This is a genomic window from Micromonospora sp. GCM10011542, assembly GCF_042650685.1.
GTDB lineage: Bacteria > Actinomycetota > Actinomycetes > Mycobacteriales > Micromonosporaceae > Micromonospora.
Window position 1 is genome coordinate 169,741 of record NZ_JBHSBO010000061.1, and the last position, 89,515, is coordinate 259,255.

Genomic DNA, 89,515 nt, shown 5'->3' on the forward strand with positions numbered 1-89,515 from the left:
GTAGCCCTCCTCGGTCTGCCGCTCGACGGTCAGCGTGGCGCCGTCGACGGTGAGCTTGCGGGCGCCGGTCAGCGCCGCGACACCCAGCCGCTCCGCGATCATGTGCGGCATGACCTGGACCCGGCCGTCGGTCGACTCGGCACCGCAGATCACCAGGTCGGCATTGAGCTGACTGAGCGCGGCGGCGAGCACCTTCGAGGTGGCCACGGCGCAGGAGCCGTGCAGCGCGTCGTCCACGACGTGCACGGCCTTGTCCGGGCCCATGGAGAGCGCCTTGCGGATCGACTCGGTCGCCCGGTCCGGACCCATGGTCAGGATGGTGACCTCGCCGCCGTGCGCCTCCTTGATCTTCAACGCCTCCTCGATGGCGTACTCGTCCATCTCGTTGATGACGTTGTTCGCCGAACCGCGGTCGACGGTGTTGTCGTCACTGCGCAGGTTGCGGTCCGCGCCCGAATCAGGCACCTGCTTGACGAGTACGACGATGTTCATCGCGCTTCGACGACCCTCCTGTGTGGTGTTGCGATTGGCTCGCCCGGTTTGGGCCGCAGCCTCGCGCGTCGGTCGACGCCCGGTCAACCGCAGCGTGCTGTGCGGTTGCCCACGGCGCAATGTTACCTGCCAGTAGCTTGCGGCTCCCGGGCACTCAGAGTGACACAGCTCACCGACGCGCGGCACGCTCCGCGGGTCGACCTCGTTCAGGCCGTACCGGCAAGCGCGCCCCGGATACGTTCGATGACCGCAGCCTCCTCCGGCACCACCCCGTCGTGCGCCCGGGCCACCCGGTCCGCCGCGGTCAACACCACCGCGCGGTACGCGTCGACGTCCGCCGGCGACTTCTCCCGCAGGATGCGCACCGCCCGGCACAGCGCCGGCAGCACCACCGACTCGATCTCCAGCTGGGAGTCCCGGGGCAGCCGGGGCAGCGGGCCGGTGGTCAGCGCGTCCTTGACCACCCCACTGGCGTCGGCCAACGCACCGGACGCGGCGACGCTCTCCCGGATCACCGCCAGCATGCCCGGATCGGCGTTGGACACCAGGAAGACGGCACCGAAGACGCCGGTCTTGAGGGTCAACCGCTCCTCGTCCGTCAACCGTTGCTCCATGATCACGGAGTGTAGACGTACGGCGTGGTCGTGGTGACCGCTACGAGGCCGAGCCGCTCGAGGATCGGACGGCTGTCCTCGGACGCGTCGACCTGCAACAGCGTCCGTCCCCGCTGTTCGGCCAGCCGGGCCCGGTAGGTGACCAGCGCGCGGTAGATGCCCTTGCGGCGCCACTGCGGCAGGGTCGAGCCGCCCCAGAGGGTGGCGAAGCCGGTGTTTCCCGGGAAGCGCACCCAGCCGGCGCTCACCATCGTCGGACCCGCCTCGGCCACCACCACCGTGACCGACTGCGGATCGGCCTCCATCTCCCGCTCCAGCCCCCAGACCAGGTGCGAACGGTCCTCCTGCCAGACCTCCTCCTCCATGGCGGCGATCCGCTCCAGGTCGACCCGGCTGGTCACCTCGCGCAGGCGTACCCCCTCGGGGACGACCGGCAGCGCGCCGGCCAGCGACGCGACCGGGCCGATCACCACGGTCTCCCGCTCCTCGGGCACGAAGCCCGCCGCGCGCAGCCGGTCCGCCAGGTCGGCCGGCTCGTCGTGCCCGACGAGTTTCCACTCCACCGACTGGCTGCGCTGCCGGAACAGCTCCACCTGCCGGGCGATCAGCTCGTCCAGCGCGTCGCCGGTCAGCCCGTCGAGGTCGCGGTAGGTGAGGAACCCGCCCGCGTCCAGGCCGGTGATCCGGAACAGCGGGCCGTCCCGCTCCACCGTCACCCCGGCGGGCACCGGGTCCGGGATGTCCGGGCGGAGCTGGTTGTCGTAGGCGCTGCGCAGGGTCATCGCGTCGAGATCAGTCACCGGCCCAGGCTAAGCCGGATGGGAAGCGGATAATCAGCCCCGTGTGGGGGGCGATCAGGCGGTGGTTCGACCCGCGGGAGCTGCGCTCGGTGGGCGAACGGCCGGACTACCGCTTCTCCCTGGCCAACGAGCGCACCTTCCTGGCCTGGCTGCGGACCGGGTTGGCGCTGGTCGGCGGTGGTCTGGCGGCCGCGCAGTTCCTGCCCCCGCTGCCGCTGACCCACCTGCGCGAGGTGATCGCGATCGCGCTGCTGCTGCTCGGCGGCACCGTCGCTGTCCGCGCGGTGGACCACTGGGCGCGCACCGAACGAGCCATCCGGCTCGGCGAGGAACTGCCCGCCTCCCGCTTCCCGGCCTTCCTCGCCCTCGCCGTGGGCGGTGGCGCGCTGCTGCTGGTGGTCGCGGTGCTGGCCCGGGTCGTGGGTGACCGGTGACCCCCACGCCCGACCGACCGCGCACCGGCGGCCCGGGAACCGCCGGATGAGCGGGACCGGGCGGGACGTGCGGGACGCGGGGCTGCAACCGGAGCGGACCCGGCTGGCCTGGCGGCGGACCGCGCTGGCACTGACCGTGGTCGCGGTGCTGACCGTGCGGCTGGCGCTGCCCGGTGACCCGGCCGGCGCGCTGATCGGCGCCGCCGCGGTGCTGCTCTGGGGCGCCGTGCTCGGGCTCTGCTGGCGGCGAGCCACCGGCACCGGTGTGGCGCGCAGCGGCGGCCCGGTGCTGCCCCTGGTCGCGCTGGGCGCCGCCGGGTTCGCGGTGCTCGGTGTGCTGCTCGTGCTGCGCGGGCTGTGGTGACGCGACCCGGTACGCCATGATGGGCACATGGCCCGGCTGTACGTCCTCCTCTTCCTGGCGCAGATCGTCCTCGCCGTCTGCGCGCTGATCAGCTGCCTCTCCGCCGAGGAGGGCCAGATCCGCGCCCTGCCCCGGGTCGCGTGGGTGCTGATCATCCTGTTCTTCCCGCTGGTCGGCTCGATCGCGTGGTTCGTCGCCGGGCGCGAGCCCGGCTCACGCCCCAGCCGGACGGCCTGGCCGGTCGGCAACGGCTTCGCCGAGCGGCCGCGCCGACCGCTCGCCCCGGACGACGACCCGGAGTTCCTCCGCTCGGTGCGGGACCAGTCCCGGCAGCAGGACGCGGAACTCTTCCGCCGCTGGGAGGAGGACCTGCGCCGCCGCGAGGACGACCTGCGCCGCAGCGAGGGTGAGCCGCCCCGCGAAGAGGACCGCCCGGAGGTCTGAGCGACCCGCACCGCTGCCGTCGGGTCACACCCGACGCTTGAGCCCCCGCATCGCCAGCGGCGCGAAGATCACAGCGATCCCGATGCCCCAGAGCAACGTCTGCAGCACCGGCCCGCCCACCGGGCCGCCGACCAGCAGGCCGCGCAGCGCGTCGGCCACCACGGTCACCGGGTTGACCTCCACCCAGTTCTGCAACCAGCCCGGCATCCGGTCGGTGGGCACGAAGATGTTGCTCGTGAAGGTCAGCGGAAAGATCACCATGAAGCCGAAGATCTGCACCTTCTCCGGCTCGTTCACCAGCACCCCGACCAGCACCGAGATCCAGGACGCGGCCAGCGTGAACGCCAGCAGGAGCGCGAACGCCCCCAGCACGCCGAGCGGCCCGTTGCCGACCCGGAACCCCAGGATCATCCCGACGCCGAGCAGCAGCGCGATCGACCAGGCCTGCTTGACGGTGTCGGCGAGGATCCGACCGGCCAGTGGCGCCAAGCGGGCGATGGGCAGGGCCCGGAGCCGGTCGAAGACCCCCTTGGTGAGGTCGTTGTTGAGCCCGAACCCGGTGGTCATGGTGGCGAAGAGCGCGTTCTGCACCATGATGCCGGGCAGCATGAAGGTCAGGTACTCGCCGGACGAACCGGCGATGGCGGTGCCGAAGACGTAGGTGAAGAGCAGCACGAACATCACCGGCTGGATGCTCAGGTCGAGCAGCTCCATCGGGTTGTGTTTGATCTGCACCAGGCTGCGCCAGGCCAGCGTGAAGGTGTGTCGCAGCCCGGCGGCGACACCGAGCCGGCGGGCCGGGGCCAGCGGGGCGGGCAGGGTGACGGCGGTCATGCCGAGGTCCTTTCCAGGTCGGAGTCGGTCGTGGCGTCCTCGGCACGGTGGCCGGTGAGGGAGAGGAAGACCTCGTCGAGACTGGCGCCGCGCAGCGCCAGCTCGGCGACCGTGATCTCGGCGGCGTCGAGGCGTCGCACCATGGCCGGCAGCACACCGGGGTCGTTCACCGCGACGGTGACGGTGGTCTGAGCCACCTCGGGGGTCGCGCCGGACACCTCACCGGCGATGCTGGCCACGGTGGCCAGGTCGGTCGGGTCGGTCGGCCGCACGGCAAGGGTCTGCCCGCCGGTCTTGGCCTTCAGCTCCTCCGGCGTGCCCTGGGCGATCACCCGGCCGTGGTCGACCACGGCGATCTCGCCGGCGAGCTGGTCGGCCTCCTCCAGATACTGGGTCGTGAGCAGCACGGTCACCCCGTCGGCGACCAGGGTGCGGACGATGTCCCACAGCTCGTTGCGGCTGCGCGGGTCCAGCCCGGTGGTGGGCTCGTCGAGGAAGAGCACCTGTGGCCGGCCGACCAGACTGGCGGCGAGGTCGAGGCGACGACGCATGCCACCGGAGTACGTCTTGGCGGCCCGGTCGCCGGCGTCGCTGAGCTGGAAGTCGGCGAGCAGCTCGCGGGCGCGCCGCTTGGCGTCCACCCGGCTCAGGCCGAGCAACCGGCCGATCAGCAGCAGGTTCTCCGCGCCGGTCAGGGTCTCGTCGACCGAGGCGTACTGGCCGGTCAGGCCGATCAGCTGGCGCACCTGGTGGGCGTCGCGTACGACGTCGTAGCCGCCCACGGTGGCGTGCCCCTCGTCGGCGCGCAGCAGGGTGGCGAGCACCCGCACCGCGGTGGTCTTGCCCGCGCCGTTGGGCCCGAGCAGCCCGAAGACGGTCCCGGTGGGGACCGCCAGGTCAACTCCGTCGAGCGCGGTGGTGGCGCCGAAGCGCCGCACCAGACCCTCGGCGCGGATCGCGTAGTCCATCGCAACTCCTGTCGTCTTCGCTGGTGGCACCACCATGGCCGACGGGGCTGACATTCCGTCGATCCGGCGCTGACGTTACGACGACAGGAGCTGAGATTCCGCTGATTTAGCTGCGGGAAGACGCCGCGCCGCCGCCCGGTGGACGGGCGACGGCGCGGCGGGAGCGAATCAGGCCAGGTTCGACGAGCGGGGGTACGCGTCGGTCGGGTCGGTGAGCACGTTGACCAGGTACGGCACCCCGGCGTCGAAGGCCCGCTGCAACGCCGGCTGAAGGTCGGTGGCCTTGGCGACCGTCTCGCCCGCGCCGCCCAGCGCGGTGACGACGGTGTCGTAGCGCAGCTCGGGCTGGAGGTCGGCGGCCACGTCGTAGCCGTACATGGCGCGCATCGGGTGCTTCTCCAGCCCCCAGATGCCGTTGTTGCCGACCACGATGACCACCGGCAGCTTCTGTCGGACCAGCGACTCGACGTCCATCAGCGAGAACCCGGCCGCGCCGTCGCCCATCAGTACGCAGATCTGCCGGTCCGGGTGGCTGACCCGGGCGCCCATCGCGTAGCCCATGCCGGTGCCCAGGCAGCCGTACGGGCCCGGGTCCAACCAGGTGCCGGGCTGGGCCGGCTCCAGGTAGCGCCCGGCGTACGAGACGAAGTCGCCACCGTCGCCGATGGTGATGGCGTCGCGGGCGAGCACCTTGCGCAGCTCGCCGTAGACGCGGGCGGGCCGGATCGGGTCGGTCTCGGCGGCCATCTCCGCCGCGTCGCGGGCCCTGGCCGCGTCCTCGGCGGTGCGCAGGTCGGCGATCCAGTCGGCGTGGTCGGCCCGGTCGCCGGAGTGGTCGGCCAGCGCGGAGAGGATGAGCCGCAGGTCACCGGCGGGTGCGGCGGCGGGCTGCACATGCGAGGCGCGCTGGCTGGGCGCGTCCACGATGTGCACGACCTTGGCGTCGCCGAAGTCGCCGAAGCTGAGCCGGAAGTCCAGCGGGGTGCCGACCACCACGACCACGTCGGCGCCGGAGAGGGCCGCCCGGCGGGCCTTGGCGAAGGCGAGCGGGTGCTCCGGCGGCAGCGACCCGCGACCCATGCCGTTGGTGAAGACGGGCACCTGCAACGCCTCGGCCGCCTCGCGCAGCGCGGCGACGGCGTCGCCGGCGTACACGTCGGAGCCGGCGATGAACACCGGTCGCTGCGCGGCGGCGATCAGCGACGCCGCCCTCGCCACCTCGTCCGGGTCCGGCTCGACCGGCGCGATGCCCGGGACGGCCGGCACCTCGGCGTCGGAGACCGAGAAGACCGTCTCCAGCGGGAAGTCCAGGAACGCCGGCCCGCGGTGCGGGGTGAGCGCGGCGGTCAGCGCGGCGGTCACCGCGCGCGGGATGTCGTCGGTGCTGAACACCGTCTCGGCGTGCTTGGTGACCGGGGAGACCAGCGGCAGGTGGTCCATCTCCTGGAGGCTGCCCGAGCCCCAGCGGAACGCCGGCGCCCGCCCGCCGAGCACCAGCACCGGGGAGGCGTTGAAGAAGGCGCTGGTCAGGCCGGAGATGCCGTTGGTGACGCCGGGGCCGGCGGTGAGCACGGCCAGCCCGGGGCGGCGCTGGAGCTTGGCCACCGCCTCGGCGGCGAAGACCGCCGACTGCTCGTGGCGCACGTCGTAGATGGGGAAGCCGGTCTGGTGCGCGGCGTCGTAGAGCGGGAAGACGTGGCCGCCGGAGAGGGTGAACATCTCGCGTACCCCGTGCGCCCGCAACGCCGCGAGCGCGAGCTCTCCGCCGTGACCTTCGACCCGCTCCGTCATCGCCACTCCCCTTCGTCGCTGTCGACCGGAGACCCACGCTACTGGCCGGTAGGCGGAATGTGAACCGTTCTCGACTCACCGGTGCGGGCCGGCGGCGCACACCGCCGGCCCGGCCCGGTCAGCGACCGGTGAAGCCCGGCTTGCGCTTCTCGACGAAGGCGGCCATGCCCTCGCGCCGGTCGTCGGTGGCGAACAACGCGGCGAAGAGCTGACTCTCCCAGGCCAGGCCCGAGTTCAGGTCCATGTCCAGGCCGCCGTCGACCGCAAGCTTCGCCGCGCGCAGGGCCTGCACCGGCCCGTTGAGGTACGGCTTGACCAGCGCGACCGCCGCGTCGTAGACCTCAGCGGCCGGAGCGACCCGGTCGGCCAGGCCGATCCGCAGCGCCTCCTGCGCGTCCACCATTCGACCGGACATGATCAGGTCCTTGGCCCGGGCGGGGCCGACCAGGCGGGCCAGTCGCTGGGTGCCGCCGGCACCCGGGATGATGCCCAGCTTGATCTCGGGCTGGCCGAGCTTGGCGTCCTCGGCAACCACCCGCCAGTCGCACGCCAGGGCCAGCTCGCAGCCGCCGCCCAGGGCGTAACCGGTGATCGCGGCGACCACCGGCTTCGGGATCCGGGCGATCGCGCCGAGCGCACTGGACAGGTCTGCCGCGCGCTGCGACATGTCCACGTAGGACATGTCGGCCATCTCCTTGATGTCGGCGCCGGCGGCGAAGACCTTCTCCCCGCCGTACACGATGACGGCCCGGACCTCAGGGTCGGCGGTGGCCGCCGTGGCGGCGGCGCGCAACTCCTCCTGCACCTGGGTGTTGAGCGCGTTCATCGGCGGCCGCTCCAACCGGATGGTGCCGATGCCGTCCTTGGTCTCCAGCCGAACGAACTCGCCCACGCTGCCCTCACTTCCTCGTCGAAGTAGCGTGCCAACCTTACGACCCGCCTCGTTGGGGTAAGTAGTGTGGTTGTCAGCCCCGTGGGCGGGAGTCCAGCGATGATCACGTATTACGACGACAGGTCGGTGCAGGTCACCTCCACCGCCTTCCGGGTGGACGGACGCACGTACCGATTCGCCGAGATCACCATGGTGTGGCATCGACGGGGCACCCGCTCCTGGCGGGTGCTGGTCGGCCGTGGCGCTATCGGAGCCGCGATGGCCGGCCCGCTGGTGGCGGCCGTCCTCGGCGTCGGGCTGGCGGTGTGGCTGCACCGCTCGCCGACCGTCACGATCGCCATCGTCGGCGCCTCCGTGCTGGTCGGGCTCGCCGTCGGGCCGGTAGCCGACTTCCTCTTCGAACACCTGGACCGCTCGTACGCCAAGGGCAGTCGGCAGTTGGAGATCTGGGCCCGCTGGCGGGGCCACCCGGTGCGGCTGCTGAGCACCGGCGACGCGCTGCGCTTCGGCCAGATCTACCGGGCGGTGCAACGCGCCGTCGAGCACACCCAGCCGACCCGCCCCGCCGCCCGCCGCTGACGTTCGTACCTGCCGCATTACCCGGCACGGGCGCTGCGCACACCGGACGCGCTACGGTTCGGGCAGATCTACTGGGCCGTGCAGCGCGCCGTCGAGCAGCAGGGGGACCATCGATGACCCGTCGCGGTGGCGAGGCCGTCGCCCTGGCCGGGGTGCTCGCCGTGGCCGGTGTCGCCCATTTTCTGCGCCCCGGCTTCTACGACCCGATCGTGCCCCGCGTGCTGCCCGGTCCGGCTCGATTCTGGACGTACGCCAGCGGGGCCGCCGAGCTGGCGGTCGCGGCGGCGGTGGCCCATCCGGCGACCCGGCGCACCGGCGGACGGGCGGCTGCCGCGCTCTTCGTCGCGGTGCTTCCGGCCAACGTGCAGATGGCGGTGGACTGGCGGCACCGGCGTCCGGCGAAACGGGCGGTCGCCTACGGCCGGCTGCCGTTGCAGGCGCCCCTGATCTGGTGGGCGCTGCGGGTGGCCCGCGCGCGGCGGTAGCCTTCCGGGCCAGTCAGGTCAGCGGCAGGGTGGTGGCGATCGGCCAGCCGACCAGCACCGCTCCCACCACGGCGGGCAGCCAGCGTGGGGCGGCGTGGCGGCGCAGCACCGCCGCCCAGACGGCCTGCCAGCCGAGCAGCAGCGCGAAGAGCGGCACCACCAGCAGCACGAACCCGGGCGCCAGGCCGACCAGCGCCGAGCTGGTCAACGCGAGCACCGCCACCGCCGCGACCAGCAGGTGCCGCCCGGCCCGACCGGCCGCGACCAGCTCCACGCCGAGCAGGAAGACCAGGCAGGCCGCCACCACCACGGGCAACAACCACCAGCGTGCGCCGACGGGCAGCGCCGAGGTCAGCCCGAGGTGGATCGGCAGCGCGACGGCGAGCACCGCGTACCCGCCAAGTAGCACGGCCGCGACCGCCGTCCGCCCGGAACCGGGGTCACGGCCCGGCACGGATTCCGTCGTACCGATCGAGTCGGCAACCACCGGGCTCGCCCCAACGGACGTCGAGCCTTCAACGGGCGCGGAAGCCGGCGCGGAAACGGGCGCGAGAGCCGGCGTGGGGACGGGCGTGGGAACCACCGTGTGTGCCGGCAGCCGCAGGGACGGCAGCCAGCGGGCGGCGGCGGCCAGCAACCCGCCGGTGACCAGCAGGAAGCCGCTGACGTACCCGCCCACCGCGAGCGGGAGCCGAGTGGTCGGCAGCACCGCCGCGCCGGCCGCGCCGACCCCGGCCGCCGCCAGCACCACCCCGAGCGACACCAACCCGGACGACGCCCGGCCGCCGGACGCGGGCCCGGAGGACGCGGACTGTGGGCGGCGGCCGGCGCCCCGGCGACGGGCAGGAGCAGCGCCGCGAGCGGGACCATGCCGAGACCGAAGGCGAGCAGCAGCAGGCCCGCGCCGCCGAGCCGGGCGGTCGGTCGCGGCCGGGCGGTCGCGTCCGCGCCGGGCAGCCAGGCGGTGACCTCCTCGTGGGTACGCGTCGCGAACAGCACCGAGATGTGCTCCGCCCCGGGCACCACCGCCGAACGCCGCTCGGTGCCCGTGCCGCGCCGCATGGCCTCGTCGACCGTGCGCCGGAAGTCCGGGAACTCCGCGCCGCCCACGATCAGCAGCAGCCCCGCGGGCCGACCCGGTGGCAGGTCGTCGGCGTCGGGCAGCGAGATCGCCACAGTTCGGGCGATCTCCGGGTGCGCCACGGCGTACCGGGTGACCACCCCGGCGCCCATCGAGTGGCCGATCAGGACGATCCGCCCGGGATCGACGTCCGGGAGGGTGCGTAGGTGGTCCACGGCCACGTCCAGATCCGCGGTGAGCGCGGTTCCGGGGTTGTACCGCCCGGCGCCGGGCAGCCGGGCGGAGTTGGCGCCGTGCCCGGCGAAGTCGAGCAGCAGTGCGATCCCACCCTGCCGGGCGACGGTGTCGGCGATCGGACGCATCAGGCGGGCCGAGCCGGCGAAGCCGTGGGCGACGACCACCCCGGGGCGCCGGACGCCGGGCGTCGGCGCGGCGGCCCGTACCTCGGTCATCGGTACGCCGGCGACGGTGACCCGCCGGGTGGTGAGCCCGGTGTCGGCCCTGGTCAGCACCACCGCGCCGAGTGTGGCGGCGACCACCGCGAGCACGGCGAGCAGGGCGGCGGCCCGGACGGATCGTGGGTGCGGCGAGGGAGCCGACATGCCGGCACCCTACCGCCGCACCGCCCGTCCAACGGTCCTCCGACCGGGCTCCGGTGCGCCCGCCCGGCAGTTGTCGCGCGGGCGTCGCACACTTGGTCACATGGCGATTCCCCTCCCTCGGCCGGCCGCGGTGGTCGGCCTGACCCGCTCCGCACTCGACCAGGCGTTCGGCTCGGCCGCCTCGTTCGCCGCCGTACCCGCCCGTGCGATGGCGGTGCTGGACGGGGTCGAGGCGCTGCTGACCCGCATCAACTCGGTGGTCGACCGGATCGAGACGACCCTGGACCGGACCGACCGGGTGCTCACCGACGCCGAGTCGGCGGTCCGCGAGGTGGCCGTGATCAGTGCCGCCGCGACCGCCGCCATCGACAACGCCACCGAGGTCGCGGCGGCGGCGGCCGTGGTGGTCGGCGAGGCGGAGCAGGTGTCGGCGGCGGCCGCCGTGGTGGTCCGGGAGGCGGACAAGGTCGCCCGCACCGCCGGCACCGTGGTGGCCGAGGCCGACGCGGTGGCCGGCCGGGCCGCCGGCACCGTGGGGACAGCGGCGGAGGCGGCGGCGACGGCGGCCGAGCTGCTGGCGGCGTACGAGCCGGCGCTGCGGCGGGCCGCCCCGATGGCCGGGCGGTTCGTCGAGCAGCTCAGCCACGAGGAGGTCACCGCGGCGATCCGCCTGGTGGACGAGTTGCCCAAGCTCAAGCAGCACCTGACCGCGGACATCCTGCCGATCCTGGCCACGCTGGACCGGGTCGGCCCCGACCTGCACGATCTGCTGGACGTCACCCGCGACCTCAAGCTGGCGGTAGCCGGCATCCCCGGGCTGGGCATGCTGCGCCGGCGCGGCGAGAAACTCACCGACGACGCCGACGTCTGAGCCCGTACCGGGCGGTCAGCAGTCGCAGGTGATCGTGGCGCGCGGCGCGGTCAGGTCGTCCACGGGCCGCCGGGTCAGCCCGGTTCCGGTGACCACCGGCAGGCCCTCGCGCACCCAGTACTCGAACCCGCCGAGCATCTCCTTGACCGGGTGACCGAGCCGGGCGAACTCCAGCGCGGCCCGGGTCGCGCCGTTGCAGCCCGGTCCCCAGCAGTAGGTGACCACGGCCGATCCGGCCGGGACCAGCCGGGCCGCCCGGGTGGCGATCTCCGCGGTGGGCAGGTGCACCGCTCCGGGCAGGTGGCCCTGCGCCCAGGCCGCTTCCCCGCGGGAGTCGACCACCACTAGCCCGGGGGTACGGGCGGACAGGTCGGCGTGCACGTCGCTGACGTCGGTCTCGAAGCTGAGTCGGGCGAGGAAGTGGGCGGCGGCGGTGGTCGGCTCGGCCGCCGGCACGGCGAAGGTGAAGGTCATGGCACCGATCCTGGTCGCACCTCCCGCTTGGCACGAGTGGCGGCAATGACGTCGTGCGCTAACATCCCGCCATGCCGACCCGTGCCGCGGCCACCTCCCCGCTACCACTCCCGGCAGCTCGACGACCGGCCGACGGCCATCGCGTCGCCGTGCTGGCGTACCCCGGGATGTCGGTGTTCGAGACCGGCATCGTCACCGAGGTGTTCGGGCTGCCCCGGCCCGAGTTCGACGTCGACTGGTACGACCTGGTGGTCTGCGCCGAGCGGCCCGGGCCGGTTCCGGTGGTCGGCGGGGCCAGCCTGCACACGCCGTACGGCCTGTCCGAGCTGGCGGCCGCGCGTACGGTGATCGTCCCCGGCGTACCGGACGTGACGGCCGACCCCTCGCCCGAGCTGGTGACCGCGCTGCGCCGGGCGCACCGGAGCGGCGCCCGGATCATGTCGATCTGCTCGGGCGCGTTCGCGCTGGCCGGTGCCGGGCTGCTGGACGGTCGACGGGCCACCACCCACTGGCGGTACGCCGAGCTGCTGGCGCACCGGTACCCGCGGGTCGACGTGGACCCGGACGTGCTCTACCTCGACGACGGCGACCTGCTCACCAGCGCCGGCAGCGCCGCCGGTCTGGACCTCTGCGTGCACGTCATCCGCCGCGACCACGGCGCGGCGATCGCCAACGCCGTCGCCCGTCGGCTGGTGATCCCGCCGCACCGTGACGGCGGGCAGGCCCAGTTCGTCGAGGCGCCGGTGACCGCCGACCCCGACGACGACCGGATCGCCGGCAGCATCGGGTGGGCGCTCGCGCACCTCGCCGATCCGCTGACCGTCGCGCGGCTGGCCGGGCAGGCGCACATGTCGCCCCGCACCTACCTGCGGCACTTCGCCCGGGCCACCGGCACCAGCCCGATCCGGTGGCTGATCGACCAGCGGGTGCGGGCCAGCCTCGCGCTGCTGGAGGAGACCGACGCTCCCGTGGAGCAGATCGCCGGGGCGGTGGGTTTCGACACCGCGGTCACCTACCGCCACCACTTCGCCCGGGTCATGTCGACGTCACCGTCGGCGTACCGGCGGGCCTTCCGCACGGGCGCGGCGAGCGGCCGGCCGGCGTAGCGAGGGGTCAGCCCGGGGCGTACAGCTCGTCGATCTCGGCGCGGCGGGGCAGGGCCACCGAGGCGCCGAGCCGGCGTACGCAGGCCGCGCCGGCCGCCGCCGCCCAGCGCACCGCGTCGACCACGTCGCGTCCCTCGCCCCAGCCGACGGCCAGGGCGGCGGTGAACGCGTCGCCGGCGGCGGTGGAGTCGACCACGTCCACCCGGACCGCGGGCACGTGCACGTCGGTGCCCTCCCGGTCGACGTACCGGGCCCCTTCGCCGCCGAGGGTGAGCACGGCGCGGGGAGCCAGGTCGAGCAGCGCCCGCGGTTCCTCCCGGCCCCGGCCGGTGAGCGCCTGCGCCTCGCCCTCGTTGACGACCAGCAGGTCCACCGCCGCGAGCAGTTCCGGCGGGACCGCCCGGGCCGGGGCGGCGTTCAGGATGACCCGGGTGCCGGCGGCCCGGGCGGCCACCGCCGCGGCGGCCACCGTCTCCACCGGGATCTCGAGCTGGGCGACCAGGACGTCCGCGCCACGGATCGTGGCCAGCTCCGCGTCGGTGAGGCCGGTGAACGAGCCGTTCGCGCCGGGGGTGACCAGGATGGCGTTCTCGCCCTCCTGGTTGACCATCACCAGCGCCACGCCGGAAGCGCCGTAGACCACCCGCAGGTGGTCGGTGTCCACACCGGCCGCCGTGATCCGGGCCCGCAGGGTGACGCCGAACGCGTCGGAGCCGATCGCGCCGAGGAAGGCACAGGACGCGCCGGCCCGGACCGCGGCGACGGCCTGGTTGGCGCCCTTGCCGCCGGGCACCATCACGAAGTCGGTGCCGAGCATGGTCTCGCCCGGCCGGGGCAGGGCGGGCGCCATGGCGACCAGGTCCATGTTGGCGCTGCCCACCACGACCACCCGGGTCTGCGACACGTCCGGTCCCTTCGGCGTCAGGCGGCGCGGGCGGTGTAGCGGTCGCCCGAGCGCTCGACCACCAGCGGCAGGCCGAAGGTCTTGGAGAGGTTGTCGCCGGTCAGCGTGTCGGCGAGCAGCCCCTGCGCGACCACGCCGCCCTCGCGCAGCAGCAGCGCGTGGGTGAACCCCGGCGGGATCTCCTCCACGTGGTGGGTGACCAGCACCAGGGCCGGGGCGTCCGGGTCGTACGCCAGCTCGGCGAGCCGGGCCACCAGGTCCTCCCGGCCGCCCAGGTCGAGCCCGGCGGCGGGCTCGTCGAGCAGCAGCAGCTCCGGGTCGGTCATCAGGGCGCGGGCGATCTGCACCCGCTTGCGCTCGCCCTCGGAGAGGGTGCCGTACCGGCGCTCGGCGAGATGGCCGATGCCGAGCTGACCCAGCAGGGCGCGGGCCCGCGCCTCGTCGCCCCGGTCGTAGCTCTCCCGCCAGCGGCCGACCACCGACCAGGCGGCGGTGACCACCACGTCGCTGACCCGCTCCTCGGGGGGCAGCCGCTCGGCCAGCGCGGCGGTGGAGAGCCCGATCCGGGTACGCAGCTCGTTGACGTCGGTGCGGCCGATCCGCTCGCCGAGCACGTGCGCGACACCGGTGGTGGGGTGCAGCCGGCCGGCGGCGAGGTTGAGCAGGGTGGTCTTGCCGGCGCCGTTCGGGCCGAGCACCACCCAGCGCTCGTCCAGCTCGACGCGCCAGGTGAGGTCGTGCAGCAGCGCGGTGTCGGAACGGCGTACCGCGACCCCGTCGAGGCTGACCACCAGATCCGGGTCCACGGGTGCGGCGTCGGGTGCGGCGCCGGCGGCGCCGGGGATCAGGTCACCAGTCACCCGACCATCCAACCACGCAGCACCGTGGTGCCCCCCATGGGCGGCGCCCCGCCCATAGGGTGAGGCGCCGTGTCGTTGGTCACCACAGCTGAAGGACGGTCCATGCCAGGACGAGGTACGGAGCCACGCGGATGAGCGCGGTCATCGAGATCGAGGGTCTGCGCAAGACCTTCGACAGCTTGCGGCACGGCCGGCGGGTGGCGGTGGACGGTTTCGACCTGCTGGTCGAGGCGGGCCAGATCCACGGTTTCCTGGGCCCGAACGGCTCCGGCAAGACCACCACCCTGCGCGCCCTGCTCGGGCTGGTCCGGGCCGACGCCGGGCGGATGACCGTGCTGGGTGAACCGTCGCCGCAGCTGCTGTCCAGGGTGGCCGGCCGGGTCGGGGCGATCGTGGAGAGCCCGCAGTTCTTCGGCAACTTCACCGCGCACCGCACGCTGCGCCTGTTGGCCCGGGCCGGCGGGGTGCCGATCTCCCGGGTGGACGACGTGCTGGACCAGGTGGGTCTGCGCGACCGGGGTCACGAGCGGGTGAAGGGCTACTCGCTGGGCATGAAGCAGCGCCTGGCGGTGGCGTCCGCCCTGTTGAAGGATCCGCGGCTGCTCATCCTGGACGAGCCGGCCAATGGTCTGGACCCGGCGGGCATCCGGGAGATGCGGGACCTGATGCGGTCGCTGGCCGCGGCCGGGGTGACGGTGCTGGTCTCCAGCCACATCCTGGGCGAGATCCAGCTGATCTGCGACCACGTCACGATCATCTCCGAGGGTCGCCGGGTGGCGGCCGGCCGGGTGGACGAGGTGCTGGCCGGCCACGACCGGCACGAGTTCCGCGTCCGGGTCGCCGAGCCGGAGCGCGCCGCGGAGCTGCTGCGCGCGGCCGAGCTGACGGCGGACGTCGACGGCGGGGCGCTGGTGGTCGGCGGCGCGACCGACCCGACCGTGATCAGCCGGGTGCTCGGTGAGCAGGGGTTGTGGGTGGGCGAGCTGAGCCCGCTGCGCCCGGATCTGGAGAGCGTCTTCCTGGAGCTGACCGGTGGCGGCGGGCACCCGTCGTTCCCGCGGCAGGTCGACGGCTCGGAGCTGGAGGCGTACGAGCCGCAGGACGGTGTGATCGATCTGGACGCCGGCACCGGCGCGAGCAGAGGGGTGGACGCGTGAACCTGGTCCGTGCCGAGTTGGAGCGGCTGACCGCGCGCCGCTTCGTGCAGCTCATGGTGGTGCTGCTGGTGCTGGCGTTCGGCGTCACCGCGGCGACCACCCTGGCCGGCTCGCACAAGCCGACCGCCGCCGAGCTGAGCGACGCCCGCGACCAGGCGGCCGACATGCGGCGGAACATGGAGTACACCTACCAGCAGTGCGTGGTGCAACGCAGCGGCGACGTGCCGTCGATCGTGGGCGGCGAGAACTTCCCCGCGGATTGTTCGGAGATCGACCCGGCCCGACAGGATCGGCTGCCGATCGCCGCCGACTTCCTTCCCGGGGTGTTCAACTTCGCCGAGCAGGCCGAGCCGCTGCTGTACTTCCTCATCGCGTTCCTGATGCTGTTCGGGTTCCTGGTGGGCGCCTCGTACATCGGCGCGGACCTCAACTCGGGCGGCGTGGTCAACCTGCTGCTCTGGCGACCGCGCCGGCTGACGGTGCTCGGCACCAAGCTCGGCACCCTGCTCGGCACCGTGCTGGTGCTGGCGCTGGCGGCCTCGGTGGTCTACCTGGCCACGTTCTGGACGATCGGGCAGACCGCGGGTATGCCCGGCCAGAAGTTGGGCGGCGACTTCTGGCGCCCGCTCGGGGACCTCTACGCCCGGGGCATGGTGCTGGTCCTGCTGGCCGCCGTGCTGGGCTTCGCCATCGCCACGCTGGGTCGGCACACCTCGGCGGCGCTCGGCGCGGTGGCCGCGTACGCGGTGCTCTGGGAACTGGGCGGCCGGCTGGTGCTGGAGATCGTCGACGCGCCGCGCCCGGATCGGCTGGTGCTGTCCACCCACATCGGGGTATGGCTCAACGGTGATGCCCAGTTCTGGGACAGCCAGCCCTGCGCCGGCGGCAACGGAGGCGGTCCCCTGTGCGAGGGGTACTACACGCTGACCTCGGGGTCGTCGCTGGTGGTGCTGCTGGTGCTGACCGGTGGGCTGACCGCGGCGGCGTTCGCCGCGTTCAATCGTCGCGACCTGATCTGAGCCGCAGTCCGGGCCGTCCGCCGTCGGGCGGGCGGCCCGGAGGCCGACACCGGGATGCGGCAAGAGCTTGCAGCCCGCCGGTCAGCAGTGAAATATTCCTTCACATGACCGATCGTGCCGCCTCCGGACCCGTCCGGGTCGGGTGGCGCGTGCGGGGCGGCCGGCCGGTCCGGGTCGGGGAAGGCGCTCCCCGGCCCACGCCGGCGGGATCAGCCGACGGTGGAGCCGAAGACCTCGTCCCGGACGGCGTCCAGCGCCGTCCGCAGCGCCCCGCGCAGGATCGGCTCCTCGGTCAGCCCGGTGGGCACCACCCGAGGGCGCACCAACGTGATCGCGGCGACCTCGTGCTGCACCCGGTCGGCCAGCGCGGCGCCGCCGGCCTGACCCACCTCACCGGCGAGCACCACCAGTGGCGGGTCGAGCACCACGCAGGTGCTCGCCACGCCGAGGGCGAGCCGGCGGGCCAGCTCGTCGAGCATCGGGCCACCGGCGGTGCCGTCGGCGACGGCAGCGCGTACCGCGTCGGCGGCGTCGGCGTCCGGGTAGCCGTGCTCGCGGGCCACCGCGCGCACCGAGTCCCCGCCGATCAGCTGCTGGAAGGCCGGCTTGGCCCGGCGGGAGACGTCGCGCGGGATGGGCGCGCCGGGCACCGGCAGGTAGCCGATCTCGCCGGCCGCGCCGCTGCTGCCGTGGTGCAACCGCCCACCCAGCATGATCGCCAGACCGACGCCGGCGCCCACCCAGACCAGCACGAAGTCGCTCAACCCCTGCGCGGCGCCGGACTGCGCCTCGGCCACCGCGGCGAGGTTGACGTCGTTCTCGAAGACCACCGGGGTGTGCAGGTCCTCGCGCAGCGCGGCGAGCAGGCCGCTGTGCCAGCGGGGCAGGTTGAAGGCGAAGGTGATGTCGCCGGTGCCGGGGTCGACCAGGCCGGGCGTGCCGAGCACGATCCGCCGTACGCTGCTCAGCTGCGCCTGGGCGCTGCTGGCGGCCTGGACCACGGCGTTGTGCACCACCCCGACCGGGTCGTCGGTGTCCCGGGTGGACTGTTCGACCCGGCCGATCACCGCGCCGGTGATGTCGGCGCACGCGGCCACCACCCGGTCCGGCCCGACGTCCACCCCGACGACGTGGGCGCTGCTCGGGCGTACCGCGTAGAGCTGGGCGTTGGGCCCGCGTCCGCCGGCCTGCTCGCCGACCCGGGTGACCAGCCCCCGCTCCTCCAGCCGCTCGACCAGCTGCGAGGCGGTCACCTTGGACAACCCGGTCAGCTCGCCGAGCCGGGCCCGGGTCAGCGGCCCCCGCTCCAGCAGCAGTTCCAGCGCCGCACGATCGTTGAGCGCCCGCAACAGACGGGGGGTGCCGGGCAGCCGGGTCGCACTCATGCCACGTCCTCTAGTTTTAGTAAACTTTGCTAACTGTAAACCGACCTGCGAACGGGTAGCCGTAGCGTATCGGCCACCCGCGCGTGCAGCGCTCGGCCAACCCGGCAGGGCGACGACCACCGCCGGTACGACGTCCGGCTCCGCCGGGCACGGAGAGGAGAAGATCACGTGGGGCTGGATCCAGGACTGCGCCGGCTCGCGCTGGGCACGCTGCTCGCCGCGTACGCCGGGCCGGTCCCGCCCGACTGGGCGGTCGACCTGGTGGCCGAGGGGCTGGCCGGGCACACCCTGTTCGGCACCAACGTGCACGACCCCGCCCAGCTGGCGGCGAGCACCGCAGCGCTGCGGGTCGGCCGGGCGGACGTGCTGATCGCCATCGACGAGGAGGGTGGCGACGTGACCCGGCTGGCACACGCCACCGGCAGCCCGTACCCCGGCAACGCCGCCCTCGGCGCGATCGGCGACGTGGCCCTCACCCGGCGGGTCTACCAGGCGATCGGCGCCGAGCTGGCGGCACTCGGCATCACCGTCAACCTGGCCCCGACGGTCGACGTCAACACCGCCGACGACAACCCCGTGATCGGCACCCGGTCCTTCGGCGCCGACCCGGTGCGGGTGGCCGCCCACTCGGCCGCCGCCGTCGCCGGGTTGCAGGCCGCCGGCGTCGCCGCCTGCGCCAAGCACTTCCCCGGCCACGGCGCGACGATCACCGACTCGCACCACGAACTGCCCACCGTGGACGTCCCGCTCGACCTGCTGCGGCGGCGGGACCTGCCGCCGTTCGCCGCCGTCATCGCGGCCGGGGCACGGGCGGTGATGACCGCGCACATCCGGGTTCCGGCGCTCACCGGCTCCGGTCCGGCCACCTTCAGCCGGGCTGTCCTGGTCGACCTGCTGCGCACCGAGTACGGCTTCACCGGCACGGTGATCACCGACGCGCTGGAGATGAAGGGCGCCGCGGTGGCCGCCGGCGGCGTCGGCCCCGCCGCGGTCCGGGCCCTGGCCGCCGGGGCCGACCTGCTCTGCATCGGCGCGCAGGTCGACGCCGAACTGGTCGAGCGGGTGGTCACGGAGATCGTCGACGCCCTCGCCGACGGCCGGCTGGACACCGCCCGGGTCGAGGAGGCGGCCGGCCGCACCGCCGCGCTCGCCGCCTGGACCCGGTCCGCCGGCGCCGCGCCGGCCGCCGGCGAGACCGACCTGGGGTACGCGGCGGCGCGCCGCGCGGTCCACGTGGACGGGGTGCTGACCGGCCTGGACCGGCCGCTGGTCGTGCAGTTGCACACCGAGTCGACAATGGCCGAGGGACGGGTGCCCTGGGGCCTCGGCCCACACCTGGTCGCGGCCGAGGAGATCCGCGTGATCGCCGCCGAGACGGATGCGGCGACCCTGCGCGGGCTCGCCGCCGGCCGGCCGATCGTCCTGGTCGGGCGGCACCTGCACCGGCTGCCCGGCGGCCCCGAGCTGGTGACCGCGCTGGCCGCCGAGCACCCGGTGACCGTCGTGGAAATGGGCTGGCCGGCGCAGTGGCGACCGGCCGGGGTACGCGCCTTCGTGACCACGTACGGCGCGAGCCACGCCAACGGCCGGGCGGCCGCCGAGGCGCTCGGGCTCGCCGGCTGACGCCGAGGCCGAACCGGCCCGGGCCGACGGGATCCACCTGACCCCACGCCTCTTGAACGTGTTCAAAAATTGCCCTACGCTGATGCCGGCCATAGTTGAACACGTTCAAAAGAGGCGTCGCATGGACACGAAGGTCTGGATGTACCTGATCTACCTCACGGTCAGCATCGGCCTGACCGTCTGGGTCGCCCGAGCGCTGGCCCGCAACGGGCAGGTCTTCCTGGAGGAGGTGTTCGCCGACGAACGACTGGCCAGGGCGGTGAACAGCCTGCTGGTGGTCGGCTTCTACCTGCTCAACCTGGGCTACGTGACGGTGGCCATGAAGCACCCCGGCGCGGTGGGTTCGACCAGTCAGGCGATGGAGGAGCTTTCCCTCAAGATCGGCCTGGTACTGCTGGTGCTCGGAGCGCTGCACTTCTTCAACGTCTTCGCACTCGGCCGTTACCGCCGCAACCGGCTCCGTCAGCTCGCCACCCACCCACCGATCGCGCCCATCGGCCGCCTGCCCATGCCGGCCGCGCCGGCCGCCGCACCCCCGCCCCGATGACCGTCCCACCGACCGCCGGCCCCGGCCAGCTCCCGGATCCCACCGCGTTCGGGGGCGGTGGGATCCGGGCCTTCACCGTTCTGTTCGACGCGCACTGCCCCCTGTGCCGGGCCGCCCGCCGCTGGCTGGCCTCGCGCGCTCAGCTCGTACCCCTGGAGTTCGTGCCGGCGGGCTCGGCCGAGGCCCGGCGGCGCTTCCCCGGCCTGGACCACGACGCGACGCTGCGCGACCTCACCGTCGTGGCCGACACCGGCGAGGTGTACGCGGGCGACGGCGCCTGGTTCGCCTGCCTCTGGGCGTTGGCCGATCACCGGTCGACAGCCGAGCGGCTGGCTCGGCCGCACCTGCTGCCCCTCGCCCGGCGGGTGGTGACCACCGCCTCGGCGCTGCGGGAACGGGTCCGCGATCACCGGGCCGAGCCGGCGGACGAGGAGGCGGGATACGGTGACCTCGATGACCGAGCAGACTGCGCCGACGACCGCTGCGGGTGAGTCGGCGCCCAGCCGGGGCGAGCAGACGCGGCAGCGGATCCTGGACACCGCGATGCGGCTGTTCCGCGAGCGCGGTTACGCCCAGACCACCATGCGGGCGATCGCCCAGGAGGCCGGGGTCGCGGTGGGCAACGCCTACTACTACTTCGGCTCAAAGGACCACCTGATCCAGGAGTTCTACGCCGACGCCCAGGTCGAGCACCGGGCCGCCGCCCGAGGAGTGCTCGACCGGGAGGAGGCCTTCGGCGCCCGGCTCGCCGGAGTCCTGCACGCCGGCATCGACGTGCTGGCCCCGTCGCACGAGTTCGCGGCCAGCTTCTTCAAGACGGCGGCGGAGCCCACCTCCCCCCTCAGCCCCTTCTCCGCGGAGTCCTCCGGCCCACGGCAGGCGGCGATCGACCTCTTCGCCGAGGTGTTGTCCGGCTCGACCGCCAAGGTCGACCCTGAACTGCGCCCACAGCTGCCCGAACTGCTCTGGCTGGCGTACATGGGCGTGGTCCTCTACTGGGTCCACGACCGGTCGCCCGAGCAGGTGAAGACGCGGCAGTTGATCGACGGCGTGGTGCCGCTGATCGACCAGTTGGTGGCGCTGTCCCGGCTGCGGTTGCTGCGCCCGGTGACCCGGCAGGTGCTCACCCTCATCCGCACGCTACGTCACTGACCCGTCTGCCACCTCGACCCGGCCCAGCCGCAGCTCAAGTCCACTATTCGACACTCCGAATGGACAGCTCGCACCTTGCCCCGAGCCTGATCGATACGTAGCGTGATCGTCAGCAGGCGGCCCGACGCAGCGCGGACCGATCGCCCGACACGGGACCTGGGGGAGGCTGCGGACCGTGGATCCAGCCCGGGATCCACGGTCCGCGCCCGCCATCGACCAGCCGTCGCGGGGCCGGTCAGCGCGGATATACCCCGTACGACCGCCAGCCCCGGTCCGGAAAACCGGCCGCCTCGGCGACCCGGGCCGAGACGACGTTGTCCCGCTCGTGCAGGTAGGTCGGCACCGCACCCTCGTCCAGCACCCGGCGGGCGGCCTGGGCCACCAGCCGTCGGGCCAGACCGCGACCACGGGCCGCCGGCACCGTGCCCACGGCCAACTCGTGCCCGTACGCGTCGTGCCGTTTGATGCCCGCCCCGGCCAGGTACTCGCCGTCGGCGCTCCAGACCACCAGCACCGGCCGGTCGAACAGCCGCAGCCAGGGCGGCAGACCGGGAACGGTCGACTCGGTCCACTCCCCCACGTCCGGCAGCGGCGCGGGGGCGAGGCTCCACCGGAACGGGCCGTCGTGCACGCACCATTCGGGCAGGCCGACGGCTGCGGGGAGCGCCGCGAGCAGCCGGTCGGGTGCCCGGCGGGCCAGGACGCGGACCTGCGCCACCCGCTCCGGCGGCACCGAGAGCACCGCGCTGCGCCCGGTGTCGACGGCCAGCGCGGGACGCAGCCGGCCGTCCCAGGCCGGTTTGACCCGTCGGTGCGAGCCGACCACGTGCAGCCCCGGCCCGGCCGGCCACTGGCCGAGCCAGGTGGCCAGGTGCAGCTGGAGCCGCCGGTCGAGCATGCGTACCTCCGGTCACCTGAGCCTCGTCGTGGATCACCGTACGCCGGGCCGACCGACCGGGCGGACGATCCCTCGGGCCGGGGGCGATCGGTCGCGCCGCCGGTGCCCGGGCGGACCGGATCGCGAGTTCGTCGATTGCGATCGGCGTCAGGCGGGTAGAGACCGGACGATCGTCAATTCGTCGCGCCACCCGGGAACCTCGGCGCATCGATCGACCGTCATATCTATTTCCATACATGGACACCTTTGTTTGGGACGGTAGGGTCATGCCGATTCAGCCGAACGACCGGTACCAGCAGGACCCCGAGCGACTCTGGCGGGTTGCGGAGACCGCCGGGCGCTTCCCGGCCCAGCCGCGCTACGCGGGCACCCGGACGGCGGGCGACACCGGTCTGCTGCCCTGGGCGGAGCTGAACGACCTGCCGGCCGGCAGGTCCAGCCGGAGCGGCTTGAACTCCCACTGACGCACCAATCCTCTAGCGCTCTTGGTGCGCCCACAGCCCGTAAACTGGTGTATCTTTCGGGTCATGACTCGCATCACCGTCGACGTGAACGACGACTGGCTGGACGCCGCACGCGAGGTGCTGGGCACCGACACCAAGGTCGCCACCATCAATGCCGCGCTGCACGCATTCGCGGTACGCCGGCAGGCCCGCGAGATCATCGCCGCATTCGACCAGGTGGAGATGGACTTCGCCGGGTCGGCTGACGCATGGCGCTACGGCGGCGGGCGCGACCTCGATACGCTCCCCGAGCAGGCGCACGATGCGGAGGCGGCCTGATGGCCGGCCACATTTACCTAGCGGATACGTCGGTCTATGTCCTGCAGGGCCGCCACGGGTCGGTCCGGCGACGATTCGAGACGCTGCTGGCCGAGGGGCGGCTGGCTGCCTGTCAGATGACCAGCCTGGAATACCTCAACAACGCACCCCACCCCAAGGGATACGAAATTCTCTGGCAGGCGCTGCGCGGGCATCGGTGGATGGACGTGACGACGGCGGTGATGGACCGCGCCCTGGTGGTCCACCGCATGCTGGCGGCCGACAGCCAGCACCGTAATTTCCGGCTGCCCGATCTGATCATCGCGGCGACCGCCGAGGAACACGGCGCGACCGTGCTGCACTACGACGCCGACTACGACCGGATCGCCGCCGTGACCGGCCAACCCACCGAGTGGGTGGCGCCGAAGGGCAGCCTCTGAGCTCACACCGGCAACGACACACCGGAGGAGGTCCAGCGGGGGCTTTCGCACACCTGTCGGGTAATTTCTTGTGTTCCGGTATCCCGGCCTACGACAGGAGAAGCTCCGCGCATGGGCAAGAAGACGATCCACGTCTCCGACTTCAGCGGCACGGTTCTGCAAAATGACGACGAGGTGGTCCGCATCGTCGTCCTGGAGCACCCTGACCTGGTCGCCGGGCCCGTGCAGTTGGACGCCACGCCGGTCGAGGTGGAGAGCATCGACGACGCCGCCCTGGACGTGGCGGTGGTCGAGATCCACGACCGGCACGGCCACGGCGAGCCGCGCCGGGTGGTGCTGACCGCCAGCGAGTTCGACGCGATGGCCACCGACGTGCCGATGGCGCAGTTGCTCCGGACCGCCGAGCGGGTCCGCCCGCCCAAGGCGCGCAAGAGCGCCGAGAAGATCGACTACGGCACGCTGGAGCACGCCGGCAAGCCGCACCGGGGGCGGGTCACCGAGGAGGAGGCCCGGCTGGTGCGCGAGCAGCTCGACGAGGTCAACAAGCGGCTCGCCGACGCGGGCGTACGCCAGATCGACCCGGCCGACCCGGAGCACGCCCTCCGGTACGGCTTCCCCACCGCCTGACCACACGACCGACACACCATCAGGGAGGCGGTGGCCTCGGGGTGACTCGAGGCCACCGCCTGCGCTGCCCGGCGCTACTTCTGCTCCGTGATCGCCGCGAGGACGGCGGTGAGGTCGCTCTCCAGGGCCGCCTTCTCCAGGCCGAGGTCGGTGAGCACGCCGCTGCCGTCCTCCAGCTCCAGCAGGGCGAGCAGGATGTGCTCGGTGCCGATGTAGTTGTGCCCGAGCCGCAGCGCCTCCCGGAACGTCAACTCCAGCGCCTTCTTGGCGCGCACGTCGAACGGGATGAGGTCCGGGACCTCGCCGGCCGACGGCGGAAGTGCGGTGAGGACCGCCTCGCGAAGCGCCTCCGGCGACACCCCCCGGCCGACGATCGCCTTGGCGGCGAGCCCCTCCGGCTCGGCCAGCAGGCCGAGCACCAGGTGCCCGGGGAGGATCTCGGTGTGCCCGCTGGCCCGGGCCTCGTTCTGCGAGGCCATCACCACGTTGCGGGCCCGAGGGGTGAACCGGCCGAAGCCGGCGTTCGGGTCCAGGGCCGCGGCATCGACTGACACCTTCGGCACGAAGCGCTTCTGGGCGGCCTGCTTGCTGACGCCCATGCTGCGGCCGATGTCGGTCCATGAGGCGCCCGAGCGCCGGGCCTGGTCGACGAAGTGTCCGATCAGGTGGTCGGCGACCTCGCCCAGGTGGTCGGCGGCGAGGACCGCGTCGGTGAGCTGATCGAGGGCGTCGGTGTGCACCTTCTTGATCGCCTGGATCAGGTCGTCGAGCTTGACTGCGTTGCTCATCTGGATGGGTTCCGTCATGTGTCAACCATAAGTTGACGCAGCCTCCCCGTCAACCCAAAGTTGACGCTGGCCGACTGCGAGCCGGGGCATCCGCTCGCCCGCGTCGCGCCCGCGGTCCCGGTCGACCGGCTGGCGGCCGAGCCGGTCGTGCACTACGACGCGTCGCACGGCCTCGCCGGGTGGCTGGACGAGACGATGGCCGCGCACGGGGTGGTGCTGTCCGTGGCGATGCGCAGCCGGCAGACCTCCGCGCCGGCCCTGCTCGCCGCCGCCGGGCTCGGCGTCGCGTTCGTTCCGGTGACTGCCGTGCCGGTGCCGTTCCCCGGCGCGCTGCGTCGACTCGACCCGCCGCTGCACCGGGAGATCGTCGTGCTGGTCGGTGCCGCGTCCGACCCGCTGACCCAGCGCTTCGCTGCCGATCTCAGCCGGCGCGGCGTACCCGTGCCGGCCGAGATCGACCGCAAGCTGGCCGCGACCTGACCGCCGGTCGCGCCGCCGTCAGCCCCAGTTCTGGGGGGCCGGCTGACGGGTGGTGGCGTTGATCCGGTTGAAGAAGTTCGTGGTGGCGATCCAGAGGACGATCGCCGCGAGCTCCTTCTCCCCGAAGTGTCGGGCCGCCTCGTCCCAGATCTCGTCGGGTACGGCGTCGGCCCGGTCGGCGAGGCGGGTGGCCGCCTCCGCGAGCGCCAGCGCCGCCCCGCTCGGCCTCGGTGAAGTACGGGGTCTCCCGCCAGGCGGCCACCGCGAAGAGCCGTTCCTCGGTCTCGCCGGCCTTTCGCGCGGCCCGGGCGCCCGAGTCGACGCAGGCGCTGCACCCGTTGATCTGGCTGGCCCGCAGGTGCACCAGCTCCAGGGTCGTGTTCGGCACTCCGGCCGAGTGGGCGGCCTTGTAGAGCAGGTTGACGGCCTGCACGGCGTCGGGCAGCAGGCCGGCGGGGTTCTGGATGCGCGGCTCGATGATCATTTCGTCCGTCCTGTCCTGTTAGGCTGGCCGGCGTGCGTCGCGGCGCAACGTTTCGGCCCTGTCACCGGTATGTCGGTGGCCCGCCGGACGGTGTGACAGATGTGGTGGCGGTCACATCGGATGCTGGTGGAGGGCCACGATCGAGGTAGACCTGCTGGCCCAGCGCTTCGAAGAGAACCGGTCGCGGCTGCGGGCGGTGGCCCAGCGGATGCTGGGCTCGACCGCCGAGGCCGAGGACGCCGTCCAGGACACCTGGCTGCGACTCAGCCGGGCCGACGTCGAGGGCATCGACAACCTGCCCGGTTGGCTGACGACCACGCTCGGCCGGGTCTGCCTGGACCGGTTGCGGACGCGTACCACCCGTCCCGAGCAGCCGTGGGACACCGCCGGCCCGGAGGCCGCCCCCGCGGACGTCGACCCGGTCGACCCGGAGCGGGAGGCCGTGCTGACCGAGTCGGTCGGCCGCGCGCTCCTGGTCGTCCTGGACACCCTCGCGCCGACCGAGCGCTTCGTGTTCGTCCTGCACGACATGTTCGCGGTCTCCTTCGAGGAGATCGCCGCGGTCGTCGAGCGCAGCCCCGCCGCCGTCCGCCAGATCGCCACCCGGGCCCGCCGCCGGGTGCAGCAGGGCGGCGACGTCCGGGAGACGGACCCGGCCCGTCAACGACGGGTGGTGGAGGCGTTCCTCGCCGCCTCCCGGGAGGGCCGCTTCGACGACCTGGTCAACCTGCTCGACCCGCACGTCGTCATGCGTGCCGACCCGGTGGCGGCCGGGCTGGGCTCGGTCGCCGAGACGCGCGGCTCGGCCGCCATCGCTGGCTTCTTCAACGGCCGGGCGCAGGGCGCGCTGCCGGCGTACGTCGACGGGATGCCGGGGGCGGTCGTGGAAGTCGGCGGGGGCAGGCGGCTCGCGCTCAGCTTCATCGTCACCGACCGGATCATCGGCATCGAGGTGGTGGCCGACCCGGCGCAGCTCGCGTCACTCGACCTCGCCATCGGGGCACCGGAGTCCCGGTAACGGGCCGATCTTCGCCAGTTCCGCCTGACGACCGACCTATGTAGAGTTACGAGTATGGGGATGAAGATCACGGTCCCGGTGGCCAAGGTGCTCGCCGCGCTCCTCACCGAGCCGGACGGTGAGCACTACGGGTTGCACCTGATGCACCAGACGGGCCTGGCCAGCGGCACGCTCTATCCGGTGCTGGCCAGGCTCGAACAGGCCGGCTGGCTGTCCCGCCGGTGGGAGGATCTGGATCCGGCCGCGGCCGGCCGACCGGCCCGGCGCTACTACCAACTCACCGCCGAGGGCGCCACTCAGGCTCACACCGTCCTCGCCGAGTTGCGTGCCAGCACCACCGTCCCGGCCACGAAGACGTCGGCCCAGGCGAGGCCGGCGTGGTGACGGCGGTCCGGGCCCTGGCGCACTGGCTGTTGCGGCAGGCGACACACCGTTGGCCCATCGACCAGCGCGACGACCTCATGCGGGAATGGTCCGCCGAGATCGACGCCATCGCCCAGGACGAAACCGCCCGGCCCGTCGCCCGCCGGTGGCGGATGCTCACCTTCAGCGGAAGTCTCGCCGTCACCCCGAGCGGCGGCAACCGGTACGGGTCGTTCGGAGTGAAGCGAATCATCAGCGTGGTGGCCGCGCTGTCGGTATACCTGCTGGGCCTCACCGTGCTCCAGCGCGCCTGGTACGGGCTCTATCAGATCCAAAAGGAGGGTGCGCGACCGATCATCGACGACTCCAGCCTTGGCGCCCGCCTGGTCGTCGGGGCGGTCGCCCTGAGCCCCGTCGTCGTGGCCGCGCTGCTTGGATGGCTGATAGGCCGCCAGTTGACCCAGAGGGTACGGCCGATGGCACTGGGCCTGTGTCTGATCGCGGTGGTTGCCGCATGGGTGGGCACCGGCTTCCTGGCCGACGCCGTGAACGGGAGCTATGCCGTTCCCACCATGGGGTACCAGTTCGGCAGTCAGCCCTACGGCATGGTCACGAGTTGGGTGGTGTGGCTGCTCTGCTTCGCAGCGGTGGCCGGGGCGTTGCAACGAGGAGGGCGCCACCGGTTGGTGCGCGGTCTCCTGGCGACCGTGCTGGTTGCCGCCGTAGCGGTCACCGCCGGCACGTTCGTGCAATTCGACTCGTCCGCGGCCCCGCGTGCGGAGGCGTGGACCTGGTTCGCCCAGTGGCTGGTGCCTGCCGACCCGTTCACGACCCCTTTCGACGCTGGTGCGGGCAGCTTCCAATCGGCCCGAGGGCTGGTGTTCTTGGTCAGTTCGTACCCGCACGTCCTCCTCGCGGTGGCCGCCTTCGGCGTGGCGTTCCTGCTGGCTCCGAGAGCGACCACCGACGCGGAGGCCGCCCTCGCCCGCTGACGTCGCGCTCGTATCGGCGAACCGTTTGCCGCGCGGGCTCGGGGGTAGCCGGCGAAGGACCGTTCTGACCGGGGGGTAGTGGTGGGTCACCTGTATGACAGCTACGCCGAACTGGCCGCCGCCGAGGAGGAGGGTGTCGCCTACACGCGGACCGCGATCCAACTGCCCACCACCTCGTGGGCGTCCATCGCGATCCACGGCGGCGGCATAGAGGCGGGCAGCGGAGAGCTGGCGCTGGCGGTCGGCGACGGGCTCATGAGCACCTATGTCTTCGCCGGCATCAAGGCCAGCCACAACTCCGACCTGCACATCACGTCCACCGCCTTCGACGAGCCGCAGTGCCGGGCGCTGGTAGGAGCGGCGGACCGGACCCTCTCCTTCCACGGCTACGCGGGTGTCGCCGGCGAGGAGGAGACCGCGCTCGGCGGGCTGGACAGCGAACTCGCCGGGAGCATCTCGGCCGCCCTGACCGGTCAGGGGTTCACCGTCATCTCAGCCTCGCATGAGGTGGCCGGCGCCAAGCCCGCCAACATCTGCAACCGAAACCGGCGGGGTGCCGGCCTGCAGTTGGAACTGTCCCACGCGCTGCGCACGTCGTTCTTTCCCAACGGCGAGGTATCTCAGGCGATGCGCGACTCGGGGCAACGGACGCAGCGCTTCTACGACTACGTCGAGGCCGTCAGATCGGTGGTCGCCATCCCGCAGCCGGTGTCCTGATCACCGCAGCGCATTCGTGAACCGTCGCTGGCCGCTCAGTTGTCCGTCGGGGGCGGCAGCAGTTCGGCGTGCCGCACGAGGTAGCCGCCGTCGGTGACCGGGGCGAAGGGCGCCGGCGCCATGCAGGTGCCGACCGTGCCCTCGCGCCACTGGCCGTCGGGCCCCTGGTCGGCGTTGACCACCGCCCAGGAGAAGCCGACCCGGTCGCCGCCCGGTCCGTCGTACACACTGAAGCCCAGCCGGCGACCCACCAGGTCGGCCGCCAACACGTCGGCCTCGGTGACCACGGCGGTGAGCGTCGCGGTCCGCGCGGCCGTGACCAGGCAGTCGACGCGGGCCGCGAAGCGGACGGTGACGCCGTCCGCCGCGATCCGGTGGGCGACGCGGACCGTGCCGGTCGCGTCGGTGGGCAGGCCGTGGGGCGCGCCGGGTATCGGCCGGCTGTACGGGATGGCGCGTGCCTCGAAGGTGAAGCTGCGCACGTCGCGGTCGGGCGCGAACGTCAACCGGACCTCGCCCGCACCGTCCACACTGGCCGCCCTCGGCGCCTGCCGCGTGGCGCCGGCGCTCGGCACGGCGACCAGCGCCACCCCGACCACGACCGCCGCCGCGCCCAGTCCTCGCAACGTGTTCCTCATCGGTCCTCCCTCGTGGCGACCGGTTGTCGCCGTCGGGTTCCAGGCTGCCGGCGCGCGGAAGCGGCCAACTCCCCCGGTGGCGCGAGCCAGCTCCGCCGCGCGGGGGAGCGCCGGCCGTTCCCCGGCGACGGCTGGACCGCCTTGGTGATCGTCGCGAGGGCGGCGGCGCGGGGAGCGGGTACGCAGGATGGCAGTGATCGACTCGACTTCCTGCGAACCGGGCCATCCGCGAGACCCGGACACCCCGACATCCAGGAAACCGAGTCGATCGAGGCCAGAGCGAGGCGATGCGTTGCGGCAAACCCACATCGAGCGGAACAGGGCCGTGGGCACGAACTCGCGGAGCGGCGGGATCTACAACCAGGGCGGCCCAGGTCACCCGGCGTTGACCAGAGCCGACCGCGATCGTGTGATCGCGAAAGCGCGCGGCGCCTATCATGGATGATCACTGATGGCCATCGACGGGCGGAGAAGGCGGCGGCATGCGGATACGGATCGGTGTGGACGACGCCGCGGCTTCGGGTGAGCTCTTCGACTGGCTACGCGCCGACGCCAGCCTGATCAGAGAAGCTGAGGTGCGGCCCGGTCCGGCAGAGCCGGGAAACCTCGGCGCACTGGAGATCATCGACGTGGTGCTCGGGCAGGCGACGGCAATCTCGAGTCTTGCGCTGGCCGTCGAGACCTGGCGCCGCTCCCGCCCACATCGCGAGAGCCTCACGATCACGCGCCCGGACGGCGCGACCCTGACCCTGCCGAGCGGCGACGCCGAAAACGCCGACGCGATCCGGCAATTTCTGGCTGAAGAGGACGGCGGATCGGATCAGGCCACGCAGTGACCAGGGCCGCCTACCTGCCCGATCCGGCGAGATCGCGGGCCGTGCTGATCGGTGTCTCGGCGTACACCCGGATGCCGGCCATCCCCGCCGCCGCGGCCAACGTAGCCGCCCTGTCCGCCGTGCTCACCGACGCCGACCGGTGGGGGTTGCCCGCGGAGAACTGCCGCCTGGTCGTGGACCCGGTCACCGCTCAGGACATCCTCGACCCGATCCACGAAGCGGCCGCGGCGGCCACCGATGCGCTGGTCGTGTACTTCGCGGGCCACGGGTTGCTCGACAACGGCGAGTTGGAGCTCGCGCTGGTCGGCGGTGCTGCGGACGCGCTGCATCATGCGGTGCACTTCGCCCAGGTACGTCGGGAGGTGGTCACGACCGCGCGGCGCTGCCGGGCAAAGGTGGTGATCATGGACTGCTGTTTCAGCGGACGGGCGATGTCGGGCTTCATGGCCGCGCCGGGGCCGCTGGCCGACCACGCCGTCATCGACGGCACGTACCTGATGACGGCCACCGCTGAGACGACACTGGCCCTGGCTCCACCGGGAGACAGGTACACCGCCTTCACCGCGGCGCTGCTGAGCGTCCTGGAGAACGGCGTACCCGGCGGCCCCGACCCGCTCGACATGGACACCCTGTTCCACCAGGTCGAATCCGAGCTGCGTAGCCGGGGTCAGCCCATTCCGCAGCGCCGCAGCCGCAACGACGGCAACCGGATCGCCCTGGTCCGCAACAGTGCCGCAGGCGCCCCGGGCGAGACCCCGACAAGGGCGTACGAGCAGCCTCGACGGCAGCGCCTTCTCCCGTGGTCGGTAGCCGCGGGCCTGGTGATCGCCGGCGCTGGGCTCGCGAGCACCCTCGCGCTCGACCTCGACCCGAGGACACCGCAGACGAGCGGCTCCACCCCGCCCGTCGTCTCAGGCGGCCCCACCCCGTCCGTCGTCTCGGGCGGCCCTTCCCCGAGCAGTCGCACCACCGAGGCGCCGACGATGACGAGCACCGCGCTTCCGAGTACACAGCGGGTAACCGCGAGCTGGCGCCGCGACGTCTCGACGTCCGACGGCTCCATCCAGATGAGACTGACCGGGGTCAACCAGGATGGCATCTTCTTCTACGTGGTGACCCCGGAGACCAGTTGCCGCGTCGAACGTTCTGAGATCGGCGAGTCGACCGTGATACCGCAACGCGACGGCGTCTGGGTCCGTCTCGTGCCGCTGCAGCAACTGTTCCCGAGCGCCGACGCCACCGACGACGACTTCGACACCCCGGTGGTGTTCGAGGTGCGGTGGGGCCGAGGCGACGCACCTCGCAGTAGCCGCCCCTGCCGGTAACACCAGCCACCCAGCCGTCGACACGAAAAAACTCTGGCCAGGTGGAGAACCACCAGGCCAGAGCCCCCTCATCACTGGCGCGCCGCCAGGTTCCTCGCTACGCCTTGGCGGCCTCGCGGATCATCTTGGCCACCTGCTGCGGATGGGAGATCATGACGACGTGCGACGCGCCGTCGACCGCGACGCTCTCCTTGGCGCCGGCGCGTTGTGCCATGAAGGCGTGGGTCTGGGCGGGAATGGTCTTGTCGAGGGTGCCGTAGATGAACCACGACGGCTTCGACTTCCATGCCGGCTCCGCCTGGAGCTTGTCCTTGAGCGCCGCCTCGGTGACCGGGCGCTGGGTCGCCGCCGAGACCTTGGCCTCTTCCTCGGGGAGGTCGGCGGCAAACTGCTTCCAGAACTTGTCCTGCTGGACGTAGAGGTCATTACCTCCGCCCGGCAGCGGCGCGGGTGGCGCCAGGGCATCCAGGAGGGTGCTGCCCGGGAACTTGGCTGACAGGGCCGCTGCGCTGTCGTCCTTCTCCGGCGCGAATCCGGCTACGTAGACCAGCGCTTTGACGTTCTGGTTGCCGGTGGCGGCAGCACTGATGACCATGCCGCCATAGGAGTGTCCGACCAGCACGATCGGACCCGGGATCGTCTTGAGCACGCTGGCGGTGTAGTCCGCGTCGCTCTTCAACCCCCGCAGGGGGTTCGCGACCGCGACGACCTGGTAGCCGTCATCCTTCAGTTGGCGGACGACTGGATTCCAGCTGGACGAGTCGGCGAAGGCCCCGTGCACCAGGACGACCGTGGGCTTGTCCTGCTGCCCTGCCGGCTGTACGGCGTTCGCCGACGCGGGCCCGATCCCCACCGTCGATGTCAGGGCCAGTACGGCCAGCGCCGCCCAGAGCAGCTGTCGAAAGGCGCGGCTCTGCTGCCTGCTTTACGCATGCGACCACTCCTGAATTTGGCACGACGGGCCGCCTCAGCCTTCCTGCTCCGCGTGCGGCTGTCGCTCGCACCGTGCTGTTGGCCCGGCGGGGCGACTGCCCCTGATTCACGTTACGCTCGCCAACCTCGCTACGGGCCGTGACGGCGCACCTCCCCGGCCGGCGCGGCACGGCGGCGCCGCGGGGTCGCCTGCGTCGACCTCCCGGAGCGCTCCCCGCTCCCGAGCCGAACAGCAGAAAGGCTCCGGCCAGGTGGAAAACCACCAGGCCGGAGCCTTCATCACTTGGTGCGCCGCCAGGGACTCGAACCCCGAACCCGCGGATTAAGAGTCCGCTGCTCTGCCAGTTGAGCTAGCGGCGCTCGCCGGCAACGGGGAGAAACGGTAACACGCCGTCGAGTGCACCCCTCCCCGGGCAGCCACCTCCCGCCCAGGACCCGGCCCTCACGGCGTGATCACCGCCCGGCGCCCGCGGAGTTCGCCCTTTTCGATCATGCGGTGCGCCTCGGCGACCGCCGACAGCGGCAACGCAACGATCCCCCGGGGAGCCAGCCGCCCGGCGGCGAGCAGGTGGTTCACCATGCTGGCGGCCTCGGCCAGCTCGCTCGTCGTGGCGTGGGAGATGACGAAACCGATGATGCTGCGGTCGGACGTGTAGAGCGGGCCGACGGGCAGCACGGGCCGGGTGTGCGCCCCGGCCAACAGCACGATCCGCCCGCGCAGCGCGAGCAGGTCGACGACCGGCTCAAGCTCGTTGCGCCCCGCCGTGTCGAGGTAGACGTCGACGCCGTCGGGGCATGCCGTCCTCAGTTGGCCGATCAGGTCGGGGTGCCGGTAGTCGAGCACCTCGGCGGCCCCGAGCGTCCGGCAGAATTCGGCGTCGGCGGTCGACGCGGTGGCCACCACGCGGGCGCCGGCCGCCGCGGCGAACGCCACGAGCGCCGCGCCGACGTTGCCGCCGCCGCCGGCCACCACCACGGTCTCCCCCATCCGCAGCCGACCGTGCGTGAAGAGGCCCAGGCAGGCCGTCGCGGCGGGGTGGACCACGGCCACCGCGGTCGCCGGTTCGACCCCGGCCGGCAACCGGTAGAGCCGGTCGGCCGGCACGACGGCCTGTTCGGCGGCGCTGCCCTGTCGGCCGTCGTGCCCGAGGCTGTTGCACCACACCAGGTCGCCGACGCCGAAGCCGGTGACGCCGGGACCGGCCTCGGCGACCCGGCCGACCAGGTCACGGCCGACCACGAAGGGCAGTGGCAGGGGTGTGGGGAACGCCCCGGAGCGGACGAACGTGTCGACGTGGTTGACCGTGGTGGCGACGACGTCGACGAGGACGTCGGTCGGACCCGGGCGGGGTGCCGGCAGCTCGCCGTACCGGATGTCGGCGGCGGGCCCCGGACGCTCGATGTATGCGGCGCGCATGGCCATATCCTGGCGGGCCGCGCGGAGATTCCGAGGGGAAACGAAAAGGCTCTGACCCGGTGCGGAACACCCGGTCAGAGCCTTGATCATTTGTGCGCCGCCAGGGACTCGAACCCCGAACCCGCGGATTAAGAGTCCGCTGCTCTGCCAGTTGAGCTAGCGGCGCTCGTTCGGCAACGGAGAGAACATTAGCACCCCGTCGAGCGGGGCTCCAATCCGGTACCCGGCTCACCCCTTCGGTCGAGCTTAACGGGCAAAGCACCCAAATCCACCAGCGCAAACCCGACGGGACCGTGCTCTGCACCCGTGATGCGGCACGATGTCCGCCAGGTACGCGAGAACAGAGGTGGGGATGGCTGGGTTCACGCGGTCCAGGGCGATGGTCGGCGCTCTGACCCTGGTGTTGTCGCTGGCACTCGCCGGGTGCGGCGACGATGGGAAGAAGCCACAGTTCGTCGGTGGGGCGGCGCCGAGTTCGAGCGTCGACGCCGACTCCGGCACGGCCGAGCCGTCGACACCGGCCACGCCGAGCGGGCCGCCACTCGTGCTGAGCCCGGCCGACGGTACGAAGAACAAGCCAGTCAGCACCGAGATCAGCGCGAAGCTGCCGGACGGCAGCAAGGTGTCGGCCGTCACGCTGACCGCCGCGAGCGGCGGCACGGTCGAGGGCAAGCTGCGCACCGACGGCTCCTCCTGGGTGCCGTCCACCCCGCTCAAGTACGGCACCCGCTACACCGCGACGGTCACGGCAACCGGCTCGGACGGCACGACGAGCCAGGGCACCAGCAGCTTCACCACGATGGCCAAGCCGAAGTCGACCATCGGCTCCGGCCTGTACCTCTTCGACGACAAGACCTACGGCGTGGCCATGCCGGTGGTCACCGAGTTCCACCCGGGCATCCCGAAGAAGGACCGGGCGGCGGTGCAGAAGCGGATGTTCGTCCGCACCGACCCGCCGCAGCCGGGTGCCTGGCACTGGGTCGACAACGGCACGCAGGCGTACTACCGGGCGCCGGAGTACTGGAAGCCGGGCACCACGATCACCGTGCGCATCGCGCTGGCCGGGGTGCCGCTGAGCAACGGGCGCTACGGCGACATCGACCGCAAGGCCACCGCGAAGATCGGCCGGTCCTTCGTGATGAAGGTCGACAACGCCACCAAAAAGATGACGGTGTACGAAGACGGCGCGCTGGTCCGCACCCTGCCGGTCAGCCTGGGCAAGAAGAGCACGCCGTCCTCCAGCGGCACGATGGTGGTGATGGAGAAGAAGGAGTCCACCGTCTTCGACACCAGCGACGACCCGAACCCGGCCAACCGCTACGTCACCGACATCGACTTCGCCCAGCGACTGACCTGGGGCGGCGAGTACATCCACGCGGCGCCCTGGTCGGAGCACGTGCAGGGCCGGCAGAACGTCTCGCACGGCTGCGTCAACGTGTCTATGGCGAACGCCCGGTGGCTGTTCGACAAGACGCGGATCGGCGACCCGATCACGATCAAGGGCACCGAGCGCAGGCTCGCCGCCGGCAACGGCTGGACGGCGTGGAGCCTGAGCTGGTCGGAGTTCGTCAAGGGCAGTGCGCTGCCGGTCCCCGAGGGCGGGGCCGGCCCGGCGCTCTGAGCGCCCCCGGCACCCACGCCGGCCCGTCCGAACGGGCGGGTCGGCGCGTACCCTGGCACTGCCCGCGACGCGGCGGTGCCGGCGGCGACCCCTCGGTCCCGTCAACAGACGAGTCAGGCTCACGAATCGCCGGATCCTAGCAAGGTTCCGGCATCATGGTCGGCGTGTTTCGGTTCACCCACAGCAACCGGGACCGGTCCTGGCGCGTCTTTAGGAACGATGGGTGGGACCACGACTGTGAGGAAATCATGCGAGCTAGCCAGGACCAGCTGATCCGGCCCCGCGGACGGCGCCGCGTGTTGGCGGCGGGCCTGCTCGCCGTCGCGCTGGCCTTGACGTCCGCCTGCACCGACGGTGACGGCGGGAAGCCGTCCTCGTGGCAGGGCGGCGGCGAGAGCCCGGCGCCGAAGGCGGCGGCGACCATCAGCGAACCCGCGGTCGACGCGAAGGACGTACCGGCCTCCACGGCCATCGCCTTCAGCACGAAGGACGCGGTGGAGACGGCCGTCGAGCTCAAGGACGCGGCCGGCAAGGCGGTCGAGGGCACCCTCGCCGCGGACGGCAAGAGCTGGCTGCCGGCCGGCGCCCTGGAGTACGGCACCACCTACACCGCCTCGGTGACCGCCACCGGCGACGACGGCCGCCCGGCCACCGCCACCAGCACCTTCACCACCATGGCGAAGCCCGGCAAGCAGGTACGGGTCAGCAGCTTCCTCGGCGACAACCAGGTGGTGGGCGTCGGGATGCCGCTGATCGTCAAGTTCAGCCGGGCGATCCCGGAGGACTACCGCGACGACGTGCAGCGCCGGATGACGGTGACCTCCACCCCGGTCCAGGAGGGCATCTGGCACTGGGTCAGCCCCACCGAGGTCCGTTACCGGCCGAAGGTGTTCTGGAAGGCCGACAGCAAGGTCTCCTACCGGGTCCAGGCCGGTGGCCTGCCGCTCGGCGACGGCTGGTACGGCCGTGCCGACCTCAGCGTGGACGTCAAGATCGGTCCTTCGCTGATCATGACGGTGGACAACAAGACCAAGCGGATGACGGTTACCCGTAACGGCACGGTGATCAAGACGATTCCGGTCAGCCTGGGCAAGAAGAGCACCCCCTCGTCCAGCGGCACCATGGTCGTGATCGAGAAGCTGCGCAAGACGGTCTTCGACACGATGGAGGAGCTCGGCCCCGAGGAGGGCTACCGCACCAAGATCGATTTCGCCCAGCGGCTCACCTGGGGCGGCGAGTTCATCCACGCCGCGCCCTGGTCCGAGGGGCAGCAGGGCAGCGTGAACGTCTCGCACGGCTGCGTGAACGTGTCGATGGCCAACGGTGACTGGTTGTTCCGCAACACCCAGATCGGCGATCCGATCACGGTCAAGGGCACCGAGCGCAAGCTGCAGAACGGCAACGGCTGGACGGACTGGAACATGAGCTGGGAGGAGTACGTCAAGGGCAGCGCCGTGCCCTACGAGCCGCCGGCCGACCCGGACGCCTCGGCCGCCCCGGACGCCACGGCCGGGGCGGACACCCCCTCCCCCACGCCGACCGCCTGAGGCCCCGCAACGACGAAAGCCCCCCTCCGCGAGGAGGGGGGCTTTCCGTTGGGGTGACTGATGGGAATTGAACCCACGACAACCGGGACCACAACCCGGTGCTCTGCCAACTGAGCTACAGCCACCATGCCGCCGTCGCCCGGTCGATCGCCCCGGGCGGGGTGCGGACCAATAATAGCCACACCTCCGCTCGCCGCGTCCACCGGGTTACCCGGCAAGCGAGCGCCAGGGTTAGGAAGGGCCCCCTCCTATACGGAAGGAGTTAAGAAGGTGCCCCTCCTTACCGGCGGGTCAGAGTTCGGCGGCGATCGCCTTGGCGGTCTCCACGTCCGGGCCGGGCAGCGGGACGAACACGGTCCGCCGGTAGTACTCCAGCTCGCGGATGCTCTCCCGGATGTCGGCCAGCGCCCGGTGGGCCAGGCCCTTCTGCGGCTGACCGAAGTACACGCGGGGGTACCAGCGCCGGCACAGCTCCTTGATCGACGAGACGTCGATCATCCGGTAGTGCAGGTGCGCGTCGAGGCGGGGCATGTCGCGGGTGATGAAGCCCCGGTCGGTGGCGATCGAGTTGCCGCACAACGGCGCCGTCCGCGGGTCCTTCACGAAGCTGGTGACGTATTCCAGCACCCGGTCCTCGGCCTCGGCCAGGGTGACCGCGGAGCGGCGCACCTCCTCGGTCAGGCCGGACTTGGCGTGCATGGTCCGGACGATCTCCGGCATCGCCTCCAGCGCGGCCTCGTCGGCGTGGATCACCACGTCGACGCCGTCACCCAGCACGTTGAGGTCGGGATCGGTGACCAGGGCGGCAACCTCGATCAGCTTGTCCCTGCCGAGGTCCAACCCGGTCATTTCACAGTCGATCCAGACGAGGAGATCAGCCACCGGCACAGCCTACGCGCAGCCCACGACCGGCGGCTGCGCGCTCTCACCGCAGCAGACCGCTAGGGTTTCGGGGTGCCAGCAGAACCCGTCGCACCGCCCGCCGTCACCGACGACGATCCCGGCGGCCGTACGGTGCGTCGGCTGGTCACGGTGGTGGCGCTGGCCGCCGTGCTGCCGGCGCTCTACCTGCCGGGCCTGGTGCACAACTTCTTCGACCTGAAGATCTACATGTCGGCGATGGACTGGTGGACGGCCGGCAACCCGCTCTACGACTACGTCCAGCCCGACCGGGTGCAGGGCGAGCTGTACTTCACCTACCCGCCGTTCAGCGCCCTGCTGCTCTGGCCGTTCGCCCTGATCAAGCTCGGTGCCACCGTGGCGATCTTCACCGTGCTCACCCTGCTGGCCGTGGTGGTGACCACCCGGTGGCTGCTGACGCCGGTGCTCGCCCGACACGACCTGCCCCGGGGGTTCACCCTCACCGTCGCCGTGCTGCTGGTGCTGGCGGTGGAGAGCACCCGCGAGACGATCACCTTCGGGCAGATCAACATGCTGCTGGTGGTGCTGATCCTCGCCGACCTGCTCTTCGCCGTACCGCGGGCGCGGCGCTGGGCCGGGGTCGGCATCGGCCTGGCCACCGCGCTGAAGCTCTTTCCCGGCATCTTCATCGTCTACCTGCTGGCCACCCGGCGCTGGCGGGCGGCGGCGATGGCCAGCGCGACGGCCGCGGCGGCCACCCTGCTCGCGGCGGCGGTCGCGCCGGGTGACTCGTGGCGCTTCTGGACGCGGGAGTTGTGGGACAACGATCGGGTGGGCCGCACCGACTACACCGGCAACCAGTCGCTGTTCGGGCTGCTCAGCCGGTTCACCGTTCCCGAGAAGCCGGACCGGCTGCTCTGGCTGCTGGTGGTCGCGGTGGTGGCCGGCTACGGGTTGTGGAGGGCGGTGCGGGCGGCCCGGGCCGGTGACGCGCTGACCGGCCTCACCCTGACCGGGTTGGTCGGCGGCCTGGTCAGCCCGATCACCTGGACCCACCACATCTACTGGTTCATCCCCGCGGTGGTGGTGCTGGCCGACGCGGCGCTGGGCGCCGGCCGACCGGAGCAGCGCCGCCGGCGGCGCTGGCTGGTCGGGCTCGCGGTGGTCACCGCAGCCGTGATCATCTACGGGGTGGTGACGTTCCAGGACTGGGGCGTGGCCCCGGTCCGCACCGACGACCCGCTGAACTTCCTGTGGCGCAACGAGTACGTGCTGCTCAGCCTGCTGCTCCTGGCGGCGCTGCCGATCCGCGGTCGCAGTAGCGGCGACAGCACCCGGGAGAAGTTGCACCAAATGGACACGGCTCCCCACTAGCCGCTATCGGCGCTAATCTGGTCCCATCTACCTCAAGCGTCTCTCGGGTAGCACCGATCCCCCGGTGAAGGTGGCCCTCCGCGTCGGCAGCGCGGAGGGCCACTCGCCATGTCGACCGGCACCGGAGCCGCCGTCCGCTCCGGAGTCGACGGCGGCCAGGCCAGGCTCAACGCCACCTCCGGCGGGCGGGGCGCGCCGGCCGGCGTCGACGCCTCCAGGTCGGCCAGGGTCTCCGGGCGGGCCGCGCCGGCCGGGGTCGGCGGGTCCAGGTCGGTCAGGGTGGATGGGCGGGCCGCCTGGGCGCCGATCGCCGGCCGCAGCCGCTCACCCGAGCCGACCGACACGAGCTGCCGCCCGGCGGGCAGCGACCGGGCCGGGCCGTCGGGCTGCTCGCCCAACCCGCTGAGTGAACTCACCCCGAGCCGACCGGCCAGCACGGGCACCTGGTCCGGCTCCACCACGAAGACCACCTCCCGAGGCCGCGGCGGACGCAGCAGGAGCAGCACCGCGCACGCCACCAGCAGCACGCCGGCCGCGAGCAGGCCCCAGGCGGTCGGGGCGGTCCAGCCGGCCCGCAGCTCGGCGCGCAGGTCCAGGGCGAGGTCACCACCGCCGTCCGGGCGCATCAGCACCAGACTCATCGGCTCACCGGCCAGGTCGCGCGCGCTCCACTCCAGCGAGCCGATGCCCTCGCGTACCCAGAAGGGCCGGCCCAACGGGGTGGGGGTTCCGGCGGTCGGTGCACCGGCGGCCGGGCCGGCCGGATCGACCCGGACCGGCAGCGGACCCCGGGCCAGCGCCACCCGGTGGACCGTGGCGTGTGGCACGGGCTCCAACCAGCGCCGCACCTCGACGGTGGGCGCCAACCCGAGGAAGGCCGGGCCGTCCGGCGTCCGCGCGTCCAGTCGCAGCCGGGTCTGCCCGGTCCGGACGAACGGCGCATCCTGCCGCAGCAGCCGGTCGAGGTCGGTGACCACGACCGCGTGCCCGGGCGTGCGGACCGTCTCGAACCGGGCGGCGAAGGTGCCGCCCGGGTCGGCGTGCCGGGACACCAGCCAGAGTGCCCCGCCGGCGAGAACCGTCGGAATCCCGATGACCAACAGCAGCACTCCGGCGATCGCCCGCACGAACCGCATCCGCTCCGTCTCCTTCCGTAGCCAGGTACCCGGCCGACCTTACCGACGGACACCGGCTGATCAGCGGATATCCACGGCACGGCCGACATTGGCCCCGGAAAGCACCTGGCCCGCCGGAAACGTCCGGCGGGCCAGTGGCGGTGGCGGGTCAGGCGCGCGCGGCGGGCTCCCGGCGGCTGCGGGCGTACGCCAGGCCGCCCAGCACCAGGCCGCCCACGCCTGCGACCAGACCGGCGACGCCGAGGCCGACGGCCAGGCCGTTCTCCGCGTCGTCGTCATCGTCGTCGCTCGCCGCCGCGACGGCCGCGACGGCGGGGGCGGAGGGTGCGGCCGACGGCGACGCGCCGGTCAGGGTGAGCACCGGCGCGGGCTTCTCCGGCTCCTCGCCGCCCGTGGTCGGCTCGTCGATCCAGCGCACCACGGTGCCGTCCGAGTAGGTCTGCAGGGTCTTGAAGACCATCGTGTCGACCGACGGCAGCGGCCCCATCGAGACCGGGAACTCCTGGAACTGGCCCGGCTTGATCGCGGCGTCGCCGGTGGCCGTCCAGGTCAGCTTGGACACCGCCTCGGTGAGCGGGCTGCCGTGCACCTCGATCGGCGGGTCGACCTTGCGCTTCTCCACCGCCACCGTCCAGCCCGGCACCGGCATGGTGGAGACCGAGCCCACCGGGGCGTTCTCCGGCAGTACCACCTCCAGCTTGGTGGTCGACGCGCTGTCGCTCTCGGTCGGCACCCGGAACGCGAACCGCCCGTAGCCGCCCTGGGTCGCCTCCTGCGGGTTCACCGAGACATGGGCGGACGCGGGCCCGGCGAAACCGAGCACGGCGGTGGTGACGGCGGTGAACGCCAGGGCGGCAGCGGCGGTGGCGGTACGCCGGAGACGGGTCATGGAGTCGGGAACCTCTCTAACGGATGGGCACGGTGGCGGTCACCGTGGCCTGGTCGATGTCGGTCGTACGGGCGGTGATCTTGACTTGCCAGTCGCCCGCGGCGGGCAGGTTGATCTCCCCGGTGGCGTGGTTGTCGGTCAACGGCAGCAGCGGGACCTCGATCGGCTCGATCCCGGCCGAGGGCAGGGCGGCGGTGGCCCGCCACTCCACCACCGGCTGCGGCCGGTTGTCCTTGGTGTACGCGTACAGGTGCACCGTGTTGTTGCCGTTCTGCGCCGGGTCGATCTCGACCTGCATGGAGTAGAGCGGGCTGGAGAGGGTGGTCGAGAAGAAGTTGACCTCGGCGCCGGCCGGCCCGGTGACGGCCGTCCGTGCCGGCGTGGTCTGCACCAGCGTGGCGGAGAGCCCCAGCACCACCGCGGTGACCGCCAGCTCGACCCAGACGGCGCGGCGCACCGGCACGGGCCGCGCGGCCGCGGTGCGCCGGCGCACCAACTGCCGGGAGTACGCGGCCACCGCGATCACCAGCACGAACAACCCCATCTTGGCCAGCAGCAGCCGCCCGTACGTGGTGTTGAACAGCGCGTCCGGGGTGGCGACCTCGATCAACGCCTGCACGGTGCCGGCCAGCAGCAGCGCCGAGACGGCGAGCGCGGCCCAGCGCGACCAGATCGGCAGGATCGCGCTCAGCTCCCGCTCGTCGGCCCGGCGCAGCAGGAAACCGGCGAGCATGAGCAGGCCACCCAGCCAGACCGCCATGCTGCCCAGGTGCACCGCGTCCACCAGCACGGAGACCGCGGGGGCCGGCGAGGCCGCCGGGTGCCCGGCCAGCGGCCAGGTGAGCAGGCCGGCCCCGCCCAGCACGGCTAGGATGATCGCGTCCGCGCGACCGGCGGGCCGGCTCAGCAGTGGCCGGAGCAGGAACGCCGCGGCGGCCAGCAGGCCCAGCCGGACCAGGTGCGCGGCGCCGAACGTGCTGCCCAGCACGCTGCTCAGCCCCTCGCCGGTGACGTCGAAGAGCCCGCCGCCGGCGGTGTAGGGCACCTGCAACCACAGGTCGGCGAGGGTGGCGAAGGCCACCAGGGCAACCCCGGCCCAGGCCAGCCGGGCCGGGCCGCGCCGGGACAACCGCCGCGGCCACAGCGCGGCGAGCACCAGCACCGGGCCGACCAGCAGCACCAGGCCGGCGTAGCCGAGGAACCGGGCCACCTTCACCCCGGCGCCCACGACCGGGTCGGCCCGACTGTCGGCACCGGAATCGACCGGCGGCGTCGAGGGGGCGCCGACCGAGTAGGTGAACGCACCGGAGACCGGGTGGCTGTCGGCGGAGATCACCCGGTAGCTGACCAGGTAGGTGCCGCGCGCGCCGGCCGGGTCGACCGGAACGGTCACCGCGCCGCCGTCGAAGCGCGGCTCACCCCGGTCGGCCCGGGAACCGTCCGGCGCGATCACCCGGATCTTGCCCGGAACCTGACGTACCGACTCGCTGAAGGTGAGCACCACCTCGGCCGGCCCGCTCGGCACCACCGCCGAGGCCGCGGGGCTGCTGCTCTCCAGCACCGCGTGGGCGCTGGCGGGCGATGCGGGTGCGATCAGCAGGGCGACGAGGGTGACCAGCAGGCCGGCGGTGGCAGCGAGCCGGGCGAGCCAGCGGCGGGGGGCGACAGTCATGCCGGCCATGCTCGCCGACCGGAGCGGATCTCGGCGACCCGAAAGACGTGTGAATTCACCCGCGCCCCGCCGCCAGCACCGGCGCGAGCGGCCGGTCGTCCCGGCTGACCCGCCCGAGCGCCCACAGCAGCCCCGCCTGCACCACGGCGGCCAGGTGGCCGACCTCGTGCACCAGCGCGGTGGTGGAGTTGGCGATGTCCACCGCGCTCGTGCCGGCCAGGCAGACCGCCAGCACCAGCGCCACCGGCAGGAACGCCCGTGCCCGCTCCGGGCGCCAGGCAGCCAGCGCGAACCCGACGGCCAGCGCCACGTCGAACGAGGCCATCTCCCGGCCGGTGTGCGGGTCCACCGAGACGCCCAACCCGGCGAGCAGGATCGGCAGCGCGATGGCGAGCTGGGCCACGGCGGCCACCGCCACCGCGATCCGCAGCACCTGCTGGCGGGCCCGCCGAAGCGTGGCGGGACTGCGCTGGGCCTCGTCGGCCGCCACCGCGGCGAGCACCGACGCGGTCAGGTCGGGCACCCGCACCGGCTGCACCCGGGCCAGCCGGGTCACCTGCTCGGCGCGGGCCAGCCAGGTGCGGCAGGCGGCACAGCCGGCGATGTGCGCGTCCAGGACCGCCGGCAACGCCTGCGGATCCTCCCCGTCCAGGCGTGCCGACAGCGCCGCGCGTACGTGGTCGCATGTCATGACCAGGTAGTCGGCGGGCAGCGCGGAAAAGTTCCCGACGTGGCCCAGGCCATGCGCGCGACGAAGGGCCCCGCCCGGCGTTCGCCCGACGCGTACTCTGGTCTGTCGTGATCCCCGCCCCGCGCGACACCGCTGCCGTCGGCCCGGCCGACGCGGCCGGTGGCGTGGCCCGGGATCCGGCGACCGAATGGGCGCTGACCGCCCGCGGTGGTGACCCGGCGGCGCAGGCGGCTCTCGTCCGGCTGACCCAGGTGGAGGTCTGGCGATTCACCGCCGCCCTGGTCGATCCGGAAAGCGCCGACGATCTCACGCAGGAGACGTACCTGCGGGCGTTCCGGGCGCTGCCGGGGTTCGAGGGGCGGTCCAGCGCCCGCACCTGGCTGCTCGGCATCGCCCGCCGGACCTGCGCCGACCACCTGCGCGCGGTGGTACGCCGCCGGCGGCTCGACGAGCGGCTCACCGCGAACGCGCACACCGACCGCCCGCACCCGGACCCGGCCGGGCAGCTCGGCGCCGCCGACCTGGTCCGTCGGCTCTCCCCCGAGCGGCGCGGCGCGTTCGTGCTCACCCAACTACTCGGCCTCTCCTACGCCGAGGCCGCCGCCGTGGAGGGGGTGCCGGTGGGCACCATCCGGTCCCGGGTGGCGCGGGCCCGCGACGACCTGGTCGAGGCGGTCGGCGACGCCCTGGCCGGCTGAGCGCGGAACTTCCGGCGCAGACGGGACGACCAATGACCGTGACCGCACCTCCCACCGGGGCCAGCCGCTGGCCCGCCGTCCGGCCCTGGATCGGCACCGCCGCCCGGCTCGGCCTGGCCGCCGTCTGGCTGGTCGCCGGCGCGTCCAAGGTCAGCGACCTGGCCGCGTCCGGCCGGGCCGTCAACGCCTACCAGGTCATGCCGTACGACGTGGCGACCGTCATCGGCGCCGCGCTGCCCTTCGTCGAGTTGGCCCTGGGGCTGCTGCTGCTCGGCCTGGCGACCCGGCTCGGGGCGGCGGTCTCCACGGCGCTGCTGCTGGTCTTCATCGTCGGGATAGCCTCCGCCTGGGGCCGCGGGCTGGCCATCGACTGCGGCTGCTTCGGCAGCGGCGGGCAGCTGGCCGCGGGGCAGGCACCCAGTTACCTCCCGGAGATCCTGCGCGACCTGGGATTCTTGATTATGGCCGGGTTTCTGCTGATCTGGCCCCGTACGCCCGTGTCGGTGGACGGGTGGCTGTCCGGTGAACCCGCCGTGGAGGACGAGGATGAGTAGTCGCAAGGGGCAGAAGGGCTCGGCCCGGGTGGTCCGCGAGCAGCTCGCCCGCGAACGGCGCCGCCGGCGCACCATCTGGGTCTCCGCCGCCGCCGTGGCCGTCCTGGTCATCGCCGGCCTGATCGGCTGGAGCGTCTGGTCGAGCCAGCGCGCCGACGACTTCACCACGCCGCCCGGAGCCAACGCGGCCGGCACCGGCATCGTCACCGGCGGCGGTCCGGTCACCGTCGACGTCTACGAGGACTTCCTCTGCCCGGCCTGCCGGCAGTTCGAGCAGACCACCGGGGCGACCCTGGAGCAGCTCGTGGCCGAGAACAAGGCGAAGGTGGTCTACCACCCGGTGGCGTACCTCAACCGCTTCTCCACCACCGAGTACTCCACCCGCTCCTCGGCCGCCTCCGGCTGCGCGGCGGCCGGCGGCAGGTTCCGCGAGTACGCCAAGGCGCTCTTCGAAAGGCAGCCGCCCGAGGGCAGCGCCGGGCTCACCGACGACCAGCTGATCGACATCGGGGCCGGCGTCGGGCTGGACCGGGGCTCGTTCGGCGACTGCGTCCGGGACGACACCTACCGGACGTGGACCGAGCACGTCACCGAGGAGGCCAGCCGGGCCGGGGTCACCGGCACCCCGACCATCCTGGTCAACGGTCAGCCGCTGGCCGACCGCAGCCCGCAGGGCCTCACCTCGGCCGTAGCGGCGGCCGGCAAGTGATCCGTACCGTGCTGGCCCGAGCCGGCCTGATCGCCACCGCCGCCTGCGCCGTCACCCTGCTGACGGCCGCGCCAGCCGCCGCGCACGGCGCGGACGCCCCGGACGGCACCGACTACCGCACCCGGGCCACCGGAGTCAGCCCCGCCCGTCCGGGCCTGGAGGTCCGGGTGATCGAGGCGGGCGCCCGGCTGGAGCTGACCAACCACACCGACCGCCCGGTCGAGGTGATCGGGTACTCCGGCGAGCCGTACCTGCGGATCGGCCCGGACGGCGTGTTCGAGAACACCCACTCCCCCGCCGCCTACCTCAACCGCACCATCGCGGGGGACACCACGCTGCCGGCCGAGGCCGACCCGGCGGCCGCACCGTCGTGGCGCCGCATCGACGACGGGCCGACGGCGCGCTGGCACGACCAGCGCGCGCTGTGGCGGGAAGCCACGCCGCCGGACGCGGTCCGCGCCGCACCGGACCGGGAGCACCGGGTACGGGACTGGGCGGTCCCGCTGCGCGACGGCACCGACCCCGTCGAGATCCGCGGCACGCTGGACTGGGTGCCGCCGCCGGACGCGTACACCTGGTGGGCGGTGACCATCGTGGGCGTGCTCGCGGTGGGCGCGCTCGGCCTGCTTACCGCCACCGCACCGGCCGGCGCCCGGGCACTCTCCGCGCTGGGGGCGCTGCTGATCGCCGGCGGCGCGGTCGCCATGGTGTACCCGGTGGGCCGCGAACTGGACGCCGGCGCCGACGGGGTGGGCGGGGTGCTGGTCGGGCTGCTGTCCGGGCAGATCTGGTCGCTGCTCACCGGGCTCGGCGCGATCGCGGCCGGGGGTTACGCGCTGGCCCGCCGGCCGGCCGCCGACTTCGCGCTGGCGCTCGCGGGCGCCTGCCTGGCGCTCTTCGCCGGGGTCGGCAATGCGGCGGTGTTCGCCCGGTCGGTCGCCCCGGTGCCGTGGTCGGCGCAGGCCGCCCGGGTCATGGTCGCGCTGGTGCTCGTCGCCGGCGCCGGCGCCACCGCCGCGGGCGTCCTGCGCCTGCACGCCGCCACCCGCACCCCCACGCCACGTCCCGACCCGGTCCCGGCGGGCCTGCGCCAGGACTGACGGCGGCGCGTCAGCGCGCCTGTCGAGCTGCCCCAGATATGGGGCGCACGTGATGCCAGCGGGATCGCGGTCGCCGACGACGATCCGCTGTAGCGTGCTGGAACCTCCCGCCAGGTGGTGCGGGGTCAGCGGGTGCGGTGCGGGGTGAATCCGTAGGGAAGCTCGAGGCGGTGACGGGCCAGCAGGGCCTCGTCGGCCAGCAGGTCGAGGGTGGGGGCGTCGGCGACGATCCGGCCGGCGTCGAGGATCACCGAGCGCTGGCACAGCTCCGCCGCGTACGGCAGGTCGTGGGTCACCATCAGCAGGGTCACCGGCAGGCCGCGCAGGATCTCGGCCAGCTCCCGTCGGGCCGCCGGATCCAGGTTCGACGAGGGCTCGTCCAGCACCAGGATCTCCGGGTGCATGGCCAGCACGGTGGCCACCGCCACGCGCCGGCGCTGCCCGAAGGAGAGGTGCTGCGGGGCCCGGTCGCGATGCTCGCTCATCCCCACCGCGGCGAGGGCCTCGTCCACCCGGGCGGTCAGCTCCGCCCCGCGCAGCCCCAGGTTGGCCGGCCCGAACGCGACGTCCTCCGCCACCGTCGGCAGGAAGAGCTGATCGTCCGGGTCCTGGAAGACGATGCCCACCCGGCGACGCACCTCGGCAAGGGTGGCCCGGTCCGGGGTGACCGCGAGCCCGCCTACGCTGACGCTGCCCTGCGTGGGGGTCAGGATGCCGTTGAGGTGCAGCACCAGGGTGGTCTTGCCGGCGCCGTTCGGGCCGAGCAGCGCCACCCGCTCGCCGCGCGGCACGGTCAGGTCCACCCCGTGCAGGGCGACGTGCCCGTCCGGGTACGCGTACCGGACGTCACGAACGTCCAGCGAGACAGCGGTCTGCACGACACCGATCATGTCAGCACGACGGCGGTGGCGGCGATGGTGGCCGCCAGCACCGGCACGACGGCCGCGACCGCCCACTGCCCCGCCGTCGCCGCCCCGGTGCCCTGCCACACCGCCGGCATCCGCCCCGAGTAGCCGCGGGACAGCATCGCCAGGTAGACCCGCTCACCACGCTCGAAGGCGCGCAGGAACAGCGCCCCGATGCCGGCGGCGAAGCCGCGCAGTTGCCAGAGGAAGCGGGGGTCGTCCCCCCGGGAGATCCGGGCCACCCGCATCCGCCGCGCCTCGCCGACCAGCACGTCCAGGTACCGCAGCATGAACGTGGCGATCTGGGTGAGCACCTGCGGGCAGTGCAACCGGTCCAGACCGACGATCAGGTCCCGGGTGCTGGTGGTCGCGGCCAGCAGCAGCGACGCCAGCACCCCCAGGGTGCCCTTGGCCAGGATGTTCCAGGCGCCGTGCAGCCCGTCCTCGGACAGCCGCAGGCCGAGCACGTCGACTCGTTCGCCGGCGCCGAGGAACGGCAGCGCCACCGCGAAGAGCACGAACGGCAGCTCGATCAGCGCCCGGGTGAGCAGCCAGCGCGGCCCCACCCGGGCCAGCGCCGCGACCGCCGCCACCAGCACGGCGTACCCGCCGAAGGCCCAGAACGCCGCCCGCGGGGTGGCCACCACGGCGATGGTGAAGACCACCATCGCCGCGATCTTGACCTCGGGTGGAAGCCGGTGCACCGGCGAGTCCGTGTCCCGGTACAACACGTGCGCGTGACCCGCGCCCATCCGCGTACCCCCTCAGCCCGCCGCGCCGGCGTGCCGCCGGTCGCCGGCGTCACCCGCGACGGGCGTGGCCTCGGCGTCGTCGGTCCCGCCGGTCGAGCCGCGGCGCCTCAGCAGCCAGAAGCCGCCCGCGCCGATCGCGAAGGTGAGCAGCACCCCCAGCACGCCGGACAGGCCGGTGGAGAGGAAACCGTTGTCCACGCCGCGCACCGCGTAGTCGGCGAGCGGACTGTCGGCCAGCTCGTGCTCGCGGGACCGCTGGGCGGGGCAGCTGCCGCCGACGATGTTGTCGTCGGCGTCGACGGTGCAGCCCTTGAGCAACGACGAGTCCAGCCCGTCCGGGTGCGACGAGGCGTAGTTGCTGACGACGCCGGCCAGCAGCAGCGCGACGAGCAGGCCACCCACCAGGAAACCCCAGGAGCGGTTCTTCACCGGACACCTCCGACGGCCGGGGCGGTGGACGCGGGCGCGGTGCGACGCAGGCCGCGCAGCGCGTAGACGAGGTCGGGACGTACCTTCGCGACCGTCACCACGGTGGTCGCGGTGATCAGGCCCTCGCCGATGCCGATCAGCAGGTGCACTCCCGCCATCGTGCCGGCCAGGCCGACCAGGTTGCCGCCGAGGTCGGTGGTGCCGCCCAGCCAGTACTGCAACACGAAGCCCTGGGACGCGACGACCACGCTGAGCAGCGCGGAGACGAACGCGGTCACGGCCAGGCCGGCCGGGGTGCGGGGCAGCACCCGCAGCAGCAGGGCGATCAGCAGGTACGCCGCAGCGGTGCCGAGCAGCGCCATGTTGGTGATGTTGAGACCGAGCATGGCCACGCCGCCGTCGCCGAAGACCAGCGCCTGCACGATGAGCACCACCGCCACACAGAGCGCGCCGACCCAGGGGCCGACCAGCATCGCGGCGAGCGCGCCACCGAGCAGGTGACCGCTGACCCCGGCCGTGAAGATCGGGAAGTTGAGCATCTGCACGGCGAAGATGAACGCCGCGACCAGGCCGGCCATCGGCGCGAGCCGGTCGTCCAGCTCCTGCCGGCCCCGAAGGACGCAGCCGGTCAGCGCGGCCAGGGCGAGCGCCGCGAAGACCGCCGCGACGGGACCGTTGATGATCCCGTTCGAGATGTGCATCGCCAGGGTCTCCACGCGACCTCCCCACGCGTCGGCGGGCTCGTCCGCGCCGGCGCTCATGAGCCTATTTCCCACGGCTCTTTGTTGCCAATGTCTGGCAACAACGCATGGTTTTGATCACCATCGGAGCCGGCCGGCACATCCCGGTCAGCGCGTCGGCGGCGGCAGCGACGACGGGCGCGACGGTAGGGTCGAGGCCATGACCGCGCCCGACCGCCTGTCCCCCGGTGACCCCGCGCCCGAGTGGACCCTGCCAACCGACACCGGCGACCAGCTCTCCCTGGCCGACCTGCGCGGCCGCAAGGTCGTCCTGTACGCCTACCCGGCGGCGATGACCCCCGGCTGCACCAAGCAGGCCTGCGACTTCCGCGACTCGCTCGCCTCGCTCCAGGCCGCCGGCTACGAGGTGGTGGGCCTCTCCCCGGACAAGCCGGAGAAGCTGGCCAAGTTCCGCGACCGGGACGCCATCACCTTCCCGCTGGTCTCGGACACCGACAAGGCGGTGCTGAGCGCGTACGGCGCCTACGGCGAGAAGCAGATGTACGGCAAGACGGTGACCGGCGTGATCCGTTCGACCTTCGTCATCGACGAGGACGGAAAGATCGAGCGGGCGCTCTACAACGTCAAGGCCACCGGCCACGTGGCGAAGCTCCGCCGCGACCTCGGCCTGGACTGAGTTCGTCGTACCGGGCCACTACGTTGCGTTGGTGGCCCGCTACAAGTACACGCCCGAGGCGCTCGCCGAGGCGGCCGCCGCCGCCCGCACCATCACCCCCACCGCAACTGGCGGCACGGTCGAAAATTCTTGAGCTGTTCCGTCTGATCGACGCGCAGCAGCTCACGGCGACGGAGGCGGCGCGACAGCTCGGCTACGACCGTGCCCACCTGCGCAAGGTCCGGCAACGACTGGAGCAGGAGGGCGTGCTGGCACCGCGTTCCGGTCGGCGTTGGCGTGCGGCGGCCCACCGGGACATCGTCGTCGAGCAGGCGTTGGCGCATCCGAGCCTCGGAGCGAAACGGCTCGCGGCTGTGCTCCGCGAGCTGCCGCAGGGCGGGTGCAAGGTGAGTCACGGCACGATCTCGATCATTCTGCGGGAGGCCGGCCTCAACACCGTCGCGTCCAGACGCTCTAGACTCTCCAGCGCTAGCGGGAGTGGCGGAACGGCAGACGCGGTAGGTTTAGGTCCTATTGTCCGAAAGGACGTGGGGGTTCGAATCCCCTCTCCCGCACCAGCAGCACCGGCGACGCAGGCCGCCACGTCGGAGTGTCGTCCGCGTCACGAGGACGCGCGGCGCGCACGGGTGACAGGTCAGGATGAGCGTCGTGAGCCTGCGCTTCGTCCTCGATCCTGAGCTGACCCCGCAGTTGCGGGCCCGGATCGTCGCCCTCTGGGTGGATGTCACCAACGCTGGCGGCGCGGTCGGCTTCGTCCCGCCGGTCACCGCCGCCGACGTCCGCACGATCGCCGACCCCACCTTCGCCGGGATCGCCGACGGGCCGGACCGGCTGCTGCTCGGGTACGCCGACGACCGGCTGGTCGCGGCGCTGATCTTCTGCGACAACCGGTTCGACCTCAAGGCGCACTGGTGCGTGCTGAAGCGGGTCATGGTGCACCCGGACACCCAGGGCACCGGGTACGGGTCGGCGCTGATGCGGGAGGCCGCGCGACTCGGCCGGGAGATGGGCCGCGAGGCGCTGCACGTGACCGTTCGCGACGGGCTGGGGCTGGACGCCTTCTACCGGCGCCTCGGCTACCGGGAGATCGGCCGGCTGCCGGCCGCGCTACGGGTGGCGCCCGGCGACGACCGGGACGAGATCCTGATGTGGCTCGACCTGCCACCGAACGCGGACTGACCCGCCGGGTACGGCTGAGCCACGCGATCGCGGCGACCATCCGGCCAGCGCAGCCCGACCGACCGGCGTACCGGACCGGTCAGCCCGCGCACCAGCGGGCCGCCGCTCCGGCCGGCCGACTGGCCGCCGCCTCGACCGGCGCGCCGGCCGGCGCCGCCTCCCGGGCGCGGCTGGGCGGGACCCTCGTGGGCGTACCGGCGGGACGGGCCGCGGGCGAGCGCGCCGGTGTGGACGGACGGGGGGCGGCCGTCGCCGTGGTGCGCTCGTACATGCGCACGACGCTGGTCTGCACCTGACCGGGGGCCATCCGTACGCCGCCCACGGTGACCCGGTGGCCGTACACGTCGCTGACCCGCACGCTGTACGGTCCGGGGCCGGCCCCGGAGGCGATCAGCCAGTAGTTGTAGTCCTGCCGAACCGCCGGTCGCCATCCGCCGGAGTCACGCTGCCGGACCTCGACGGCGCGCAGCGGGTTGCCGTGGTTGCCGACCCGCACGGCGAACCACCACTGGGATGCCCCCTCCTTGATCCGGAAGGTGAGCGGGCCGGGCAGCGGCGGGTTCACCACCGCGCGGTAGCGGACCGGAACGACGCCGCGGACGGGGTCGGCGATCCGGGCGAACGCCTCCCGGGACAGGTCGAGGTGGCCGGGGACGCACTCCGGGCACTGGTCCGTGATCAGTACGCGGACCGTGCCCTTCGGGCCGGTGACGTCGAGGAATCCGCCGCAGGCGGCGCCGGCGGCGTACTCGTCGGGGCCCAGCGCGACGTAGAGCCGGTTGGCGGGGGCGGCCGGGTTGGAGCAGTTTCCGCCGGCGCCGTTGGAGTCGTAGAAGGTGGCCTTGCCGTCGTGCGTGGCGGTGCCGGTGGGCGGCGCGGCCGCGAGCGGAAGGCCGGCGGCGCAGGCCGGGGTGGATCCGGAGCGCAGGGTGAGGGTCAGCCCGAGTACCGCCGCGAGGACGGTGACGCCGGTGGCGACCAGCCAGGGCGCCGGGCCGGTTCGGGGCGCGGGCGGCTCGTCGGGGGTCCGGTGCAGGTCGAGGTCGATGTCGATGCCGCCGGGAGCGCTTCCGTCCGTCACGCCGGTCGATGCTGCCGGACCCGTGCTCGGCCGGACAAGGCCACTAAGCCAAAGCTAAGACACCGTCCACGGACGGTGACCGGCGCGCTGCGGCACCAGCTCTCAGGACTCGACGACCAGTGGGGCACCCACGGCCAGCGGGCCGGTGTCGAGCGGAACGAGGTGTAGTCCGAAGAGGAGTTTCCGCGCCACGTTGCGGTGTCGGCCCAGGGTGCGCAGCGGCTCCTTCCCGCGTACCCCGGTCTCCTGGTCGATGGTGGTCACCACACAGCGGTCACACGGCCCGGCGGCGCGGAACCGCTGCTCGCCGAGGCGCAGTGTCCGGCCGGCCCAGTCGTCCTCGGCCCAGGCTGGCGCGCCGTCCACGACCAGGTTGGGCCGGAACCGGGTCATCGGGACCGGCTTCTCGTCGGCCTCGGCGAGCCAGTCGTTGACGGCGTCCAGCGAGGCGCTGTTGGCCAGCAGCAGCGGGTAGGCGTCGGCGAAGCTGACCTGGTCGCCGGTGTCGTAGGGTCGGTCGTCGGCGGCCAGGTGACGGGTGGGTCGGGCCAGCCAGACCAGCCGCACCGATCGGCCGAGCAGCGCGCCCAGCCACTCGTCGGCGGCCGGGCCGGCGGGCAGCGCCGGGACCGGCAGTTTGCGGTTGCCGAAGGTGCGGACGGGCACCGGGTCGGCACCCTCCGGCTCGGGGACGTGCAGGTCGGGGCGGCCGTCGGCGCGCAGCAGCAGGCCAGCGTCGCGGGTCACCGCGCGCACCCCGACGAGACCGGTCGCCTCCCGCTGGGTGACGCCGACACCGGCGTCGTCGACCACCATCCAGCGCCGGTCGCCGGCCAGGCCCCACGGCCGCACCAGCGTGGCGTCGTGGTCGACGCGGTGGCAGCCCTTCAGGGGGTACGTGTGGATCGAGGCAAGCCGCACCCGGTCACCATGCCACGCCGATGCCGTCCCCGGGGTACCAGTGGTTGGCGGGGCTCTCCCGGTACGCGAGGAACCGTCGGCCGGTGCGCTCGGCGTGCTCGGCCAGGACGTTGGTGGCCGTGACGTTGTCGGTGAGCAGGATCGCGCCCGGGGCGAGCTTGGCCTGCACCGCCTCGAACTCGCGCCGCTCGTGGGCGCGGCTGTGGTCGCTGTCGTGCAGGAAGAGGTCGACCGGTCGGTCCAGCGCCCCGATGGAGGCGATGGAGTCGCCGATCACCAGGTCGACCACCTCGGACCAGGGGGTGCTGCGGGCCAGGTAGCCGGCCTCCGGGTTGATGTCCAGCGAGGTGAGCCGGCCCGGGTGTCCCTCCTGCGCGTTGCGCAGCAGAGCGGCGGCCAGGACGCAGCTGCCGAGTCCCTTGTCGGCACCCGTTTCCACGACGTGGGCCGGCCGGGCGGCCCGGACGAAGGCGTACCAGCCGATGCGGCGGGCGTAGCGGACCTGCCGGTCGGCCAGCCCGCGCCGGGCGGAGCCCGCGGTGGCCTGCTCGATGTGCTGCCGCAGCGGCTGGTCGGACTCGATCTCGTCGAACCATGCGCGGACCTGGCTGACCGGGCGGTCGCAGACCACGCTCACGAACCAGGCCAGGTGGTGGCGGCTGAGCGTGGTCAGGTCGTAGGTGTAGTTGTGGTGTTCCCGCGAGGTGACCAGCCACCGGACCGAGGTCCGCAGCACCTTAGCGTCGTGGCGGGCGACCCGGGCCAGTCGTTTGGGAAAGGCAGCGACGGGTGCGAGTGGGGTGCGCGCGATGGCCCGTCGGAGCGTGACTCTATCCACGGATGACGTTGTACCAGGCGCGGGGTTCCCGTGGTGGAGACCTCATCGTTTCTCCTCCTTCGATCCGTCCGGCGGGGCCGGGCGTCGTGACGGTCAGCCCTCGGGGACCGTTCGGAGGAGGGTCCCCGCGCTGTGCGGGTGGTCAGTAGCATCCCGCCCATGGCAGGCGCGCAGCAGAACCTTGATCCGATGCCGGGCATGTTCGGTCCTGGGCACGACAGCGGGTCGCCGGCCGAGGGGCAACGACCGCCGCGGAAGCGCCGTTGGCGTCGAGTGGCGCTGATCAGTTTCCTGGTGGTGGCGCTGCTGGGCGGGGCCGGCCTGGTGGCTGGGGGCCTCTACGTCCGGTCGGTCGAGTCCGGAATCGAGCGGGTGGACGCGTTCGAGGACGTGCCGGCGGCCGAGCGCCCACAGGTGACCGAGAAGGCCAAGGGTGCGATGAACATCCTCATCCTCGGCAGCGACACTCGTGACCCGGAGAACACCGGCGGCTCCCGCACGGACACCATCATCCTGGCGCACCTGCCGAAGGACCGCTCCAGCGCGCAACTCATCTCCATTCCCCGAGACACCTGGGTGCCCGTGCCGCGGTCCAAGGACGGCACGCGGGGCGGGCGGGACGCGAAGATCAACGCCGCGTACGCCTGGGGTGGCGTTCCGCTGATGGTGCAGACGCTGGAGAAGTTCACCGGTGTGCGGATCGACCACGTGACGATGGTGGACTTTGCCGGCTTCAAGGAGATCGTGGACGCCCTCGGAGGCATCGACGTCACGGTCGAGAAGGGGTTCACCTCGACGCACTCGCTGAACCCGGACAGCCGACGGACCTTCCAGGCCGGCCGCCAGACCTTCGACGGGGCCACCGCGCTGGACTACGCCCGGGAGCGGTATGCCTTCGCCGACGGCGACTTCGCCCGGATCCGGCACCAGCAGCAGGTGATCAAGGCGATCCTGGACAAGGCCTCCTCCGGCGGGACCCTGGCCAACCCGGGCAAGCTCAACGCCTTCATCAAGGCCACCGCCGACTCGGTGTCGGTCGACCGGTCCCTGTCCATCCTCGACCTCGCCACGGAGCTGCGGCAATTGCGCAGCGGCAATCTCGGCTTCTACACCTGCCCGACGAAGGGCACGGGCCGCATCGGCACCGAGAGCGTGGTGCTCGCGGACACCGCGAAGGCACGTACACTCTTCGATGCGGTGCGGCGCGACTCGGTCGACGAGATCACCGCGTTCCAGCCCACCTCCTGATCCACAGGTTCACGTCGGAATCATCCTTACGGCCCTGGTGACCGGGTCGGCGCGGCCATATTCTGCGATCGCCCGGCAGGCATTCGTGCCACCGTGGCATCACGGGGAGGAACACCAATTGATGTCGAGCGATTCGACATCGACGAGAGTCGTCGCTGATGCGCCTGACGGCGCGTTCGCGCCGCGCCACGTCGATCAGCATCAGAACGCACCGATCGTCGACGACCACCAGAATCTGGGCACCACCACGGTCCTGCCGTACGCCAGTTCTCGCGCTTCCAAGCGGACCAACCCGCTGCGGGCCTGGATGCTCGCCGTGCCGGTGGACGTGGCCGCCCTCATGGTGCCGCTGCTGCTCACCGAGCGCTACTGGCGCGGCACCCTGGCCATGACCGGCCTGACCGTGGCGATCTTCGCCGTCGGCGGCCTCTACCGGCCGCGGCGGCACCTGAGCATCCTCGACGAGCTGCCCAGTCTGACCGGACGGCTGCTGGCCGCCGCCTCCATCGTCGCCATCATCGCGGCGACCCGGCACGACTCGGCCTCGTACCTGACCGACTTCATGCGCGGCGTACTCGTCTCCGCCGCGCTGGTCATCCTGGGCCGGGCACTGACCCGCACCCTCGTCATGACGGCCCGCCGGCGGCGGTGGGTGGAGCACAACGCGATCGTGATCGGGGGCGGCCCGATCGGGGTGGAGCTGGCGCGGCTGCTGCGCCGTTACCCGCAGTACGGGCTGCGCTTCGTCGGCTGTGTGGACACCGTGCCGCGGGGCGCGGGGCTCCAGTTGGCCGGCAGCCTGGACGACCTGGAGTACCTCGTCCGGCTGCAACGGTGCGACGTGCTGATCCTCGCCGATCCGGCCAGCTCCGAGTCGACCGTGATGGAGGTCCTCCGCCAGCCGCGCAGCGCGGCCTGCGACCTGTGGGCCGTTCCTCGGTTGTGGGGGTCCCGTTCGGCCGCCGGCAACCCGGACCACATCGGCGCCATCCCGGTCGTGAAGATCGGTGACACCACCCTGTCCGGGCCGCGTTGGGCGCTGAAGCGGGCGTTCGACGTGGCGTTCGCGACGGTGTCCCTGCTCCTGCTGAGTCCGGTGATGCTGCTGTGCGCCGTCGCGGTGCTGCTGGAGAGCGGCGGCCGTGGTGGCATCTTCTTCCACCAGGAGCGGATCGGCCGGGACGGCAAGCCCTTCCAGGTCATCAAGTTCCGGTCGATGCGCCCGGTGAACGAGCACGAGTCGCAGACGAACTGGTCCATCGCCCACGACAAGCGGGTCGGCCCGGTCGGCCGGCTGCTCCGACGTACCTCCCTGGATGAGCTCCCCCAGTTGTGGAACATCGTGCGCGGCGACATGAGCGTGGTGGGCCCCCGGCCCGAGCGTCCGTACTTCGTGGAGAAGTTCTCGGCAGAGTACCCGACGTACGCGATGCGGCACCGGGTACCGGTGGGCCTCACCGGGCTCGCCCAGGTCAGCGGCCTGCGCGGGGACACTCCGATCTCCGACCGCGCTCGGTTCGACAACTACTACATCGAGAACTGGTCACCCTGGTTGGACATCAAGGTGCTGCTCCGGACGGTCGCGGAGGTCTTCCGGGCCGGCGGTCGCTGACGGCGTACCCGTCCGACCGCGGCACCGGCTGTCCAGGCGGTGGCGCGGCGTGGGATCATCGTCCGTCCACCGTGTCACTGGGAGGGGACCCATGGCCCACGAGGGCAGCGCGGCACGACCGGACGGTCGGGTCGTCAGCCGCCGATCCGCGTTGTTCCGGGGTGGGGCGGTCGCGGCGGGTGTGGGAACCGCGGCGCTGGGCGGCGCCGCGGCGGCGAACGGTCTCTCGTCCCCGGGCGACGGCCGGGTCGTCAACGTCCGCGACCACGGGGCGACGGGCGACGGCGCGACCGACGACACCAAGGCCCTCCAGGCGGCGATGGACGCCGTACGCCCGACCGGCGGGATCGTCCACCTGCCGCCCGGCGTCTACCTGACCCGGCGCCTGACCCTGCGGTCCCGGGTGCACCTGCGTGGCTCCGGTGGGGACACGACGGTCCTGCGGCTCCGGGCCGGAGCGAATTCGGCGATCCTGGAGTCCGAGGGGTTCGGCGGTTTGACCGGCACCCGCTCCGAGGGCGGGATCACGCTGTTCAGCCTCCGCGACCTCACCCTCGACGGCAACAAGGAGCAGAACCCGGACGGCGGTTACGGGCTGCGGGTGTACGGGTACGGCTACGAGATCACCGAGGTGATCGTCTTCAACTGCCGCAACGACGGCGTCGTCAGCGAGTGGGGCCCGACGGCCGCCCTGGCCGCTCCCTCGCACCAGATGGAGGCCCGCCTCACCGCCCTGCGCTCCCACGACAACGACGGGCACGGCATCGCCTTCCAGGGCCCGCACGACTCGATGTTCCTCAACTGCGTGGCCTTCGAGAACGCGGGTGCGGGGTTCCGCGTCGCCGGAGACTCGACGGGTACGCAGATGGTCAACTGCCACGCGTGGGGCATCCGGCAGAACGTGGCGTTCGACCTGGCCGCGACCAGCGTCGGGTGCGTCAACTGTTACGCCGACCTCAACGGCGGGGTGGGCGTACGCATCTCGCGCAGCGACTGCCGCTGGATCGGCGGGTTCGTGCTGGGCTACAACGAGGCGCATCCGAACCCGGAGATCGGGGTGCAGTTCGCGCCGGGGACGCAGCCGGAGGAGCCGTCCGGCTGCGTCGTCGACAGCAGAATCGTCAACTGCGGGACCGCGGCTGTCGACTTCGGCGCCGACCGGGGCCTGTCGAATGTCCGGGTCAGCATGTTCCAGCCCGGCGCCCTCGCGGAGGGCGGCCGGCGCATCGCGGGTACGGGGCGCGGCTGGATCGGGCAGCCGGCGCCGTCGACCCAGGTGGAGATCGTCCAGGGGCTCGGCGACCCGGACCACAACCTCGTCGTACGCCCCGCCTTCGACCTGCGGTCGCAGCCGACTCCCGACCGGCCGTCGGGTGGGAGCGTCCGCGTCTTCGCCCGCGAGGTCGGTGGCCGGACCCAACTGTGCGCGCTCTTCCCGAGCGGCGCCGTCCAGGTGATGGCCACCGAACCCTGACGGTCTCGGCGGTGTGCCGGAGGCGGCCCGCCGGTGCGTGCCCCGGCGGGCCGCGCTGCCGCGACGGTCAGACGCGGGTCGCGGACGCCCCCGCCGCCCGGTGTACGCCGACGTGCCCGTCCGGCCGCGCCTCCAGGGGTGCCTGCTCAGTGGGCGTGCCCCGCATCCTCGCCAGGAACCACGCCGTTACCAGCACCTCGCAGAGCAGCAGTAGGAACACGAGGTCGGACACCCCGGCGGCCCAGCCGAGCGCCACCGCGACCCCACCGAACGCGATGAGTCGGGACCCGATGGCGGACACCAGGTATCGGCGCGGACGGGCCTGGATCATGTGGCGGACGGACAGCCAGGTGGAGAACGTGAGCAGCAGCTTGTAAGCGCAGTATCCGGCGACCACGGCGATGCCCACGGCGGCGAGGTCGGCGGCGAGCAGCCGGCGCAGCTGTTCGCTGGCGAGGACCACCCCCGACACGCCGAGCCACGCCACGAGCGTCAGCCCTCGGGTGAGGGTGCGCCAGCGAACGTCCCGGCCCGCCACGATGTCCTCCCGGGTGCTGGCGGAGAGCACCACGTGGAACGGACCGAAGACGAGGTCCAGGGCCCGCAGGACCACCACCGCGGTCTGCCCCGCCGCCGCGCCGGCCACCGACGGCAACGCGATCGTGTACGCGAGGTCGGCCAGCGCGGCCAGGCAGTACACCGAGCCGACCGACAGGCTTTCCCGGGCTTTCGGCCGGACCCGACCGGCGGAGGCCGCCCGGGGCCGCAGGGCCACCCAGGCCAGCACGGCGAGCTGCGCCGGCACGGCGGCGATGTCGACGCGGACGTCGGCGGCGAGGAGGACCACGCCGCTCACCAGGGTGCCGAGGGCGGTGAGCTGGGGGATGAGGTTGGCTCCACCCGGTGAGCGGGTTCGTGCGCAGGCCCAGAACATCGCCTCCACCGGCAGTTGGAGAAGAACCGGGGCGATCACGCACAACCGGTCGGTGAGACTGCTGTGCGGCAGCGCCACGGAGACCGACAGGAACGCCACGGCGGCGACCGGCAGCGCCACGAGCGCGGAGACCCGCCGCGCCCAGCTCTCCAGGTTCCAGTCTTCCGGGACGACTCCCGCCGACAGCGGCCGGCCGACCAGTGCCTCCATCAGCGTGTAGGGGATGGCAAGCAGAGTGCCCAGCAGCGCGACCAGAGCCAGTCGCTCGTGGTCCGCCCAGGAGGCGTAGAGGAACAGCGCCACGCTCGACAGCCGGGTGAGCGCCTGCACGGAGATCTGTGACCGTTGCAGCCGCAGCAGCGCGGTGGAGAGGACGGGCACGATCATCTCCCGTGGTGGTCGGAGGGCCGGCGGGTCGGCCGGACCGGCGGGATGAAGGCGGTGCTCTCGTCGTCTGCGGACCGGTGCCGCGAGTAGGGCGGCGGTGGCGGCGGCAGCGGCGGCGGCGGTGGTGGCGGTGGCGGTGGCGGTGGCGGCGTGCGCCGAGCCGGGGACGGCGTCCACGGGGGTTGCGGCGGTTGGGGAGGTGGAGGCGCCGGTGGTGTGTCGCGTCGCCGGGCCGGACGCTGCGGCGGGAGCATGACCGTGTCCGCGTCGACACGCCGCAGCACCACCGTCTCCGCATCGACCCGCGGGAGCACCACGGTGTCGGCGTCGACCGGCCGCCGCTGTGGTGGCCGTACCGGCGGGTGGACGACGGGCGGGACCGCGGGCGCCGGTCGCGCCGCCGCACCCGTGTCGATCTGCCGCAGTGGCAGCGGATCCAGGTGGACGGCGTACGCGACGAAGACCGCGAGGCACATCGTCGCGCCCGTGTACTCCCAGGCCTCGATCACCAGGAACGCACCGGCCAAGCCGGTCAGGACGGCGAGCTGCGGCACGGCGGAGGGACGCGTGGACGCGCGCTGCCAGAGCCGGAGCATCAGGTATCCGATCCCGCCGAGGAGTGCCACCATCATCGGCAGTCCGTACTGCAGGGCCACGCTGACGAAGTAGTTGTCGACGAAGATCTGTTCGCCCTGGGCGACCCGCGACACGGTCGCCGCTCCGGCGGCACCGATGCCCCGGCCCCAGAGCGGAAGGTCGCCGTCGAGCAGCACCGACCAGACCTCGAAGCGTTGGAAGAGGCTGCGCGCCCCGGTCGCACCGACGGCCACGAAGCCGGCCGCCACGCACACCACGACGCCGAGTCCGACCAGGCGGGCCCTGCGGCGGGCGGCCGCGCCACCGGACCGGTTGCCCACGGCGGCGGCGATCACCCCGCCGACCACGAGCAGGGCACCGGAACGGGAGGTACTGAGCGCGAGGCAGACGACGGCCGCGACCGCACCGACGTGCCACGACCAGCGCGTGGGCCGGCCGCCGGACGTCAGCCAGAGCGCCACGTACCCGAGCAGGTACGCGCCGGCGAGGATCCCCAGCTCGGCATTGAACTCGGTGAGGCCGGGCGCCCGGAAGGTGTCACCGATGTAGCGGACCGCTCGCCCCTCCTCGAACCCCCACTGCACCAGTTGGGCCGGCCCGATGATCAGCTCGGCGATGGTGGCCACGCCGTTGGCCATCAGCAGCCACGCCGCCACGGTGACGACCCGGGTCACCCCGGACCCGCGCAGACCCACGAGAGCGAGGAGGAGCAGGAGCGGCAGCAGGGTCAGCCGGAGCCCGGCCACGGTCTGCGCCGGCCCATGGTGAGCTACCCCGATCAGGCTCCACACGCCCAGCACGACCACTGCCGCCACACCACCGGCGACCTGTCTGCGGCTCCAGCCGCCGCGCAGCACGCAACGGAGGGCGTGCACGCCCGCCACCGCCGCTGCGGAGAGCCCGAGGGCGTACTCGCGCCCTCCGAAGGCATCCCCGACGACCCCCTCCACGCCGGCGTGACGCAACCCGAGCGGGGCGTTCAGCACGACGAACACGTAGGCGAGGCCCGGCACGGGAAACACGGCGAGCGCCACGAGCGCGACGACGAAGACCGGCAGGAGCGGCGGGAGACCGGCGAGCCCGCACACCACGGCGGCCACCGGCACGGCGGCGATGGCAACGAGCAGGAACTTCACGGTGCGCCACCGGATCGGGCCCGGCGACCGCGCCGCTCGCCGGCCGGCGGTCATCGTCGGGGTGCCGGGACGCGTCGGCGTCGCACCGCGTCCCCCGCGCGCAGCGCGGTGTAGGCGCCGACGACCGCGTCGACGTGCCGGTCCCAGTCCAGCTCGCGCCCGTCCCGGTCGGCGGCCGCCGCGATCGTCGCGTAGTCGGCGCGGGACGTGTTGGCGGCCCGCCGCAGCGTGTCGGTCAGCTCCGACCGGGTCCGGAAGATCAGCACAGACTCCTCCGACGCCATCGGTGGCCGGGCCACCTCGCTGGAGATGATCGGACGACCGGCCCGCAGCGCCTCGACACACGAGATCGGAAAGTTCTCGGCCCACTGGCTGGGAAAGACGAGCCACCCCGCCCGCGCCATCGCGGCCTCCTTGCCCTCGGCGTCGAGGAAGCCCAGGTATTCGAGGCCGGGCAACTCCCGCGCCGCTGCCTCGACGTCGGCCCGGCGCGGGCCGTCCCCGCCCACGAGCAGCGTCGCACCGTTCACCCCGGCCACGTCCCGCCACGCGTCGAGCAGCAGGCCGATGCCCTTGTGGTCGCTGAGCGCGCCGAGGAACAGGAACACCGCCGGGTCACCGGCCGGCCAGGACACCGGGGCGTCGGTGGCCGGCACGGCGAGCGGCACGACCGTCCCGCTCAGCGTGGACCCGGACGGGAGGTGACGCTGCGCGATGTCCCGGGTGCGCGCGGCCGGCCACAGCATCGACACCTCGCGCATCTGCCGAACCAGCCAGGCGGACCGCGCGCGCAAAAGGCGGTCGGTCAGGTCCGAACGGCCCTGGTTGGCGAGGCTGTTGTTCGGGTCGCAGACGGCGTAGTCGTGGACGGTGTGGCAGGTCGGCCAGGTTCGGGCCAACCGTGCCACGGGCAGGACACCGAGGCCCTGCCAGTTGTGCACGTGCACCACGTCGGGCGCGAAGTCGCGCAGGGCGCTGAGCCGGAGCCCGGTCGGGTCGGCCAGGTCGCCGAGGTGGGTGAGGACCTTGCCCAGCCGCGGGTCGACACCACCCAGGCGGGCCGAGACGCGGGTCTCGACCGGCGCGTCGGTGGGCAGGCTGTGCGGCGACGGGCGGCTGAAGACCCGCACCTCGTGGCCGCGCTCGGCGAGGGCCCCGGACAGGTCCCGCACGTACTGCTCGGCGCCGCCGCGGATCGCGAACGACGAGTGCACCATGGCGATCCGCACTGGTCAGGCCTGCTTTCCGGGCTGGGACGCCACGCGAGCGTCGGCATCGAGGTCGGTGGCGAGCAACTCGGCCAGGTGGGCAGTCGCTTCCCGCCAGGAGCGGCCGGCCGCACCCGCCGCCGGCCGGGTGCCGCCGATGGCCTCGCGTACCGCCCGGACCAAAGCGGACGCCGTCCACGTGGTCATCCGGACCGCTCGGCCATCGGTCGCCTCGAGCAGGGCGGGGTCGGGCGAGATGACGGTGGGGGTGCCCAGCCGCAGTGCCTCGGCGGCCGGCAGGCCGTACCCCTCGAAGTGGCTCGGCATCAGGAAGGCCGCGGCGCCGGCGACGGTGGCAGCGTAGTCGGCGTCGGAGAGCCGATCGAGCAGGAGCACCCGGTCGGCCGCCGGGGACGCCGCCACGGCGTCGGCGAACCGCGTGATCCGCTGGCCGCCGGTGAGCACCGCGAGCACGTGGTCGGGAAGGTCGGCCAGGGCCTCGACGGCGAGCTCGACGCCCTTGTGGGCCGCATGCCCGGCGACGAGCAGGTACGGGAGCACCCCGCCGGTGCGGGCCGAGAGCTCCGGCGGCAGCGCGCCGGGTGCGACGTGCACGTCGCTACCCGGGTACCAGACCGTGCTGCGCTCCTCGGGCACACCGTAGAGCCCGAGGAGGTCGTGACGGGTGCGGGCGCTGACGCAGAGCAGATGCCGGGACCGGTTGATCGCCGTCGCGTAGCTGGCCCGACGGTACTGCCGCACCGACGTCGACAGGTCGTGCGGCCAGAGCCGGAAGGCGAGATCGTGGACGACGGTGGTGACCGGCAGTTGGCTGCCGACCAGGGCCACCGACGGGCTCAGTGAGAGCACCTGGGCGCCGGCCGCCTCCTGCCGGGCCTCGCCGGTCACCCGCCGTAGCGCAGTGGTGGCGGACGCGACGGCACGAGCGCGATCCGGGGCCTGTCGGCTGACCACCGTCACCTCGGCACCGGACCCGGTCGGCGGCTCCCAGGACGGAGGCACGGCGACGAGGCGGAGCCGCTGCCCGGCCGGCCAGTGCCGCACGACCTCGCTGAGGACGCGGGTGATTCCGCCCGGGCCGACCCCGCTGCAGTCGACGATCGTGTCAGCGGGTCTCATCGGCGATCCACTCGCTCATCCGGGTGCGGAACCACTGCGGCGAGAACGCCGTCGCGTGCTCCCGGATGCGCGCCGGGTCCAGTTCGTCGACACGGCGGACGGCGGCGGCATGGTCACCGGGCCGCATCGAGCCGAGCAGGAAGCCCGTCTCGCCGTCGACCACCGTCTCCAGCAGGCCACCGCTGTTCAGGCCGATCACCGGGGTCCCGCAGGCCTGAGCCTCCACCGGGATGATGCCGAAGTCCTCGTGCGCCGGGAACAACAGCGCCCGGGCACCGGCGTAGAGCTCACGCAGGCGCTCCCGCGAGGGCCGTACCTCGAAGGTCACCGGCACCCGGACGGCGGCCGCGAGTCGACGCAGGCGGGCCTCCTCCGGCCCGGAACCGGCCACCACCAAGGGTAGCCCGGCCTCCGCGGCCACCTCGATCATCAGGTCGAAGTTCTTGTACGGGATCCAGCGCCCCACGCCCAGCAGGTAGTCGCGAGCCGCCTGGGGCGGTGCCGCGGCGAAGTACTCGACGTCGACGGGCGGGTGGATCACGACCGCGTCGCGCTTCCAGAACCGCCGGATCCGCTCCTGCACCTCGCGGGAGTTGGCGGCGTAGGCGTGCACGTGCCGGCTGAACCGGCGGTCCATCGACTGGAGCGCCCGGCGCGGGCCGCTGAGCAGCGCCCCGGAGCCCCGGCCGTCGAAGTTCGGGCTCCAGACGTAGCGCGCGGGCGAGTGCACGTAGCTCAGGTGCCGGGTCCGTTCCGGCGGACCGAGCCGGACGGTGTGGGCGAAGGCGTGGCTGGAGGAGATGACCACGTCGTACTGCTCCTCACCGACGGTCCGCCAGGCCAGGGGCATGACGGGGAGCGCGAGGGCCTTGCTGCGGCGCAGCGGTGTGCGGGCCAGCCAGGTCTCGTGCAGGCCGAGACGCTCGACCTCGACGTCCCGGTCCGCCCAGAGCACGATGCGCCGCGCGTGCGGGACGAGGTCCGCGATGGCGAGGAACACGTTCTCCGATCCGCCCGTGGCACCGAACCACTCGTGCACGACCGCGACGGAGCGGTCAGCGAGCAGCGGCGCTGATGCCGACGGCGGTACGGCCGGCCGGACATCGTCCAACGAAGTCAATGTTCCTCGCTCACGTCGACATTCGACGTCCCGGACGTACGGCCGTCCCAGGACATGGTCAGCTGTTGCGGCGCCACAGGTCCCGCATCGCGTCCCAGTTGCCCGCGATACCGGCCTCGCACAGGGTCTCCAGGTAGAAGGCGCCGTCGACGTCGTCGCGGTCCCACCACACGCCACAGACCGTCCGTTCGTCCCCGCCCTTGAAGGCGTACTCGACGTAGCTGCCGGGGGCGCCGGTCACTCCACCGACCGTCCGGGTCGCCTCGCGCAGGCCCGGCGCCAGCGCGCCGCCAGCGAGGTTGAGCTGCTGGCGGTAGGCGCGCGCCGCGTCCTTCTCCGCCTTGCCCTGGTAGAGCGCGAAGTGCAGGGAAGCGCCACCGTAGCGACAGAAGACGTGCCGCTTTTCGTCCGCCGGCAGCTTCGGCCCCCCGACCTCGGTGTCGACGGCGCAGCCTCCCGCCTCGGCCAGCCAGGGCTCCGCCAGCGCAGTGAGGCTGCCGTCGAACTTGGTCTTGTTGATGGAGAACTGCGTCGCCTCGTACGGCGAGAGGGAGGCGCTGGCCGAGGGCGAGGCCGAGGGCGCGTCGTCGCCGCCGGCGCTACCGATGAAGTACCCCGCGGTGCCGGCGACCAGGGCGAGCACCAGTGCGGCGACCGGCCAGACCCAGCCCGGCCGTTTCGGCTCGCGTTGCACCGGGGCGATCCGCCGGCCCGTGCCGCTCAGCGGATCGTACGCGGCCTGGGACGACGGCACCGGGGCGCTGGCGATCGCGGGCGGCTGGCCCTGCGCCGCCACGGGTGGGGTCGGCGCGGCGGAGACCGGCTGCGGTGAGGCGGACACCGGCTGCCCGGAGACCGGGTCGGTGTGCACCGCCCAGGGCAACTGTGGCATGTGGTTCACCAGCTCGGGCGCACCGGAGACCGATTTCGGCGGTCCGCTGACCTGCTGCGGGACGCCGGACACCGGCGGCGCCGACGAGGGAGGGGCCGACGAGGGAGGGGCAGACGAGGGCGGGGCCGAGACAGGCAGGTCGGGCACCGGCTGGTAGTCCAGGCCGAGGCTCTGGAAGAGCCGCTGCGGCGCGTTCCCCTGGTCTGCGCGGTAGGCCACCCAGGGGTGGGCGGCCGACAGGTCGACGGCCGCGTACTGGTGACCGCCGTTGGCCTGCGCCAGCGCGTGGGCCGCGTTACCGAAAGCCTCGCGCCAGCGCTGGTCGGAAGCGGCGACCCCGTCCAACACGGCCACGGTGGCGAAGTGCCCCTGCCCGTCCACTGCGGCCCAGGCCTTTCCCACCTGACACGCGCCCAACATGTGGGTGTACCTGTACGGGCTCTCCGGCTGCATGCCACTCCTCCGCTCAACCGCCGTGCGGATCCTACAGAGCCGGCGCTGTGTGGGCCGCCCGCCGGTCGGCCGACGACAGTTGGGCGGGACGGGTGCGTCGACGCGACCTATTGCCGACTGAAAGTTTTCATGCATAGAGTCACGGCGTGAATGAAGGAGCCAACGGGGCGTCGGTCGAACGGGTGCTGGACCTGTTCGACGGGGTCCGGCTCACTCCGACCCAACGCCGGATCGCGCACTGCCTCGTGCAGCACGCCCCGGCCGTCGCGTATCTCTCCGCGGCCGAGGTGGCCGAGTTGGCCGGCGTCAGCCAGCCGTCGGTCACCCGGTTCGCCGTCGCGCTCGGCCACGACGGCTACCCGGCGCTGCGCCGCCGGCTGCGCGACCTCACCACCGCCGTACCCGGCGGTCCGTCGGGCGCCGGCAACGAGCTCCAGCAGGCGGTACGCGGGGAGATGAGCAACCTGGACCGGCTCGCCGGTCAGCTCGCCGACCGGGACCGGATCGCCGAGACGGGTCGGCTGCTCGCCGCCAGCCGGCCGCTGCCGGTGCTCGGCCTGCGGGCCGCCGCGCCGTTGGCCGCGTACTTCGCCTACTTCGCCGCCAAGGTGCACCCGGACGTTCGGGTGCTCGACGACAGCGGCAGCCTGCTCACCGACCGCCTGGAGCAGGCCGCCGAGGCCGGCGCGTCCGCGGTGCTGGCCTTCGTGCTCCCCCGCTACCCCCGGGAGACGCTGGACGCGCTGCGCGAGGCACGCGCCGCCGGGCTGGCCGTGGTGGCGATCACCGACTCGCCGGTCAGCCCGGCCACCGAGCACGCCGACGTGGTGCTGCCCGCCGCGGTCGGCGCCCAGCTCGTCTTCGACCTGCACACCGCCCCGATGGCCCTGGCCATGGTGCTGTTGCAGGCCATCTGCGACGCCACGCCGGCCGACACCCAACGCCGACTGGAGGCCTTCGAAGCCTCCGCGGCCCGCCGACAGTTGTTCCTCAGTTGACCCGGAGGAGATCAGAGATGACCCAGCCCGTCCGTGCCGCACGGGGCAGCCAGCTCACCGCCCGCGGGTGGCAGCAGGAGGCCGCCCTGCGGATGCTGATGAACAACCTCGACCCGGAGGTCGCCGAGCGCCCCGAGGACCTGGTCGTCTACGGCGGCACCGGCAAGGCCGCGCGGGACTGGCCGTCGTACCACGCGCTGGTCCGGACGCTCACCGACCTGCGCGAGGACGAGACCATGCTGGTGCAGTCCGGCCGCCCGGTCGGGGTGCTGCGGACCCACGAGTGGGCGCCCCGCGTGCTGCTGGCCAACTCCAACCTGGTCGGTGACTGGGCCACCTGGCCGGAGTTCCGCCGGCTGGAGCAGCTCGGCCTGACCATGTACGGGCAGATGACCGCCGGGTCGTGGATCTACATCGGAACCCAGGGCATCCTCCAGGGCACCTACGAGACGTTCTCGGCGGTCGCCGCGAAGAGGTTCGGCGGCACCCTCGCGGGCACCCTCACGCTGACCGCCGGATGCGGCGGAATGGGCGGCGCGCAGCCGCTCGCGGTCACCATGAACGGCGGCGCCTGCCTGATCGTCGACGTTGACCGCAGCCGGCTGGAGCGCCGGGCCCGCGATCGCTACCTCGACGAGGTGGCCGACTCGCTGGACGACGCCGTCGAGCGGGTGCTCGCCGCCAAGCGGGACCGCCGGGCGCTGAGCGTCGGCGTGGTCGGAAACGCCGCGGTCGTCTTCCCCGAGCTGCTCGTGCGCGGCATCGAGATCGACATCGTCACCGACCAGACCAGCGCGCACGACCCGCTGTCGTACCTGCCGGTGGGGGTGGAGCTGGACGACGCGCGGGACTACGCGGCGGCGAAGCCGGCCGAGTTCACCGACCGGGCCCGCTCGTCGATGGCCCGGCACGTGGCCGCGATGGTCGGTTTCCAGGACGCGGGCGCGGAGGTCTTCGACTACGGCAACTCGATCCGGGGCGAGGCTCAGCTCGCCGGGTACGAGCGCGCGTTCGACTTCCCCGGCTTCGTGCCGGCGTACATCCGGCCGCTGTTCAGCGAGGGCAAGGGCCCGTTCCGCTGGGCGGCCCTCTCCGGCGACCCGAAGGACATCGCCGCCACCGACCGGGCCATCCTGGAGCTGTTCCCGGAGAACGAGTCCCTGGCCCGGTGGATGCGGATGGCCGGCGAGCGGGTCGCGTTCCAGGGCCTGCCGGCGCGGATCTGCTGGCTCGGCTACGGCGAGCGGGACAAGGCCGGTGTGCGGTTCAACGAGATGGTCGCCTCTGGTGAGCTGTCCGCGCCGCTGGTCATCGGCCGCGACCACCTGGACTGCGGCAGCGTGGCCAGCCCGTACCGGGAGACCGAGGCGATGGCCGACGGCTCCGACGCGATCGCCGACTGGCCGCTGCTCAACGCGCTGGTCAACACCGCCAGCGGCGCCTCCTGGGTGTCCATCCACCACGGCGGCGGGGTGGGCATCGGCCGGTCGATCCACGCCGGGCAGGTGTGCGTGGCCGACGGCACAGCCCTGGCCGGCCAGAAGATCGAGCGGGTGCTCACCAACGACCCGGCGATGGGCGTGATCCGACACGTGGACGCCGGCTACCAGGACGCCCGCGACGTCGCGGAGCGTACCGGCGTCCGCATCCCGATGGCAGAGTAAGGAAGGGCCCCTTGTTAACGCCTGATGTAGGGGAAGGGTCCCTTCCTAACAGGTTCCGGACGCTGTGGGACGAGATCTCGCCGGTCGGGCGGGACGCCGGCAGCGGCGGCTACCTGCGTTACGCGCTGACCGGACCCGAGCTGGAGCTGCGCGACTGGTTCCGGGCCCAGGCCGACCGGCGCGGCATGCCGGTCGTCGAGGACGGCAACGGCAACCTCTTCGCCGTCTGGGGCGACCCGGCGGCCGGCGACGCGGTGCTGACCGGGAGCCACTTCGACTCGGTGCCGCACGGCGGGGCGTACGACGGGCCGCTCGGCATCGTCAGCGCGTTCCTCGCCGTGGACGAGCTGCGCGCCGCGGGCGTCACGCCGACCCGGCCGGTGCTCGTCGCCGCGTTCGTCGAGGAGGAGGGGGCTCGTTTTGGCGTACCGTGCCTGGGGTCGCGGCTGCTCACCGGGGCGATCGCGCCGGAGCGCGCGGCCGAACTGCGCGACGCCGCGGGGGTGAGCTTCGCCGAGGCGTTGGGCGACCGGCCGGCGGGCGCCCGGCCGGACCTGCTGGGCCGCCTCGGCGCCTTCGTCGAGCTGCACGTCGAGCAGGGCCGGGCACTGGTCGACGTGGACGCGCCGGTCGCGGTGGCCAGCGCGATCTGGCCGCACGGCCGCTGGCGCTTCGACGTCACCGGCGAGGGCAACCACGCCGGTACCACCCGGATGGCCGACCGCCGCGATCCGATGCTGACCTACGCGTTCACGGTGCTCGCGGCGAACAAGGAGGCCCGGCTGCGCGGGGCGCACGCCACCGTCGGCCGGGTCGCCGTCGAACCGAACGCCACCAACGCGATCCCGTCGAGGGTGACCGGCTGGTTGGACGCCCGGGCGGCCGAGCCCGAGACGCTGACCGGGCTGGTCGACGCGGTGCACGCCAAGGTCGCCGAGCGGGCCCGCCGGGACGGGACCGAGGTGACACTGACCGAGGAGTCGGCCACCCCGCTGGTGGCCTTCGACGGTGGGCTGGCCCGACGGCTGGCCACGCTGCTCGACGCGCCGGTGCTGCCCACCGGCGCCGGGCACGACGCCGGCGTGCTCGCGGCGCACCTGCCCACCGCGATGCTCTTCGTTCGCAACCCGACCGGGGTGTCGCACTCGCCCGCCGAGACGGCCGCCGACGAGGACTGCGCCGCCGGGGTACGGGCGCTGGCCCGGGTGCTCACAGAGCTGGCCTGCCGATGACCACCGCCCGGTGGCTCGCCGAGTACGCCTGGCTGCCTGCGCACGCCGAGCCGACGCCCGACGTGCTGATCGAGGTCGAGGACGGGCGGATCAGCGTCGTCACGCCACTGGTGGGCGGCGGCAGCCCGACCGCCGGGGTCGAGGTGCTGCGCGACGCCACCCGGCTGCCGGGGCTGACCCTGCCCGGGCTCGCCAACGCGCATTCGCACGCCTTCCACCGGGCGCTGCGGGGACGCACCCACGACGGCCGGGGCGACTTCTGGAGCTGGCGGGACCGGATGTACGCGGTCGCGGCACGCCTCGACCCGGACGCCTACCTGGCGCTGGCCCGGGCGGTCTACGCCGAGATGGCGTTGGCCGGGATCACCTGCGTCGGCGAGTTCCACTATCTGCACCACCGGCCGGACGGCGGCCGCTACGACGATCCGAACGCGATGGGCGCGGCGCTGGTCGAGGCCGCCGCGCACGCCGGGATCCGGCTCACCCTGCTGGACACCTGCTACCTGACCGCGGGTGTGGACGGGCGCCCCCTGGCCGGGCCGCAGCGGCGCTTCGGCGACGGCGACGCCACCCGGTGGGCCGAGCGGGCGACCGCGTTCCGGCCGGAGGACGGGCACGTCCTTCTCGGCGCGGCGGTGCACTCGGTGCGCGCGGTGCCCGCCGGGCAGCTCGGCACGGTCGCCGACTGGGCCCGCGAGCGCGGTGCACCGCTGCACGTGCACCTCTCCGAGCAGCCGGCCGAGAACGACGAGTGCCGGGCGGTGCACGGGCGTACCCCCACCGCGCTGCTCGCCGAGCACGGCGTGCTCGGCCCGGCCACCACCGCGGTGCACGCGACCCACCCGACCAGCGGCGACCTGGCGCTGCTCGGGGAGAGCCGCAGCGGGGTGTGCCTCTGTCCCACCACGGAACGCGACCTCGCCGACGGGCTCGGCCCGGCCCGGCGGATGGCCGACGTGGGGATCCCGCTCAGCCTGGGCAGCGACAGCCACGCCGTGATCGACCTCTTCGAGGAGGCCCGCGCGGTGGAGCTGGACGAGCGGCTGCGCACCCGGCGGCGCGGCCACTTCACCCCCGACGAGCTGCTGGCCGCCGCCAGCGCCGCCGGGCACGCCGCGCTGGGCTGGCACGACGCCGGCCGGATCGCCGTCGGTGCCCGCGCCGACCTGGTCACGGTACGGCTGGACAGCGCCCGCACCGCCGGGGTGCCGCCGGTGGGCGCGATCTTCGCGGCCGGTGCGGCCGACGTCGACCAGGTGCTGGTGGACGGCCGGGTGGTGGTGGCCGACGGCCGGCACCTGACCGTGGACGTACCCGCCGAGCTGGCGGCCTCCATCGAGGCGGTGACATCCGCGTGAGCGCGAGGAGTGAGCCGGGTTTGCGAGCCCCGCAGTCGCGAACGAAAGAGAGCACCGCGTGAGCGCGAGCAGTCTGCTGGTCGACAACATCGGGGAGCTGGTCACCAACGGCCCCGGCGAGGGACCGCTGGGCATCCGCCGGGACGCCGCGGTGCTCGTCGAGGAGGGGCGGGTGGCGTGGGTGGGCCCGGCGGCGTACGCGCCGGCCGCCGACCGGCGGATCGACGCCGGAGGGGCCGCCGTACTGCCGGGCTTCGTGGACAGCCACGCCCACCTGGTCTTCGCAGGTGACCGGGCCGCCGAGTTCGCCGCCCGGATGGCCGGCGAGCCCTACACCGGCGGCGGCATCCGGACCACGGTCGGCGCCACCCGGGCCGCCTCCGACGACGAGCTGCGGGCCACCGTGCGCCGGCTGCGCGGCGAGGCGCTGCGCCAGGGCACCACCACCATGGAGATCAAGAGTGGGTACGGGCTGACTGTCGCCGACGAGGCCCGGTCGCTGCGGATCGCCGCCGAGACCAGCTCCGAGACCACCTTCCTCGGCGCGCACGTGGTGCCCGCCGAGTACGCCGATCGCCCGGACGACTACGTGGGGCTGGTCTGCGGTCCGATGCTGGCCGCCGCCGCGCCGTACGCCAGATGGGTCGACGTGTTCTGCGAACGGGGCGCCTTCGACGTCGACCACGCCCGGGCCATCCTGGCCTGCGGTCAGGCGGCGGGGCTGGGCGTGCGGGTGCACGCCAACCAGCTCGGCCCCGGCCCGGGTGTCCAGCTCGGGGTGGAGCTGGGCGCGGCCAGTGTCGACCACTGCACGCACCTGAGCGACGCCGACGTGGACGCCCTGGCCGGCACCGCGAGCACCGACGGCTCGGGTACGCACACCGTGGCCACTCTGCTGCCCGGTGCCGAGTTCTCCACCCGCTCGCCGTACCCGGACGCCCGCCGGCTGCTCGACGCCGGCGTCACCGTGGCGCTGGCGACCGACTGCAACCCGGGCTCGTCGTACACCTCGTCGATGCCGTTCTGCCTCGCCCTCGCCGTCCGTGAGATGCGGATGACCCCGGCGGAGGCGCTGTGGGCGGCGACCGCCGGCGGGGCGCGGGCGCTGCGCCGCGACGACATCGGCGTGCTCACCCCCGGCGCGCGGGCCGACCTGGTCGTCCTCGACGCGCCGTCGTACCTGCATCTGGCCTACCGGCCCGGTGTTCCACTGATCCGCCAGGTTCTGCACAACGGAGTTTCGCAATGACGATCGTGACCATCCAACCCACCGGAATCTCCGCCGCAGACGTGCTCGCCGTGGCCCGCGACAGCGCCACGGTCGCCCTCGACCCGGCCACCGTCGACGCGATGGCGACCAGCCGCGCGATCGTGGACGGCATCGAGGCGGCCGGCCGACCCGTGTACGGCGTGTCGACCGGGTTCGGGGCGCTGGCGAACACCTTCGTCGCGCCGGAGCGCCGGGCCGAGCTGCAGCACGCGCTGATCCGCTCGCACGCCGCCGGCGTGGGCGCCCCGATGCCGCGCGAGGTGGTCCGGGCGATGATGCTCCTGCGCGTACGCTCCCTCGCGCTCGGCCGCTCCGGGGTCCGCCCGCTGGTCGCCGAGGCGCTTGTCGACCTGCTCAACCACGACATCACGCCGTGGGTGCCGGAGCACGGTTCGCTGGGCGCCTCGGGTGACCTGGCGCCGCTGGCGCACTGCGCGCTGGTACTGCTGGGTGAGGGTTGGGTGCTCGGCCCGGCCGGCGAGCGGGTGGACGCGGCCGACGCGCTGCGCGCCGCCGGGCTCAAGCCGATCGAGCTGGCCGCCAAGGAGGGGCTGGCGCTGATCAACGGCACCGACGGCATGCTCGGCATGCTGCTGCTGGCCATCCACGACGCGGCGCACCTGTTCGCGATGGCCGACGTGACCGCCGCGCTCTCCATCGAGGCGATGCTCGGCTCGGAGCGGCCGTTCCTGCCGGAACTGCACGCGATCCGGCCGCACCCCGGTCAGTCGGCGTCGGCGGCGAACATCCACCGTCTGCTGCAGGACTCCCGGGTGATGGACTCGCACCGCGACGACCTGGCGCACGCGGTGCAGGACGCGTACTCGATGCGGTGCGCCCCGCAGGTTGCCGGCGCGGCCCGGGACACCCTGGACTTCGTCCGCACGGTCGCCGGCCGGGAGCTGGTGTCCGTGGTGGACAACCCGGTGGTGCTGCCCGACGGGCGGGTCGAGTCGACCGGCAACTTCCACGGCGCGCCGCTGGGCTTCGCCGCGGACTTCCTGGCCATCGCCGCCGCTGAGGTGGGCGCGATCGCCGAGCGCCGGGTGGACCGGCTGCTCGACGTGGCCCGCAACCGGGAGCTGCCGGCGTTCCTCTCCCCCGACGCCGGGGTGAACTCCGGGCTGATGATCGCCCAGTACACGGCGGCCGGCATCGTCGCGGAGAACCGCCGGCTGGCCGCGCCGGCGTCGGTGGACTCGCTGCCCACCAGCGGCATGCAGGAGGACCACGTCTCGATGGGCTGGGCGGCGGCCAAGAAGCTGCGGACCGTGCTGGACAACCTGACCAGCCTGCTCGCCGTGGAGCTGCTCGCCGGCGTACGTGGGTTGCAGCTGCGGGCCCCGCTGGAGCCCTCGCCGGCCGGCCGGGCCGCCGTGGCCGCGCTGGGCGGGTTCGCTGGCGAGCCGGGCCCGGACGTGTTCCTGGCCCCGGTGATGGAGGCGGCGCGCGCCGTCCTGGCCGGACCGGAGCTGCGCGCCGCCATCGAACGTGAGGTCGGCCCGCTGGGCTGACCTCCGCGGGGTAGCTGCCGTCCGCCGCGGGTCAGGCGGCGGGCGGCAGCACCTTCGTCGGCGCTGTCGGCGGGTGCTGCTAGCGTTCGCCGCCGTGGAACCCGAGGAGCAGGAGCTCGACGAGCAGATCCGGAACTTCGTCCGCCGCCAGGTGGCGCTGGCCGAGCTGCCGGCCGCCGCCATCGCCGGTGAGACGGTGGCGTACCTGAAGGACGAGGCGTCGCCGGCGGAGATTGAGGCCCGCGCCTGGCCGGTGGTGATCGAGGAGCTGACCCGGCACCTCGCGGAACAGGCGCACTGGCCGGAGGTGACCGACAGCGACCGGCTCACCGCGGCGTTCCGGGCGCTCACCGCCGCCGGTGTGGTCGCCCGGGAGGACTTCACCTGCTGCCAGAACTGCGGCGTGCACGAGATCGGCGCGGACGTGCCGCGCACGATCGAACCGCGCGGCTACGCCTTCTACCACCGGCAGGACGCCGAACGCGTGGCGGCCGGCTCGCCCGTCTTCGTCAACTACGGGGCGTTCGACGGCGCGACGGCAGCGGAGATCGGTGCGGAGGTGGCGAACGCGCTGCGCGCCGAGGGGCTGACCGTCCACTGGAACGGCGACACCGCCAGCCGGATCCAGGTCCCGATGGCGTGGCGCCGGCGCCGGGTGGGCCGGCTCGCCGCCGTGCCACCCACGCCGGACGACGACGTCGAGGTCGACGTGGAGCTGCTCGGCGGCTGGGCCGGGCCACACTCCCCGGGCGACGGGCCGGCATCCGCCGGCCGGCTCACCGCGCTGCACCTGCCCTGGTTGCCGGCCGCCGTCCGGGTGCGGCTGAGCTGGGCGGGCCGGTCGGTAGAGGTCCGACGCGAGGGCGACACGCTGGTGGGTACGTACGCCGAACCGGGTGGGCCCGAGCTGACCGTGGGCCGGTACGACGGCACGAACCTCGTCCGGCGGCTGCGCGGCCTGCCACCGGGCGCCGTGCCGGACCGCACCCCCGCGGGGTTCGTGGAGGTGAACGCCGACCACGTCGGGGGCGCCGACCGGGGCGTGCCGATGGACCTGGCGGAGGTGCTGGTCCTGCTGCGCGGGATGCGTCCGCTGAGCTACGACTTCCTCACCTGCGTCGGCCGGTCCGGCGGGTGCGTGCAGACCACCTGGGAGCCGAAGGGGCTGTGGGTGGAGGAGCTGGACACGACGGCGGTCGTCTCGGTGGGCCGATTCGCGACCCTGACCGAAGTCGAACAGGTGCTCACCACGCTGGCGATGGAGGACCGGGTGGCCGTCCGGGAACTCGGCGGCCACCTGACCACCTTGCACCTGGGTTGACCGGCGGGCCGGCCCGGCGGGGCAGGGACGGTCAGGCCGGCGGCAGCACCTTGGCCACCAGCTTGGCCAGCTCGCGCAGCGCCTTGCCGCGGTGGCTGATCGCGTCCTTCTCCGCCGGGGTCAGCTCGGCGTTGGTCCGGTCCTGCCCGTCGCCCAGGAAGATCGGGTCGTAGCCGAACCCGCCGTCGCCGCGCGGGGCACGCAGCAGCCGGCCGGACTGCCGGCCGTCGACGAGGTGCTCCTTGCCGCCCGGCAGCACCAGCGCCACCGTGCAGACGAAGGAGGCGGCCCGGTGCTCGTCGGACAGGTCGGCGATCTGGTCCAGCACCAGTTGGAAGTTGGCCTGGTCGTCGCCGTGCCGGCCCGCCCAGCGGGCGCTGAACACGCCTGGCATGCCGCTCAGCGCGTCCACGGCCAGCCCGGAGTCGTCGGCGATGGTGGGCAGGCCCGTCCGCCGGAAGCCCTCACGCGCCTTGATCAGGGCGTTCTCGCCGAAGGTCAGGCCGGTCTCCGGCAGCTCGGCGTACTCCTCGACGTCGTCCAGACCGAGCAGGGCGACCCGGTGCGCGCCGAGCGCGCCGTCCAGGATCCGCTGGAGCTCCACCAGCTTCTTACGGTTGCGGGTGGCGAGCAGGATCTTGTTCATGAGAGCGCCTTCCGCTGGGCTTCGGCCAACTCCGCGCAGCCGGCGACGGCCAGGTCGAGCAGGGCGTCGAGCTGGTCCCGGGCGAACACGCCCGCCTCACCGGTGCCCTGCACCTCGACGAAGTCCCCGGTGCCGGTGCAGACGACGTTCATGTCCACCTCGGCCGCCACGTCCTCGTCGTAGCAGAGGTCGAGGCGCGCCTCGCCGGCGATGACGCCGACGCTGACCGCGGCCACCGACCGGTGCATGACCTTCTCCGGCTTGCCCGCGAGGGCTTTGCGGGCGGCCAGCCAGCCGACCGCGTCGTGCAACGCCACGTACGCGCCGGTGATCGCGGCGGTCCGGGTGCCGCCGTCGGCCTGGAGCACGTCGCAGTCGAGCACGATCGAGTTCTCGCCGAGGGCCTTGAGGTCGATGCTGGCGCGCAGACTGCGACCGACCAGCCGGGAGATCTCGTGGGTCCGGCCGCCGACCCGGCCCTTGACGCTCTCCCGGTCGGAGCGGGTGTTGGTGGCCCGGGGCAGCATCGCGTACTCGGCGGTCACCCAGCCGAGCCCCGAACCCTTGCGCCAGCGGGGCACCCCCTCGGTGACGCTGGCCGTGCAGAGCACCCGGGTGCCGCCGAACTCGACGAGCACCGAGCCTTCCGGGTGGGTGCTCCATCCCCGGGTCAGTGTCACCGGTCGGAGTTGATCGGGCATTCGCCCGTCAGGTCGCGCCATGCCTGCACCCTATGCGGTGCCACGACCGGCCGGTTCCACCGGTGCCCCGACCGGCACGGCCGCAGCCCGGCGCAGGGCTGCTCCGCGCCCTGCCGTTGGGGCAAGGGCCAGCACGACTCCATCACGTGCCGCTGGCCGACCTGGCCACTCCCGCACCCAGGTCACACGTCGTAGCTGGCGCCGGCCCGGACCACCTCGACCGGCCCGCCGTACGCGGCGGCGGCGGCCTCCAGAGTGTCCGACTCGCTGCCCCAGGCCGCCACCAGGTGGGTCAGCAGCAGCCGGCCCACCGCGGCCTTGGTCGCCGCCTCACCGGCCTCGCGGCCGGTCAGGTGCAGGTCGGGTGGGTTGTCCACGCCGTCGAGGTAGCTGGCCTCGCAGAGGAACACGTCGGCGCTCTGGGCCAGCCGCAGCAGCGCGTCGCAGGGCGCGGTGTCCGACGAGTAGCAGAGCGACCGGCCGCCGTGCTCCAGCCGGACGCCGTACGTCTCGACCGGGTGGTTGACCCGGTCCACGGTGACCGTGAACGGGCCGATCGGGAAGGTGCCCGGCTGGAGGCCGTAGAACTGGTACACGTCCTCGACGGTGCCGTCGTCGCCGTACGCGGCGCTGAGCCGGTCCGGTGCGCCGGAGGGCGCGTACACCGGCAGCGCCGGGTAGGGGCCGTCCGGGGCGTACCGGCGGACCACCACGTACGACACGGCGTCGAGGATGTGGTCGCAGTGCAGGTGGGTCAGCAGGATCGCGTCCGGCGCGTGCAGGCCGGCGTAGCGCTGCAGGCTGGACAGCGAACCGGAGCCGAAGTCGACCAGGAGGCGGAAGCCCTCGGCCTCGACCAGGTAGGCCGAACACGGGGACTCGGGGCCGGGAAAACTGCCGGCGCAACCCAGAACGGTCAGTCGCATCGGGTCGTCTCGCCGTCACTGTCAGTAGCGCCTCGGTTGGCGAAGAATCGGCTCATGATCTCTACCGACGCGTACGCCACGCTGCGCAGCCTACGCTGGCGCACCCGGCGGCAAGAATCATCCGGTGGAAGTTGTCACCAACGTGACATCCACTCACACAGCCCCTGGCAGCACCCCGGGCCGCCGGCGCGCACGCCGACGGCCCGACGGGCCGAACCAGGCCGGTCAGGCCCAGAGCTGGCCCTCCAGAGCGTCCTCGGCATCGACCAGCGTGCCGCCGTACGCGCCCGTGGAGAGGTACTTCCAGCCGCCGTCGCAGACCACGAAGGCGACGTCCGCGCCGCGGCCGTCCCGGACCGCCTCGTGCGCCACCGCCAGCGCGGCGTGCAGGATGGCGCCGGTGGAGAAACCGGCGAAGATGCCCTCGACCTCGACGAGCTGCCGGGTACGCAGCACCGCGTCCCGTGTGCTGACGGAGAAGCGCCGGGAGAGCACCGAGGCGTCGTAGAGCTCCGGCACGTACCCCTCGTCGATGTTGCGCAGGCCGTAGACCACCTCGCCGTAACGCGGCTCGGCGGCGACGACCTGGATGCCCTCGACCTTCTCCCGCAGGTAGCGCCCGGTGCCCATCAGGGTGCCCGTGGTGCCCAGCCCGGCCACGAAGTGCGTGATGGTGGGCAGGTCGTGCAGCAGCTCCGGCCCGGTGGTCTCGTAGTGCGCCCGGGCGTTGGCCTCGTTGCCGTACTGGTAGAGCATCACCCAGTCCGGGTGCTCGGCCGAGATTTGCTTCGCGGTGGCGACGGCCTGGTTGGAACCACCGGCCGCCGGCGAAAAGATGATCTCCGCGCCGTACATCCGGAGCAGCTGGATCCGTTCGGTGGAGACGTTCTCCGGCATCACGCAGACCAGCCGGTAGCCGCGCAGCTTGGCGACCATGGCCAGCGAGATGCCGGTGTTGCCGCTGGTCGGCTCCAGGATGGTGTCCCCCGGCCGGAGCCGGCCGGACTCCTCCGCGGCGCGCACCATGAACAGCGCGGCCCGGTCCTTGATGCTGCCGGTGGGGTTGCGGTCCTCCAGCTTGGCCCAGAGCCGCACCGGCGGCGCCCCGGCGGGCACCGTCGGGGAGAGCCGGGGCAGACCCACGAGCGGGGTGCCGCCGCACGCGTCGAGCAGACTGTCGTACCGCGCCATGGCGACCGCCCTCAGCGACGGGCTACGGCGTGCGCGCTGATCGCCGCTGCCGCGGCGAAGCCGAACGCGCCACCGGCCACCGCGGGCAGGATGGTCACGCTGTCGCCGTCGGAGAGCTTCGCGTCCAGTGCGCCGAGAAAGCGGACGTCCTCGTCGTTGACGTAGACGTTGACGAAACGGTGCAGCGCGCCGGTCTCGGTGACCAGCCGGCCACGCAGGCCCGCGTGCCGCGAGTCCAAGTCGGCGAGCAGCTCACCCAGGGTGTCGCCGCTGCCGTCGACGACCTTCGCGCCGCCGGTGTAGCTGCGCAGGATGGTGGGGATGCGAACTTCGATGGCCATGATGCCGTACTCCTCGATCAGGTGTGCCTACGGGAACGGGACGGGAATGAACGGACGCTGACGGTTCAGCGGCCGGAACACTCGTAGTCGACCGTCGCCGGGCTCTGCCCGAACATGTACGACTGGACGGCGTGCGGGTCCACCACGGCGTCCACGACCCGGACCGGCTCCTCGGTCACCACGCCGTCGACGATCCGGAACGAACGGATCTCCTCCGTGTCCGACTCACGGGTGGAAACGAGCAGGTAGTGCGCGCCCGGCTCGCCGGCGAAGGAGATGTCCGTGCGGGACGGGTACGCCTCGGTCGCGGTGTGCGAGTGGTAGATGACCACGGGCTCCTCGTCCCGGTCGTCCATCTCCCGCCACACCCGCAACTGCTCCATCGAGTCGAACTCGTAGAACGTCATCGAACGCGCGGCGTTGTCCATCGGGATGTGCCGGGTCGGGGTGTCGCTGCCGACGGGACCGGCGACCACGCCGCACGCCTCGTCGGGGTGGTCCCGGCGCGCGTGGGCGACGATCGCGTCGATGATCGACCGGTCGATGCTCAGCACGTGCTCCAGCCTAACGCCTGCGCGGCGCGGGCTTGAAGTGGCGACGGTCACGACTAGTCGATCAAGGCGTTGAGCAGGGACTCCTGCAGATAGCCGAGATAGGCGTAGACCGACAGTTGGAACACCCGGCTGGAGCCCGGGTCCTCGGCGACCGCGTCGTCCAGTTCCTCGCCGAGGTCCGTGCCGTCCTTGATCTCCAACCGGACGCCCATCGCCAGCCGCGCGTCGTTGAGCGCGCGCAGCCACGCCTCCGCCGCCTCGGCGTCCAGCCGCACCTCGCCGCCGGCCTCCTCGGGCAGCGCCGCCAGGATGGCTCCGGCCTGGTCGATCTTCGCGGTCTTCAGGTCGCCCTCGGTGTAGCGGCGGAACTCGGCGGTGGTGGCCGCGTCGTCCGGGTAGACCGCCGGGAAGAGCCGGCCGACGACCGGGTCGGTGTGGTCGAAGCCGTCGGTGAGCAGGCCGACCACCTCGGAGGCCACCTTGCGCAGCACGCGGACCTCGTCCACGGCGAAGGTGGCGACGTACCGGCCGGCCTGACGATGGAACATGCTCACGACCTGTCCACCGTCGCCCAGAGCCCGTACGCGTGCAGCTGCGACGCGTCGTGTTCCATCCGCTCCCGGGCGCCGGTGGAGACCACGGCGCGGCCCTTGTGGTGCACGTCCAGCATGAGCTGCTCGGCCCTTTCCCGGCTGTAGCCGAACAACTTCTGGAAGACCCAGGTCACGTACGTCATCAGGTTGACCGGGTCGTCCCACACGATCGTCACCCACTGCCGGTCGGACGCCGGCACCTCGTCGGTGTCCGGCGTCTCGACCGGTGCAACCTGCGGAGCCGCCATGCCCCCCATCGTGCCACCGGTTTCCCGGAACCGAGGAACCGGAACGCCGGCCCGGCGCGGATCACCGGCACGGGCCGCCACCGACCGGCACCGGTCACCCCCGGCGAGGGCCCGGTGCGGCGCTGCCGGCCGGGCGCCGCCGACGCCGACGCCGACGCCGTCAGGCGAGCAGGATGCCGTGGTCGAGTGCATCGGAGAGCACCGCGTGCAGCGAGAGCCGGATCACCTCGAACCGCCGGGAGACCTCCCGGGACAGCTCCAGCTCGACCTCCCGCAGCGCCCGCTGGGCCCAGGCCCGGGCCGCGTTCGGATCGTCGTTGCCGGGGCTGCGCCATTGCTGCCAGCACCCACCGGAGAGCGCCACCGCGACCGGCGGGAGCACCTCGGCGCGGGCCGCCGCCGGATAGCCGGCCAGCGCGTCGATCGCCTCCGCGCGGGTCAGCCCGGCCACCCCGGCCGTACTGGTGATCAACAACACCCGGTCAAGGTCGCGCCCGGACCGGTGGTCGGTCAGCCCGTACTGCACCGCGTTGGCGATCCGACGCAGCACGCCCTCGGCCGGCGGCGCTCCCAGCACCCGCGCGGCGGCTTCCGACACGATGCCGCGTACCGCCTGGTCGCACTGGGCGGTGGCCAGCAGCGACAGCGCTGCCATCTCGCGGTCCAACAGCTCCGGCAGGCCGGCGCAGCCGACTCCGAAGACGATCTCCTGGACCACCCGCAGGTGGGTGTTCGCCAACTCCAGGGCGAGGTGCTGACGGATCCGCTGCGAGCAGGAGCGGGTCTGCCGGTCCAACCGCTCGGACCAGTCTCCCGGATCGGCGGCGACCGCCACCCGGTCGTGGTGGCCCGGCAGCACCGGCGGATCGGCGCTGGCCCGGTGCAGACCCTCACCGGCAGCCCAGCCCACCAGCGCCCGGCGCAGGTCGGCGGCGGAGCCGGCCTCGTCCATCGGGAACCAGCGGGCCACGGCGAGCGCCGGCACGGCGGCGAGCAGCGCGGCGCGGTGCGCCGCCACGGTCACCGCCACCGGGTCCACCGCGGGGCCTCCGACCGGCGGGACGGACGCCCCCGCGTCCTCGGTCGTCGCCGTGCCGTCGGTCCGCGGAGGCCAGCCGGCCGCGCCGGGGGTGACCGCGAAGACCACCTCGACCCGCGTGGCGGCGACCTCGGTGAGCAGATTGAGCTCCGCGGCGGTGAACGCCTGGTCGGCGGCGATCACGAAGAGCAGCGCGCCGGCCCGGCCGACCGCGTCGAGCACCACCCGACCGCCGGCCACGCCGAGCGCGCCGGTGTCGGGCGTGTCGATCAGGGTGAAGTGCCGCAGCAGTGGCTCGGGCACGCTCAGCTCGACCCGCCGGGGCGGACGGGCCAGCGCTGGACCGGCCGCGTCCCGGTCCGCGCCGTAGGAGTGCGGCTGGCGGTAGCCCGGCACGAACGCGGCCCGGGTCGGCACCTTGGCGTGCCGCACCACCAGCCAGCTGCCCGTCGGCACGGTGAGCATCACCGGGTCGAGCCCGAGCAGGGTGGCGAGCACCGCGCGCCGGTCGGCGCCGGCCGGCCCGACGGCGACCACGCCGAGCGGCTCGTCCGGCGCCGGGCGGGTCACCCCGACCCGGGTGGGCAACGGGCCGCAGTGCGGCAGGTCGGCTGGGCCGGCCATGTCGTCGGTGGCGTCGAACGAGGGGAGAGGACCCGGCTTCATCGCAGGCGGCCTCCCGTGGCAGGCGACCGGCGACGACCGGCCGCGTGGAATCATCCGGTGATGACACCCGGATGCCGGAAGAGTACGGGCGACCCGGGCCCCCGGCGGAACACTTCGGATACTCACCAGTAATGACGAGATTACTCAACTTCGCTGCGTAACGGTACACGCGCCGACAGGTTTCGATGGATATGCTGCCCGGATGAGTCGGTGGAAGTTCGTCGGCCGGTCGGACGAGCTCAACCGCCTGCTGTCGGCGGTGACCGGAGTGACCGGGCGGGGGCTCTTCTTCAGCGGCAGCGCGGGCATCGGCAAGAGCCGGCTGCTGCGCGAGGGCGTCGCCGCGCTGCCCACCGACCGGTACGCGATCTGGTCCATCGCGGCCAGCGCCACCACCGCGGCGCTGCCGTTCGGCGGCCTGGTGCAGGTCCTCCCCGCCGAACAGCCGCAGGGCCTCTCCCCCGCCGGCATCCTGCGCTGGGCTCTGGACGTGCTGCAACAGCAGGCGGCCGGCCGCCGGATCGTGCTCGCCATCGACGACGCCCACCTGCTCGACCCGCCCTCGGCGGCGCTGGTGCACCTCGTCGCCCGGGCGGAGAACGCCATCGTGGTCGGCACGCTGCGCGACGGTGAGCAGATCCCGCTGCCGATCCGCGCCCTGTGGACCGACGACCTGGTCGACCAGACGGAGCTGACCCCGATGCCGCCGGCGGAGACCGCCGGCCTGCTCGCCGCGATCCTGGACGGTCCCGTCGACGCCGGCAGCGCCGACCGGCTCGGCCAACTCTCGGCCGGCAACCCACTGCTGCTGCGCGAGCTGGTGCACGCCGCCAACGGCAGCGCCGAGCTGAAACGCACGTACGGGATCTGGAAGTGGACCGGGCGGTTGGAGCTGGCGCCCAACCTGACCGACCTGATCGACACCCGGGTCGGGCAGCTCACCGACGGTGTCCGGGCCGTCCTGGAGCTGGTCGCCTTCGGCGAGCCGCTCGGCCTGCACCTGCTCAACCAGGCCGCCGACCCGGTGGACGTGGAGACCGCCGAGGAACGCGGGCTGATCACCGTGGTGCCGCACGACCGCCGGACCAACGTCCGGCTCGCGCACCCGCTCTACGGCGAGGTGATGCGCCGCCGCTGCCCGGTCAGCCGTACCCGCCGGCTCCAGGCCCGCCTCGCCGAACTGATCGAGCAGGTTGGCAAGCGCCGCCGCGACGACCTGCTGCGGGTGGCGGTGTGGCGGCTCGACTCGGGCACCGCACAGGACCCGGCGCTGCTGCTCGACGCGGCGGTGCAGGCGTTCACCCGCTACGACGTGCCGTTGGCTACCCGGCTGGCCCGCGCCGCGCTGGACGCCGACGGTGGCTCCGACGCCGCGGAACTGCTGGCCACCATCCTGATGTTCGCCGACCGGCCGGAGGAGGCGCTCGACGTGCTCGACGCGGCCGCCCCCGACGCGGGCGACGAGCGGCGGCTGTGCCGGTGGCTGACCGTACGGGGCATGGTCAGCTACTGGGGGCTGAGCCGCGAGTCCACCGTGGAGGAGATCGCCGCCCGGGCCGAGCAGCTCAACGACTCCGCCGACCGGGCCCGGGTGCACGCCTTCGAGGCGATCATGCGGCTGCACCGGCTCGACACGTCCACCGCCCTGCGGTTGAGCCAGGCCGTGCTGGACCGGCCGGCGGCCAGCGTCGCCGCCCGCGAGCTGGCCCGCTGCACCATCGCGTACCTCCAGGCCGCCCGGGGTCAGCTGCGTCGCAGCGGCACGGCGATCGTCCAGGTGCAGGCCGAGGCAGCCCGTTGGCGCACCGACATGCCGTACCTGCAACTCGCCCTGGAGCTGGCCCGGGGCACCCGGCTCACGCTGACCGGCGACCTGACCGCGATCGACGCGATCGCCGCCGACGAGTTCGCCGACCTCGCCGGCGCCGGCGACTTCCGGCTCGGCACCGGCTACCTGGCCGTCCTCCAGGCGTACGCGGCGCGGATGCGCGGGTTGAGCGACGCCGCGCTGCGGACCAGCCTGGGCGCCTGCGCGGTGCTGGCCACCAGCCGGGTCTACGCCGGCCTCGCCCAGGCCGAACGCGCCCAGGCGGCGGCGCTGCGCGGCGACGCCGCGCAGGCGACCGAGGCGATGGCCGAGGCGGACCGCACCCACGCGCCGGGCATGGCGGTGCTCTACCCGTGGCTGGAGCAGGCCCGGGGCGCGGTGCTCGCCGCCGCCGGCGACCTGCCGGGCGCGGTCAAGCAGCTCGGCGAGCTGGTCGACCGGCTGCGCGCCGACGGTTTCCACGGGCACGAGGTGCACGTCCTGCACGACCTCGTCCGGCTGGACCAGGCCGGAGCGCCGGTCGGCCCCACCTGCTCCGACGGCAGCCGGCGCACCGTGGCGCAGCGCCTCGCCGAGCTCTCCGAGCAGGTCGACGGGGTGCTGCCACCGCTGCTGGCCCGGCACGCCCGGGCCGCGGTCACCGACTCCGCCGAGGAGCTGCTCGGGGTCGCCGACGCCTACGCCGCGCTGGAGCTGACCGTGTACGCCGCCGAGGCCACCGCGATGGCCCTGCACCGCTTACGTCGACAGCGGCCCGCGGCGGCCGGCGCGGCCCGGGAACGCCTCGCCGCGCTGCTCGGTCGCTGCGACCTGATCCGCACCCCGGCGCTGCACGTCGGCGCACCGGTGCTCACCGAGCGGGAGTGGCAGGTGGCCCGCCTCGCCGCGGACGGCGCGACCAGCAGGGCCATCGCCGAGCGACTCTTCCTCTCCGCCCGCACGGTGGAGAACCACCTCCAGCGCGTCTACGCGAAGCTCGGGGTGACCGGCCGGGCGGAACTGTGGGCCGCGCTGCGGACGATCCCGGGCCACGAGGGCGGCGAAGCGGGCTGAACCTTAGGCTGGGGCGGTGAGCACCCTTCGCCCCGCGCTGCTGACCGACCACTACGAGCTGACCATGGTCAGCGCCGCGCTGCGGGACGGCACCGCCGACCGCCGCTGCGTCTTCGAGGTGTTCAGCCGCCGGCTGCCGACGGGTCGCCGCTACGGGGTGGTCGCCGGCACTGGCCGCCTGATCGACCTGATCCGCGACTTCCGGTTCGACCCGGCCGAGATCGACTTCCTGCGCCGCACCGGCGTGGTCGACGACGCGGCCGCCGCCTGGCTCGCCGAATACCGCTTCACCGGCGACATCGACGGGTACGCCGAGGGCGAGCTCTTCTTCCCCGGCTCCCCGATCCTCACCGTCTCGGGTGGCTTCGCCGAGTGCGTGGTGCTGGAGACGCTGGTGCTCTCCGTGCTCAACTACGACAGCGCGGTGGCGGCCGCGGCGGCCCGCATGGTGACCGCGGCGCGCGGACGGGCGCTGATCGAGATGGGCTCGCGGCGGGCGCACGAGGAGGCCGCCGTCGCGGCGGCCCGGGCCGCGTACCTGGCCGGCTTCCGGTTCACCTCCAACCTCGCCGCCGGGGCGCGCTACGGCATCCCCACCGCCGGCACCGCGGCGCACGCGTTCACCCTGCTGCACGACGACGAGCGGGCCGCGTTCGCCTCGCAGGTCGCCACGCTGGGCAAGGACACGACGCTGCTGGTCGACACGTACGACATCACCCAGGGCATCCGCAACGCGATCGCGGTGGCCGGCCCGGATCTGCGCGCGATCCGGATCGACTCCGGTGACCTGGCCGTCATCGCCCAGCAGTCGCGAGAACTCCTGGACTCGCTGGGCGCCACCGAAACCAAGATCATCGTCTCCGGCGACCTGGACGAGTACTCGATCGCCGCGCTGGCCGCCGAGCCGGTGGACATGTACGGCGCGGGCACGTCCGTGGTCACCGGCTCCGGGGCACCCACCGTCGGGCTGGTCTACAAGCTGGTCGAGGTCGAGGGACGCCCGGTGGTGAAGCGCTCCGAGCACAAGGCGACCATCGGCGGCCGGAAGGTGGCGGTCCGCCGGCACAAGCCGACCGGCACCGCCACCGAGGAGATCATCGTCCCGCAGGGCGTACCGGACCGGCAGCCCAACGACCGGCTGCTCCAGCGCTCGTTCGTGGTCGAGGGCGAGCCGGTGCCGCTGCCCACCCTCGACGAGTCCCGGGAACACCTGCGCGAGTGCCTGATCTCCATCCCCTGGGAGGGCCTGAAGCTCTCCGCCGGCGACCCGGCCGTGCCGGTCACCGTCGTACCCGCCGACTGAGAACTGCCGGCGCGGACCCGACCCGAACGAGAGGAGCACCCGGTGAGCAGTGCGCTGATCATCGTCGACGTGCAGAACGACTTCTGCGAGGGCGGCTCGCTGGCCGTCGGGGGCGGTGCCGGGGTGGCCGCCGGTGTCTCCCGGCTGCTCGCCGCCGAGCCCGACCGGTGGGCGCACGTCGTCGCCACCAAGGACTACCACGTCGACCCGGGGGCCCACTTCGGTGATCCGCCCGACTTCGTGGAGTCCTGGCCCCGGCACTGTGTGGTCGGCACCAGCGGCTCCGAGTTCCACCCCGACCTGGACACCGGCCGGATCGAGGCGATCTTCCACAAGGGCGAGCACGCGGCGGCGTACTCGGGGTTCGAGGGGCACGCCGACGATGGTGAGTGCCTGGCCGACTGGCTGCGCCGGCACGGCGTGGACCGGGTGGAACTGGTCGGCATCGCCACCGACCACTGCGTCCGCGCCACCGCGCTGGACGCGGCCCGGGAGGGCTTCGCCACCACCGTGCTGCTGGACCTGACCGCCGGAGTCGCCGCGCCGACCACCGACGTGGCCCTGCGATCGATGGAGGGCGCCGGGGTGACCCTGCGGGGCGAGCCTGTGATCAGGGCCGCATGAGCCGTTAATTCGTTGGTGGTTGGCGTGCCGCCGGTCGAGGATGTCGCCGGAGGTACGGACCCACGTGAACATCAAGCCTTACCGGGAGGCGCTCGCCCTCCCCGGTCTCCGGTCGCTGCTACTGGTTGCCGTGCTCGCCCGCATCCCGCTCACCGCGACCGGGGTGGCACTGACCTTCCACGTGCTGCTCGATCTCGACGGGAACTACGCGGCGGCGGGTCTGGTGGGCGCGGCCATCACCGTGGGCGCGGCGATCGGTGGGCCGCTGCTCGGGCGGCTGGTCGACCGGCGTGGTCTGCGCCCGGTGCTGGTGCTCACCGCGATCGCCGAGGCGGTGTTCTGGGCCACCGCGCCCTCGCTGCCGTACACGCTGCTGCTGCCGGCCGCCTTCGTGGCCGGCTCGCTCGCCCTGCCCATCTTCTCGGTGGTCCGCCAGTCGATCGCCGCGCTGGTCCCGGCGGACCAACGCCGGCCGGCGTACGCGCTGGACTCGATGTCGGTGGAGCTCTCCTTCATCGTGGGTCCGGCGCTGGCAGTGGCCCTGGTCACGGCGATTTCCGCGCGGACCACCCTCTACCTGGTCGGTGGGGGGATCGTCGCCGCCGGAATCGCCCTCTGGGTGCTCAACCCGTCGGTCCGCAGCGCCGACGAGCCGACGGGACCGCAGCGGCGGGTGCCCCGCCGGGAGTGGCTGACGCCGCGGCTGCTCGCCGTGCTGGCCGTCAGCACCGCGGCCACGCTGGTCCTGGGCGGCACCGACGTGGCGGTGATCGCGGTCCTGCGGGCCAGCGGCGACATCGGCTGGACGGGCGCGGTGCTGGCCGGCTGGGCGGTCGCTTCACTGGCCGGCGGCTTCGCCTATGGCGCCGCCCACCGGTCCTTCTCGCCGTTGGCACTGATGGCCGCGCTCAGCCTCTGCACCATCCCGGTCGGGTTGGGCGGGGCGCACTGGTGGCTGCTCTGCCTCGCGTTGATCCCGGCCGGGGCGCTCTGCGCGCCGACCATCGCGGCCACTTCCGACGCGGTCAGCCGACTGGCCCCGGCCGAGGTACGCGGTGAGGCGATGGGCCTGCACGGCTCGGCGGTCACCGTCGGCATCGCGGTCGGCGCCCCGCTGTCCGGCGCGGTGATCGACGCCAGGACGCCGGCCTGGGGCTTCGTGGTGACCGGGGCGCTGGGTGCGCTGGTCGCCCTCGTCGTGCTCCCGATCGAGCTGCGCCGCCGTCGCTCGGCAGCGGCGGCCCTGTCGGCACCCGTCTCGCCGGCTCCCGAGACCGACCTCACGCCCGCCACCCACTGATCGCCGCCGGAGCCCGACACGCTGCGACCACGGCGATCCCCGTTCGCCCGGCCACGCGGGGCTGACTCGCGGCACGCCCGAACCTCCAGCACACCGGCTTGTCCCGCCCGGGCGCCCCGGCCATTACCGCCGCCACCGCACCACCACGCGCCGGTCGCCCTGGCGCCGGCAAGGACCGCCGCGAAGCAGCACATGCCCGCCATGCCAACCTCCCGGCACCCGCCTCCCCCGCCCGGTCACCTGTCGCCCCGGCCATTACCGACGCCACCGCACCACCACGCGCCGGTCGCGCCGCCGACGGCCAGGACCGGCGTGAAGCGGCGCATGCCGAAGTGAGCGTTATGACTGTCGGTCATATTTATGGGTCTTGTGTCGTATGTGTGGGTCTCTGGTGGTCATCTTCCGGGGAGTTGGG

At 73.2% G+C, this 89,515-nt stretch carries 92 protein-coding genes, 4 tRNA genes and 2 pseudogenes (1 of these 98 cut by a window edge); 49 read left to right on the top strand and 49 right to left on the bottom strand.

The window, feature by feature from the left end; all coding sequences use genetic code 11:
* From ACFOW4_RS26240 to ACFOW4_RS26250, 3 genes are all read right to left on the bottom strand, one after another.
* Positions 1–492, bottom strand: partial view of an electron transfer flavoprotein subunit beta/FixA family protein gene (locus tag ACFOW4_RS26240; protein WP_377532534.1) — the 5' portion only. Its footprint begins 288 nt before the window's first position; the window shows 492 of its 780 coding nt (coding positions 1–492); it begins with the start codon at positions 490–492; its stop codon lies beyond the left edge, outside the window.
* A 206-nt stretch (positions 493–698) separates the two neighbouring features.
* Positions 699–1,106, bottom strand: coding sequence for a hypothetical protein (locus tag ACFOW4_RS26245; RefSeq protein WP_377532537.1), 408 nt, complete (start codon positions 1,104–1,106; stop codon positions 699–701).
* 2 nt (positions 1,107–1,108) lie between these two features.
* On the bottom strand, positions 1,109–1,906 hold the full coding sequence (locus tag ACFOW4_RS26250) for a GNAT family N-acetyltransferase (RefSeq protein WP_377532540.1): 798 nt from the start codon (positions 1,904–1,906) through the stop codon (positions 1,109–1,111).
* 41 nt (positions 1,907–1,947) lie between these two features.
* Between ACFOW4_RS26250 and ACFOW4_RS26255 the strand changes: the two genes are divergently transcribed.
* The 3 genes from ACFOW4_RS26255 to ACFOW4_RS26265 are packed head-to-tail and all read left to right on the top strand — an operon-like array spanning position 1,948 to position 3,148.
* Positions 1,948–2,340: a YidH family protein gene (locus ACFOW4_RS26255; RefSeq protein ID WP_377532543.1), complete on the top strand. Its 393-nt coding sequence runs from the start codon at positions 1,948–1,950 to the stop codon at positions 2,338–2,340.
* 46 nt (positions 2,341–2,386) lie between these two features.
* Complete coding sequence (locus ACFOW4_RS26260) at positions 2,387–2,704, top strand: DUF202 domain-containing protein (protein WP_377532546.1); 318 nt, start codon at positions 2,387–2,389, stop codon at positions 2,702–2,704.
* Between the two features lie 27 nt (positions 2,705–2,731).
* The gene (locus ACFOW4_RS26265) at positions 2,732–3,148 is read left to right on the top strand and encodes a PLD nuclease N-terminal domain-containing protein (RefSeq protein ID WP_377532549.1); all 417 of its coding nucleotides are present in this window, start codon (positions 2,732–2,734) and stop codon (positions 3,146–3,148) included.
* Positions 3,149–3,172: 24 nt separating this feature from the next.
* Here the strand turns inward: ACFOW4_RS26265 and ACFOW4_RS26270 are convergent, their stop codons facing one another.
* From ACFOW4_RS26270 to ACFOW4_RS26285, 4 genes are all read right to left on the bottom strand, one after another.
* On the bottom strand, positions 3,173–3,982 hold the full coding sequence (locus ACFOW4_RS26270) for an ABC transporter permease (RefSeq protein ID WP_377532551.1): 810 nt from the start codon (positions 3,980–3,982) through the stop codon (positions 3,173–3,175).
* The gene (locus ACFOW4_RS26275; RefSeq protein ID WP_377532554.1) at positions 3,979–4,950 is read right to left on the bottom strand and encodes an ATP-binding cassette domain-containing protein; all 972 of its coding nucleotides are present in this window, start codon (positions 4,948–4,950) and stop codon (positions 3,979–3,981) included. The genes ACFOW4_RS26270 and ACFOW4_RS26275 overlap by 4 nt, the downstream gene beginning before the upstream one ends.
* Positions 4,951–5,118: 168 nt before the next feature.
* Positions 5,119–6,741: an acetolactate synthase gene (locus ACFOW4_RS26280; RefSeq protein ID WP_377532557.1), complete on the bottom strand. Its 1,623-nt coding sequence runs from the start codon at positions 6,739–6,741 to the stop codon at positions 5,119–5,121.
* Between the two features lie 118 nt (positions 6,742–6,859).
* Entirely contained in the window at positions 6,860–7,633 is a 774-nt protein-coding gene (locus tag ACFOW4_RS26285) for an enoyl-CoA hydratase/isomerase family protein (protein WP_377532560.1), read from the bottom strand.
* A gap of 99 nt (positions 7,634–7,732) precedes the next feature.
* Between ACFOW4_RS26285 and ACFOW4_RS26290 the strand changes: the two genes are divergently transcribed.
* Together ACFOW4_RS26290 and ACFOW4_RS26295 are read left to right on the top strand one after the other, a co-directional pair.
* On the top strand, positions 7,733–8,212 hold the full coding sequence (locus ACFOW4_RS26290) for a DUF6232 family protein (protein WP_377532563.1): 480 nt from the start codon (positions 7,733–7,735) through the stop codon (positions 8,210–8,212).
* A 113-nt stretch (positions 8,213–8,325) separates the two neighbouring features.
* Complete coding sequence (locus ACFOW4_RS26295; protein WP_377532566.1) at positions 8,326–8,697, top strand: hypothetical protein; 372 nt, start codon at positions 8,326–8,328, stop codon at positions 8,695–8,697.
* Positions 8,698–8,710: 13 nt separating this feature from the next.
* Here ACFOW4_RS26295 and ACFOW4_RS26300 read toward each other — a convergent pair whose 3' ends face one another.
* Positions 8,711–9,106 carry a hypothetical protein gene (locus ACFOW4_RS26300; protein ID WP_377532568.1) on the bottom strand — a complete coding sequence of 132 codons (396 nt, stop codon included), beginning with the start codon at positions 9,104–9,106 and terminating at the stop codon, positions 8,711–8,713.
* Positions 9,049–10,380 carry a dienelactone hydrolase family protein gene (locus tag ACFOW4_RS26305; protein WP_377532571.1) on the bottom strand — a complete coding sequence of 444 codons (1,332 nt, stop codon included), beginning with the start codon at positions 10,378–10,380 and terminating at the stop codon, positions 9,049–9,051. Before ACFOW4_RS26305 ends, ACFOW4_RS26300 begins: the two co-directional genes overlap by 58 nt.
* A 100-nt stretch (positions 10,381–10,480) precedes the next feature.
* On the opposite strand from ACFOW4_RS26305, the gene ACFOW4_RS26310 reads away from it, so the two are divergent.
* On the top strand, positions 10,481–11,251 hold the full coding sequence (locus tag ACFOW4_RS26310; RefSeq protein WP_377532574.1) for a hypothetical protein: 771 nt from the start codon (positions 10,481–10,483) through the stop codon (positions 11,249–11,251).
* Positions 11,252–11,266: 15 nt separating this feature from the next.
* Here the strand turns inward: ACFOW4_RS26310 and ACFOW4_RS26315 are convergent, their stop codons facing one another.
* On the bottom strand, positions 11,267–11,725 hold the full coding sequence (locus ACFOW4_RS26315) for a rhodanese-like domain-containing protein (protein WP_377532577.1): 459 nt from the start codon (positions 11,723–11,725) through the stop codon (positions 11,267–11,269).
* Between the two features lie 71 nt (positions 11,726–11,796).
* On the opposite strand from ACFOW4_RS26315, the gene ftrA reads away from it, so the two are divergent.
* On the top strand, positions 11,797–12,831 hold the full coding sequence (ftrA, locus tag ACFOW4_RS26320) for a transcriptional regulator FtrA (protein ID WP_377532580.1): 1,035 nt from the start codon (positions 11,797–11,799) through the stop codon (positions 12,829–12,831).
* Positions 12,832–12,838: 7 nt separating this feature from the next.
* Here the strand turns inward: ftrA and ACFOW4_RS26325 are convergent, their stop codons facing one another.
* Both ACFOW4_RS26325 and ACFOW4_RS26330 read right to left on the bottom strand, forming a co-directional pair.
* Entirely contained in the window at positions 12,839–13,735 is an 897-nt protein-coding gene (locus ACFOW4_RS26325; protein ID WP_377532583.1) for a ribokinase, read from the bottom strand.
* A gap of 17 nt (positions 13,736–13,752) precedes the next feature.
* On the bottom strand, positions 13,753–14,595 hold the full coding sequence (locus ACFOW4_RS26330; RefSeq protein WP_377532586.1) for an ABC transporter ATP-binding protein: 843 nt from the start codon (positions 14,593–14,595) through the stop codon (positions 13,753–13,755).
* 131 nt (positions 14,596–14,726) lie between these two features.
* Here ACFOW4_RS26330 and ACFOW4_RS26335 point away from each other — a divergent pair, with 131 nt between their 5' ends.
* Positions 14,727–15,752, top strand: coding sequence for an ABC transporter ATP-binding protein (locus ACFOW4_RS26335; RefSeq protein WP_377532589.1), 1,026 nt, complete (start codon positions 14,727–14,729; stop codon positions 15,750–15,752).
* Entirely contained in the window at positions 15,749–16,771 is a 1,023-nt protein-coding gene (locus ACFOW4_RS26340; protein WP_377532592.1) for an ABC transporter permease subunit, read from the top strand. Before ACFOW4_RS26335 ends, ACFOW4_RS26340 begins: the two co-directional genes overlap by 4 nt.
* Positions 16,772–16,980: 209 nt before the next feature.
* Here ACFOW4_RS26340 and ACFOW4_RS26345 read toward each other — a convergent pair whose 3' ends face one another.
* Positions 16,981–18,156, bottom strand: a complete 1,176-nt coding sequence (locus ACFOW4_RS26345; RefSeq protein WP_377532595.1) for an ROK family protein — start codon at positions 18,154–18,156, stop codon at positions 16,981–16,983.
* 168 nt (positions 18,157–18,324) lie between these two features.
* On the opposite strand from ACFOW4_RS26345, the gene ACFOW4_RS26350 reads away from it, so the two are divergent.
* From ACFOW4_RS26350 to ACFOW4_RS26365, 4 genes are all read left to right on the top strand, one after another.
* Entirely contained in the window at positions 18,325–19,779 is a 1,455-nt protein-coding gene (locus ACFOW4_RS26350) for a glycoside hydrolase family 3 N-terminal domain-containing protein (RefSeq protein ID WP_377532597.1), read from the top strand.
* Positions 19,780–19,900: 121 nt separating this feature from the next.
* Positions 19,901–20,326, top strand: coding sequence for a hypothetical protein (locus ACFOW4_RS26355; RefSeq protein ID WP_377532599.1), 426 nt, complete (start codon positions 19,901–19,903; stop codon positions 20,324–20,326).
* A complete protein-coding gene (locus ACFOW4_RS26360) occupies positions 20,323–20,817 on the top strand; it encodes a thiol-disulfide oxidoreductase DCC family protein (protein WP_377532602.1) in 495 nt (164 codons plus the stop codon). Before ACFOW4_RS26355 ends, ACFOW4_RS26360 begins: the two co-directional genes overlap by 4 nt.
* Positions 20,780–21,478: a TetR family transcriptional regulator gene (locus ACFOW4_RS26365; protein ID WP_377532605.1), complete on the top strand. Its 699-nt coding sequence runs from the start codon at positions 20,780–20,782 to the stop codon at positions 21,476–21,478. The genes ACFOW4_RS26360 and ACFOW4_RS26365 overlap by 38 nt, the downstream gene beginning before the upstream one ends.
* Positions 21,479–21,713: 235 nt before the next feature.
* On the opposite strand, the gene ACFOW4_RS26370 is transcribed toward ACFOW4_RS26365, so the two are convergent.
* Positions 21,714–22,376, bottom strand: a complete 663-nt coding sequence (locus ACFOW4_RS26370) for a GNAT family N-acetyltransferase (RefSeq protein ID WP_377532608.1) — start codon at positions 22,374–22,376, stop codon at positions 21,714–21,716.
* A gap of 266 nt (positions 22,377–22,642) precedes the next feature.
* Here ACFOW4_RS26370 and ACFOW4_RS26375 point away from each other — a divergent pair, with 266 nt between their 5' ends.
* The 4 genes from ACFOW4_RS26375 to ACFOW4_RS26390 all read left to right on the top strand — a co-directional run bounded on the left by ACFOW4_RS26375 (position 22,643) and on the right by ACFOW4_RS26390 (position 24,204).
* The gene (locus ACFOW4_RS26375) at positions 22,643–22,840 is read left to right on the top strand and encodes a DNA repair protein (protein WP_377532610.1); all 198 of its coding nucleotides are present in this window, start codon (positions 22,643–22,645) and stop codon (positions 22,838–22,840) included.
* A gap of 63 nt (positions 22,841–22,903) precedes the next feature.
* A complete protein-coding gene (locus tag ACFOW4_RS26380; protein WP_377532613.1) occupies positions 22,904–23,158 on the top strand; it encodes a type II toxin-antitoxin system VapB family antitoxin in 255 nt (84 codons plus the stop codon).
* Positions 23,158–23,577 carry a PIN domain nuclease gene (locus tag ACFOW4_RS26385; RefSeq protein WP_377532616.1) on the top strand — a complete coding sequence of 140 codons (420 nt, stop codon included), beginning with the start codon at positions 23,158–23,160 and terminating at the stop codon, positions 23,575–23,577. Before ACFOW4_RS26380 ends, ACFOW4_RS26385 begins: the two co-directional genes overlap by 1 nt.
* Before the next feature lie 111 nt (positions 23,578–23,688).
* Positions 23,689–24,204 carry a hypothetical protein gene (locus ACFOW4_RS26390; RefSeq protein ID WP_377532619.1) on the top strand — a complete coding sequence of 172 codons (516 nt, stop codon included), beginning with the start codon at positions 23,689–23,691 and terminating at the stop codon, positions 24,202–24,204.
* Positions 24,205–24,278: 74 nt separating this feature from the next.
* Here the strand turns inward: ACFOW4_RS26390 and ACFOW4_RS26395 are convergent, their stop codons facing one another.
* Positions 24,279–25,010 (bottom strand): Clp protease N-terminal domain-containing protein, encoded by a 732-nt coding sequence (locus ACFOW4_RS26395; RefSeq protein ID WP_377532622.1) that lies wholly within the window; start codon positions 25,008–25,010, stop codon positions 24,279–24,281.
* 42 nt (positions 25,011–25,052) lie between these two features.
* On the opposite strand from ACFOW4_RS26395, the gene ACFOW4_RS26400 reads away from it, so the two are divergent.
* Positions 25,053–25,472: a LysR substrate-binding domain-containing protein gene (locus ACFOW4_RS26400; protein WP_377532624.1), complete on the top strand. Its 420-nt coding sequence runs from the start codon at positions 25,053–25,055 to the stop codon at positions 25,470–25,472.
* An 18-nt stretch (positions 25,473–25,490) separates the two neighbouring features.
* Here ACFOW4_RS26400 and ACFOW4_RS26405 read toward each other — a convergent pair.
* A pseudogene (locus ACFOW4_RS26405) lies at positions 25,491–25,956 on the bottom strand (carboxymuconolactone decarboxylase family protein).
* Positions 25,957–26,095: 139 nt separating this feature from the next.
* Between ACFOW4_RS26405 and ACFOW4_RS26410 the strand changes: the two are divergent.
* The 4 genes from ACFOW4_RS26410 (at position 26,096) to ACFOW4_RS26425 (ending at position 29,046) form a co-directional block, all read left to right on the top strand.
* Entirely contained in the window at positions 26,096–26,974 is an 879-nt protein-coding gene (locus ACFOW4_RS26410) for a sigma-70 family RNA polymerase sigma factor (RefSeq protein ID WP_377532749.1), read from the top strand.
* A 54-nt stretch (positions 26,975–27,028) separates the two neighbouring features.
* On the top strand, positions 27,029–27,358 hold the full coding sequence (locus ACFOW4_RS26415; protein ID WP_377532626.1) for a PadR family transcriptional regulator: 330 nt from the start codon (positions 27,029–27,031) through the stop codon (positions 27,356–27,358).
* Positions 27,352–28,329: a hypothetical protein gene (locus tag ACFOW4_RS26420; protein ID WP_377532628.1), complete on the top strand. Its 978-nt coding sequence runs from the start codon at positions 27,352–27,354 to the stop codon at positions 28,327–28,329. The genes ACFOW4_RS26415 and ACFOW4_RS26420 overlap by 7 nt, the downstream gene beginning before the upstream one ends.
* A gap of 81 nt (positions 28,330–28,410) precedes the next feature.
* Positions 28,411–29,046: a poly-gamma-glutamate hydrolase family protein gene (locus ACFOW4_RS26425; RefSeq protein WP_377532630.1), complete on the top strand. Its 636-nt coding sequence runs from the start codon at positions 28,411–28,413 to the stop codon at positions 29,044–29,046.
* Positions 29,047–29,081: 35 nt separating this feature from the next.
* On the opposite strand, the gene ACFOW4_RS26430 is transcribed toward ACFOW4_RS26425, so the two are convergent.
* A complete protein-coding gene (locus ACFOW4_RS26430) occupies positions 29,082–29,684 on the bottom strand; it encodes a hypothetical protein (RefSeq protein WP_377532633.1) in 603 nt (200 codons plus the stop codon).
* A 482-nt stretch (positions 29,685–30,166) separates the two neighbouring features.
* Here ACFOW4_RS26430 and ACFOW4_RS26435 point away from each other — a divergent pair, with 482 nt between their 5' ends.
* Complete coding sequence (locus ACFOW4_RS26435; protein WP_377532636.1) at positions 30,167–30,520, top strand: hypothetical protein; 354 nt, start codon at positions 30,167–30,169, stop codon at positions 30,518–30,520.
* Entirely contained in the window at positions 30,517–31,845 is a 1,329-nt protein-coding gene (locus ACFOW4_RS26440) for a caspase domain-containing protein (protein ID WP_377532638.1), read from the top strand. The genes ACFOW4_RS26435 and ACFOW4_RS26440 overlap by 4 nt, the downstream gene beginning before the upstream one ends.
* 97 nt (positions 31,846–31,942) lie before the next feature.
* On the opposite strand, the gene ACFOW4_RS26445 is transcribed toward ACFOW4_RS26440, so the two are convergent.
* The 4 genes from ACFOW4_RS26445 to ACFOW4_RS26460 form a co-directional block, all read right to left on the bottom strand.
* Complete coding sequence (locus ACFOW4_RS26445; protein WP_377532640.1) at positions 31,943–32,626, bottom strand: alpha/beta fold hydrolase; 684 nt, start codon at positions 32,624–32,626, stop codon at positions 31,943–31,945.
* Positions 32,627–33,062: 436 nt separating this feature from the next.
* Positions 33,063–33,138, bottom strand: a tRNA-Lys gene (locus ACFOW4_RS26450).
* Between the two features lie 82 nt (positions 33,139–33,220).
* Positions 33,221–34,195, bottom strand: a complete 975-nt coding sequence (locus ACFOW4_RS26455) for an NADPH:quinone reductase (protein WP_377532643.1) — start codon at positions 34,193–34,195, stop codon at positions 33,221–33,223.
* Between the two features lie 93 nt (positions 34,196–34,288).
* Positions 34,289–34,361, bottom strand: a tRNA-Lys gene (locus tag ACFOW4_RS26460).
* 186 nt (positions 34,362–34,547) lie between these two features.
* Between ACFOW4_RS26460 and ACFOW4_RS26465 the strand changes: the two genes are divergently transcribed.
* Together ACFOW4_RS26465 and ACFOW4_RS26470 are read left to right on the top strand one after the other, a co-directional pair.
* Positions 34,548–35,816 carry an Ig-like domain-containing protein gene (locus tag ACFOW4_RS26465; RefSeq protein ID WP_377532646.1) on the top strand — a complete coding sequence of 423 codons (1,269 nt, stop codon included), beginning with the start codon at positions 34,548–34,550 and terminating at the stop codon, positions 35,814–35,816.
* 248 nt (positions 35,817–36,064) lie between these two features.
* Entirely contained in the window at positions 36,065–37,363 is a 1,299-nt protein-coding gene (locus tag ACFOW4_RS26470; RefSeq protein WP_377532649.1) for an Ig-like domain-containing protein, read from the top strand.
* 49 nt (positions 37,364–37,412) lie between these two features.
* Here the strand turns inward: ACFOW4_RS26470 and ACFOW4_RS26475 are convergent.
* Together ACFOW4_RS26475 and orn are read right to left on the bottom strand one after the other, a co-directional pair.
* Positions 37,413–37,488, bottom strand: a tRNA-His gene (locus tag ACFOW4_RS26475).
* Between the two features lie 166 nt (positions 37,489–37,654).
* Entirely contained in the window at positions 37,655–38,251 is a 597-nt protein-coding gene (orn, locus tag ACFOW4_RS26480; protein WP_377532651.1) for an oligoribonuclease, read from the bottom strand.
* Positions 38,252–38,317: 66 nt separating this feature from the next.
* Here orn and ACFOW4_RS26485 point away from each other — a divergent pair, with 66 nt between their 5' ends.
* On the top strand, positions 38,318–39,598 hold the full coding sequence (locus ACFOW4_RS26485; RefSeq protein WP_377532653.1) for a glycosyltransferase 87 family protein: 1,281 nt from the start codon (positions 38,318–38,320) through the stop codon (positions 39,596–39,598).
* A gap of 32 nt (positions 39,599–39,630) precedes the next feature.
* Here ACFOW4_RS26485 and ACFOW4_RS26490 read toward each other — a convergent pair whose 3' ends face one another.
* The 4 genes from ACFOW4_RS26490 to ACFOW4_RS26505 form a co-directional block, all read right to left on the bottom strand.
* Positions 39,631–40,734: a hypothetical protein gene (locus ACFOW4_RS26490; RefSeq protein ID WP_377532655.1), complete on the bottom strand. Its 1,104-nt coding sequence runs from the start codon at positions 40,732–40,734 to the stop codon at positions 39,631–39,633.
* 148 nt (positions 40,735–40,882) lie between these two features.
* Positions 40,883–41,623 carry a YcnI family protein gene (locus tag ACFOW4_RS26495; protein WP_377532657.1) on the bottom strand — a complete coding sequence of 247 codons (741 nt, stop codon included), beginning with the start codon at positions 41,621–41,623 and terminating at the stop codon, positions 40,883–40,885.
* A 16-nt stretch (positions 41,624–41,639) separates the two neighbouring features.
* Positions 41,640–43,304, bottom strand: a complete 1,665-nt coding sequence (locus tag ACFOW4_RS26500) for a copper resistance CopC/CopD family protein (RefSeq protein WP_377532659.1) — start codon at positions 43,302–43,304, stop codon at positions 41,640–41,642.
* Positions 43,305–43,350: 46 nt separating this feature from the next.
* A complete protein-coding gene (locus ACFOW4_RS26505; RefSeq protein ID WP_377532661.1) occupies positions 43,351–43,986 on the bottom strand; it encodes a zf-HC2 domain-containing protein in 636 nt (211 codons plus the stop codon).
* Between the two features lie 107 nt (positions 43,987–44,093).
* Between ACFOW4_RS26505 and ACFOW4_RS26510 the strand changes: the two genes are divergently transcribed.
* Genes ACFOW4_RS26510 through ACFOW4_RS26525 form a run of 4 tightly spaced genes read left to right on the top strand, consistent with a single transcriptional unit; the run spans position 44,094 to position 47,047 of the window.
* Positions 44,094–44,684, top strand: a complete 591-nt coding sequence (locus ACFOW4_RS26510) for a sigma-70 family RNA polymerase sigma factor (protein WP_377532663.1) — start codon at positions 44,094–44,096, stop codon at positions 44,682–44,684.
* A 32-nt stretch (positions 44,685–44,716) separates the two neighbouring features.
* A complete protein-coding gene (locus tag ACFOW4_RS26515; protein ID WP_377532665.1) occupies positions 44,717–45,238 on the top strand; it encodes a MauE/DoxX family redox-associated membrane protein in 522 nt (173 codons plus the stop codon).
* Complete coding sequence (locus tag ACFOW4_RS26520) at positions 45,231–45,947, top strand: DsbA family protein (RefSeq protein WP_377532667.1); 717 nt, start codon at positions 45,231–45,233, stop codon at positions 45,945–45,947. The genes ACFOW4_RS26515 and ACFOW4_RS26520 overlap by 8 nt, the downstream gene beginning before the upstream one ends.
* Complete coding sequence (locus tag ACFOW4_RS26525; protein ID WP_377532669.1) at positions 45,944–47,047, top strand: hypothetical protein; 1,104 nt, start codon at positions 45,944–45,946, stop codon at positions 47,045–47,047. Before ACFOW4_RS26520 ends, ACFOW4_RS26525 begins: the two co-directional genes overlap by 4 nt.
* A 125-nt stretch (positions 47,048–47,172) precedes the next feature.
* On the opposite strand, the gene ACFOW4_RS26530 is transcribed toward ACFOW4_RS26525, so the two are convergent.
* The 4 genes from ACFOW4_RS26530 to ACFOW4_RS26545 are packed head-to-tail and all read right to left on the bottom strand — an operon-like array spanning position 47,173 to position 49,849.
* The gene (locus ACFOW4_RS26530) at positions 47,173–47,937 is read right to left on the bottom strand and encodes an energy-coupling factor ABC transporter ATP-binding protein (protein WP_377532670.1); all 765 of its coding nucleotides are present in this window, start codon (positions 47,935–47,937) and stop codon (positions 47,173–47,175) included.
* Positions 47,934–48,704 (bottom strand): cobalt ECF transporter T component CbiQ, encoded by a 771-nt coding sequence (gene cbiQ / locus ACFOW4_RS26535; protein WP_377532672.1) that lies wholly within the window; start codon positions 48,702–48,704, stop codon positions 47,934–47,936. The genes ACFOW4_RS26530 and cbiQ overlap by 4 nt, the downstream gene beginning before the upstream one ends.
* A gap of 12 nt (positions 48,705–48,716) precedes the next feature.
* A complete protein-coding gene (locus tag ACFOW4_RS26540) occupies positions 48,717–49,133 on the bottom strand; it encodes a PDGLE domain-containing protein (protein ID WP_377532674.1) in 417 nt (138 codons plus the stop codon).
* Positions 49,130–49,849, bottom strand: a complete 720-nt coding sequence (locus ACFOW4_RS26545; RefSeq protein WP_377532676.1) for an energy-coupling factor ABC transporter permease — start codon at positions 49,847–49,849, stop codon at positions 49,130–49,132. Before ACFOW4_RS26545 ends, ACFOW4_RS26540 begins: the two co-directional genes overlap by 4 nt.
* A gap of 184 nt (positions 49,850–50,033) precedes the next feature.
* On the opposite strand from ACFOW4_RS26545, the gene bcp reads away from it, so the two are divergent.
* From bcp to ACFOW4_RS26565, 4 genes and pseudogenes are all read left to right on the top strand, one after another.
* Positions 50,034–50,510: a thioredoxin-dependent thiol peroxidase gene (gene bcp, locus ACFOW4_RS26550; protein ID WP_377532678.1), complete on the top strand. Its 477-nt coding sequence runs from the start codon at positions 50,034–50,036 to the stop codon at positions 50,508–50,510.
* A gap of 146 nt (positions 50,511–50,656) precedes the next feature.
* Positions 50,657–50,770, top strand: a pseudogene (locus tag ACFOW4_RS26555) (helix-turn-helix domain-containing protein); the annotation flags it as partial.
* A gap of 211 nt (positions 50,771–50,981) precedes the next feature.
* A tRNA-Leu gene (locus ACFOW4_RS26560) sits at positions 50,982–51,067 on the top strand.
* Positions 51,068–51,158: 91 nt separating this feature from the next.
* Positions 51,159–51,689 carry a GNAT family N-acetyltransferase gene (locus ACFOW4_RS26565; protein ID WP_377532751.1) on the top strand — a complete coding sequence of 177 codons (531 nt, stop codon included), beginning with the start codon at positions 51,159–51,161 and terminating at the stop codon, positions 51,687–51,689.
* Positions 51,690–51,768: 79 nt separating this feature from the next.
* On the opposite strand, the gene ACFOW4_RS26570 is transcribed toward ACFOW4_RS26565, so the two are convergent.
* The 3 genes from ACFOW4_RS26570 to ACFOW4_RS26580 all read right to left on the bottom strand — a co-directional run bounded on the left by ACFOW4_RS26570 (position 51,769) and on the right by ACFOW4_RS26580 (position 54,427).
* Complete coding sequence (locus tag ACFOW4_RS26570) at positions 51,769–52,770, bottom strand: expansin EXLX1 family cellulose-binding protein (protein ID WP_377532680.1); 1,002 nt, start codon at positions 52,768–52,770, stop codon at positions 51,769–51,771.
* 102 nt (positions 52,771–52,872) lie between these two features.
* Entirely contained in the window at positions 52,873–53,691 is an 819-nt protein-coding gene (locus tag ACFOW4_RS26575) for an MOSC domain-containing protein (protein ID WP_377532682.1), read from the bottom strand.
* Between the two features lie 4 nt (positions 53,692–53,695).
* Positions 53,696–54,427, bottom strand: coding sequence for a class I SAM-dependent methyltransferase (locus ACFOW4_RS26580; protein WP_377532684.1), 732 nt, complete (start codon positions 54,425–54,427; stop codon positions 53,696–53,698).
* A gap of 381 nt (positions 54,428–54,808) precedes the next feature.
* Here ACFOW4_RS26580 and ACFOW4_RS26585 point away from each other — a divergent pair, with 381 nt between their 5' ends.
* The 3 genes from ACFOW4_RS26585 to ACFOW4_RS26595 all read left to right on the top strand — a co-directional run bounded on the left by ACFOW4_RS26585 (position 54,809) and on the right by ACFOW4_RS26595 (position 58,863).
* Positions 54,809–55,777, top strand: coding sequence for an LCP family protein (locus tag ACFOW4_RS26585; protein WP_377532753.1), 969 nt, complete (start codon positions 54,809–54,811; stop codon positions 55,775–55,777).
* Between the two features lie 121 nt (positions 55,778–55,898).
* Positions 55,899–57,389 (top strand): sugar transferase, encoded by a 1,491-nt coding sequence (locus tag ACFOW4_RS26590; protein WP_377532685.1) that lies wholly within the window; start codon positions 55,899–55,901, stop codon positions 57,387–57,389.
* Between the two features lie 91 nt (positions 57,390–57,480).
* Positions 57,481–58,863 (top strand): glycosyl hydrolase family 28-related protein, encoded by a 1,383-nt coding sequence (locus ACFOW4_RS26595; protein ID WP_377532687.1) that lies wholly within the window; start codon positions 57,481–57,483, stop codon positions 58,861–58,863.
* A gap of 67 nt (positions 58,864–58,930) precedes the next feature.
* Here the strand turns inward: ACFOW4_RS26595 and ACFOW4_RS26600 are convergent, their stop codons facing one another.
* Genes ACFOW4_RS26600 through ACFOW4_RS26625 form a run of 6 tightly spaced genes read right to left on the bottom strand, consistent with a single transcriptional unit; the run spans position 58,931 to position 66,730 of the window.
* Positions 58,931–60,184 carry a hypothetical protein gene (locus ACFOW4_RS26600; RefSeq protein WP_377532689.1) on the bottom strand — a complete coding sequence of 418 codons (1,254 nt, stop codon included), beginning with the start codon at positions 60,182–60,184 and terminating at the stop codon, positions 58,931–58,933.
* On the bottom strand, positions 60,181–61,917 hold the full coding sequence (locus ACFOW4_RS26605) for a hypothetical protein (RefSeq protein ID WP_377532691.1): 1,737 nt from the start codon (positions 61,915–61,917) through the stop codon (positions 60,181–60,183). The genes ACFOW4_RS26600 and ACFOW4_RS26605 overlap by 4 nt, the downstream gene beginning before the upstream one ends.
* A gap of 50 nt (positions 61,918–61,967) precedes the next feature.
* Positions 61,968–63,146: a glycosyltransferase family 4 protein gene (locus ACFOW4_RS26610; protein ID WP_377532693.1), complete on the bottom strand. Its 1,179-nt coding sequence runs from the start codon at positions 63,144–63,146 to the stop codon at positions 61,968–61,970.
* Between the two features lie 3 nt (positions 63,147–63,149).
* Positions 63,150–64,265, bottom strand: a complete 1,116-nt coding sequence (locus ACFOW4_RS26615) for a glycosyltransferase (RefSeq protein ID WP_377532694.1) — start codon at positions 64,263–64,265, stop codon at positions 63,150–63,152.
* Positions 64,252–65,385, bottom strand: coding sequence for a glycosyltransferase (locus tag ACFOW4_RS26620; protein ID WP_377532696.1), 1,134 nt, complete (start codon positions 65,383–65,385; stop codon positions 64,252–64,254). Before ACFOW4_RS26620 ends, ACFOW4_RS26615 begins: the two co-directional genes overlap by 14 nt.
* A gap of 58 nt (positions 65,386–65,443) precedes the next feature.
* Positions 65,444–66,730, bottom strand: coding sequence for a hypothetical protein (locus ACFOW4_RS26625; protein ID WP_377532698.1), 1,287 nt, complete (start codon positions 66,728–66,730; stop codon positions 65,444–65,446).
* A 146-nt stretch (positions 66,731–66,876) separates the two neighbouring features.
* Between ACFOW4_RS26625 and ACFOW4_RS26630 the strand changes: the two genes are divergently transcribed.
* The 7 genes from ACFOW4_RS26630 to ACFOW4_RS26660 all read left to right on the top strand — a co-directional run bounded on the left by ACFOW4_RS26630 (position 66,877) and on the right by ACFOW4_RS26660 (position 76,087).
* Positions 66,877–67,728: a MurR/RpiR family transcriptional regulator gene (locus ACFOW4_RS26630; protein ID WP_377532700.1), complete on the top strand. Its 852-nt coding sequence runs from the start codon at positions 66,877–66,879 to the stop codon at positions 67,726–67,728.
* A 17-nt stretch (positions 67,729–67,745) separates the two neighbouring features.
* The gene (gene hutU / locus ACFOW4_RS26635) at positions 67,746–69,392 is read left to right on the top strand and encodes a urocanate hydratase (protein WP_377532702.1); all 1,647 of its coding nucleotides are present in this window, start codon (positions 67,746–67,748) and stop codon (positions 69,390–69,392) included.
* Between the two features lie 11 nt (positions 69,393–69,403).
* Positions 69,404–70,624, top strand: a complete 1,221-nt coding sequence (locus tag ACFOW4_RS26640) for an allantoate amidohydrolase (protein WP_377532703.1) — start codon at positions 69,404–69,406, stop codon at positions 70,622–70,624.
* Positions 70,621–71,982: a formimidoylglutamate deiminase gene (locus tag ACFOW4_RS26645; RefSeq protein WP_377532705.1), complete on the top strand. Its 1,362-nt coding sequence runs from the start codon at positions 70,621–70,623 to the stop codon at positions 71,980–71,982. Before ACFOW4_RS26640 ends, ACFOW4_RS26645 begins: the two co-directional genes overlap by 4 nt.
* 58 nt (positions 71,983–72,040) lie before the next feature.
* A complete protein-coding gene (gene hutI / locus ACFOW4_RS26650) occupies positions 72,041–73,231 on the top strand; it encodes an imidazolonepropionase (RefSeq protein ID WP_377532707.1) in 1,191 nt (396 codons plus the stop codon).
* On the top strand, positions 73,228–74,766 hold the full coding sequence (hutH, locus tag ACFOW4_RS26655) for a histidine ammonia-lyase (protein WP_377532709.1): 1,539 nt from the start codon (positions 73,228–73,230) through the stop codon (positions 74,764–74,766). Before hutI ends, hutH begins: the two co-directional genes overlap by 4 nt.
* A 94-nt stretch (positions 74,767–74,860) precedes the next feature.
* Positions 74,861–76,087 (top strand): DUF6891 domain-containing protein, encoded by a 1,227-nt coding sequence (locus tag ACFOW4_RS26660; protein WP_377532711.1) that lies wholly within the window; start codon positions 74,861–74,863, stop codon positions 76,085–76,087.
* A gap of 31 nt (positions 76,088–76,118) precedes the next feature.
* On the opposite strand, the gene rdgB is transcribed toward ACFOW4_RS26660, so the two are convergent.
* From rdgB to ACFOW4_RS26705, 9 genes are all read right to left on the bottom strand, one after another.
* Positions 76,119–76,733 (bottom strand): RdgB/HAM1 family non-canonical purine NTP pyrophosphatase, encoded by a 615-nt coding sequence (gene rdgB / locus ACFOW4_RS26665; RefSeq protein WP_377532713.1) that lies wholly within the window; start codon positions 76,731–76,733, stop codon positions 76,119–76,121.
* On the bottom strand, positions 76,730–77,455 hold the full coding sequence (rph, locus tag ACFOW4_RS26670; RefSeq protein WP_377532715.1) for a ribonuclease PH: 726 nt from the start codon (positions 77,453–77,455) through the stop codon (positions 76,730–76,732). The genes rdgB and rph overlap by 4 nt, the downstream gene beginning before the upstream one ends.
* Before the next feature lie 161 nt (positions 77,456–77,616).
* Positions 77,617–78,360 carry an MBL fold metallo-hydrolase gene (locus tag ACFOW4_RS26675; RefSeq protein ID WP_377532717.1) on the bottom strand — a complete coding sequence of 248 codons (744 nt, stop codon included), beginning with the start codon at positions 78,358–78,360 and terminating at the stop codon, positions 77,617–77,619.
* A gap of 225 nt (positions 78,361–78,585) precedes the next feature.
* On the bottom strand, positions 78,586–79,551 hold the full coding sequence (locus ACFOW4_RS26680) for a PLP-dependent cysteine synthase family protein (protein ID WP_377532719.1): 966 nt from the start codon (positions 79,549–79,551) through the stop codon (positions 78,586–78,588).
* Positions 79,552–79,562: 11 nt separating this feature from the next.
* On the bottom strand, positions 79,563–79,892 hold the full coding sequence (locus tag ACFOW4_RS26685; protein WP_377532721.1) for a MoaD/ThiS family protein: 330 nt from the start codon (positions 79,890–79,892) through the stop codon (positions 79,563–79,565).
* A gap of 65 nt (positions 79,893–79,957) precedes the next feature.
* Positions 79,958–80,446, bottom strand: a complete 489-nt coding sequence (locus ACFOW4_RS26690) for a Mov34/MPN/PAD-1 family protein (protein ID WP_377532723.1) — start codon at positions 80,444–80,446, stop codon at positions 79,958–79,960.
* Positions 80,447–80,499: 53 nt separating this feature from the next.
* Positions 80,500–80,994: a DUF2017 domain-containing protein gene (locus ACFOW4_RS26695; protein WP_377532725.1), complete on the bottom strand. Its 495-nt coding sequence runs from the start codon at positions 80,992–80,994 to the stop codon at positions 80,500–80,502.
* Positions 80,995–80,996: 2 nt separating this feature from the next.
* Positions 80,997–81,287 carry an ATP-dependent Clp protease adapter ClpS gene (clpS, locus tag ACFOW4_RS26700; protein WP_088946433.1) on the bottom strand — a complete coding sequence of 97 codons (291 nt, stop codon included), beginning with the start codon at positions 81,285–81,287 and terminating at the stop codon, positions 80,997–80,999.
* 160 nt (positions 81,288–81,447) lie between these two features.
* On the bottom strand, positions 81,448–82,992 hold the full coding sequence (locus ACFOW4_RS26705; RefSeq protein WP_377532727.1) for a hypothetical protein: 1,545 nt from the start codon (positions 82,990–82,992) through the stop codon (positions 81,448–81,450).
* A 202-nt stretch (positions 82,993–83,194) separates the two neighbouring features.
* Here ACFOW4_RS26705 and ACFOW4_RS26710 point away from each other — a divergent pair, with 202 nt between their 5' ends.
* The 4 genes from ACFOW4_RS26710 to ACFOW4_RS26725 are packed head-to-tail and all read left to right on the top strand — an operon-like array spanning position 83,195 to position 89,100.
* The gene (locus ACFOW4_RS26710; RefSeq protein WP_377532729.1) at positions 83,195–85,873 is read left to right on the top strand and encodes a LuxR C-terminal-related transcriptional regulator; all 2,679 of its coding nucleotides are present in this window, start codon (positions 83,195–83,197) and stop codon (positions 85,871–85,873) included.
* 16 nt (positions 85,874–85,889) lie between these two features.
* On the top strand, positions 85,890–87,176 hold the full coding sequence (locus tag ACFOW4_RS26715; protein WP_377532731.1) for a nicotinate phosphoribosyltransferase: 1,287 nt from the start codon (positions 85,890–85,892) through the stop codon (positions 87,174–87,176).
* Positions 87,177–87,218: 42 nt separating this feature from the next.
* Positions 87,219–87,800, top strand: coding sequence for an isochorismatase family protein (locus ACFOW4_RS26720; protein WP_377532733.1), 582 nt, complete (start codon positions 87,219–87,221; stop codon positions 87,798–87,800).
* Positions 87,801–87,840: 40 nt separating this feature from the next.
* Positions 87,841–89,100, top strand: coding sequence for an MFS transporter (locus tag ACFOW4_RS26725; RefSeq protein WP_377532735.1), 1,260 nt, complete (start codon positions 87,841–87,843; stop codon positions 89,098–89,100).
* The last annotated feature ends 415 nt before the right edge of the window (positions 89,101–89,515 follow it).

Excerpts from the sequence above, each read along its gene's own strand:
- ACFOW4_RS26415 (WP_377532626.1), top strand. The coding sequence starts at position 27,029 with ATGGGGATGAAGATCACGGTCCCGGTGGCCAAGGTGCTCGCCGCGCTC.
- ACFOW4_RS26275 (WP_377532554.1), bottom strand. The coding sequence starts at position 4,950 with ATGGACTACGCGATCCGCGCCGAGGGTCTGGTGCGGCGCTTCGGCGCC.
- ftrA (WP_377532580.1), top strand. The coding sequence starts at position 11,797 with ATGCCGACCCGTGCCGCGGCCACCTCCCCGCTACCACTCCCGGCAGCT.
- ACFOW4_RS26355 (WP_377532599.1), top strand. The coding sequence starts at position 19,901 with ATGGACACGAAGGTCTGGATGTACCTGATCTACCTCACGGTCAGCATC.
- ACFOW4_RS26395 (WP_377532622.1), bottom strand. The coding sequence starts at position 25,010 with ATGACGGAACCCATCCAGATGAGCAACGCAGTCAAGCTCGACGACCTG.
- ACFOW4_RS26675 (WP_377532717.1), bottom strand. The coding sequence starts at position 78,360 with ATGCGACTGACCGTTCTGGGTTGCGCCGGCAGTTTTCCCGGCCCCGAG.
- ACFOW4_RS26495 (WP_377532657.1), bottom strand. The coding sequence starts at position 41,623 with ATGACCCGTCTCCGGCGTACCGCCACCGCCGCTGCCGCCCTGGCGTTC.
- ACFOW4_RS26595 (WP_377532687.1), top strand. The coding sequence starts at position 57,481 with ATGGCCCACGAGGGCAGCGCGGCACGACCGGACGGTCGGGTCGTCAGC.
- ACFOW4_RS26600 (WP_377532689.1), bottom strand. The coding sequence starts at position 60,184 with ATGATCGTGCCCGTCCTCTCCACCGCGCTGCTGCGGCTGCAACGGTCA.
- ACFOW4_RS26590 (WP_377532685.1), top strand. The coding sequence starts at position 55,899 with ATGTCGAGCGATTCGACATCGACGAGAGTCGTCGCTGATGCGCCTGAC.
- ACFOW4_RS26335 (WP_377532589.1), top strand. The coding sequence starts at position 14,727 with ATGAGCGCGGTCATCGAGATCGAGGGTCTGCGCAAGACCTTCGACAGC.
- ACFOW4_RS26680 (WP_377532719.1), bottom strand. The coding sequence starts at position 79,551 with ATGGCGCGGTACGACAGTCTGCTCGACGCGTGCGGCGGCACCCCGCTC.
- ACFOW4_RS26265 (WP_377532549.1), top strand. The coding sequence starts at position 2,732 with ATGGCCCGGCTGTACGTCCTCCTCTTCCTGGCGCAGATCGTCCTCGCC.
- rdgB (WP_377532713.1), bottom strand. The coding sequence starts at position 76,733 with ATGAACAAGATCCTGCTCGCCACCCGCAACCGTAAGAAGCTGGTGGAG.
- ACFOW4_RS26375 (WP_377532610.1), top strand. The coding sequence starts at position 22,643 with ATGCCGATTCAGCCGAACGACCGGTACCAGCAGGACCCCGAGCGACTC.
- ACFOW4_RS26315 (WP_377532577.1), bottom strand. The coding sequence starts at position 11,725 with ATGACCTTCACCTTCGCCGTGCCGGCGGCCGAGCCGACCACCGCCGCC.
- bcp (WP_377532678.1), top strand. The coding sequence starts at position 50,034 with ATGACCGCGCCCGACCGCCTGTCCCCCGGTGACCCCGCGCCCGAGTGG.
- ACFOW4_RS26710 (WP_377532729.1), top strand. The coding sequence starts at position 83,195 with ATGAGTCGGTGGAAGTTCGTCGGCCGGTCGGACGAGCTCAACCGCCTG.
- ACFOW4_RS26505 (WP_377532661.1), bottom strand. The coding sequence starts at position 43,986 with ATGACATGCGACCACGTACGCGCGGCGCTGTCGGCACGCCTGGACGGG.
- ACFOW4_RS26705 (WP_377532727.1), bottom strand. The coding sequence starts at position 82,992 with ATGAAGCCGGGTCCTCTCCCCTCGTTCGACGCCACCGACGACATGGCC.
- ACFOW4_RS26435 (WP_377532636.1), top strand. The coding sequence starts at position 30,167 with ATGCGGATACGGATCGGTGTGGACGACGCCGCGGCTTCGGGTGAGCTC.
- ACFOW4_RS26385 (WP_377532616.1), top strand. The coding sequence starts at position 23,158 with ATGGCCGGCCACATTTACCTAGCGGATACGTCGGTCTATGTCCTGCAG.
- ACFOW4_RS26615 (WP_377532694.1), bottom strand. The coding sequence starts at position 64,265 with ATGAGACCCGCTGACACGATCGTCGACTGCAGCGGGGTCGGCCCGGGC.
- ACFOW4_RS26625 (WP_377532698.1), bottom strand. The coding sequence starts at position 66,730 with ATGCAGCCGGAGAGCCCGTACAGGTACACCCACATGTTGGGCGCGTGT.
- ACFOW4_RS26390 (WP_377532619.1), top strand. The coding sequence starts at position 23,689 with ATGGGCAAGAAGACGATCCACGTCTCCGACTTCAGCGGCACGGTTCTG.
- ACFOW4_RS26455 (WP_377532643.1), bottom strand. The coding sequence starts at position 34,195 with ATGCGCGCCGCATACATCGAGCGTCCGGGGCCCGCCGCCGACATCCGG.
- ACFOW4_RS26310 (WP_377532574.1), top strand. The coding sequence starts at position 10,481 with ATGGCGATTCCCCTCCCTCGGCCGGCCGCGGTGGTCGGCCTGACCCGC.
- ACFOW4_RS26520 (WP_377532667.1), top strand. The coding sequence starts at position 45,231 with ATGAGTAGTCGCAAGGGGCAGAAGGGCTCGGCCCGGGTGGTCCGCGAG.
- cbiQ (WP_377532672.1), bottom strand. The coding sequence starts at position 48,704 with ATGGGCGCGGGTCACGCGCACGTGTTGTACCGGGACACGGACTCGCCG.
- hutH (WP_377532709.1), top strand. The coding sequence starts at position 73,228 with ATGACGATCGTGACCATCCAACCCACCGGAATCTCCGCCGCAGACGTG.
- ACFOW4_RS26725 (WP_377532735.1), top strand. The coding sequence starts at position 87,841 with ATGTCGCCGGAGGTACGGACCCACGTGAACATCAAGCCTTACCGGGAG.
- ACFOW4_RS26295 (WP_377532566.1), top strand. The coding sequence starts at position 8,326 with ATGACCCGTCGCGGTGGCGAGGCCGTCGCCCTGGCCGGGGTGCTCGCC.
- ACFOW4_RS26430 (WP_377532633.1), bottom strand. The coding sequence starts at position 29,684 with ATGAGGAACACGTTGCGAGGACTGGGCGCGGCGGCGGTCGTGGTCGGG.
- ACFOW4_RS26695 (WP_377532725.1), bottom strand. The coding sequence starts at position 80,994 with ATGTTCCATCGTCAGGCCGGCCGGTACGTCGCCACCTTCGCCGTGGAC.
- ACFOW4_RS26290 (WP_377532563.1), top strand. The coding sequence starts at position 7,733 with ATGATCACGTATTACGACGACAGGTCGGTGCAGGTCACCTCCACCGCC.
- ACFOW4_RS26360 (WP_377532602.1), top strand. The coding sequence starts at position 20,323 with ATGACCGTCCCACCGACCGCCGGCCCCGGCCAGCTCCCGGATCCCACC.
- ACFOW4_RS26515 (WP_377532665.1), top strand. The coding sequence starts at position 44,717 with ATGACCGTGACCGCACCTCCCACCGGGGCCAGCCGCTGGCCCGCCGTC.
- ACFOW4_RS26260 (WP_377532546.1), top strand. The coding sequence starts at position 2,387 with ATGAGCGGGACCGGGCGGGACGTGCGGGACGCGGGGCTGCAACCGGAG.
- hutU (WP_377532702.1), top strand. The coding sequence starts at position 67,746 with ATGACCCAGCCCGTCCGTGCCGCACGGGGCAGCCAGCTCACCGCCCGC.
- ACFOW4_RS26365 (WP_377532605.1), top strand. The coding sequence starts at position 20,780 with ATGACCGAGCAGACTGCGCCGACGACCGCTGCGGGTGAGTCGGCGCCC.
- ACFOW4_RS26245 (WP_377532537.1), bottom strand. The coding sequence starts at position 1,106 with ATGGAGCAACGGTTGACGGACGAGGAGCGGTTGACCCTCAAGACCGGC.
- ACFOW4_RS26305 (WP_377532571.1), bottom strand. The coding sequence starts at position 10,380 with ATGTCGGCTCCCTCGCCGCACCCACGATCCGTCCGGGCCGCCGCCCTG.
- ACFOW4_RS26465 (WP_377532646.1), top strand. The coding sequence starts at position 34,548 with ATGGCTGGGTTCACGCGGTCCAGGGCGATGGTCGGCGCTCTGACCCTG.
- ACFOW4_RS26280 (WP_377532557.1), bottom strand. The coding sequence starts at position 6,741 with ATGACGGAGCGGGTCGAAGGTCACGGCGGAGAGCTCGCGCTCGCGGCG.
- ACFOW4_RS26685 (WP_377532721.1), bottom strand. The coding sequence starts at position 79,892 with ATGGCCATCGAAGTTCGCATCCCCACCATCCTGCGCAGCTACACCGGC.
- ACFOW4_RS26270 (WP_377532551.1), bottom strand. The coding sequence starts at position 3,982 with ATGACCGCCGTCACCCTGCCCGCCCCGCTGGCCCCGGCCCGCCGGCTC.
- ACFOW4_RS26345 (WP_377532595.1), bottom strand. The coding sequence starts at position 18,156 with ATGAGTGCGACCCGGCTGCCCGGCACCCCCCGTCTGTTGCGGGCGCTC.
- clpS (WP_088946433.1), bottom strand. The coding sequence starts at position 81,287 with ATGGCGGCTCCGCAGGTTGCACCGGTCGAGACGCCGGACACCGACGAG.
- ACFOW4_RS26490 (WP_377532655.1), bottom strand. The coding sequence starts at position 40,734 with ATGCGGTTCGTGCGGGCGATCGCCGGAGTGCTGCTGTTGGTCATCGGG.
- rph (WP_377532715.1), bottom strand. The coding sequence starts at position 77,455 with ATGGCGCGACCTGACGGGCGAATGCCCGATCAACTCCGACCGGTGACA.
- ACFOW4_RS26470 (WP_377532649.1), top strand. The coding sequence starts at position 36,065 with ATGCGAGCTAGCCAGGACCAGCTGATCCGGCCCCGCGGACGGCGCCGC.
- ACFOW4_RS26370 (WP_377532608.1), bottom strand. The coding sequence starts at position 22,376 with ATGCTCGACCGGCGGCTCCAGCTGCACCTGGCCACCTGGCTCGGCCAG.
- ACFOW4_RS26645 (WP_377532705.1), top strand. The coding sequence starts at position 70,621 with ATGACCACCGCCCGGTGGCTCGCCGAGTACGCCTGGCTGCCTGCGCAC.
- ACFOW4_RS26380 (WP_377532613.1), top strand. The coding sequence starts at position 22,904 with ATGACTCGCATCACCGTCGACGTGAACGACGACTGGCTGGACGCCGCA.
- ACFOW4_RS26500 (WP_377532659.1), bottom strand. The coding sequence starts at position 43,304 with ATGGCCGGCATGACTGTCGCCCCCCGCCGCTGGCTCGCCCGGCTCGCT.
- ACFOW4_RS26530 (WP_377532670.1), bottom strand. The coding sequence starts at position 47,937 with ATGATCGGTGTCGTGCAGACCGCTGTCTCGCTGGACGTTCGTGACGTC.